Origin of the sequence: Chryseobacterium sp. SIMBA_038 (genome assembly GCF_046535115.1) — a bacterium.
Taxonomy (GTDB): domain Bacteria; phylum Bacteroidota; class Bacteroidia; order Flavobacteriales; family Weeksellaceae; genus Chryseobacterium.
On sequence record NZ_JAWRXH010000007.1, the window covers coordinates 1 to 115343 of the forward strand.

The window sequence follows — 115343 nt, forward strand, 5'->3', positions numbered from 1 at the left end:
AAATTAGTAAGTTTATAAACCGAAAATCCTCCTTAAAGATTTAAACCAAAATGTCTAAATTGGTTTGAAGACATACAATGGGCAAAAAAAATGCAAATTGGAAAAAAGTAGATAATTACAAAAATCCAATGTTAATAATATATTCATGTGAATCTGCTTATGAAGAAGAGCCAACAGGCAGATTCAGTTCATTTGCTAAAAAAGTTTCAATTCAACACCCTAATCTAACTGTTGTTGGGTTTGACGGCTATGTTGACTATGGCCAAAAAGGGATGAGTAGAATAAGTGAGCACTTACACACGGGTGATGGAAATGGTAAGATAGTTATCTATAAAAATGGAGCTATTATTTACAAAGGATTATTTAAAAACTTTTAAAATACATTTTATGAAATTTAATATCGTAGTGCTTTTTAGCATTTCTTCGATTATCATATTTTCTTGTAATAAACAAGTGAAAAATGATAAAATAAAAGAAACTAAATCAATTATTTCTGCTAAAGAATCAACTTTTATTACTGATTCTTTAAAAAATGTTTTAAACGTTGTTTTAAAAAATAATGATACAACAGAATATCAAAGACTTTATAAGGAATTTGTAACAAATGGCCATAAAAAAGATTTTCTTTACTATTCTATCAAGATGGGTGAGTTACATAACTATGGACAGGCTTTTATGAATACATCAGATATATTAGCTAAATATAATTATGACAGTAAATTTCCTCTTGAAAGCAAATTAACATTATATTACCTTTTAAAAGCATATGAAGTTAATAACGAAAATGCTAAAAGTATTATAAATGAGATGTATATTGATAAAGGATTAAAAGTACCAAGTTCAATATCTGTTTTAGAAAATAAATAGATCAAAAAAATAGAGTATTGGGAAATCAATGCTCTATTTTTAATAATGAAATTCACATGGTCAACTTGCTAAAAAATATCTTTCTACAAGTACGTATGCATATGTAGCTAATAATCCTGTTTCTTTATCAGATGTTGATGGAAGATAGTTTGATCAAGATGGACATATTATCAATACTTCCGGACAAACAATGGAAATAGTAGGAAAAAAATTGCTGAATAATTTTGTAGGACGTGATGCTGATGAAGGAGGAGGTGGAGATATAATAAATTTTAATAATGCTGCTGCTTTTGGTTTATTACAAGAAATATTAACTAAAGATGGAGCTATTGGAGAAATGTTTTCTTTAGTAGAGCAATTGAAAAAGGCTGGATTTAAAGATCCTGCAAAAGATAAAGCCAAATATATAGATAAAGATATTCTTTTACAAAATGTACCTGCTTTAGTTGAATTATTTAAAATAACAGAAGCAAGTTTTATAGAAAACCTCAATATCAATAGTCCTGCAGTTACTCATGGACAAATTGTAGAGATAAATATTAATAATATAGGTAATATTTTATCTTATGCTTTCACTCTTGGACACGAAATGTATGGGCATGTATTTGCGAATCGTTTTTTTAAAAGTAAATTTAGTGAAATAACAAGAATTTCTGAAACAAGTACAAGAAATTTCAATTTTTTTCAGGAAGTTATGGGAGTCCAATGGGAGATGTCGATGGGGGCTACGAGATATGGAAATAATACTGCATTTGAAGCGACGTCACTCTATTATGGTCCACAGGGAGTAGGACATGAACAGTCCGTAATAGATCGTGTTAATTCAAACATAGGTCGTTTGATGTATGAGTGGAGAATTATGTATAATATTCAAAAAAACAAATCAAAATAATATGTACACAAAATATTGTATTTTAATTATATTTTTTTTCTTCTATTCTGCATCTGGTCAGCTAAAATTAGAAGTTAGATTAATAAATTCAATTGCTAATGTAACCATTAGTAATAACTCAAAGGAATATTATGTTCTTCCAATAGATATATATCATTTACGGCCTTACGAAGGAGATTGTGGTTCCTTCTCTGATTATGAACCTGAATTTCCTAGTTTTAGTCTTATGGTAAATTTCATAACTACAAATAACAAAAGGGAAAATTATGTTTTGGGTTATAAACATTTTGATAATGTAGACTCTGTCAAAAAAGATATTGAAACAAAAAGAGCTATCTATCAAAAAAAAATAAAGATTTGGGGCGATAACAATAATATACAAGATTATGGTCTTGCACTAATTAATTATAATTTAAATAATAATTTGATCTATCTTAAGCCTTATGAAAAAAAATCATTTAATATTAAATTCGATTTGAATAATATAACGGATCAAGAATTAATTTTTTATAATTATATTCTTGATAAAACAAATAATTATAAATTTTATTTAAGTCTGTGTAGTTATAAGGATATTGATAGATATTTAACTCCTTCTCAAAAAAGAAAATTAAAAAAATATAAACTTTTCTCTGGTAGTTTGATAAGTAATATGTTAAAATGGGAATGATTAATAAAATTTCAAAAACATATTTTCTATTTTTTATAATTTTTATTATACCAAATCAATTTTTATCTCAAATAAAAATTGATTGGAAATTAGATTCAAAAATGGAAAATGCAAATATTTCAATATATAATGAAGGAAAAGAAGATATCGCAATTCCTTTAGATCAAAAATCTCTTCAGCCTTATTATAGTGATAACTATAATATTTCAGAAACTGATTGGCTTGATAATTATCCTTTTTTCGGATTAACTCTAAATATATTTGATAATGTTGATAAAAAAAATATAGAAACTCATTTAAGCTCACCAAATTTTGATGCATCAAAATTTGATAATTTAAAAAGAAAAACAGATTCTATCAAAAAAGAAATTAATTTAAAAATAAACAGTTGGAAAATAAAAAATAATATAAATGACTTAAGTAAAGCAAAAATAAATTATTATGTAATGAATAATTTGCTTTTATTGAAGACGAAGGAAAAAATTGAGTTTTCAATTCCGTTTAATTTATGGAATATAATAAATGAATATAATGGACAATTACAAGGAATGTATATGCTTGATAAAAAAAAGAAAAATACATCATTTTTGTCTATTAATATCCATAAAAATATTTACGCATTTATTACTGAAAAACAAAAGAGAAAACTTAAAAACTATAAATTTTTTACAGGGAAAATTGAAAGTAATAAAATAAATTTACAGTAGAATTTAAAAATGAAAAAATTACTGTTATTATTAATATTATCTTTTAGTACATTGTATAATTCACAAATTAAATTATATTTTTCTGTTCAAAAAAAAATAAATTTTGGAAAGTATTTATTAAAATTAACAATACTTAATGAGACAAATGATTTTTATGCTTTACCACTTGATAAAAGTGGTTTTAAAGCATATTATTCATCCGAATATTGTGAGGATCAAAATAATATTAATTCTTCTTATAGGTATTTCTCTCCAAGTATAATGATTAAAGAAACTTCTAAAAATGAATTTTTAGAGGCCTCAAGCAGAATGCTAGATATAGTCGATGATCAACATGATAGTTATATGAGAAAAGTAGAACTTAATAAAAAAGATAAAGAAAAGAAACTTTTCAATTGGATGTATAAAAATGACATTGATAATCTATTGTGTGCACAGAAAAATTTCTATTTGATAAATAATATACTGATGCTTAAACCAAAAGAGAATGTTAGTTATAATATAGAATTAGATGTCAATGAAATTTTGCGCTCTGAAATATCGACGACTTATGATTACTATATTCTAGGGTTTAATAATTACTCGCTTTCATTGGATATATGTATTGAAAAAAATATTTATTTAGATTTAACAAAAGAGCAAAAGATAAAATTGAAAAAATATAAATTGTTTAATGGTATTATAAAAAGTAATAATTTTTCCTTTGATGCATACAAGTAATAATGGGTAATGTTCCAAAATTAGTGATGAGAACATTTTCAAACACTAACTCATTAAAATTCAAAACAATAAATTTAAAAACTAGAGTATAAATTATCTACACTAGTTTATTTTTGTCGAAAAAAACATATTTAAATGATTGAGAACATTAATTAACATAAAAGCCACTAAAATTTATACAGATAAACTTATCAATTACAAATATTTAATTCCAAAGGAAATTCATGTAACTAAAAAGTACGCAACAAACGGAATTGAAAGAAAAAATCTAAGTATAAGAACCAACCTCAAAAGATTTGGCAGAAGAACGATATGTTTTAGTAAAAATATGGTGATATTAATTTCAATTTTGAAGATATATTTCTGGACTTAATCTTATTAAAATTATCAACAAATACATTCAATAAAGATAAAATAAACACCTATTTTATGATACTTTAACTTTAAATTAAATACTAAAACAAAATATAGAGCGTTTATCTTTCAATATTCAACTATTTAACAACTTTCATCCTTAAAATCTTTATGGATTCTTTATACAATTTTTATAAAAAACATTGTCTTATATACTATTATTCGTAAAAAACCATTTAGATTTGCATAATTAATATTAATAACAATAACTTATGAAGAAACTTTCTACTCTTTTAGTACTTCTTCTGTGTCTGATTAATGTAGGCTTCCTGTCGAAGGCCTATGGACAGGCACCTGCAACACTCCCCTACACACAAAATTTTTCGACAGCAAATGATCTTACCTTAACCAACGGAACTCAGCCAAACAAATGGGCTTACGGTTCCGCAGCAGGTAATGCAGCCAATTCACTTTATATCTCAAATGATAATGGAGTTACCAATGCTTACACCATCGCAGGTGCAGCAAGTACAGTCCAGGCTTATAGAGATATAACGATTCCTGCAGGATCTACTCTAGCTACGATTACATTTGATTGGAGAGCGTTAGGTGAAGTAACTTGGGATTATTTAAAGGTTTGGATGGTACCAACTACCTACACTCCTACACCAGGTACTTTAACAACTGCCGGATCCGGAAGAATCCAGATTGGTGCTGAGTTCAGCAATCAAGCTGCTTGGCAGAATTATCTTAATACGAACTTAAATATCAGTAGTTTTGCCGGAGGCACAATGCGTCTGTTATTTGAGTGGAGAAATGACGGCGGTGGCGGTACAAACCCTCCTGCTGCGATTGACAATATCAACTTGTTTATTCCAACTTGTTTCGTGCCGACACCAACAGCACCATCTGCAATTACTGCTACGACAGCTACAATTTCATGGACAGCTCCAACTCCGGTTCCCGCAAATGGATATGCTTATTATTTAAGTACATCAAGCACTCCACCTACCGCAGCTACGCTTCCTACAGGAGGTGTTGCTACAACAACTGCAAACTTAAACCCTTTAACACCTAATACTACTTATTACTGGTGGGTACGTTCTGTATGTAGCGGTACTGACAATAGTATTTGGGTTGCTGGTACAAGTTTTACAACAGGACAGATCCCAACTACAATCCCATATACTCAAAACTTCAATACAAATAATGATCTAGGATTTACAAGTATTGGACAAGTTAATAAATGGGTTTATGGTTCAGCTACAGGTAATGCAGGCAACTCTATTTATGTTTCAAATAATGGAGTTGCCAATGATTATACTATTTCAGGTGCTGCAAGTGTAGCACACGCTTACAGAGATATTACAGTTCCTGCAGGTACAACTATTGCTACTTTGGCATTTGACTGGAAATCTTTAGGTGAAACAGGATGGGACTACCTAAGAGTTTGGATGGTTCCTTCAAGTTTTATGCCTACTGCCGGAACTCAGATTACTGCCGGAGCTGGAAGAATTCAGGTTGGTGGTGAATTTAGTAACCAAACTGCTTGGCAGAATTATCTTAATACAAACCTAACGTTAACCAGCTTTGCAGGTACAACAATGCGTTTGGTATTTGAGTGGAGAAATGATGGTGGCGGTGGTACTACTCCTCCGGCTGCTGTTGACAATATCAACTTATTTATTCCAACTTGTTTTGTGCCTACAGGAATGGCTGTGCCTACGGTAACAGCAACGAATGCTACAATCACTTGGACAGCTCCAACTCCGGCTCCCGGAAATGGATACGCTTATTATTTAAGCACATCAAGCACTCCACCTGTTGCTGCAACAGCACCTACAGGAACTTCTGCTACAACAACGACAAACTTAACTCCATTAACACCGAATACAACGTATTACTGGTGGGTACGTTCTGTTTGTAGTTCTACTGATAACAGTATTTGGGTTGCCGGTCCTAGTTTTACAACAGGACAGATACCTGCAACTCTTCCATATACTCAAACTTTTAATACAAGTAATGATTTAGGATTTACAAGTGCTGGACAAACCAATAAATGGGCTTATGGATCTGCAACAGGTAATGCTGCAAATTCAGTTTATATCTCTAATGATAACGGAGTTACCAATAATTATACAATTTCAGGTGCAATAAGTACAGTTCATGCTTACAGAGATATTACGATCCCTGCAGGTACAACGATTGCTACTTTGGCATTTGACTGGAAATCATTAGGTGAAACAGGATGGGACTACCTAAGAGTTTGGATGGTACCTTCAAGTTTTATGCCTACTGCTGGAACTCAGATTACTGCCGGAGCTGGAAGAATCCAGATTGGTGGTGAATTTAGTAATCAGACTGCTTGGCAGAATTACCTTAATACAAACGTAACGTTAACCAGCTTTGCAGGTGCAACAATGCGTTTGGTATTTGAATGGAGAAACGACGGTGGCGGTGGAACTACTCCTCCTGCTGCGATTGATAACATCAACTTGTTTATTCCTACTTGTTTTGTACCTACAGCAATGACGGTACCAACTGTTGGAGCAACAAATGCTACAATTAGCTGGACGGCTCCTACTCAGGTTCCTGCAAGTGGATATCAATATTATTTAAGCACATCAAGTGTTCCTCCAGTTGCTGCTACAGCACCTACAGGAGCATCTGCTGCTACAACAACAAACTTAACTCTGTTAACACCAAATACTACTTATTACTGGTGGGTACGTTCAGTTTGTAGCCCTACAGACCGTAGTCTTTGGGTTGCTGGTCCAAGTTTCACAACAACTCAGATCCCTGCAACGATTCCTTATCTTCAGGATTTCACAGCTACTAATGATTTAGGATTTACAAGTGCAGGTCAAACTAACAAATGGGCATATGGAACTGCTACCGGAAACACTGGAAAATCTATCTATATATCAAATGATAGCGGTGTAACCAATGCTTATACAATTGCAGGTGCTATAAGTACAGTACATGCTTACAGAGATATTACAGTTCCTGCCGGAACAACGATTGCAACATTCTCATTCGACTGGAAAGCGGTTGGAGAAAGTACTTTCGATTATTTAAGAGTTTGGTTGGTACCTGCATCTTTTATGCCGGTTGCCGGAACTCAGATTGCTGCCGGAACTGGAAGAATTCAGTTAGGAACTAACTATAATCAACAAGCAACTTGGCAGTCATATTCTAATACAAACTTAAATATCAGTTCTTTTGCAGGTACTACTATGCGTCTTGTATACGAATGGAGAAATGATGGCAGTGGAGGTACTCAACCTCCTGTTGCAGTTGACAACATTGTAATTCGTATCTGTAGTAATACGACACCTGTGGTAACAGTAACGCCTGCTTCTATTACTTATAATTCTGCAACGATTACTTGGCCTCAGGATATCGGTGGTGCAAGTTATAGCATCAGATACAGACCTGTTGGTTCTACAGCGCCTTGGTCTACAGCGAGTGTAGCTGCCGTAACTACAGCAACTAATACTTATAACTTAACCGGATTATTATCTGCAACATTATATGAAGTAGAAGTAGCAGCTGTTTGTAATGGTACACCTGGTGTATTTTCACATAATCAGTTTACAACTAAATGTGATCCTACTCCACCAAATGTTACAATAAGTAACATTACAACAACATCTGCATTGATTACTTGGGCTCCGCTTGCTGCTAGTTCATCATATACATTAAGATGGAGAAAAGTAGGTACTACAGGATGGCCAAATGCTGAAATACCTTTACCATTAGCTCCTGCAAACACATATACACTTCAGAATTTAGCTGTTTATACTTCTTATGAAGTACAGATCGCAAACAAATGTGATGGAACTACTACACTTAACCCTTGGTCTAACCCGAAAGTATTTACGACTGAGAGAACATGTGACATTGCTCCTCCAGGATTAACGATTACGAACCTTACTCCTACTACAGCAGTTGTGGTTTGGGATCCGTTCCCGGGAGCGACTTATATCTTAAGATATAGAAAAGTAGGTATTCCGAGCTGGACAAACGTACCAGTTTCAACGAATACTCTTACATTAACAGGATTATTAGAATTAACTAAATATGAAATGCAGGTTGCAAATATCTGTAGTGGAACTCCAGGAACTTTCACTCCTCCATATTTGTTTACAACGCCAACAGTAACTTACTGTCCAATGTCTTCTACAAGTGCAGCTAATGAATTTATTTCAAAAGTAACTGTGAAGCCAAACGGTAAGCCAACAATGGAAAACATTTCAGTAGGATCTACTTATACAGATTATACAGCTGTTCCTGCTAAATTCATTGAATTAATTCAAGGTTCTACAGGTAACGAAATTGCTATTGAAAAAACTTGGTTAGGTACTAACAACAATGAAGGTATTGCTGTTTGGATCGATTTTGACAGAAACGGAACTTTCGACATTAACGAAAGAATCCTTGCTTCAGCTCCAAGTACAACGACTCCTGTTAAAGGAACGTTCAATGTACCAACGGATGCATTTGTTAGCTTAACTGATTACAAATATGTAGTGATGAGAGTAGCAATGCAGAGAGACGGTATCCCTGTAAACTGTACAAGTTTTGCAAACGGAGAAGTTGAAGATTACACAGTGAGAATTTCAAAACCAGGAGTTCCTAATGCAACAAACCAGACGGATATCATGATTTATCCTAACCCGGTAAAAACTGTATTGAATGTAAAAAATACAAGTTCAAGATCTAATTACAAGATCTACAATGCAGCAGGACAAGTAGTATCAGCGGGAATTATCTTAAACAACAAGATCAATGTAAGTAATTTGATCAACGGAGTTTATGTAATAGATATCGATGATGCTAAGGGTACTGCCCAAAAGAAATTCATCAAAGAATAATACTAAATTATCTTTAAAATAGAATAAGCTCTCAGAAATGGGAGCTTATTTTTTTTGTATTAATATTGAGAAAGTTTTAAATTTTAATCATAAAAAATCCCACTTATTAAAAGCAGGATTAGTATATTTTTAGCCTAAAATAATTTATTTAAGATAAGTTTCATAAAGATCATTTCTTCTGTCTTTCAAAATCTGAACAGAACCGTTGTAATGAAGATCTTTCAATAAATTTAAATCAACATCAACAATTAAAGTCATTTCCGTATTAGGAGTAGCCTCGCCTTTTATAGCATTTGATGGAAAAGGAAAATCCGATGGCGTAAACACGGCTGCCTGACCAAACTGGATATCCATATTATTAACTCCCGGTAAATTTCCTACACAGCCCGCGATGGCAACATAGCATTCATTTTCGATGGCTCTGGCTGCTGCACAATGACGAACTCTTATGTACGCATTTTGCGTGTCGGTAAGATAAGGAACGAATAGGATTTTCATTCCCTGATCTGCCAATATTCTTGGAAGCTCTGGAAACTCGACATCATAACAGATTACAAGACCAATTTTTCCACAGTCAGTATCGAAAACTTTTATTTCGCTTCCGCCTTTCATTCCATAATATTTTCTTTCGTTTGGCGTGATGTGAATTTTACGGTATTCGTCTACTCTACCATCACGATGAAGAAGATAACTCACATTATACAAATCATTATTTTCAAAAACAGGCATACTTCCGGAAATGATATTAACGTTGTAACTAATCGCCAATTCTGAAATTTTAGCCTTGATTTGTTCCGTCAGTTTAGCCAATTCGATCATACTGTCCCTTTCCGAAAGTTTATTAAATGGCGCTAATAAAGGCGTATTGAAAAGTTCAGGGAAAAGCACAAAATCCGATTTGTAGTCTCCCATCACGTTTACGAAAAACTCAACCTGTTCGTAAAAAGCATTAATATCTTTAAAATGCCTCATCTGCCACTGCACCAAACCTAAACGAATGATGCTATCCTGCATCGTATTTGGTTTTTTGCTGTAATAGACATTATTCCATTGGAGCAAAACGGCATTTTCTTTTGAAGATTCGTCTTCCGGAAGATATTTTTTTAAAACCTTGATTGGCAGAAAATTATTCGACAACTGGAAAGACAAAACGGGATCATAAATCTCTTTATCTCTTACTTTTCGGATATAATCTCTGGCTGAAAGTTCGTGACTGTGTTTATGGTAATTCGGGATCCTTCCACCCAAAACAATGGATTTAAGATTGAGCAGTTCACAAAGCTCTTTTCTGGCATCGTAAAGTCTTCTTCCCAGACGTAATTCGCGATATTCGGGATCAACGAAAACTTCTATTCCATACAAAACATCTCCTGTTGATAAGTGGGTATTAAAAGTATAATTTCCTGTGATATCAACATAGGTATGATCATCCCCAAATTCATTATAATTCACGATAATGGAAAGTGCAACCGCCGCCAATTTACCATCTACTGTGATACAAATTTGACCTTGGGGGAAAATTTTAGTCAGTTTTTCTATACTTCTTTTTGACCATATAGATTCAGACATTTGAGGATAAGCACGCTTCATTGTCACTACCAATTCATCGTAATCCTGAACTGTCAGTGTACGTGTGTCTATTTGCATATCATGTAATTTTACCTAAATTTAAGGAAAATTACCTAGAAACTATAATGGATTTGGATACTTATATAAAATACACCGATGAAAATAACACTGAAATTTCACAAAAACAGCTTGATCAATTTTCAGAATTTAACCGTCTGAGCTATGACAGTAAAACCAATGAACTTAAAAAAATAGAGCGTTTTTCAAAAAATTACAGAACAAAGGAAGTTGAACAATTAGGAGGCGAAGTTTATCTCTCTCCGGAAGATAATTTACCGGAAGTAATTACCAATCATATAGATATCGGATCGTTCGGTAAACCTTGGACGTTTCATTATAATAAAGAAACTAACGATAAGGGAGAAACTCAATGGGATTCTATTTTGTATCGTAACGGCAGTTTGCATGGTAAAGCTATTTCTGTATTTGATAATAGAAATAGAAAATTAGCAGGTTGTTCAATAGATTTATTAACGGGAACCAAAACGGATAAGTTTAAAAACTTTTATGGTGATCCCTCCGTTTTTGACTATGAATTTGAAAATGAAACAATTCCCTCAATTAAATTTACATATAACGAAAACGATCGTGTTGACGAAATTTTCTTTCAGGATGATGAGTTTTCAGTGAGAGATTTTCTTGATAATGATGAAATAGCGGCAAAATTTCCTTGGAAGGAGAATGAGTATTATCATGCTTTTGAGCCTATGCTTTTGTAAACTAAAAAGGAAAAAAATGATGAAAAAACTAATAACCATTCTCCCTCTTCTATTTCTTTTAAACTGTATCTCCAGAAATAGTGAAAGATATGTTTTAAGTGATCATACGGTGATATTAAAAGGTAAATTCTTTAGAATTGATAGTGCCAATAATATTTTCGTTTATCATTTTAAAAGTGACACTATTGAAGCTGTTTTTACAAGTTTTAATGATAAAGATTTTAAAAGTCCCAATTACAAAAAAATTAAACTTCACAAAAATTATACTTTAGTTCTAAACAGAGAAGTCAGATATGCAAATTGTTTTCAACCAGATTCTTCCGAAGAATCTTATACTGAAAATAATATTTTAGTTTGGAAAACAGGGATGAAATCTCAATATTTTGTTAGCTGTAGCAATATAACAGCAAATAAGATAAATCCAAGATTTACATTGCTTAAATATATTAATCCAAGTCCTAATAATTATTAATAACTGCCTATGTATCTCAAAAACTTATTGGCTTTGTTATTTATATCATTGATCATTGCCTGTACCCCTTACAAAATCAAAAATATTCATTTTAAATCTGAAACAATAACGCTTAATGCAAAAATTGACAGTATAGATTCAACAGCAAATTACTATCTATATTTCATTAAAAATGATACACTTAATGCGTATTTCTCTAAACCAAAGCTTTGCACTAATTCTTACAAAACCAATATTGAAATTAAAAAAACATATTCATTAACAGTAAAAACTGATGCTGCTAAAACTTACCGATATAAAAATCAAGGTAACTATGATGTCTATGTTGATGATACTTTTTCTAATACTGATGAATCTATACTAGAATTAGTTGATTGCTTAAATATTTACGGAAAAACAATTGAAAATTAATAATGAAAAATCTAACAGTTATAGTTCTAATTATCTCATTGATCTATGTAATCTTATCTTTTTATTTTCAGTCAGATTTCTTTTTAGAATTCACTCCTTTAATGTTATTTATTTTAATTCTCAACTTTTATATAATTCATCAGCATAACAAAAAAGCAATATTTTATATAATAAACAGTCTTATTTTATTGATCCTAATTTATTTTTTATGGATTGGAATAGTATTAAGACAAGACTGGTAACAAAAAAATCCTGCTCATAAGAACAGGATTTATATTTTAAATTAAATCAAGATTATTCCCACTCAATAGTTGCAGGTGGTTTGCTTGAAATATCGTAAGCTACTCTGTTGATTCCTCTTACTTCGTTGATGATTCTGCTTGAAACAGTATCTAAAAACTCGTAAGGAAGTCTGCTCCACGTTGCTGTCATAAAGTCGATGGTGTTGGCAGAACGAACAACCGCAGTATATTCGTATGTTCTTTCGTCACCCATTACTCCAACAGATTTTACAGGAAGTAAAACTACGAATGCCTGAGAAACTTTCTCGTAAAGGTCATTTTTATATAATTCTTCGATGAAAATATCGTCAGCTTCCTGAAGAATTTTCACTTTTTCTGCGTCTACAGCTCCTAAAATTCTGATTCCTAAACCTGGACCAGGGAAAGGGTGTCTGTGTACCAAATGATGAGGAATACCTAATTCTTCCCCAACCTTTCTTACTTCATCCTTGAAAAGCTCTCTTAAAGGCTCTAACAGCTCAAATTCCATTTCTTCCGGGAGTCCGCCAACATTGTGGTGAGACTTGATTACCGCTGAAGGTCCGTTTACTGACTGACTTTCGATAACGTCAGGATAAATCGTTCCTTGTGCCAAGAATTTAGCACCTTCGATTTTATGAGATTCTTCATCAAAAACATGAATAAATTCGTTTCCGATGATTTTTCTTTTTTGTTCAGGATCTTCAACTCCGGCTAATTTAGATAAGAATCTTTCTGAAGCGTCAACCAATTTAATATTCATATTAAAATGCTCACCGTAATTTTCCATTACTTTTACGTCTTCATTCTTTCTCAATAAACCTGTATCAACAAAGATACACTGCAATTGATCACCGATTGCTTTGTGAATTAAAACCGCTGCTACAGAAGAATCCACTCCTCCAGAAAGTCCAAGGATTACTTTGTTGTCTCCTACTTTTTCTTTGATTTCTGCAACTGTTTTTTCGATGTAGTTGGTCAGTTTCCAGTTTTTCTCTGCATCACAGATTGAGAAAACGAAATTCTCTAACATTTTACCTCCTTCCTCAGTGTGAGAAACCTCAGGGTGGAACTGTACGCAATAGATTTTCTTATCTTCATTAGAAATAGAAGCAATAACCCCAGATTTTGCGTTTAATTCAAAACCTGTCGGCAATTCTCCAACCTCATCAAAGTGGCTCATCCAAACTACAGAGTTTTGGGTAACGCCTTTTAATAAAGAACTTTCTTTAATGATATCTAAATGAGCTTTTCCGTACTCTCCTTTTTCGCCTTTATTTACTTTTCCGCCTAAAAGGTGTGCTGTTAATTGCATTCCGTAGCAAATTCCCAATACAGGAATTCCCTGCTCATATAATTCTTTTTCAACTAAATGAGCATTTTCTGCATTCACAGAACTCGGACCACCTGAAAGGATAATTCCTCTCGGCTGCTTTTCTAAAATAGTTTCTAATGGCGTATTGAAAGGTAAAATTTCAGAATATACACCCATCTCACGGATTCTTCTTCCGATAAGTTGGTTGTACTGAGATCCGAAATCTAATATGATAATACCGTTATTCATTTTTATAATTAATTATTAATGCTTTAGGCTATAGGCAATATGCAGTAGGCTTTTTTATTTGTAGTAAAGCTTACTGCCTATAGCTTAAAGCTTACTGCTAATTTTAAACGTTTTACAAAAAAAGACCTGGATTTCTCCAAATCTTTTTTCGTGATTTTTATTAAAACTTCCCGATGTCTTCTCTGTAGAAACTGTAATCGAAGTGTACATGTCCTGCATCTTCGTATACTTTCTTGCGGGCATCATCATAAGTTGCTCCTGTAGCCACAATGTTTAGCACTCTACCACCATTGGAAACGACTTTGTCGCCTTTCTTGATAGCTCCTGCGTATAACAGCTGGCTGTGTTTTACTTTATCTTCACCTACGATCTCGAAACCTGTTTCAATGTTTCTAGGATAACCTCCAGAACACATTACAAGACAAACAGCTTTTTCGTCTTTAAACTTAAGCTCGATGTCTTTTCCTTCCATACAGTCGTTGATAACGTCTAATAGATTGTTTTCCATTAAAGCCATCAATACCTGAGTTTCAGGATCACCGAATCTCATGTTGTACTCAAGCAAGTAAGTTCCTTTCTTAGTTACCATCAATCCGAAGAAGATGATTCCTTTGAAACTGAAACCTTCAGCTTTAAGACCTTTTACAGTAGGTTCTAAAATATTTTGTTCGAAATCTGCAGCATGTTCTGCTGTAAATTCCGGGCTTGGCGCCACAGATCCCATACCTCCTGTGTTTGGGCCTGTATCACCGTTTCCAGCTTTTTTATAATCTTTTGCAGCAATACAAGGGAATAGTTTCTCACCGTTTGAGAATGCAATAATAGAAGCTTCAAAACCTTCTAAAAATTCTTCAATAACCAAACGGATACCCGCGTCTCCATAGATTCTTCTGATCATGAAATCGTGGATCGTAGCTTCAGCTTCTTCCAATGTGTCGCAAATAACAACACCTTTTCCGCCTGCTAAACCACTAGCCTTGATTACTAAAGGATATTCCTGAGTTTGTACATATTCTTTAGCCTCGTTATATGAATCAAATACCACAGCTTTTGCTGTCTTGATATCATAGGTCTGCATGAATTTTTTAGAGAAAGCCTTACTTCCTTCAAGACTTGCTACTTTTTGATTCGGACCAAAAACTTTAAGATCATGTTTTTTAAACTCATCCTTCAACCCTGCTACAAGCGGAGCTTCCGGACCTACGATCGTAAGATCTACTTTTTCTTTAATGGCAAAATCTCTAAGTTCTTTAATCTCTGATAAATGAACATTTTTCCCTATTACATCGGTAGTAGCGTTTCCGTTTGCAAAAAACATTTTAGAAACTCTCGAGTCATTTTGAAGTTTAGCTGCCAAAGCAGACTCTCTTCCACCTTCACCTATGATTAATATTCTCATACTTTATTTAATTAGCTAGTCTATAATATTACAAATATATAATTTAAAATTAAAAAATTGAGAGATTAAGGAATTAAGAAATCACATGTGTAGTCTCTTAATCGCTAAATTTCTGAATCTCTTAATCTTTAGTGGAAAAAATGTCTAACACCAGTAAACATCATCGGAATGCCATGCTCATTTGCTGCTTCGATGCTGTCTTGGTCTTTTACACTTCCTCCCGGCTGAATAATAGCTGTGATACCCTCCTGAGCGCAGAAATCAACTACGTCACGGAAAGGGAAAAACGCATCAGAAGCTAAAACTAGATCTCCTGTGAATTTTCCTTTTGCTCTTTCAATAGCCTGTTGAGTCGCCCAGATTCTGTTCACCTGTCCGCCACCGATTCCGAAAGCCTGGATTCCGTTAGAAACAACAATTGCGTTTGATTTAACGTATTTCACTACTCTCTGAGAGAAAAGCAAAGCTTTCTTCTGTTCTTCTGTCGGCTGAGTTTCAGTAACCACTTTAATATCATCAGAGAAGATACTGTCGTTGTCCTGAACTAATATTCCGCCATCAACCTTCACCCAAGTCTGCTTGTCAGAAACAGGATTAACGATTTTTATAATTCTTAAATTTTTCTTCTTTCTTAAAATTTCCAAAGCATCTTCGTCAAAACTAGGAGCCATTACGATTTCTAAGAAAGTTTTGTTTAATTCTTCTGCTGTTGCAGCGTCAACCTTGTAGTTGGTAGCAACAATTCCGCCAAAGATAGAAATTGGGTCACACTCAAAAGTTTTTTGGTATGTTTCCAATGCTGAAGTTCCGATTGCAACTCCACAAGGTGTAGAATGCTTCACTGCACAACAAGCCATTTCTTCTTTGAATTCGTTTACCACTTTCCAGCAAAGATCCATATCACGAAGGTTATTGAAAGATAATTCTTTACCTCCCAATTGTTCGAAATCTTTCATTGCTCCGTTCTCGAAAGTAGAAACGTAGTAAGCAGCCGTCTGATGAGGGTTTTCACCATATCTCAGGTCAGAAACTTTTTTGTAAGATGCACTTAGATACGTAGGATAATCTTCTTCTAAAAGCATTCTTGAAATAGCCGCGTCATAAGCAGAAGTAAGATTGAATACTTTACCTGCTAGCCTTTTACGTGTTTCGATGTATGTGTCACCGTTTTGTTCCATTTCAATTTTTACTGCTGCATAATCTTCAACATCAGTAATTACTGTTACAGAATCAAAATTCTTAGCTGCTGAACGAAGCATTGACGGACCTCCGATATCGATAAACTCTACCTTTTCGTGTAATGAAATGTCTTTATTAACATTTTCAAAGAAAGGATAAAGGTTTACAATCACCATGTCGATCAAATCAATTCCATGTTCCTGAACCGTCTGCATGTGTTCTTCATTTGAACGAACAGCCAACAAACCTCCGTGAACTTTCGGGTGTAAAGTTTTTACTCTACCATCCAACATTTCAGGGAAATTAGTAACCTCGTCAATCTGAATTGGATTTAAACCAGCATCTTTCAAATGTTTGAATGTCCCTCCTGTAGAAATCAATTCGTAATTCTGGGCTTCCAAAAACTGTGCAAATTCTATCAATCCGCCTTTGTCAGAAACACTGATTAAAACTCTCTTTTTACTCATTTTACTTTCAATTTTTTACTTTTCACAGCTATTTCAAACTGTAAATCGGGTCTTTCACCTCCGATTTTACTTTATTTTACTTAGATTTTTTTGCTTTTTTTCGAAATATTTAAAATCTAAATGTGTTTTTTTATTCTGTTTGTCATGCTGGAAGCATCTCAACTATGTTTAGATTCCTACGGAATGACAAACTGATGTTATTTTTTTAACGCAAAGAGCGCTAAGTTTTCTTTTAATGTTGAATATTTTTAAGTTCGCAAAGGCGTTTCACTCAGCAAAAGTTTAATTAGTTTCCTAATACTTTATTGATCGCTATTGGGAAAATCTCATATTCAACTAAATGAACTTTTTCTGCAACCGTTTCGGGAGTATCATCTTCTGTTACTGCGAATGATTTCTGAAGAATGGCTTCTCCTTCATCAATTCCGGGAGTTACAAAATGTACCGTTGCTCCACTTTCTTTTTCTTTAGCTTCAATAACCGCATGGTGAACATGATGTCCCCACATTCCTTTTCCTCCGAATTTCGGAAGCAAAGCAGGATGGATATTGATTATTTTTCCGCTCCAGTTTTCACAAAACTCAGGTTTTAGGATTGATAAAAATCCTGCCAATACGATTAAATCTGTATTTTCTGGAATGATTTTGCTTAATTCGCTACTGAAGTTTTTTCCTCTCGGAATCAGAACGTTTTCTATGTTATGATTTTGGGCTCTTTCCAATCCGTAACATTCTCTGTCGGCAACAACCAAAGATACTTTTGCATTCTGGATTTCTCCACTATCAATGGTATCAATGATTCTCTGGAGATTGGATCCTGAACCTGAAACAAGTATAACTATGTTTTTCATTAATTAGAAGTTAGAAGTTAGAAATTAGAAATTAGTTTTAAACTAATCTCTAATACTAAATTCTATTTTTATTTAAAATTTCAGGTCTATTTTTTCGCTTCCTTCTGTGATTTCTCCGATTTCGTAAGCATCGTCCAAAAGGTGTAATACTTTTTCTGCGTGTTCTGCATTTACAACAACGATCATTCCGACACCCATATTGAATGTTCCGAACATTTCTTCACGTGCTACACCACCTCTTTTTTCTAATTCCAACATAATACTTGGAATCTGGATTTTTGAAGCATCAATAGTCGCACATAATCCATCACCGATAATTCTCGGAATGTTTTCGTACAATCCACCACCTGTGATGTGAGCTATACCGGCAACCTGTACTTCTTCAATCACTTTGTGAATATCTTTATAATATAATCTAGTCGGAACTAAAAGTGTTTCGTATAATGGTTTTCCTTCAAATTCTTCTTCAAAATTTGGGAATACTTTTCTTACTAAAGAGAATCCGTTTGAGTGGAATCCTGAACTTGGAAGAGCAATAATTTTGTTACCCGGTTTGATTTTAGAACCGTCGATAATCTGATCTTTTTCAACAATTCCTACACAGAATCCTGCAACATCATAATCTCCCGGCTTGTACATTCCCGGCATTTCAGCAGTTTCACCACCGATCAATGCACAGTTGTTGTCTTTACATGCTGCCACCATTCCTAAAACGATCTCAGCAGCAATTTCAGAATCTAATTTTCCGCAAGCCAAATAATCTAAAAAGAACAATGGTTTTGCACCGTGACAAAGGATATCATTTGCACACATTGCAAAACAATCTACCCCAATAGAATCGTATTTTTTAGAATCTAAAGCTACTTTCAGCTTCGTTCCTACTCCATCCGTTCCTGAAACCAAAACAGGATTTTTGTATCCTCCGATCTCGTAGAAAGCACCAAAACTTCCCAAATGATTCAATACATTTGAATTGTGGGTTTCACCAACCGCTTTTTTGATCTTGTCAACGGTTTTGTATCCTTCCTCTTTGTCTACTCCTGCTGATTTGTACGTGTTGCTCATGTCTACTTTTAAAAATTTATTTCAAACTTTTTATATCAATTTTAGAAAATAAAAAAGCCGACAATCTTGGTAGATTATCGGCCGTTATTTTATCTCAGAATTTCAGTGCCCACAGTTTTTCCTTTTATGGAGAAACATTCTTTGAAAGTGGACTGAATTTTCATCTTTTTTCTTTTTGCAAAGATATTAATTTTAAATTAATATTCAAACCTATTTTTCAAGGATCGATTCAATAGCCGAAATCTTCTGAATTTTTTCTCTTAACTCACTGTCTTTTTCTTCATTAGAAATCTTTTGAGCCGATTTGTCAAAATTATCATTAAAGAAAGGAAGTGTGAAGGTATCAACGATATTTCCTCCATGCGACGGAAAACGTTTTTCTGCTGCTTCCAAAACACCTAATCCTCCTCTTCCTCCAGGAGCTGTAGCCATCAATAACATTGGAACTTCATTCCAAACTGTTCTTGGTTTGATTCTTGAAGTCCAGTCGAACACATTTTTAAATGCTGTAGAATACGTCCCATTATGCTCAGAAAGTGCAACCAAAAGAACATCTGCATTATCGATTTTTGATGCGAAATCTTGCGCTTGCTGAGGAATTCCGCTTTCTACTTCTCTTTGATGTTTGTAAATTGGCATTTCAAAATCGTTCATGTCAACGATTTCTACTTCTGCGTTTTCGAATAATGTTGTGGCATACGTTACCAATTGTCTATTGATTGATGCATCAGAATTACTTCCTGCTACTGCTAAAATTTTCATTATATTTTTTCTGTTTAAAGTTTGCAAATTTAGTATTATTTAAGATAAGAAGGTAATTCCATCGGAACTTCCATTAAAAGGATTTCTGAATCATCTATTGCTTCGATGTTGAAACTTTGAGTATCCCAGATTCCTAATCCGTCTCTTTCCTTTAAAATTCTGTCGCCTACTTTTGCGCTTCCTTTTAATACAAAGGCATAAACGCCGTTTCCTTTTTTGTTAAGTGTATAATTTTTGCCATTTCCTTGAGTGAAATTGGCTAAATTAAACCATGCATCCTGATGAATCCAAACACCATCGTCATTTTTGTTTGGTGATAAAATCTGTTGAAATCCATTGATTTTTTCGCCTTCTTTGATGCTTTTCTGGTCGTATCTCGGTTCAACATTTTCTTCTTTTGGGAACACCCAGATTTGCAAGAATTTTACAGATTCATCTTTATTTTTGTTGTATTCGCTGTGCATTACACCCGTTCCTGCGCTCATCACCTGAATTTCGCCTTTTTTGATTACAGCAGTCGTTCCCATTGAGTCTTTATGTTCTAAATCGCCTTCCAAAGGAATTGAAATGATTTCCATATTTTTATGAGGATGCGTTCCGAAGCCCATTCCCTGAGAAACGGTGTCGTCATTCAATACTCTCAACACTCCGAAATGTGTTCTTTCCTGATTTTGATAATTCGCAAAACTGAATGTATGGTAAGAATTTAACCAACCATGATCTGCGTGACCTCTTGTATCTGCTTTATGATATACTGTTTTCATATTGTTAATTATTTATAGTACAAATTTACGGTGTGCAGACTGGGAAAATGTTGACGTAGGATAAGAAAGGTGAAGAGAACTTTTAAATGCCTTTTTTTAAACGCAAAGAACACAAAGAGTTTTTATTAATATTGAAAATATTTTTCGTTCGCAAAGGCGTTTCACTCAGCAAAGGTTGTGCGTTCTGTTTGTCATTCAGAACGGAACGAAGTGGAGTGTGGAATCTAAACTTATTTTGTAAAGTTGATTTTATGATAATGATTATTGAGATACCTGCGAATGAAAAAAAGGTTGTTATCGTGTATTATTAAAAGGACGACAAATACCGTAGCCCCGATCGCAGCATTTGTTTGAGCTCATTTTGTAGGTTTCGGCGGCGGCTTTGCCGCCGCCGAAACCTACAAAATAGCGAGTGTGGAGAGCGGGAAATAGCTCCGAAAAATGAATAATAAGTAATTGGTAATGAGTAATAATAGATTCTTCACTTCGTTCTGAATGACAAACATTATGTTCTAATTCCAATAATTGCTTATATATTTATTCTCTTTTCTCGACTTCTGCGGGGCTTCCGAAAATATGTTTACGGTGATTTTCGCCCCAATCTTTTAAAGATTCTACGACTGGACCTAATGTTTTTGTGTGTGCAGTAGGGAAATATTCTATGCTGACAGGATATGTATCTTTGACTATTCTTTCGACCAAACCGTTTTGTTCGAGTTCCCTTAATTCTTTGGCTAAAACTTTTGATGTTAACTTCGGAATGCTTCTTTCAATCTCTGTAAAACGTTTATTTCCGTGATTTAAAGAGATGATGATCTGCAGTTTCCATTTTCCATTGATAACATCTAAGGTGTCACGAACAGGCTTCAATGCCTGAATACAGTCTTTATGATTATGTTGTTTTTCCATTTTTTTCACTTTCCTTTAGGTAACTACTATACTTTGGAAAGTAAATTTACAATAATTTTGTCAGTAATAAAAACAAAAAAAGTTAAAACAAAATGGCAAACATTTTAAATATCCAAACCAGTATCAGCGGAGAAAACTCTGTAAGCAACAAACTTTCTCAGGCTGTTATCAATCAATTGTTAGAAAAAAATCCTGGCAGCAAAGTTGTTACCCGTGATTTGGCAGCGAATCCGATTCCGCATTTGGAAATTCATCATTTTAGTGCTTCAAGAGTTCCGGACGAAGACAAAAATGAGCACGAAAAAGAAGCTGGAAAATATTCGGAAGAATCACTGAAACAAATTCAGGAAGCTGATATTATTGTGATTGGTGTTCCTTTTTATAACTTCACTTTTCCTTCAACGTTAAAATCGTGGATAGACAGTATCGCGGTTGGCGGAAAAACATTCTCTTACGCTGACGGAACTCCAAAAGGTTTACTACAAAACAAGAAATTATATTTAAATTTTGCAATAGGCGGTGTTTATGAAAACGGACTGATCGAAAACATGGAGCATTATTTAAAAACGTTATTCGCCTTCATCGGGATTACTGATGTGGAAGTTTTCCAGTCTCAGGGAATGATGGTTCCTCAATTGAAAGATGAAAATTTAGCGAAAACGGTAGCGCAAATTGAAGAATTAGTGTAATTGAAATTAATGATGAAATTTAACCATTAAGATCAAATTAAGTTGTTAAGATTATTAAGTTTTGGCTAAAGCCAATCTGATTATAGTAAATTAAAAAGCGGATTTGAATTGATCCGCTTTTGTTATTGTAATTTAACCACAAAAGTAACAAAAGCTCTTGGGACTTTCTATATTAGAAACAAAAATTCACAAAAAAAGTAAAAATCAAAGATTTTTAAAAACTTATGTGTTCTTCTATATGTAAAGAATTTAACTTAAATAAACTTATGTGTTAAAATCTTTTGCGGTTAAAATAAAGTTTAAACAAGTTTATTTTAGAAGGCTTCTTTTATTTTAGAATTTTTCTTTAAACAGAAAAGTAAAACACAAATGATACCCATACAAACGATTAAAAACTGGAAAATAATATTGGTTTGATTGGAAAAATTACCCAAAACATTAGTGATAATTCCAGTTCCGATTTGGTTTGCTGCCATTAAAAATCCGGATACCAAAACGGACAACGTCGGAAATTCCACCGTTCCCCAACCGATAGATCCCGGGAATATGCTTCCCATAAAAAATCCGATCAAGAACATCATTAATACAACAATATTTACGTTTGGAAATAGTATTAATGATAAAAGTAATCCAGCGACGATTAAAGGAGAGAACAGAAATAAGTAAGACAAATCATTATTTTTTGAGAAAATTCCGAAAAGCAGGCGGTTTAAAGCTATTCCGCCCCAGAATAATGATAATCCCAAGCTCGCTTTGTTGTTATCCAATCCTTGATTTTTGAGAATTATCGCACCAAAACTCCCGAAAGTCCCCTCAATAAAGCCGTACAAAACGATTGCGATAAAGAAAATCCACAATTTTGAAGGAATTTTAAAATGCTTTGGAAGTTCGAAAAATGTTCCTTTTTCCAGTTTTAAAAATAAAACAAAGACGAAAATTATTGAAACTAAAACAAAGATACCTGCCGGAACGTACATCCAGTTTTTCACATTTCCAATTAAATTCATCATCATTGGAGAAGTTGAAGTTCCCAATCCGACTAAAAACTGTAATATTAAAATTGCGGAAGATTTATTCTTTTCAAATAAGCTTGCTGCTAAAGGATTCAAAGTCGTAATCGAAACTCCAAAACCTGAGCCTGTGAACGCTACCAAAATCATTAATACAGGAAAAAGCAAAGATTTATCATTCATAAAAAACTGGAGCATCCACAAAATTCCTGTTGAAATAATCATTAATAATAATCCGGCTCCCAAAATGATTTTCGAGCCGAATTTATTCACCAAAAACGGCGCTACCAAACATGAGATGATAATACAAATCACCTGCGGAATAAATAAATTTCCAAACTGCGATGATGAAAGTCCAAAAAGTGAAGCATCCGTAAAAGCCGTTCCTAGAGCCGGAAACACGACAAAATTAACTCCCGTAAAAAAGGCCAATAAAAAGATGATAATGATTTGGGCTATCCTGGAATTCATAATGTTAAAACATTGGTTTTAAGATGATCTCCCACTCTCAATGCCATTGCAATGATTGTCAGCGCAGGATTTACCGCACCACTTGAAACGAAAAATCCGCCATCGACAATATATAAATTATCGAGATCATGTGCTTTACAGTTTGTATCTACGACCGAAGTTTTCGGATCTAATCCCATTTTTGTGGTTCCGTTTTGATGGGCGGGTGAAGCGATATCCATACCTTTGCTGAAATAAATTCCTTTAAACAAAAACGATTTGAATTTTCCTGAAGCTTTTAATGCTTTGATCAATTCTTCTTTCAGAAATTCGTGTCCCTGTTGATTATTAGAAGTATAACTTATTTTAATTTGTCCGTTTTCAACCGTTACTCTATTATCCGGATCGGGTAAATCTTCCGAGGTCAACCAAAAATCTACGGCGTGTTCTGCCATTAATTCAAAAGTAAAACCCGGCGCGGCAATCGGACTGTCGGCTTTGATCTGATGTTCATCTGATTTCCCCAACATTTGAATGTGTCCCAAAGGAAATTCATAGCCTTTATTGGCATGGTAAAAATCATTAATCCCGAATGTTTTTCCGAATTTTGTGTGATTGGGCTCGGTATATAATGCTACCAAGGCAGAATTTTGATGAAACATATAATTTCTGCCCACCTGATCTGAAGAATTGGCAAGTCCGTTAGGGAATTTTTCACTTTTACTTTCCAAAAGGAGTGCCGCAGAATTGATTGCTCCCGCAGAAAGAATAACCAAATCAGAAGTCAGAGTTTTTGTTTCTCCGTTTTGTTGGACTACAATTTCGGCGATCTTGGTTCCTTCTTCATTTGTATTTAATCGCAACACTTTTGTATTGACCATTAATTCAACATTCGGATGTTCCAACGCTTTTGCCAAAGAACAAAGATGAGCGTCACCTTTTCTTTCCGCAGCATCAGGAAAACCATCAAAACGGTCTAATGTGTACGGTGCATTTGCAGTTTCGTGAGGTTTAAAATTTACTCCAATCGGCAATTCAAACGGTTGCCATCCATAATCAACCAACTCATCCACAACTTCCTGAATTCGTGGTTCGTGCGGTAAAGGCGGGTTTGGATAAGGCTCAGAATCAAAAGGTTCCGTAGGATCTGATCCTCTTTTGCCATGAACATGAAAAAGTTTCTCTGATTCAAGATAATAATCCTTTAAATCCTGATATTGAATAGGCCAAGCGGGTGAAGTTCCGCCATAATGGTGTATTTCTTTAAAATCTTCTTCTCTTAAACGAAATAATGCGGCACCGTAAAATTTGGTGTTTCCACCAACATTGTAATGCATTCCGGGGCGAAACGGTTTATTGTGTTTATCGAGCCATAAATCCGTGGTTGTATATCTGTTTTTCTGGAAAACTTCTACAGAATCCCAATTTTCTTTTTCTATAGGAACATAATCTCCTCTTTCAACAATGAGAATTTTTTTTCCGCTGTCTGCCAATCGATATGCCATTGTTGCGCCTCCTGCTCCACTTCCTATTATAATGATGTCGTACATTCTTTAAATTTAATCTATCTAAATTAGAGATTAAAAGCTATGATTAGCTTAATAAAAAATTAAAATTCAATAGATTATATGAATAGAAATTAGATTTTAGATGTTAGAAATTAGATTTATCTTCTGAGTTTACAATTCACATTGTTATTGTAGGTTTTGGCTAAAGCCTTCTTTTGGATTAAATAAGAAAGCGGGCTAAAGCCCGCTCCTATTGATGTTATTAAATTAATTTTCAAAAATTTGAAGTTTATTATCAAGATTCACTATTGACAATTCACTATTCACCTTAAAAATGTACCTGCTGAATTTCCTCTTCAATTTCCTGTGGTGTTTCGTCTTCTGATTTAATGAAAATCATTGTAACTACTGCTCCGATCAACATACAGACTCCTCCAACCACGACATAATCCATTGCCTGATTTCCGAAAATATTGCTTACAATCGGGCCTCCGAAAAGTCCGTTAATGATCTGTGGAATTACAATAAAAAAGTTGAAAATCCCCATGTAAACTCCCATTTTTCTTTGTGGAATCACTTCAATCAACATAGCATAAGGCATTGCTAAAATGCTCGCCCAAGCAAATCCTAATCCGATCATTGACATCCAAAGATGATTGACGTCTTTAATGAAATACATTGAAATCAATCCTAATCCGCCACAAGCTAAAGCAAGAGCGTGGGTTTGTTTTTTTCCGATCCATTTTGCAATTGGAGTCAATAAAAAAGCGAATGGAATTGCCCAAAGATTATACATTCCGAATAATTCACCCGTTAAATCTCCTGCGTTATTGAAGGCTTTGGAGTGAGTATCTTCAGGAGAAAGTCCAAAATGATGGGTTGCCAAAGCACTTGTCGTAAAAACCCACATCGTAAACAAAGCAAACCATGAGAAAAACTGAACGATGCCCAATTTTTTCATTTGAGTAGGAATGTTCGCAAAATCCTTGAAAATATCGCTGAATTTAGATTTTTCTTCTATCACTTCTTTTCCATCTTCAAACTCTGCAAATTCTTTTGGTGAATATTCTTTAGTTGTAATAATTGTGTAAAGTATTGTTATGATCAGCAATCCGGCTCCCACATAGAAAGAATAGATCACATTATCTCCTACAAAGCCCTCTGGAGCTTCATTTGAAACTCCCAATTTTGTCAGTAAACTTGGAACATACGAGCCTACAACTGCCCCAATTCCAATTAAAATAGTCTGAATTGAAAATCCTAACGTTCCCTGATGTTTTGGAAGCATATCGCCTACCAAAGCTCTGAAAGGTTCCATCGCAATATTCACGGAAGCATCCATCATTGCAAGGAAAATAACGGCCAATAAAAGTGCATTTGCTGCAAACATATGGGTAACAGTTGCGGCATTGGGAAGCAAAACTAGCCCAATCGCACATAAAATTGCACCGATTAAAAAATAGGGTTTTCTTCTTCCTAACGGGCTCCATGTATTGTCTCCCATGTGACCGATGATTGGTTGAACGATCAGTCCTGTAAATGGCGCAACCAGCCAGAACCAAGATAATTCGTGAACATCAGCTCCTAAATTGGCTAAAATTCTGCTCGCATTTCCGTTCTGTAAACCAAAAGCCATCTGAATTCCCAAAAACCCCATGCTCATATTAATGATTTGAGGCATGGAAAGATTCGGTTTAATTTTTTTTGACATTGTGTTTTATGTTTATTTTTTTGTTTTTAAATCCTGAATAAGAACATCTTCAATTGCAGTTTTTTCAGAAACCACTTTATCAGACACATCGTTTGGAATTGTCATTGAAAGTACATATTGTTTTACTTTCCAAGCTCCATTTATTTTTTCTACAACTCCGGAACCACGGCAGATCTTCATTTGAGTATCCAATACCTCATCAAACCAAGCCAATTTTCCATCTTTGCTGAAATAGATGTTTCTTTTTAATGAAGTAAAATTCCAGGTTTTCTTTTTATCGAAATAAGGTTTTGCCCAAATCATAAAGGCTTTTTTATCCCAAACTTCGGTTGCATCTGTTCCGATAAAAGTAGATTCATCTGCGAAATAATTGAAATAAGTTGTATAATCGGATTTTGCTGCTGCAACATTGAAACCGTCGAGCATGGTTCCGATTTCTGCTTTTTCTTTATCAAATTGGGATTGTGCTGAAATGGTTGTAAAGCTCAATACAAATAAGATGAAGGTGAATAATATTGTTGTTTTTTTCATATTTAAATTATTTTTTCTAATAAACCTAACAGATTTTAAAAACCTGTTAGGTTTGGAAGTTGTATCTAATTTTTTTAACGCACAGAGCGCAAAGTTTTCTTTTTATCTTTTTTCTGCATATTTTTCGTTCGCAAAGGCGTTTCACTCAGCGAAGTTTGAAAGAGAATATAAAATATGTTTAAGTTTATTTTAATTCAATAATCATCGACGTTTTTGCAGGTATTTTTAAGCTATTTTGTAATGAAACTTCCTTATCAGAAATCACATCTTTTCCTTTTGAAAAACCTTTTAAAGATTCTGCAAAATGTTTTAAATCTAATGTTTCTTCTTTTTCATTATTATTTAAAACCACCATCACGCTTTCTTTTTCATTATATCTAAAATACACAAAAACATTATTCTGAGGAACGAAATTTTTAGTTTTTCCGGAATGAATCACTTCTTTTCCTTTTCTCCAGTTCAATAATTTCTGAGTAAAGTCATAAAATTCCTTTTGTTCAGGCGTTTGAGCAGAAGTTTGAAAAGCATTTTGTTTATCCGATTTCCAACCACCCGGAAAATCTCTTCGGATATCTGCATCGCCACCTTTATTTTTGTCGCCACGCATTCCAACTTCGGAACCGTAGTAAATTTGTGGAATTCCACGAACGGTTGAAATTAAAGTTAATCCCAATTTGTACGCTTTCGGGTCATTATTAAAAATTTCATTCCATCTTTCGGTATCGTGATTTTCAAAGAAAACCATCACATTATTGATGTCAGGATAAAGGAAATCGCTTGCTAAACTGTTATAAATTCTGTTCATTCCCGTGTCCCAGCCTTCTTTTTCCTTCAAAGCTTTCGGCATGTCGCCGTACAGCATAAAATCCATCACAGACGGAAGGTTTGAGTTATAATTCGCCGCTTCTCCTGTTTTTGAACCCTTTTGCCAAGCTGAAATATAGGCAGCGGTATTCAGCCAAGTTTCTCCGACAATATTGAATTTAGGATATTCGTCGGTGATTGCTTTTGCCCATTTTGCCATCGCTTCTTTATCGTTGTAAGGATAAGTATCTACACGAAAACCGCCTAATTCGGCATATTCTATCCACCAAATTGCGTTTTGGGTTAAATATTTTAAGACTAAAGGATTTTTTTGATTAATATCGGGCATCGTTGTATCAAACCAACCGTCTAACGCTACTTTTTTGTCAACTTCAGAAGCATTTGTATCGAATTGTGTTGTTGTTTTGTAATTGGAACGTTTGAAACCCTTTTCCTCATCACTAAATAAATGAATCCAGTCTTTTGTAGGTAAATCTTTGATCATCCAATGTGAAATTCCCCAGTGATTGGTGACGTAATCCATCACCAACATCATGTTTCTTTTATTTAATTTTTGAGAAAGTTCTTTGTATTCTTCGTTAGTTCCGTAACGTCCATCGATTTTATATAAATCGGTTTGGGCATAACCGTGATATGAATACACTTTTTCATTGTCCTCATTTACCGGAGTTAACCAAACTGAGGTTGCTCCTAAATTTTGGATATAATCAAGATTGTTGATGATTCCGCGTAAATCTCCGCCATGACGGCCGTTTGGAAGACTTCTGTTTGCTTTTTCCGTCAAATTCGGGCTTGAATCATTTTTTTCATCACCATTTGCAAAACGGTCAGGCATGATTAAATACATTACATCTTTTGACGTAAAAGATTCTCTGTTGGCAGAGTTTGGCATCCTTTCTTTTAATTCATAAGTATAAGAACCAATATTTTTTTTGCCGTTTTTAATATTAATCTTAAATTTTGGAACATTGATTTCGTTGGTATTTACCGTTACAAAAACATAGTTAGAGTTTTCAACTTTTTGAATGTTTTTAGCCTGAACACCATCTGAAAGTTCGATTTCATTGTTAGCAATATCTTTTCCGTAGACCAAGATCTGGAGTTCGGGATTTTTCATTCCTTTCCACCAGAAAGCGGGTTCGACCTTGTCTAAAGGTTTTTGAGAAAAAGCTATTACGGCGGTTGAGAGCGCAATAATTGTGTATAATTTTTTCATTTTTTGTTTTTTTATTTTAATTAAAATAGGTGCTTTTATTTTTTAGCGCAAAGAGCGCAAATTTTTTTTGACTACTAACTGCTTTTAAGTTCGCAAGGGCGTTTCACTCAGCCAATGATAGCAATATTTAAAATTTATTCTAAATTTATCTACTTTTCTGAATATCCGATGCAAAATAAGGTTTCATCTTTATTCACTGGTGGAGTTCCTACTTTGTATAAAATAATTCCATTAGCTTTAGAAATAATATCCTGTTTCTTTTTACCAAATTCATCTGTAATATAGCCTAAAACTTGATTTTTTGTTACTCTATCTCCACTTTTCAGCTCACTGTAAAAAATTCCGGTTTCGGGAACTTTTATATAATCCTGCCGATCAAAAAGTGTTGGTTTTCTTTCGGTTTTAATCTTCGGTTTACTTTTTACATAATTTCCGGAAGATTCAAGCATATTGTAAACGACAGTCTTGATCATGTCTACATTTTCTTTCTGAACGGTTCCTAATTTTCCGGCTTCAATACTTAAAGCCGTAATTCCCTGCTGGGTTGCCTGTTTAAAAGCATATTTTGCAGGTTCTGTCGACGTAAGATTGTATGGATAAGAAACGATATGATCGATTTGAGACCGGATAGACAGATCGTGAGCTAATTTTGTATTTTCAGGGCTATCTTTTCTGTCGTAATAACATACAAAAGGCAGCAAATCTTCATTCGCATCTCCTCCGTGAATGTCTAAAAATATGGTAGAATTTGAAATAATTTCTTTCGTAATAATATTCGCGATCTGATCGGTTGGAGTTCCATTTGGCGAGCCTGGAAAAGCATTATTTAAATTTTTATTGTCTAACGGATTAATAAAAGGTGTTCTTTTCTGAAAAGCCTCAACATTGGCAATTGGAATAATGATTAAAGTTCCTTTTACCTGTTCAGGTTTGATTTCATTTAGTAATTCCTGAACGGCAATAATCGGTGGATATTCATAACCGTGAATCCCAGCAACTATACTGAAAATAGGACCTTTTTCTTTTCCTTTAATGATGGTTACAGGTAAATAGGTTTCTTTTGAATCACTTATAACGGTAAACACAGTATCTTTTCTGAAAATACCATTTTGTTTTATTATTTCGTTAATTTTCTGAGCCTTAGATAATGACAAAACACCCATTAAAAATACACAAATTCCTTTTGAAAATACATCCATAAAATTAAATTCTTCGTTCTTCATCATCATACAGCCTTATTTTAGAATTAAATATCTCCTAAAATGTTTTAGAATATATTATTTCTTCATCATTTTTATGATTTTGACCACTAAATATAGGATATTAAAATAAAAAAACTACTTATAAAAAGTAGTTTTAACAAAATTATTCACAATATGATTAATTGAGTTCTGTGTATTTATTATCGATCAACTTATTGGGTTTTAGATAAATCATATTATTTTGAAAATCAAGAAATACGTTAAACCTTTTCAGTACTTCGTTTCCTACAATATGCATTCTCGATCCGCTTATCATCCGGCTTTGAGACATCATCTGTGCAGGCACATTTTTAAGCTGAAAGTTTCCTAATGTGAAAGTCTGAAGATCCGAAGTAATAACCGGAATTTCATTGCCTTGAGCATCTTTCATCACTACTTTTTTAAGAATTTTCATTTTATCAACCGGGAAATTTTGTTCCTTTAGTAACGGGCCGTCGAGCATCAAAGTTCTCTGATAGCCTGTATCAAAAAGATACCAGTTTTTATTCTGAATTCCATCCTGTGAGATGGTACTTTCCGCTAAAAATACATTGTTGAAATATTTTATTTTAAGCTTAGAATAATCATCACCTTTCACATACTTCGGAATCTCGGAATGTACAACCATAATTCCTTTGTCGTAGTTTAGTTCAACAACCATTCCGTCGAACAGATCCCATCCAAATCTACCGTCTGTGCCGTGTCCTGTAAGTTCTGCCGGATATATTTTAAAGTCTTGGTATTGTTTATTTCCAATTTGTAGAATATTTACTCCGGATTTTAGAGATTGCTTAATTTTATTTTTTAAAGTTTCTCTTGTAAGAACAAGGTCGCTAGTTCCCGTATCAAAATTAAGGGTAAGAGAGTCTGTTTTGTTTAAAGCAGCTTTTATAAACATGGTATTCTGTTCATTGATCTGCATTTTAATTGTATCCTTAAAAACAGGTCCGTTTTTACTGAAATTTTTAGCCGGAAGACTTTCGATTCTTGTAATACAGGAGTCTTTTCCGTTCAAAAGAATGACAAAATCTTTCTTTTCTCCTCTTTTAAGCTTGATTTTTATGGAATCTATATCCGTTTTTATCTTAACTATTTTATTTGTTGAACTGATCTTGGAAACTGTGTAAGTATCTAATTTAATACTAGGATCAATATTCCATTCCGTTATCAATCCGTTATCTTCTTCCGATATTATGGCACTCGTTCCATTGGCTTTGATAACCGGAAGTTTTTTCTGTGCAGAAACAAAGCCGACAGATAAAACTGATACTATAATCGTAAAAATATTTTTCATAAAAATCATTTAAATAACGAATTTCCCTAAATAAGTAATAACAATATCCAATGATGTATTTCCGAGCGTAGATCCGTCATGAAAACAGTTATCGGTGGGTGCAATATAATAATGATAAGGCTTTTGCTCCACTCGTAACATCGGATAATCAGGAAATAATTTCAGGAAAAAAGAGGTTATATTTTTATTATTAACGTTATTTTCCTTCACATCTATTTTTTCCTTGATCATGTTGTAAGCCTGAATCATTGAAAGATTCATAAACAATAAATAGCGGGATTGCTGTCCCAAATTTATGGTCAGTCTGTTTCCGCATTTATGTGCGCTGTGTAGCGTCATTTTTTCAGAACTGTCCTTATGAATTCCTATATACTGAAGGTCTTCAACAGTATAATTGGCGGGCAATTTTCTCTTATCTAATGAAACAATTTCACTGTTAGGATAATTCGTTGCCAGACTCATGAATCTGAAAGGAACTAGTGAAATATTTTCAAGAAAATCATTCAATTCTGAGTTTAATTTTCCTACAGAATCACTGTTATTTCTAAATTTCTCCAAAAGATCAACTTCTGAATGAGCCGAATGCAGATCTAATTCATCAAAAATGTTTTGAATTTTCAACGGAATTTCTCCTGTAAAAACAGAATTATAATCTTTTTTATTTTGATTTTCACCATTAATTAATTTGATCTCCTCTTTATTAGGCGATCTCCAGTCTCTTTTCGGCAAATGAGCTTCGGGCTCGTATTTCTGTATAAATTTTAAATCTTTAAAAATAATTTCATTGGGAGACTGATGAGAATGGTGAATTGTTCCTGAATTAATTTTCAGTATATCATCCAAATTCTGCGAATATATTTTAATACCTGATTTTAATTGCATATCCTTTTAATATTTATTAAACATTCCAACATACACCATCGTAATATCAAAATTTTTATTTCCCAATGTGCTTCCATCATGAATAAAATTATCTGTTGGAGCAATATAATATTGGTAAGGTTTAATTTCCAGCCTCATGACGGGGTAATTGGGATAGAGCGCAAAAAATTTTTCGACGATATTTTCTGATGTAATATTTTCAGGATCTAACTTTTGAACATCTCTGTAAATTTGTTTCAATGTAAGATTTACAAAATATAAATACCTCGGCTCCATGCTGATATTGATGGATATTCTGTTATCCGATTTGTAGGCTGTATTGGGTGTGAAATACGTGCTTTTATCAATATGCAACCCTGTATATCGGATATGTTCTTTATTCAGAAAATGAAAAGTTGTAGTATGCATATCCGGCATACACCTTGTAATCCTATGAAATTTATAATTTTGATCTTCTGATTTTTGATTTAAAAATTCATTGATCTCGTTATTGATTTTCAGGGTTAATTTTTCATTGTCTTTGAATTTCGGCTGAACATCAAATAGAGACTGACATTCTTCAAACTTAAGCTCTTTAAACAAATCCTCAAGATTTTCGGGTATTTCACCAATCCCCAAAGTATTAAATATTTTACTTTCGGTTTTTGCTGTTGAAACTTTTTTAAATTCTGAATCCGTAAGTTCACGCCAATTTGCATCCGGTAAATAAGCATTACTGTAGTATTCTACCTCCGTTTTTACCTCATCTATAGGAATAACACCTGTATTTATTTTTATCTGATTTTTCAAATCTTTGAGATGATGATCAAAGATTTTGATACCTTCCTTTAAATTCATACCAGACTATACGCTTTTAGTTTATTTTTTACACTTCCGTTAATGGCAACCTCACCGCTCATTTCCAATTCCTGTACAATTTCAGTATAGGAAACTTTTTCAAGACCCATTTCGGCACATGATTCCACCGGAAGACTGTCTATAAGGTCATTTTGAAGAAAAGTAACAAGTTTGATAATATCATGACAATAAATTGTTGGATTATCAAAGCCATTATCGTTGGAATACCTATTTCCTAAGAAACCACCTCCACAAACATCATAAACAGGGCAATTCAGACATTTCTCACAAACCATGTCATGAGAATTTATGTAAATCTGGAAAAGTGTGTCATTAAAAATATCATCAATATCATTGGTATGAATATTAATATTATTCCTTGTAATGCCCTCATAACAAGCTCTGATAGAATCCGCAACTTCCAGATTCCCATTGGTTTCCAAAACAGCTACCCCGTTCAATCTTCTTCCGAGCATCTGATCACCTTCATCTTCTCCGGCAATCAACTGAATAAGTGTTTTGAAAAATCTGATGTTTGGCCTGTTGCTGTCCTGCTTCCAAATATTGAATAATTCTATGAGCCAATCTGCGTACAGTGTGTATTGGTAAGTATTAATTTTATCTTTTTCGAGACCGTCCGGAAGTTTATCAAAATGGCCATCCGGAAGGAGAATATTAAAGCTATTTACATTTAAGCCTTTGATTTCATCATAAAGTTCGTGAGGAGAGATTTTTAAATTAACAACCGACAATACACCATGTAATCCGTTATCAATTCCCAACTGAATAGCTTCCCGCACTTCATGATAAGAGCCTTTCCCGTTATGAAAAACACGATACTCGTCATGATATTTCTGAGGACCATCCATACTGATGCCCACTCTTATATTAAGATCATTAAAAAGTTGATACCATTCGTTATTCAATCCAACACCATTGGTCTGAATAACAAAATCAAAATGCACATCTTTCACAATATCTGTAAAAATCTGTATGCTTTGTTTATAAAAATCTTTGGATAAAAGTAAAGGTTCACCTCCGTGAAATACGATCTGTAAATAGTTTAAATTATTTTCTTTACAATATGTACGTAATTTTTCAGCAAAAACAGTTATTGTATTGACTGACATAAATTTAGGCTGTTTGAGATAAGTTTTATCTCCTAAATTATACATATAACAATACGAACAGTTAAGGTTGCACCTGCTCGCAACTTTTAGAACAAAAGAAGTAACCATATCTATATCAATAAATTAAAAAGTTCTCCGTTATTAGCTAACGAAGAACTATAAATTTTAAAAAATCAGTAAATCTAAGCTCTTAAGAATTGATCAACCTTATTGTAAGCTGCAGAAGCACCTGAAATTGCAACAACGTCACAATTGTTCGGTTGTGGACTGATAATTACCGGTCCGCCTCCAATACCAGTATTGGTGATACCTCCGAAGATCGCTTTGTAAAGATCTACATTTTCTTTCTCAGATGACTGAATAGATTTTTTTAGAATACTCTTTTGTTCAAGATTACTCGTGATAGTGAATTTCTTTTTCATAAAATTATTATTTGGTTATTAATTTACTTAATTCACCAAATATAGATAATTAATTTTATACTAAAAAATAAAATCACTTATTAATTTACTAATTTATTGGTTTAATTGATATCGCAAATCCACCACTTCGCACCATTTTGAAATCAATCTTTGATTTGTTTGTAATCTGTTTTTTGTAGATATTATAGCTTTGAGGATTATCAATATAGTCAGCATCTTTTCCATCTTCATAGATCGTTGCTTCATATTTTTTTCCTTTATCTAAGAAAGAAAAATCTACAGTATAATTGCGTTTATTTTCATCTGTAATACCACCAACAAACCAATTTTCTGTTCCTTTTGCTTTTCTGGCTGTGATCACATAATCTCCCGGTTCTGCGGATAAGATTTTTGTATCATCCCAATCAGCCGCTACATCTTTGATAAATTGGAAAGCATCCATATGCTTTTTGTAGTTTTCAGGTAAATCGGCCGCCATTTGAAGAGGCATATACATTGTAACATATAAAGCCAGCTGTTTTGCCAATGTAGTTTTCACAAAACGCTTATCTTCAGGGAAATAATAATCTAATTTTGTCTGGAAAATTCCTGGTGTGTAATCCATAGAACCACCCATCCATCTTGTAAATGGTAAAATTGTCTGGTGATCGGGATTGTTTCCTCCAAATGCTTCGTATTCCGTTCCACGAGCAGCTTCTGCGGAAATATAGTTCGGATACGTACGGCTTTCTCCCGTTGGGCGAACAGATTCATGAGAGTTAACCATGATTTTATATTCATTCGCTTTTTCAGCAATTCTGTAGAAATGGTTGATTGTCCATTGCGAATAATGATGTTCCCCTCTCGGAATGATATCTCCTACATAACCCGTTTTCACAGCATCATAACCATATTTGTTCATTAATTGGAAAGCTTTGTCTGCCCATCTTTCGTAGTTCGTTGCAGAACCAGAAGTTTCGTGGTGCATGATTAGCTTAATTCCTTTTGAATGAGCATATTGATTCAACATTTTAATATCAAAATCAGGATAAGGTGTGATGAAATCGAAAACAAATTCTTTTGAGTGACCGAACCAATCTTCCCAACCGATATTCCAGCCTTCAATTAATAAACCTTGGAAGCCATTTTCAGCCGCGAAATCGATATATTCTTTAACTTTCGTATTGTTGGCAGCGTGTTTTCCGGTTGGTGTTAATTTTGAAAAATCGGTTTGTCCGATACGAACATTTGATTCTGGTTGCGCGTATGCCCACTGAGATTTCCCGATGATCATTTCCCACCAAACGCCCATATATTTTGTTGGGTGAATGTAAGAGGTGTCGGTATATTTTGTAGGCTCATTAAGATTAAAAATCATTTTCGAAGCCATCACTTCTTCTGCTTTTGGTGAAACAATAATCGTTCTCCAAGGCGTAACAGAAGGTGTCTGAATATATCCTTTCGCCCCTTGTCTGTCTGCTGTCAAATGAGTTTTAAATTTGAAATTCTGAGCATCAACTTCTAAATGTGAAGCCGGATAATCCAAAACTGCAGCTTCCGCAACATTGATATATAAAGGATCTTTACCTTCTTTTTTCAGCATTAATGGAGACTGAACGGCATTTTTAACTAAAGACTGAGAAGCATTGGCATCAAAAGCCTTGTCCCATCTTGCAGGGATTTCAGAAATCTTTGTTTCCTGATATTGATATTCTTGAGAATCGTAATCTGCAACCATCCACCAAGCTTTCATATCTGTAGGGAAATCGATTTCAGAATCTTCCTCACGAATTGTGAAATAGTTTAAGTTTTTCTGCTGTGGAAACTCATATCTGAATCCCAACCCGTCATTAAACAACCTGAATTTTACAACAATACTTCTATCAGCCGACGCTTGATTAAGCGTAACTGCCAATTCATTATAATTATTGATATAGTTTTTCTTTTCACCAAGAACAGGCTGCCAAGTTTCATTTTTAGAATCTCTTTTTTCATCTGTTTTTGTAAAACCATTGTTAAGATCAAATTTTGCATCTTCAGGTTTTGCAATCTCCGAGGCAAATTTTATCGAAGTATCTTTAAATAACCTCAACCCTAATTTGGAATCTTCAACAACTGTTGCTCCATTGTATTTTAGGTTATAATAAGGTACTCCTCCTTTTAACTGGAAACTCATTTCAAACTTTCCGTCCGGCGATTTTAAAGATTGTGCATTGGCAACTCCAAACATCATTGAGAGCAAGAATGCTCCGATTGTCATTTTCTTCATAATAACTAATTATAAGTTTTAAAAATAAAGAAAGTGCTGCTAAAAAGCAACACTTTACTTTATAAATTCAATGTATATTAATCGTTTATTGTTTTATTTTCTAATTCACTGGTATAAAAGAAAAATCTCCAGTCATATCATTAAAGAAAACATTATAAGTGAAAGTAGTAGCCACAGGAACATTTCCTCCTCCTATAGCTGCTGTTCCAAAAAATTCCTGAGCTACTCCCCAACTTGTCGCCCAATCATGGTTTGCTCTAAATTTAAACTCTCCTGAACTTAACATTACATTTCTTTTTGTCCATACATGCGGATCAAAAGTAGATTGCTCTAAATCTAAATCAGTAGACCAACCTCCTACTGATGGACCAATTAATGAAATTTTGGTATAAGTAGTTGTTGGTGGAGATACAGACACTACACTATAAGTAAGTGCAGAAGTATTAACTGTAACTTTATAATATCCTGAACCAACAATTGTGATATTTCCTGATCCACCACTTGTACTCAACACTCCAGCAGAAGCTCCCATTCCATATTGAGGATCCCAAGCTCCCGGAGTTTTGATAATTTTAAATCCTCCCTGAGCAAAATAACCTGTATAGGTATAAACATTTGCGGTAGTCGTTTTTAAAAGCGGATAGATTTTTGTGTTTGAAACCACATTATCCCAAACTCCTGCAGTAGCGTCTCCAATAAGATACAGATCTGTAAATGTATAGACAGGACCGTTGATAAATGGTGTTACTTTTAGAGGAAGGATATTTGAGTAATGGATTTTTCCAACTGCCGTAGATTTTATTCTAGCTTCGATGTCTGTTGCAACAACAGAACTTACGCCCAGAGATAACACAATATTATTAAGGTCATTCCCAAGCATACTGTAAGACTTTGTACCAGCTGGAAGCTCTACAACTTTTGGACTTGCGAAATTTGTTCCTTTAAGTGCAAATTCCAATTGATTAGCAATTTGGATTGGCACCCCAAAATCTGAGTTTACCCAATTAAAAGCAACCGCTTCATTTGCAGATTGACCACCTAATAATATAACTGATGTTTTATTTGATGTAACTGTAGGATTTGTTCCATCATTTACCACAGCAAGATCTTCATCTTTTTCACAAGAAGCTACAAAAAATGCAATTACAAAAAGTGTGAATATTTTAAATAAATGTTTCATTTTAATGTGTTTTTAAGATTAATAACCTGGATTTTGAATCAAATTAGGGTTTGCAACAATGTCATTAGTTGGAATTGGGAACAGGTTTCTATAATCTTCTACTGCTTTACCATCTTTCATACCACCTTTCCAAGGCCATAAATATGAACCTGATGTAAATTTTCCATAACGAATTAAATCTGTTCTTCTGGTTGCTTCCCAAGACATTTCTCTTGATCTTTCATCTAAGAAGAAATCCGTATTGATTGATGCAACCGTATTTCCTCCAGCTCTTGTTCTCAAAGCATTTACGTATCCTAATGCAGTCGTAGCATCTCCACCACTTCCACCTCTTGTAACTGCTTCACCGTACATTAAATAAATATCAGCTAAACGATACAAAGGAATATCGGCATCCACAAAATTACCTGATGCATCTGACCCGGGGGCTCCACCAGCATATTTTATATTTTTATACTTAATAAATGCATAACCATCTGTGAAAGTTGCGATATTATTAATTTCTAAATTCTGACCAGCCGTATAAAAATTTCCTCTTTGATCATTTGGAAAACTTGCAAATAAATTAACAAGTGATTTTGTAGTTCTTAAGCCACCCCAACCTCCGTTGACACCAAATTGAGAAGCAGGCATTGATCCTCCAATCGCAGCATGTACCATAAAGGTTGAACCTCCATAAGTTTTTGTACTTGTGCCATCATAATTTACAGATAAAATAACTTCAGGATTACTTACATTATTATCTGCCATGAATAATGATCCGTAATTTGACTTTAATGAATACCCAGCATTAATTACTTTATTACAGTATGTAATACAATCTGTATATCTTGCTGTTCCTGAATAAACTTGCGCATTTAAATACAATCTTGCCAATAAAGCCCAAGCAGCAGCTTTATCCGCTCTACCATACTCGTTGGTTTTTGCATCTTTCAAATCATTAGCACAAGCTAAAAGTTCAGATTCAACATATTTAAATAATTCTGCTCTCGCAATTCTTGGAGGAGGAGTATTAATGATATCCGTGGTTTCAGTTACATTAGGTACATTTCCAAATAAATCTAAGGCATGATAATATGATTGCGCCCTCAAGAATCGAGCTTCTGCACGCATAAATTTTGCCTCTGTAAGGTTATTTCCTGTAATTCCGTTTGTAGAGAGTTTTTCGTCTGTCGTATTTTTGATAAATTCATTACTTACAGCTATTACATTAAATATTCTGTAATAAATTGCAGCAACAAACGGATTAGAAGCATTCCAAGTCATATTATGCATATCAGGAAGACCTGCATCTGCCCAGGCAATTACCGCTTCGTCGGTTGTCAAAACCTGCATGCTATACATTTGACGAAGATAGTTTGAAAATCCGCCATCGATTCCACTAATATCTGTATTTCCGTCTCCGTTATTTTGGTCACCTTGACCACCAATTGCTAACCCCGCATAGATTTTAGCCAAAGCTGGTTTATAATTATTAAAATCTTTATAAAGCACACTTGCCGTTAATCCTAAACTTGGTTCTCTTTCAAGGTCTTGCGTACAAGAACCTGCTAAGAATAGAGTCCCTAACGTAATAGACCCTATGATTATTTTTTTATATAAATATTTATTTTTCATGTTGATTAAAATTGAAAGTTAAAGCCTACTGAATACACTTTAGGTCTTTGATAGAATCCATTATCAATTCCACCAAAAACTTCTGGATCTATACCTTTATATTTTGTAATTACAAATACGTTTTGTGCCATTGCATTTACTCTTAGGTTAGTTCCTTTACCCATAAATTCTCCGGCATTATAGCCAATTGTAAAGTTGTCCATTCTCAGGAAAGATGCGTCTTCAATGAACATATCAGAGAAAAGTTGTGTAACAGCAAATTGTGTATTTAAAATACTAGCATTAGTGTTACTCAAAAAATTATTCGCCTGGATATTGGCAATTGAGCTATTAGAAGCTGAGTTATTATAGACATAATTTCCTAGCACAGCTCTTAATGCAGTGCTAAACTCCCAGTTTTTTACGCTCACTTTTGTTGAAAATCCTAAGATAACGTCTGGTGTTGGAGATTTGTAAAAATATTTATCATCTTCAGTAGATTTTCCATCACCGTTTCTATCTACATAAACACCCTCTAAAGGCTTTCCATTGCTATCATAGACTTGCTGATAAACGTAAAATGAGTTAATAGGCTTTCCAACACTTGTCGCCTGAATATAATTATTAATACCAGTAATTCCTCCTCCATAAATTTTATAAGAAGCATCTACAAACTGTGATAAACTTGTAACTTTAGGAGTAAATTTAGTTGCATTGAAATTAACATCCCAAGTTATATTATCTTTTTTAATGGGCACTAAATTTAAATTAGCTTCAAAACCTTTATTGGCAATAATTCCAACGTTTTTAACATTAAAATTGTTAAGATCTCCTGCCCAAGTAGGAACAAGTGATATAAGATTTTCAGATTTTTTGTCAAAATAGTCTACAGATCCATTAATTCTATTGTTTAAAATCCCAAAATCTAATCCAATATTCTTTGTTGTGGTTGTTTCCCAAACTAAATTTGGATTATAAACATCAGGACGTAATAATGTATAGAAATTATTTCCGAACTGATACTGTGAGGTACTGCTATTACTATAAGAATAAGATCCGAAAGCAGCATAATCTTTATTTGTTTCCTGTTGTCCGGTCTTACCCCAACCTGCTCGTATTTTTAAAGAATTGATGCTTGATACATTTTTCAAGAAACTTTCTTCATTAATTTTCCAAGCAACTGATACCGCCGGAAAATTCCCCCATAAATGGTCTTTGTTACCATTCCAGAATGTGGATGAACCATCCCTTCTTACAGATCCGTTGATAATATATTTATTTGCAATCGTAAAAATTCCTCTTGCATAAAATGATAATAATGTTCTTTGAGTATCTCCAGGTGTAGAAAAATCAGTTTTCTGTCCGTTTCCATAATAAGTAGGAGCTTCTGGAGTAATCGTATGTCTATCTTGATAAGCATAACCGGCAACAACATCTACATTAGTATCAATTGCCGTAATATTCTTTGCATAACTTAAATAAGATTCAAAAAGTTTCACTTTTATTTCCTGAGAATATGATCGATAAGACCCTAAAGTTCCTATTCCCAAAGCATAATCTTTATATGTATTTACAGATCCGTCACTTTTTGCATAATCATAAGATCCTAAAACCGTTAATTTTAAATCTGGAAGGAAATGTAATTTATAATCCAACTGTAAACTTGGAATGATTCTAAAGACAGATGAAATATCTCTTTTACCATATAATAAACCTAACGGGTTTTTTGTTCCATTTACATTTAATCCTGTAGCAGAAGCTGAATCAAGCCATTCGTAATATCCCCCGTAATTAGAATTTCCAGAATATATTGGTTGAGTAGGATCAAAATAAATAGATGCACCAATTGCTCCGGTGTCCGGAAATCTGTTTTCAGAAAAAGTTCCTTTGAAATTACCATTAACAGTTAAATGATTATCAAAGAATTTAGGTGAAAAATTCAAGCCTAATGATGTTCTTCTAAACTCATTTGTTCTTACAATCCCGTTTTGCTCATTATACCCTAAAGACACTCTATAAGGCAAACCTTTCACACCACCTGAGAAAGCAACGTTATTATCTGTTCCCCAAGCTTGTTGATAAATCTGATTCTGCCAGTTGGTATTAGCAGTACCTAGATAAGTTTTCTGAGTAGCTGTTCCGTAAGTATCTACAAAGCTTCTAAACTGATCCGCATCTAAAACATCTACATTACCCATTTTTGTAGAAACAGAAAAATTGGTATTGAAATTCACTTTGAATTTTCCTGTAGTTCCCTTTTTGGTAGTAATTAAAATAACCCCGTTTGAAGCTCTGTTACCATAAATAGCAGCTGAAGAAGCATCTTTTAGGATATCGAAAGTTTCAATATCATTTGGATTAATTAATGATAATGGATTTGTTGCGCCACTTAAGCTATTGAAATCAATCGGAACACCATCTATTACAATTAATGGATCATTATTGATAAAGGAAGAACCACCCCTTACTCTTATTGTAGAACCCGAACCTGGAGCCCCACTATTTCCAGTAATCTGTACACCTGGAGTTTTTCCTACAATCAATTGATCTGCTGTAGCTGCACCCCCGTTAAAATCTTTGGAAGTTATGGAAGATATGGATCCTGTCAAGTCAGCCTTCTTCTGCTTACCATATCCAATCAAAACAACCTCCTCTATCTTTTTCTCCTTTGTAATAGAGTCTTTTGTTTGTGCGTGTATCATTGTACTTGCCAAGAGAAAAGCAGGCGCAATTTTTAATACCGTTGTAAAATTTTTCACAATATTGTTTTTTTATATAGTTTGTTTTTTATAATAATTTTGACATATAGTCAGGCTTGCAATTTATAAAAAAAATAGAATTATCATAAATTTAATGAAAATTAAGATAAAATTATGTAAATTGCTTGAGTGTTTTAAACCAATTATCTGTTTTTCATTCGTTTACGATAAATTATGCAAAACATAATAACCTGCCACAGTTAACAATAAGTTAAACGTTGGTTTAACTAAATGTAATATTTCAAACTTCATAAACAATTTTAAAGCTTTTTAAACGGAGACTAGCAAGAGTTTTTGGGAGATAATCCGTATCTTTGCAGATAAAATTTTACTATAAATGTCAAACAGAAAGATGATTACGGCAGCTTTGCCTTATGCAAACGGACCGGTTCATATAGGACATTTGGCAGGTGTTTATATTCCTGCGGATGTTTACGCAAGATTTCAGAGAAGATCAGGAAAAGATGTAGCGTTTATCTGTGGTTCAGATGAGCACGGAATTCCTATTACCATCAGAGCAAAAAAAGAAGGAGTTACTCCACAAGATATTGTAGACAAATACCACGAGATCATCAAAAAATCGTTCTCAGATCTTGGGATCTCTTTTGATGAATACTCAAGAACAACATCTAAAAATCATCATGACACGAGTCAGGATTTCTTTAAAGTTCTTTACGAAAAAGGGAAATTTACAGAAGAAGTTTCTGAACAGTATTTTGACGAACAGGCTAATGAATTTTTGGCTGACAGATACATCGTTGGAACTTGTCCGAATTGTGGAAATGAAAATGCGTATGGAGATCAGTGTGAGAGATGTGGTACTACCCTTTCTCCATCAGAACTGATTAATCCAAAATCAATGTTAAGTGGAAATGTTCCGATTCTTAAAGAAACTAAGAACTGGTATCTTCCATTAAACGACTATGAAGATTTCCTTAATGAATGGATCATTGAAGGCCATAAAGACGATTGGAAACCTAATGTTTACGGACAAGTTAAGTCTTGGTTAAACGATGGCTTAAAACCTCGTGCCATGACCAGAGATCTGAACTGGGGAGTTCCTGTTCCGCTTCCAAATGCAGACGGAAAAGTATTGTACGTTTGGTTTGATGCACCGATTGGATATATTTCTTTCACGAAAGAATGGGCTGCGAAAAACGGAAAAGACTGGAAAGATTACTGGCAAAGTGAAAACAGTGATTTAGTTCACTTTATCGGAAAAGATAATATTGTGTTCCACTGTATTATTTTCCCTGCGATGATGAAAGCTCACGGAGATTACATTATGCCAACCAATGTTCCGGCTTTTGAATTTTTAAATCTTGAAAATGATAAGATTTCAACGTCTAGAAACTGGGCAGTTTGGGCTCACGAATATGTTCAGGATTTCCCTGGACAGCAAGATGTATTGAGATATGCTTTGCTTTCTTCTGCTCCTGAAACAAAGGATAACAATTTTACTTGGAAAGATTTTCAAACTAAAAATAACTCGGAATTAGTAGGAATTTTCGGAAACTTTATCAACAGAGTTGCCGTTCTTATTCATAAATATTACGATGGAGTTGTTCCTCAAGGTGATGTAAACGCTCCTGAATTACAGGAAATCAATAAATCGGCAAAAGAAATTTCAGGATTCTTAGAAAATTATGAATTCAGAAACTCTTTAACTGCTTTAATGAATTTAGCACGTTTCGGAAATCAATACCTTCAAGCAGAAGAGCCTTGGAAAACGATTAAAGACAATCCTGAAAAAGCAGCACAATCTTTATTTGTTGGAGCTCAGATTGCCGTTGCTTTGGCTCAATTGTGTGAACCATTTATGCCTTTCAGTTCTGAGAAATTATTGAATATGTTCAACGTTGAGAAATCAAACTGGAATGATGTTGAAACTAAAAATGTTTTAATTGAAACAGGCCATAAAATCAACGAATCATCACTTCTTTTCTCAAAAATTGAAGACGATGTTATTGAAGCTCAGATTCAAAAATTAGAAGACACAAAACAAAATAATAAAAAAACAAACCCTAACGCAAATCCTATGAAAGAGGAAATAACTTTTGATGATTTCACGAAAATCGATTTAAGAACAGCTACTATTATTGAAGCTGAAAAAGTTGAGAAAGCTGATAAATTATTAAAATTAACTGTTGATACTGGTGTTGACGTTAGAACAGTTGTTTCCGGAATTGCAGAAAGTTTTACTCCGGAAGAAGTGATCGGAAAGCAGGTTATGATTTTATTAAACCTTGCTCCAAGAAAAATCAGAGGAATTGAATCTCAGGGGATGTTGTTATTAACGACAAAACCAGACGGAAAATTATCTTTTGTAACTCCAGATGATTCTCATGTAGAAAATGGTATTGAGATAGGATAATCTTCAATATTTTAAATAAAGAAAGACGCATAGATTTATGCGTCTTTTTTGTTTTTATTGGTCATCCTATGTTTGCATTAGGAAAACATAGGATGACAAAATCCATTTATTTCTTAGTCAATTTTGCTAAATAAGAATCCTCATCCTGCATCACTTTTTCAATGTTGAAATCATTATTTTCAGCAGCATTTTGTAAGGTAAAAAAATCAAGATACAACCATTTTATCGGATTTTCTGATTCACCTTTATAATGAACAATATAATCTAACTCACCATAATATCCTCCTGCAGGAATATAAACTCCGCCATCATAATCTTTGTCGAACATGTATAAAATATCGGTGCTGTCGATGAGAATTTGACCGTTTTCATTTAACAAAGAATGAAGTTTTTTAAGGTAACTATCAATTTTCTCAAGGGTTTCAAAAATTCCGGTTCCGTTCATTAATAATAGGATCGTATCAAAAGTCTGATCTGAAAAATCAAGAATATTTTCACAAACTGCATTTTTGATTCCCCTTAACTTACAAACCTCAATAGATTTAGGAGAAATATCTAAAGCCAAGACATCAAGATTTCTTTCATTTTGAAGATATAATGAATGTGAACCCGCTCCTGCTCCAATGTCCAGAACTTTTCTTTGAGATAATTCCAATGCTTTTTTTTCAATTTCATTCATTTCTTCAAAATCTCTGAAAAGATATTCTACCGGAAGTTCATCCAGCTCGGAAATTGAAGTTTCAGTCTGCAGATCTTCAGGATTTTCATCGTGAAAATAGTCCCAGATCGCTTTACCCATTAAATCTTTCATGTCTTATTTTAATGAAGCAAAGATAAGGGTTTTGGAAAAGAAAGTTGAATTAGATAATAATAAAATAAAGCAAAAACTCTACAAAACAAATCTAATTTAATTGGCATAAATACTGTTCCTATTTCTATCACCATCATTACTATTTTCTATTTTCCCACTATAATCTTGCAAAAATATTTCCATAACTTGTAGTGTTTTAAACAGCATCATATCTTATGACAAATAAAGATTTTAATTATCAAAAAGGATATACTTTCAGTAAACATATTCCGGAAGATATATCGCCTTTTGATCGGGTATTTGATGTTTTCAAGGATTTGCTGACGCATACTTCGGGTGATATTGAGGAAGCTTTTGACTGGCTCGATATGCTTGATAAAGAATATAACATTTTCAACGATGAATATACTCTTGAAGATTTTGAAGCAGACTTAAAAAAACGCGGATACATCAAAGAGGAAGAAGATTCTAAAGACGGTAATTCAGGATCAGGAAAAGGTAAAAATATACTGACCGCCAAACTTGAAGCCGCTTTGCGTGAGTATGCATTGGATCAAATTTTCGGAAAACTCAAAAAAAGCGGTGTAGGAAATCATCGCACCACAAAAACAGGCGTTGGTGATGAGCGAGACGGTGAAAACCGTAATTTCCAATATGGTGATGATCTTTCTTTGGTAAATATGACCGAAAGTCTAAAAAACGCCCAGATCAATAACGGAATTTCAGACTTACGACTGACAGAAGACGATCTTATTGTAGAGGAAACCAAACATAAAGCGCAAATGAGTACTGTGTTGATGATCGACATCAGTCACTCTATGATTTTGTATGGTGAAGATCGTATCACGCCTGCCAAAAAAGTAGCTATGGCTTTGGTGGAATTAATCAAAAGAAAATATCCAAAAGATTCCATTGATATTATTGTTTTTGGAAATGAAGCCTGGCCAATCAAAATCAAAGATCTACCCTATTTGCAAGTCGGACCTTATCATACCAACACTGTTGCCGGGTTGGAATTGGCAATGGATATTCTTCGCAGAAAAAGAAATACCAACAAACAGATTTTCATGATCACTGATGGGAAACCAAGTTGTATTCAGCTTCCTACCGGAGAATTTTACATGAATAGTGTTGGTTTAGATGAAAAAATTGTCAACAAATGTCTCAACAAAGCAGCAGAAGCAAGAAAGCTTAAAATTCCGATCACCACATTTATGATTGCACAAGATCCCTATCTTCGTCAGTTTGTAAATGCATTTACTGCTCAAAATCAAGGGAAAGCCTTTTTAACAGGTCTTTCCGGTTTGGGAGAAATGATTTTTGAAGACTACGAAAAAAACAGAATAAAGAGAATTTAAATAAAGGCTGGATGTTGGAAGCTTGAAGATAGAAATTGATACATTATACCATCCAACCCTCAGAAATAATAAAATTTAAAATGAAAAACGATATTACATTCAAAGAATTAAAAAATTCAGGATACTTAGATAAAACGATCAATGAAGAAATTCAGGCTAATTTAATTGCAAAAATTAAAACTAAAGAACCTGTATTTGAAGGACTTTGGGGCTATGAAGATTCGGTGGTTCCACAATTGAAGAAAGCTATTTTGGCTGGACATCACATTAATTTATTAGGTTTACGCGGACAGGCAAAAACAAGAATTGCCAGAAGCATGGTAAGTCTTCTTGACGAATATATGCCGATCGTGAAAGGTTCTGAAATCAATGACAGTCCATTTCATCCGATTTCAAAATATTCAAGAGATCTTATCGCAGAACTTGGTGATGAAACTCCGATTTCTTGGGTGCACCGCTCCAACCGTTTCTTTGAAAAACTAGCTACACCGGATGTGAATGTTGCCGATTTAATTGGTGACATCGATCCCATCAAAGCAGCAACATTAAAACTCCCTTATTCCGATGAACGTGTTTTACATTACGGAATGATTCCCCGTGCCAACCGTTCTATATTTGTTTTGAATGAATTGCCTGATTTACAGGCTAGAATTCAGGTTTCTTTGTTTAATATTTTGCAGGAAGGTGATATTCAGATCCGTGGATTTCAATTGAGAATGCCTCTTGATATTCAGTTTGTGTTTACAGCAAATCCGGAAGATTATACCAATCGTGGAAGCATTGTTACTCCATTGAAAGACAGAATTGGCTCACAAATTTTCACCCATTATCCTAAAACAATTGCGCTTGCCCGACAGATTACGGAACAGGAAGCGGCAATTTCAACTCAAGATAAATCACAGATACAAATTCCTAGTTTAGCGAAAGATCTTTTGGAACAGGTTGCTTTTGTAGCCCGTGACAGTGAATATGTGGATGCGAAAAGTGGCGTAAGTGCAAGACTTACAATTAGTGCAATGGAAAATTTAGTAGCTGCAGCGAAATTAAGATTAATTGAATCAGATGCAGAAAAAACTACGGTTCGTTTGCTTGATTTCATGTCGATTATTCCATCAATTACAGGAAAAATTGAGCTTGTTTATGAAGGCGAACAAGAAGGTGCAGATTATGTCGCTAAAATACTGATTGACAAAGCGGTTATGATACAATTTGAAAACCTCTTTCCACGCATTTCTAAGCTAGAAAAAGACGGAATTAAAAATCCATACACTGATTTAATTAAATGGTTTAACAAAAACCATCTTGAACTTAATTATTCTGATACAAACGAAGAATTCTACGGCAAACTCAACAGTATCAAGCCTTTAGTGGAAGTTGTTGAAGAAAATACTTCTGAACTAAGCATTGAAGATCAAAATTTCTGTAAAGAATTAGTTTTATGGGCATTAACCATCAGTAAAAAATTAGATAAAGCTGAAAATCAAAATACTTTTACGTTTGATTCTACTGGAATTGGTCAGTTTTTGCGTAATTAAAAATAAGTTTAACCTAATTGGAAATTAACCACAAAAGACACAAAAGTTTTTAGTGCAAAATTAAAGTTTAATTATTTTTGAAAACAAAAGGGTACAAAAGAATAAAAATCAAAGATTTTTAAAACTTATGTGTTCTTGTTTACAGTTTATATTATTAACTTAAATAAATAATGTGCTAATCTTTTGTTTCTTTTGTGGTTAAAATAAAAAGTTTAAACATTTCAGAAAAAAATAAAGAACCTCAGATATAATGTCTGAGGTTCTTTTTATTATTGATTTAAAATATTTTCTAAATTTCTATTCAATGGCATTTTTTTCCTTTTGTCTGTCAGCCTGAGATTCGTTTTCTGCAACTCCGGCTTTCCAGTAAGAATAGGCATATAATTCCTGTTGTGTCCAATTTTTTTCCTTTCTCAAATAAGAACGGATTTCTTTCACACTTAAAAATTCTGTTGCCACATATCCGAACTTTGAAGTTTCGGGAATTTCAACAGTTTTTACTACTTGAGTTAAATCACTTTTTCCATGAGGTTCAGAATTATAAACCCAGATAAATGTAATATCAGCATTAGTTTTTAGAATCTGTTCGTCTTCTTTTCCATGAACTTCGAGGATGCAGACTCCTTTTACAGTTTCAGGAAGAGTTTCCAGAATGGCACCCAAAACGGGAATTGCCGTGCCATCTCCGACCAACAAATACCAATCAGCCTGTGGACATAATTCTTTACTTCCCAAACGCATCATCACACCCAATTTAGAGCCCACTTCTGCTTCTCTCGCCCATCTGGACGCTGGTCCACCATCGCCATGGTCTACAAAATCGATGAAAATTTCATTTTTTTCAACATTAATTCCTCTGTGAGTATACGTTCTGATGCTTGGCGCAACCTCTTTTGCAGGATAAATCCACTGATGGGTTTCCTGATCCAGACTTGGAAAATGGATTTCATTCAATCCTTTTGGAGGAACCGCAATTTTATTATTATCACCAATTGTGGCATCTTTAAACAAATGAACATCAGGAGAATATAGATAAACCCTGATGTAATGTTCTGTAATATATTCTTTTCTAGCAACTTCGGCAATAATCTGCCCTGTTTGAATCTTCGTCATATGATTTATTTATTTTTACAAATTTAATTTTTATTTTGTCTAAATAAAAATAATTTAACAATAAATATAAAAAGTAAAGCTCCATTTTTATAATTAAAAACAGAGCTTTACAAGTGAAAAACAAGGTATCTTTATATTGCAGATCCGGCTGCATCTTTTATATCTTCCGCAAGCTGTTTATTTTCTCTTAATCTTCTTTTTGCTATTAATGATTTTCCTTTTAAAGCTTTAATAAATCGAACATATTGGAAACGCTCTTTTCCGAAATGATGGGTAAGAACATAAATTAAAATACCAAAACCAGCCAAAACAATGTAACCGAAAATCTTTTTATTGGAAGCAATTATCGCGTTAAGTTGAATCGTTTTCATATTGGCCGCGACATTTTGTGAAGTTACCGTCAAACCATCCATATAAACCGCCAAATCTCCCAAACTTACGACCTGAAACTGATATTGAAACCACGAAAATATCGCAGAAAAAAAGGCAACTGTAAGAAAAGTTCTCCAAACCAAAGCCATTCCGATTGCGGCCAGCATTTCATTTAATTCTAATTTATCCAATGTGTAATACCAAACCGAGATGAATAACGCTGTCATTCCAAAACCTTTTAAAAACATGGGTAAATACCAGTTTTCATAATTAAATTCCAATACCATCGAAAAATACATCACAATTGAATATCCCAGCATCGCGGAAAATCCTGAAAAGACATACATTTTTAAAGGTTTGTCTTTTTTAAACCAAAATACAGCGATAATTCCAGCCAAAATAATTCCGGGGATCATCAGGATATTTAATTTTGCATTGGTTAATTGGTCATACCCCAAAACTCCGACCGCAAAAATATTCTGAAGCGAAGTCGTTCCCAAAAACATTCCCAGACACAAAAGCATGAATAATCCGTGCATCACATTGTTTTTTGAAAACGTTTTAAAAGATAAATAAGGTCTTTTCAAATGCGTCTGTCTTGTCACCAAAAGCGTAAAACTTACAAAGGCCGCAATACTTGCATTAATTATTTTCGATGAATTCAGCCAATCCTGCTGCTTTCCGAATGCTAAAACATACGCCGAAAACATGAATGTTGATGTAAACAGAATAATGCTCAACCAATCGATATAATGTAAAGGAACTTTTAAAGCAAAATATTGATTATGCATAAAAATCCACTGCAACAGCGCCAATACAAAACATAAAATAGAGATAATGATAAAAAACTGCTGCCAGTTATATAAAATAGAAACCTCAACTGCATAATATGCCGCAATTTGATTCATCACAAGAATAAATGAATAGAAAACACCATAAAACATTCCTCGGTTTCCTATCATTGCCATTACCGGTAAAAATATTTCTATCGCAACAATCATTTTTAAAAAACCTAAAATCAATGAGCTTCCAATAATAACTGCCGGTTCTGAGGTTGTTGCATTAATGTAATTTAATATTCCTAAAAGAACCAAAACCAATGTAATTTTATCACGGATTTTGAATCTCATTTTTAATCTTAAAACAATCGGCATCGCCGCTCCCATCCCGATCGTTGTCGCGTAATTTGCGAACATATAATATTCCGAAAGCGCACCCGTTCCACCTACCATAAAACTTATATTTCCGGTGTAAACTCCACCAAGCGGCATCACAACTGTCATTAATAAAATGATCAATAACAGTTGTACAGGTTTTGGCACCCAATCGTGGTATAATCCTTTATTGTACATGATTTTTTTTAATATTTCTGTAGAGGATGGAAGTTTGAAGATGGAAGCCGGAAGTTTTTTCACGCTGCATCAACTTCCTTCTTCCCACATCCAGCTTCCTACCAAAAAACTATTTATTAATTTGAATATTCATATTCATTCCTGCGCTCAGTTTTTCTACATTTTCTTTGTTGTTTGAAGCTGTAAACTCAATTCTTACAGGAATTCTTTGCTGAACTTTAATAAAATTACCCGTAGAATTATCTGTCGGTACATTTGAATATCTCGAACCTGTTGCTGCTGAAATTGCGGTCACCACACCTTCAAATTTCTGTCCGCCCAAGGCATCTGCCGTCATCATCATTTTTTCACCGATTTTAATGTTCGGCATCTGACTTTCCAAAAAGTTGGCTGTTACCCATTTTTGTCCGTTTAAAACGATGGTTGCAACTTGTTGTCCCGGTTGTATTAATTGACCTTCAGAAATCATCCTTCTTCCCATTATACCGTCGTAAGGAGCTGTAATTACGGTATAAGAAAGATTAATTTTGGCCATATCTAAAGCTGATTTTGTTCTTTTAATTTCAGCATCAATAATTCCAAATTTGCTTTTTACTTCCGTTGTTGAGAGATTGGCAGATTGTTTTTGATTAATAAATGTTTCATAAGCCGCTTTTTGAGCATCATACTCCGTTTTTACCTGATCATATTGCTGTCTTGTCACCGCTTCCGAAGCCAATAAATTTTTATATCTGTTTAAATTTTGTTCAGCATTCCAAAGTCTTGCTTTTGCTCCTGCAATATTAGATTCCATCACATTCACGTTATTAGAAACTGTGTTTACAGAAGAACCTGTTGCAACGCGCTGAGCCAATGCATTTTGATAGGCAGCTTCTGCCTGTCCGATTTGTGTTAAAATTTCACGATTATCTAAAATAACCAACGTATCTCCTTTTTTAACTTTCTGATGTTCAATGAACTTAATATCTTTAATATAAGCTGAAACCCGCGTGTTGATCGGATTAATAAATTCCTCAACCTGAGCTGCTTCCGTATATGTTTTATCTCCAATATGAAAATATTGAGCAATCAGCCAATACAATCCAAAACCCACAATTGCAAATACAACAATATTTGAAATGATCGCTTTGATTTTATTTTTCTTTCTTTCTTTTTTATTGGCAGTACCTCCCGTATTTGCTGGAGCTTGCTGTGTATTTTGAGTATTTTGTTCCTTGTTTTCCATTGTTTTGAGTTTTAAAAAATTAAAGCGTTCCTGTAGATTTCAAAAGATTGTAATATTGATACAATACATTGATTTCTGCATTCGCAAAATCCAGTTCAGATTGTAGTTTTTGGTTTTGAGCATCGATCATTTCTGCCTGTACAGCCAATTGATTCAGATATTTTGCTTCCGTAATTTTATAGTTTTCTTCAGCTAATAATTTAGCATCATTCAGAATATCAGCTTGTTGAATTGATTCCTGATATTTTACATACGCAGCATTCACTCCCATATCAATATTTTGCTGAACCAAAGTCATGGCATCATTAGCCTGTGTCTTTTGCAGTTCTCCAAGCTTTACTCTTTCTTTCGTTTTATACAGATTATCAATATTATAGCTCAAAGAAATACCTGTTTGCCAACCTCCGGAATACATATCCAGAACAGGGTTTCTCGTGGTAATTGGTCTTTGCAAAGTATAACCTCCGAAACCTGCTATTGTAGGCATCTTATCTGTTTTAATGATTTCAATATTTTTATCTGCAACATCAATATTGGTCTTTGCAGATTTCATTTGTGGATTGCTGTTATGGGCTAAATCAAAATAATAATCCATCCCGATTCCTGATTCTTTGTTAGTTAAACTTTCAATCGGAATAATCTCAGTATCAGAAGGTAAACCTAAAGCGATGCTTAAATTATAATTAAGTATTTTCTTATTATTCGCTAACGTTAAAATTCCCTGATCTAAGTTTTTGATGGCCAATTCTCCTCGAATTACTTCGTTTCGGGTAACCATTCCCTGCTGATAGAACTTTTGAATATTTTTCAAACGTTCCTGAGCCAGCTTTTTGTTATTTTGAAAAACCGATTCCTGATTTAAAATTTTATAGACATCCAAATAATTAGAGATTACTAAAAATTTTACATCCTGTTTGTTTTTCTCTAAATCCAATTCTGATAATTGCTCACGAAGTCCAGCCAATTCAATAGACTTATTCACCAATCCACCTTTAAAAATCAGTTGAGTCGCCTGAACCGCGTAAGAACTTCCATAATGAGGCATCGGAATGCTCGTAGAGTTTGAAAAATCCTTGTCGATTGCCAAAACATTTCCCAAATAAAACTGACTTGTTGAAGCCGTAATTGTAGGCAGTTTTTGCAATTTTGTAACATTCGTATTTTGTTTCGCAATGTCGATATTCTGCGCCGAAACCTTTAATTGCTGATGATTTTGTAGCGCCAATTCGGCGACTTCATTCGCTGTCAGCTGTTTAGTTTCTTGTGAAAAAAACAGCGCAGGAAATAGTGCTATCACGAGTGATAGAGCTGTTTTTATATTCTTAACCATTTTACCTTGTTTTACGAGTACAAAGTTACGGCAGTGATGAAGTCAAACAAATGTTTGAGAATTGGAAAAAGATGTTCAAATGTAAGATTTTAGCTTTCGAACTGATTTCGATATTGGCTTGGACTTACCTCCAAATGCTTCTTAAAAAAGTGAGAAAATGAGTACTGATCACTAAATCCCAAGATCGATGAAATCTCTGAAACAGGCTTATTTGAAGAGTTTAGAAGAACTTTTGCTTCATTGATTACAATTAAAGCAATGATCTGGCTCGCCGACTTCCCCGTAATGGTCTTCACCACCGAGGAAAGATGTCTGGTTGTAATTGATTGGCGTTCGGCGTAAAACTCCACAGTTCGCTGTGTAAGATGGTGCTCGGAAAGCTCAGTCAGGAAATTAAAAACAATCTCTTCCTGTCTCGACATCTGGCTCATCGAATTATTATCTTCTTTAGAAATAATCCCCGCCATTTGATAGCAAAACACTGAGAATAAATGTTCTACCATTTCTTTTTTGTACGTCATTTCAGTGGGAGAATCCAGAATATATTTCAGAAAGTTGACACTTTTCCAAACAACATCCATTTCGTCCTGCAGAAAAGGAACGCCAATATTCATTTGTTGTCTAAAGTAACGATAGGTAATTAATCTATTGAATTTCAATGACAAAGCTGAAATAAAATCTCTTTTATAAGAAACCATTCTCGATTGAAAATCATCACTTACAGAAACCATTTCATACACCGTTTGCGGATCTGTTACCATGAACATATTGGCGGAAAGTTCCAAGTCACTGAAATGCTGACGAAGCTTTATTGTTCCCGTTTTAATGAAGATAAAAGCAGGGTTATCAGGTCGAAAAGGTTTATCGGCAGAGATCCTTTCGAAAATATTATGTTGCGTAAAAATCTCTACTCCAAACTTTTCTAAGACAGACATAACACAAATGTAAGCAATATGCTCTGCGATTACAAAATTTTATTAATTTAGTATTTTCCAAATTCCTATTATGAGAAAGATTGATTTACTATTTGCAGAATATGCCGAAAGCCATAGAAACTCAACCAATAAGCTGATCCACTGGATCTGCGTTCCTTTGATTTTCTGGACGATTTTAGGATTTATTTCTCTTATTCCGTCAATGTCAATTTGCTTTAGATATATCGGCTGTATCAGTTGTGTAAGTCTTTTTGCCATGCTTTTAGTAACCATATTTTACATGAGACTTTCTTTTTTAATTGGCCTGATTATGCTTTTTGTAATGACTTTAATGGAAAGTTTCGCTTATGGAATCAATATCCGTTTTAAAGAAAATTCATGGATTGTTTATCTTGCCGTTTTCATCGTCACTTGGATTTTACAGTTTGTAGGCCATAAAATTGAGGGTAAAAAACCGTCTTTCCTAAAAGATCTACAGTTTCTTTTAATTGGACCAATCTGGCTTCTAAGTTTTGTACTTAAAAAACTGGGAATCAAGTATTAAAAATCTTTTTTAGTTTGGAAGCTGGATGCAGGAAGATAGAAGTTTATGCCGTGTGAAAAACTTCTATCTTCAAGGCCTTTTTAATCTTCTAAAGCATAAACTGCAAAACTAGAGAGCCAATGATCACCACCATAATTCCCTTGGAAAAGGAGTGGAAGTCCGTTGTTTAAAAATACAGTTGCCGTTTTTTGGAATTCCTTTTTTAATGGATGATTATTGGGAAGAGATTTTGCAATTCCTTTCATACACCATGCTTTTGTAAAGGATAAACCAACCAAATGAACGGTTTGATAATCAGATAAATCGCTAACAACGGGAATTTTTTCGATATTCTCTAAACTTCGTTTTTCGTAGAAATTATTTAACCATTTTACAAATTCTTGTTGGGGAAGAACTCTTCTCATCAAATCTGCAATTTCCAAACTTGGCGAGAAGAAATCTGAACCGTCGGGTTCTAAATAAGCAGGTGTTTTGGTATTATTCAAGTAAAAATATTTTGCCCTTTCTATTAATTGACTTTCAAAAGTCTTATCACCCGTTGCTCTAGCCCAATCGAGTGCAAAAACCATTGCAAAAGCCGTATTCGGGTGAACTCCGGTTCTGTTTGGATACGTTTGTTTAGGCAAATAAGTCTTCCATGAACTTAAAATTTTATCCGTTAAAGGTTTTAAATTCTGATGCCAGATTTTAGCTTTAGGATTATCCCAAGTTGCTAATTCTTCATCAAGCTTAAGTACCCAAGCCCAACCATAAGTTCTTTCAAATGTTGTAGTTAACTCATATTTCGTGAAATAATCAGCTTCTGTCTGAAGATTTTCTTTTTGAAATGAGTTTTCAAGAATCTTTTCAATCTCTTTTGCATTCGCTAAATTAGGTTTTGCTTTCAGCAATCTGACCAACATCCAATGTCCATGGACAGAGCTATGCCAATCAAAACAGCCATAAAAACTGGGATGAAGATCTTTTGGAGCCAACGGAACTTCCTTTTCATTATTAATGATATGTGCCGTTTTATTCGGGTATTCCTGATTGATGCAATGAATGGGCTTATCCGCCAATTTCATCGCCATTTCATCAGTAAGTTTTGGAACTTCCTGAGCGTACATCAAAAATGGAGAAAATATAAATGCTAAAAGACTCTTTTTCATTCAATAAAAATATAAAATAATTTGATTTTTTAATGATTTAAACAAATAAAAACCTTCATAACTAAAACATTTCTATTAATTAACATCAATTATTGAAAATTTCTCATCAAATTGTAATTTCAAGCATAGTTTTTGATAAGAATTCATCAAAATTTATATATGAGAAAATTATTTATCCCTTTATTTTGCCTTACTCTTATCCATTGCAATAAACAGGAACCCATTCAAGTAAAAGCTGACTTAGCCGAAGTCCTTCAGGAAAAACCTTCTGATAAATATCTTCCGCCTCCTCCCCCGCCACCAAAAGAAGAAATCTCTAAAAATTACGGACCAACAGCTACTTCAATATCGAATACAACAGAAAATAAATCTAAAAAAAACACAGATATTATTTCAAAGAAAATAATCAAAAATGGCAATTTGATCATTCAGGTTGGAGATATTAAAAAAGCTCAGAACCAGACCACTGAAATCTTAAATAAAAATCAAGCTTACATTCAAAAAGAAGAATTCCGAAATACAGATACTGATGAAAACTTAAATTTGGTCATCCGCGTTCCACACAAGAATTTTGATGCATTGATCAATTCTTTCTCCGATGGAATCGGATCCGTTTTGTCTAAAAATATTTCGTCTGATGATGTTACAGAAGAATACACTGATGTTTCTATTAAACTCGCAAATAAGAAAATCTACCTTGAAAAGTATAGGGATATGCTTAAAAGTGCAGCAACGACAAAGGATATTCTTGAAATTCAGGAAAATATTCGTGAACTGGAAGATGAAATTGATGTTTCGGAAGGCCGACTTCGTTTCATCGATGACCGAGTGAATTATAGCACCTTAAATTTAAGTTTATATAAAGAAAAAGTAAGAAGTTCAGCCACTTCTAAAATTGGTTTTGGAAGCCGTTTTGGAGACTCAATTACGGAAGGCTGGAATAGTTTTGTAAGTTTCTTATTGGGAATTATTTCATTTTGGCCGTTCTTTTTATTAATTCCATTAATTATTTTCCTTTGGAAAAAATGGAAAGCGAGAAGAAAAAAATAAATAAAAATCCGAATATTTATTAATATTCGGATTTTATATTTTTAGTTTAAAACTTAAGCATTAAAATGATTTTTCACCGTTTCTAAAACTTGTTCATCAGACATTTGCTGTGCAGTATCTAATGTAATATCAAGATTTTTGAACTGAGCTGTATCATGTAGATAATGTTTCAACTCTTCCTGAATCTGTCCCGGGCCTGTAATATAAACCTCCTGAGAATTGGTTAATAAATGCTCTACTTCTTTAAAGAATTTCACTTTATTCGTTCTTTCAGCGTTGTTTCCTGCGTTTTCACTTGAATTTCCGTGTTGAATTTCCGCTTTTACCGGACTGCAAAGAAAAAACTTAAATGCATTTTGAGCATCATGATTTTTAACAACTACAGCTTTTTCGCTGTCGATCCAAAGCCCTGCTAATTTTTTTTCAGACATAATTTAATTTTTTGATGTTATGCTGATTAATACACAAGAATGATGCAAAGCTTACGTTAACGCATGTTAAAGTTATTTACCTAAAACGAAAACAGCCGGAATTTTATGAAGTTCAGGTTTTTGTTTCTGCCATTCTTTTATCGTTTTTGTTTTGATAAATTCATGTTCAGGATCATTGATATTGGCGGCGATACAAAGCTTTGTATTAGGAGAAAGAAATTTAGTTAAATCTTCAAAAAGCGCATTATTTCTGTAAGGCGTTTCCATAAAGATTTGTGAATATCCAGTTCGCTGAACTAAGCCTTCCAACTGTAAAATTTGCTTTTTCTTTTCGCCTTTTTCAATCGGTAAATATCCATTAAAGCTAAATTCCTGCCCATTAAAACCACTTGAAATCAATGCCAAAATAATTGATGAAGGCCCTGAAATTGGGATAACACGAATGTTTTTTTCGTGACACCATTTCACAATTAGGTTTCCGGGATCGGCAATACATGGAAGTCCGGCTTCGGAAAGTAATCCAAAATCCTGACCTTTCAACATTAATTCCTGAGCTTCTTTGATATCTTTATTTTCGGTGTATTTATCTAGTAAAAACAGTTTTAAATCTGACTGCTTTTTTTCAGGTGCAAAAAATTTAACAACTTTTCTTGCGGTCTTTTCATTTTCAACAAAGAAATAGTCAGTCTGCATGATATAGTCTTTCAAAACAGGCGAAAAGTGAGTAATAGAAGTATTTTCAGATAAATAAGCCGGGAGTAAAAAAAGCATTTTTATTAGAATTATAAGTTATTAATTATACGTTTGTTGCTAGTTGTTTGTTTTTAGTTGATGGAGAATTGCATCGCAACCTTTATCAAGCAATTGGAAAACGTTTTCGAAATCATTCATATCGCCCCAATATGGATCGGGAACTTCAGAATTTTTACGATCTGCCGAATTGTCTAAAAATAGTGAAATTTTTTGACGCTGTTCATCATTTTTAGTTTTTGAAATTACATCTTCATACACCCGATGATCCATACAATAGATCTTATCAAAGGTTTCAAAATCTGAACTTACAATTGGTCTTGATTTTTGTTTTGAAATATCAACTCCATGGTTCTCAGCAGTTTTTACAGCTCTTTCATCAGGATGTTCACCTTGATGCATTGAAATTGTACCTGCCGAATCTACAAAGAAATTTTCAGGAAGCTTTGTTTTCATAATTCCTTCTGCTAAAGGACTTCTGCAAATATTTCCCAGACAGACCATCAGTATTTTCATGCTATTGAATTTAAAGATTGAAAAATTTAACGCTTACAATATTTTCTTCTGACAAAACTAAATAAAAAATGAAGAATAAAAATTATTCTTCATTTCCTTTATTTTAATTAAAAATATTAATGTTTGATTCTTTCAGCAAGATCCTTAACGTATTTTTTAACTTCCTTGTCGATCTTGGAAACATCTTTGATCGTATCGCAGGCATACATTACGGTAGAGTGATCTTTCCCGCCCATTTCTTCACCAATTTTAGTGAATGTTGCGTTGGTAAGCTCTTTAGCAAAATACATCGCCAATTGTCTTGGAAGTGCGATCTCTCTTTTTCTTGTTTTAGATAAAAGCTGCTCTCTTTTGATTCCGAAATAATCACATACAACATCCTGAATATAAGGAATATTGATGATTTTTTTCTGGTTGGCAGCAATCTTATTGATTGTATCTTTTAATAATTCAAGGCTTAATTCAGATTTGTAAATCGTAGAATAAGCAATTACAGAATTAATAACTCCGATAAGCTCTCTAACGTTAGTTTTAGCTTCAGCAGCAAGGAAATCCAACATATCTTCTGTAAGAACAATCCCGTCTCTGCTTAATTTATCAACGATAATTTTCTTACGCGTCTGTAAATCCGGCGATTTGATTTCTGCAGAAAGTCCCCATTTGAAACGGGAAACAATTCTGTCCTGAATATCCATAATATCAACAGGAGCCTTATCAGAAGTAAGGATAATCTGTTTTCCATTTTGATGTAAATAGTCAAAAATGTGGAAGAAACTGTCCTGAGTAGCAGATTTTCCGGAAAGGAACTGAATATCATCAATAATCAGAACATCCACCATCTGGTAAAAGTTTGCAAATTCCGTCTGTTTGTGAGCTTTTGCAGCTGAAATAAACTGTTGAATGAATTTTTCAGAAGACAAATAAAGAACCACTTTATCAGGAAACTGACTTTTAACTTCCAGACCAACCGCCTGTCCTAAGTGCGTCTTTCCAACTCCATAACCTCCATATAAAAACAAAGGGTTGAAAGCCGTTGCACCAGGTCTTTTTGCGATAGATCTCGCTACCGTTGCAGCAAATTTGTTACTTTCTCCTTCAACATAATTATCGAAAGAAAAATCAGATTTTAAGTTAGAATCAATGTTTATTTTCTTGATTCCAGGAACTACGAAAGGGTTTACAATATTTGAAGAAAAACCCTGAGGCATTGTTTCCTGCATTTTCGGAGTAGGAACGCTTTTCCCTTTCATGTTCATTGTAACGGGCTTTTCTAAACCATTTGGTTTATTTTCCATTACAGAGTACCATAATTTCACTCCTTTACCTATATTTTTTTTCAGGGCAGCAGAAAGTAAGGATAGGTAATTATCCTCAATATATTCCTTGTAAAAATCACTCGGAACCATCAACGTAAGGTTGTTATCAACCAATGAAATTGGCTGAACCTTATCAAATAATAGATCGAAAGATTTCTCAAGTTTTTTTAGATCAGAACTATCTTCAGCTGCGTTAAGATTGTCACGCATAAACTGAAGGCACCTCTGCCATATCATCATTAAATTGTCATCCATTTTTATGCCCCGATTAATTTCTTGGTTAGTACTTTTTAGAAGGAAGACAAAGGTCGAATTTTTTATCTGATAAAAAAATTTTGGAGGTATTGATTATTTAAAAATATATTTGTATGTATAATTAAGCATTAAAAATGATACACACAACACACACAATACGAGTACGTTACGGAGAAACAGACCCGATGAAATACGTCTATTATGGTAACTACGCAGAATACTTTGAAATTGGCAGAGTTGAACTTTTTCGAAGCATAGGAATGTCATATGATGAGATTGAAAGTCAGGGAATTTGGCTCCCCGTTTCGGAGTATAAAATTAAGTATTTGAAGCCCGCTTTGTATGACCAAGAATTAGAAATTCATACCTTCATAAAAAAAATTCCGGGGGTGAAAATTGAATTTTTTTATGAAATTTACAATGCGGAGCATATTAAAATCACCGAGGCGTCTACCACTTTATTTTTTTTAGATGCAAAATTGAATAAAATTATCAAGTGTCCCGATGCTCTTATGAAACTTATTGAAGAAAACTGGAAACCGTAGAATTTAGAATTTAAGGTTTAGGGTTTAGGGTTTAGGGTTTAGGGTTTAGGGTTTAGTAAAAAATCCTGAGTTTAAATTTTTATTGCCATATTTGAACTTTGATTCAAAGAAATATAGAATTTAATTTATAAAAATATGATGAAGATTGCATTTTTGGGTCCTCACGCAAGTTTTACACAGCTCGCAACTGCCCAATTATTTCCAAATGAAGAACTTTTGCCACAGGCTAATATTTTAGACTGTTTCAATGCGGTTGAGAAAGGCGAAGTAGATAAAGCGGTGGTTCCGTTGGAAAATTCAATAGAAGGTACTGTTTCGATGACGTTGGATTATTTATATAAGACCTCTTTGATAAAAATTGAAGCCGAAGCCGTAATGCCGATTGCCCACCACTTAATGATTCACCCTGACAATAATGCTAATGAAATCGAGAAAATTTATTCTCATCCACAAGCGTTAGCTCAGAGTTTTCATTTTTTAGATACTAATTATAAAGAAGTACAAAGACAGGACTTCTCTTCCACCGCAGCCGCTGCAAAATATATTTCTGAACATCCTGAACTTAAAAGAGCGGCAGTTGCCAATCAGTTTGCAGCCAATTTGTATGGGTTGAAAATTATTAATCGAAATATTCAGGATTTTGAACAAAATCATACCCGCTTTATTATTATATCAAAACGTAATGATATATATAATAATGATAAACTTGAAGTTATTGGTGAAAAATCCGGATTATTGATCACCTTGCCGGAAGATCATGCAGGAGGCTTGCATCAGGTATTGTCTGTTTTTGCATGGAGAAAAATGAATTTAAGCAAAATAGAATCAAGAACGTTAAAAACTGGTCTTGGAAATTATTTCTTCTACATTAATGTTGCCGGAAAATGGGATGCCGTTTTACATGAAAATGCATTGGAGGAATTAAAATCAATTAACGCAAACGTAGATTTCCTTGGAAATTATAAAGAATTTCTATTGGAGAGCTAAAGTCACAAATTTTCTCAATTATAAGCAATACTGTCATATTTCATGACAGTATTATTTTTTTTTAATTAAAATAATTAACCATTTGGTGATTTATTGATTGAATTTTTTCAACCTAAAAGCTTTATTCGATTTTTCAAATTCACATAAATAACCTAATTATCTGTATTTTTTAAATAAATATTAAACATATGATTAAAAATATTTTATTAATTATTAATTAATGTTAAAAAAAGCTTAATCACACAGGCATGATTTTTGCTTTAAAAAAAATTGAAAACTAACTGATTTGACCATAACTAATTAAATTTTTTAACATGAAAACTAAAATTTGTAGTGCAATTTTATCCTTAATTGCTATTAGCGCATTTTCGCAAGTCGGAATCGGGACTCCAACTCCTTTAGCCATGCTAGATGTAAACGGAACCATGAAAATCAGGACAACACCTGTTGCTCCAGCACTTCCAGGATATCAGATCTTGGCAGTAAACCAAAATACTGGTGGCGACTTTCAGGTTGCCCAAGTGAATCCTCAGCTAATTATTGATGCAGCAGTAAATGCTATCAATACAAATAGCTCTAATACAAGTGTTTATTCCGCTAAGAAATCAGCAGGTATTAGCTTATTAAGCTTAGGACTTTTCCCAACGGGATTTAGAGCTGTAAATTTTGTACAGGCAGAAAGAACTTTAGGAACTGCATCGCTATTTTCCGATACAGATCATACTTACACCGTTCCTACGAGTGGAGTTTATGCAGTTGGATTTTCTTTCCGATACGGAACAGGACTTCAGGCTGCTATTTTATCAAACTCTCCAGGGGTAGGAATTTTAAGAACACGCGCTGGTGTTGCAACTCTAATTGACAACAGAACCTTCAGTGGAGCGAACCTTCTTGTATTAAGTTTAACGATCTCAGAAGCAAGTCTAAATTCTCTTTACACACTGCAAAGTGGCGATAAGATCACATTTGGACTTACAGGATCTTCTTTGCTTGATCTTGGATTGTTGGGCTCTAGTACAGGTTCTTTTTATATTTATAAAGTATCGAACTAGAAAATTACTTTTACTTTAATCACTCTATATAATTAATCCATCGCATGTTTTATGTGGTGGATTAATTCTTTGTAACCTCCCCGAATTTTCTATATTTGATAAATAAAACGACAAATGGAAAACTTCCTGCTCATCATATTAATCATCGCCTTTATTTTTGCCTATTATACTTTTAGTAAAAAGATAAGCTATCTTGAAGATGAAATTTCTGAGTTAAGAAAAAACGCAAATAAAAGTATACAATTAACTGAAATCAAGGAAGAAAAAACAACTTCTGAAGTAAAATTTACTTTAGATAAAGATATTCAGGAAGTTCAGCCGATAGAACAACAGATTTCCATTTCCGAAGAAATTCCTCCACAAAAAGATTGGGTGGCTCCGATTTTTGATTTTCTAAAACAAAACATATTGACAATCATTGGAATTTTCACTCTGGTTCTCGGAATCGGATATTTTGTAAAGTATGCGATTGATAAAAACTGGATCGGAGAAACTTCAAGAGCCGGAATTGGTTTCCTAATCGGTGGCGGAATTATGCTGACTGCCCATTTTTTAAGGAAAAACTACGCTATATTTTCATCAATTATTACAGGCGGCGGAATTGCAATTTTATATTTCACAACCACTATTGCTTTTAGGGAATATCATTTGTTTACACAGAATTTCGCCTTTATCATTACTTGTATTATTACATTGATTTCCATACTTCTATCGTATTATTATAAGAGTGAAACGTTAATTATTTTCTCGTTATTTGGTGGATTTTTAGCACCTTTAATGATCAGCACCGGACAAAGCAACTACCCTTTCCTCTTCACTTACATAATGGTTTTAAATATTGGAATGCTCATCATCGCGTTTCTAAAACAATGGAAAAGCGTGGGTTGGATCGCCTTTATTTTCACCAATATTTATCTTTTTTACTGGACTTTAGAAAAACCGGAAATTTTAAGCATCTATTTTTACATTATTGCTTATATAATTTTCTACGCATTTGCTTTGCAGAGTTATATCAAGAAAAACTTACTTTCAACTTATGATATCTTAATGCTTGTGTTGATTAATTTCTCAAGTATTATTGGTATCGTGTATATTTTCAATGAATTAGAATATGAACCAGTTATTATATTTCCTATTATTTTTGCTTTAATTAACGGCTTATTATTACTCAAAGAATACAATAAAAAAGCCTTTGGAGTCAGCTATTCTGTTTTTACAGGAATTACGGTAAGCCTTGTTACCATTGCGTTTGCGTTGCAATTTAAGACGCATTTAATCACAACAGTTTGGGCGATTGAAGCAACACTACTTTTATTTATCTGGAAGAAAACCAATCTTACTATTTTTAAGCTTTGTTTTTATGTTTTGTTCCCTTTGGTAATCATCACTCAAATGGTTACGTGGGCTGAATATTATACTGCGAAGAATCTCAATATTGTCTTTAATCCTGTATTTTTAACAAGTTCAGTTACCGTAATAACAACTCTCGCGAATTTGATTTTGTTGAAAAAACTTCCGGAAACCCAAAAACAGGACAACAGTTTTTTTGAATATACCTTTAAAATTTTAAGCTTTGGAGTAATTTACGTTGCTCTGTTATTGGAAATTATTTATCATATTTCAGGAAAACCTTGGTCGTTTATTTTCAGTATTGGACTGTTATTCAGTGTGTATTATCTTTTTATTATTTTATTGTTCCGTAGAAAATTAGATATCAATAAAGATTTTGAAACCGGACTTATTTATATCTTTTTGTTTCTATTAATGTTAAATGTTTCATTTTCTGCATCAGGAATTGTGACGTCTATTTTAGTAAAAAAAATTGATATTAATTTTTATGCCGTACACCTACTCTATTGGATTCCATTTATTTATACACTTTGGAAAATATTACCGGAATCAGATTTCTTCAAAAAAGAAATTGCGTATTGGTTTGCATCTATCACATTTGTTACCGTAATCAGTTGTGAATTGTACCATTTATATATTCTGGCTAATACAACTGACATTTTGACAGTCTGGAAGCTCGAAAAACACTTCAGTATTTTATATTTACCAATAATTTGGGCAATTCTTTCAAGTATTTTTATTTATTTGGGGTTAAAGAAAAACATTTCCGAACTCAACAAAGTTGGTTTCGCTCTTCTTGGTTTGATGATTTTAAAACTATACGCTTACGACGTATGGCAAATGGATAATGTTTCAAGAATTATTGCATTTATTATTTTGGGTATCATTTTATTACTGAGTTCATTTATGTTTCAGCGATTAAAAAATATCATTAAAAATCTTGTTGATAAAAAAGATGATAACATTGAAAATGACAATCCTGAATTGCAATAAAAGGTCTTATTGATGGTTAATTTTTAATTTAAACTAAAAATTCATTCACATTTTATAAAAAATACTTATATTTATCAAGTTTTTAACAGTTACATATTCCATAAACTATGAAAAAATTACTCTACTCTTTATTAATATTTGCTTCAGCAAGTTTATTTGCTCAGAAAAATGCATCTACAAAATTTGCAATTGCCAATGACGTTGTAGGATCTGTAGATATGTTCGCCACTAAAGGCAACATGCTTCAAGGTAAAGGCATTCCAAGAACAAAGGCTGCATTACCTCAAAACCTTAAAAAATATGCTGATCTTGCAGATAACGGACTTGTAGAATATAAGTTTATCAAAGGTTACGAAGGTTTAGACAGACTTACAATAGCTCAAGTCAATGAAATGGACAGTCTTCCAACAGACACACCGGTTTTCATCGACGGTTATGAGTTCAAAAATCCTGAAACTAAGGTTTACGCAGAAATTCTGAACAACAAACAGATCAAAGAAGAGAACGGTAAAAAATTCTTAACTTTTACAACTAAAGCGAAATAATTTTATTATTCAAAATATAAAAGGATACTCAGTGAGTATCCTTTTTTTAGTATTTATCATTCCATTTTTTCTTAAGCTCATCGTAGATCTTCTTTTCGGTCGCATTATTTCCGGGCTCATATAATTTTAAACTTTTGATTTCCTGTGGCAGAAAATCCTGATCGACAAAATTGCCTTCATAAGAATGGGCATATTTATATTCCTTACCGTAATCCATGTCTTTCATCAGCTTTGTCGGCGCATTTCTGAGATGTAGAGGAACAGGCAGATTTCCTGTTTGCTTTACCAATGCCAAAGCATCATTAATTGCCATATAAGCCGAATTACTTTTCGGGGAAACGGCCAGATAAATTGCTGTTTCACTCAAAATAATTCTCGCTTCCGGATTACCAATCACGTTGATTGCCTGAAAACAATTATTAGCGATCATTAAAGCTGTAGGATTCGCCAAACCAATATCTTCAGCAGCCAAAATCAACATTCTTCTGGCAATAAATTTAATATCCTCACCTCCCGCGATCATTCTTGCGAGCCAATAAACAGCTCCATTCGGATCACTTCCGCGCATTGATTTTATAAAAGCGGAAATAATATCATAATGCTGTTCACCATTTTTATCATACAAAGCCATCGTTTCCTGAAGAACTTCAAGAACATCAGAATTAATGATTTCTTTGGTATCAGAGTTTTTATATTGATTTAAAACAAGTTCCACAGAATTGATCAATTTTCTGGCATCACCTCCCGAATATTGAATTAAAGCCTCTTTTTCCAAAATTTTAAAATTGGTATTTTCTTCTTTATTAAATCTCTCGGAAGATATATCAACAAGTTCTTCCAGTTTTTCATAGCTCAAAGCTTTCAAAACATAAACCTGACTCCTCGAAAGCAAAGCAGAAACCACCTCAAAACTTGGATTTTCCGTAGTTGCTCCAATTAAAACTATCCAGCCTTTTTCAACCGCATGAAGAAGTGAATCCTGCTGAGATTTATTAAAACGATGAATTTCATCAATAAATAAGATCGGTGATTTTCCTGAAAACAAATTCTGATTTTTGGCTTCTTCAATAATATCCCGAACATCTTTTACTCCTGAAGAAACCGCAGAAAGTTTATAAAATGTTCTTCCGGATTTTTCAGAAATAATTTCAGCCAAAGTCGTTTTTCCGGTTCCTGGAGGACCCCAGAAAATAAGAGAATTCAAAGCATTATTCTCTATCATTTTTCTTATCGTTCCTTTTTCTCCCGTAAGATGCTCCTGCCCGAGAACTTCATCTAAGGTTTTAGGTCTTAATTTTTCAGCTAATGGAATATTTTGATTCAAGATTTTTTTGATTTGATTTAAAGTGAAAATTTTTAATACAAAGATGACAAAGCACCCATAAATATTTCAATTTTGAATGTGTAAATATACAAAATCGACAAACGCCGGAATTTATCCGATGAAACAACTATTTACGCCCCGAAACTTATAACAAATTTAAACTAATTTTAATTTTTTTACCCTATTTTTGCATTGCTTTGAAACTCACATTCAATAAAATCATCACTTTTCCTTTGGTAGTTTTAATAAAATTTTACCAATGGTTTATCTCGCCTTTACTTCCAAAAAACTGTCGTTACGAGCCTACATGTTCACATTACATGGTGAAATCGTTGCAGGTTCACGGTATTTTTAAAGGTTTTTGGTTGGGTTTGAAGAGAATTTCAAAATGTCATCCTTGGGGAGGAAGCGGATATGATCCTGTTCCACCAAAAAAATAAAATCAACGAACAAACTATTAAAAAAATAGAAATGAGTAATATTTTTTTCAGAATTTACCTTGTATTATTTGCCTTTATTACGCAAAGTCTTTTTGCACAGGATTATCAGGGCAGTTTATCAGACGGAACTTTAAAGGTAAATTCAACTGAAATACCCGTAAAAATTTATGCAACAACTGAAGCCCAGGATCTTAGCGGATTTGCCGATAAAAAAATAGACAACAATGTTTTGGTTATTCTGAATGAGTCCAACTTTGAGCCTAATTATTACAATTATAGTGTGCAAACTTTGGCAAGATTTAAAGAAAATCAGTATCAGTTTTTTGATAAGAACTTTAAATTAATTCAAACCGGAGCTACGCAGGACAATATCACTACATTTAAATATGCTGTAAAATCTAACAAGCCAATTGCATCTTCTGATAAGGTAGAACTGGAAACTCCATTTAAAATTTGGGATCCTTCAAAAGGGATTCAATTAGGGCCAATCACGCTACATTTCTATAGTTTGATGTTCATTTTCGCTTTTGGATTAGGTTATGTTTTAATGGCTAAAATTTTTAAGATCGATAATGTAAACATAAAATATCTGGAACCTCTTTTCACTTGGACGTTGATCGGAACTATTTTGGGAGCAAGATTGGGACACGTTATTTTCTATCAGCCGGAATTATTCAAAGAAGATTTCTGGAGCGTATTTTTACCAATCAGCACTAAAAACGGATTAAAATTCACAGGATTTTCAGGATTGGCAAGCCACGGAGCGACGATCGCTTTGATCTTCACAACACTTTATTATTCATTTAAAATCATCAAGAAAAATCCGTTCTGGGTTTATGACAGAATAGGAATCGTAGTTGCTTTAGGAGGTGCTTTTGTAAGAATGGGTAACTTTTTCAATTCTGAAATTATAGGAAAGCCGGTTGATCCTAGCTCACCATTCGCTATATTTTTCCCTCAGCAAAGCAGTGAGTACGGCGTAACAATTCCACGTTATCCTACACAATTGTTTGAAGCGATCGGGTATGTTTGTTTATTCGTTTTATTATGGATCTTATATACAAGAACCAACAAAAAATACCAACAGGGATGGTTATTCGGACTGTTTTTCATCATTCTTTGGGCAATCAGATTCTTTGTAGAATTCTTGAAAGAACCTCAAGGAGACGAATTCATCCAATTTGGAGGATTGAATACAGGACAAATTCTTTCAATTCCTTTTATGATCGCAGGATTTGTGATTATGATTTATTCCAAGAAATTTAAGATTACAGAAGCAGAAAACGGGAAACCGGAATAAGCTTAGTTTATCATATTTAAATAGGCAAATTTGCATCACGCGAATTTGCCTTTTTAATTTATGTTATAATTTTATTGACGTATTTTTATTGAGTTCTTCGAAAACATTTCCGAATTCATTAATAACATCCGTTGGAAGCATAGATTCTTTAGAATATTTTTCAGAAGCGAATTCAGCGGCTTTTCCATGAAACCAAACACCGAAAATGGCGGCATTTTCTTCCGAATATCCCTGAGCAAGAAATGAAGTTATGATTCCTGTTAGGATATCCCCACTCCCTCCTTTTGCCAAACCTGAATTTCCAGCAATGTTATAAAAAACGTTTCCTTCTGGAGTAATTATTTGGGTGTGATGATCTTTTAAGACAATATAAATTTGTAGTTCATTAGCTTTTTTTCGTGCTAATTCTACTCTTTCGAAAGAATTTTTTGTCGCACCAAATAATCTTTCAAACTCTTTTGGATGCGGAGTTATGATCGATTTTTTTGGAATTAATTTTAAGTTTTTCTCATCTTTTGAAATAATATTTAAAGCATCAGCATCTAATAGCAATGATTTTGGATATTGTTTTAAAAATTTTAATAAAGATTTTTCCGTTTCTGAATCTGTTCCTAATCCCGGGCCAATTCCACAAACTGAGGTTTCATCAATATCAAACTGATCGATATAATTTTCACCACCTTGTATAAACATGGCTTCGGGGCAAGAAGTTTGAAGAATTTCATATCCGCATTTCGGAGCTAAAGTAAAAGTTAATCCAGTTCCAGTTTTTAAAGCTGATTTTGTCGCCAAAATAGCGGCACCGACTTTACCATAACTTCCTGCAGCAATCGTCACTTTTCCATAAGTACCTTTATGAGAAAACTCGTTTCTGGGTTTGAAGATACTTTCTACAATTTTATCATCAATAACAAAATCCGGTGTTGATGTATTTGAAATATATTCTTCACTTAAATTTATATCTAAAATAACGACTTTTCCTGTATATTTTCCTGTTTCGGGATGCAGGAAACTTTTTTTCCAAAACTGAAAGCTTAATGTATAATCTGCTTTAAAAATAGTAGAATTTTCATCAGAAATAACGTCTGTAAATAATCCTGACGGAACATCAATTGAAATTCTGACATTATTTTTAGAGTTTAAATCATTAACAAGTTGTTTATAATCACCTTCCAACTCTCTTGATAATCCAGTTCCGAAAAGAGCGTCTATAATTACCGTTCTGCTGTCAAAACGATAGCTTTCAACATCCTTAAAACTCTTAATAAGTACGCCTGAAACTTCTTTTAATTCTTTAAAATTCACATTCGCGTCATTGGAATATTTTGCTTTGGGATCTACAAAAACATCGACATCAAAACCTTTTAAATACAACATTTTAGCGATGGCAAAACCATCTCCTCCGTTATTTCCACTGCCGCAAAATATGGTGAAATTTCTATGATTTTTACAGTTTTCATAGATCCAGTCTACACAACTTTGTGCTGCCCTTTCCATTAATTGAATTGACGAAACAGGTTCATCAGAAATTGTAAATTCGTCACATTTACGGATCTGCTCTGCTGTAAAAATTTTCATAATTATTATTGTTTTTATTATACATACTACTGTTAACAGCAATTTACAAAGAATTTTTTCGATTTTTTTAAAATTAAACAACAAATAAAACGAATGTGAAATTAAATCGCATAAAAAATTAATTCACTTATATTTTTAAATAAAAACTTGAAATCATAAAAATTTTTATAACATAAATTCCTATTTTTGTTTATAACAATACTTAAAAATATAAATTATGGGATTTATTAAAGAATTTAAATCATTTGCTTTTAAAGGAAATGTACTTGATCTGGCAGTCGGTGTTATCATTGGTGGAGCCTTTGGAAAAATCGTTTCGTCTTTGGTAGAAGATGTTATTACTCCTTTATTATTAAATCCTGCTCTTAAAGCTGCGGGGGCAGAAAACATCTCAAAACTATCTTGGAACGGTGTTACTTATGGTAATTTTCTTTCTGCTGTAATCAGTTTCTTATGTATCGCAATGGTACTTTTCTGGATCATTAAAGGTGCTAACAGAATTATTAAAAAAGACGAGGTTGCTCCAGCCGGACCTACTGAAGACCAAAAATTATTAATGGAAATCAGAGATTTGCTTAAAAGTAAAAACAACATATAAAACCCAGACCACTTCAAAATTGAAGTGGTTTTTATTTATTCTTAAAAAACTGATCCCTAACAAATCAAAATTTTATTATATTTGCCCGTAACACAATGTAAAAAAATTATGGGATTTTTAAAAGAATTTAAAGAATTTGCCTTTAAGGGTAATGTTATTGATCTGGCAGTCGGGGTAATAATCGGTGGTGCCTTTGGGAAAATTGTATCGTCATTAGTTGCGGACGTCATTACACCTTTATTATTAACTCCTGCTCTTAAAGCTGCGGGCGCGGACGACATTACAAAATTATCATGGAACGGAGTTACCTACGGAAACTTCTTATCATCAGTTATCAGCTTTTTATGTATTGCAATGGTACTTTTCTGGATCATTAAAGGTGCTAATAGAATAACTAAAAAAGAAGAGCCGGCTCCTGCGGGACCAACTGACGATCAAAAATTATTAACGGAAATCAGAGATTTGCTTAAAAGTAAAAATAACCTATAAAACAAAAACACCTCAAATTGAGGTGTTTTTTTATTCTTTATAATCAACAGATTACTGAATCTGTAAAATACTTGAAATTTGTTCTGCCAAAGACAAACCAATTCTGTCCTGAGCTTCCAAAGTAGATGCTCCTGTGTGAGGCGTCAAAGAGATTTTAGAATGATTAAGGATTTCCTTAGAAGGTGTTGGCTCATTAATGAAAACATCAAGACCTGCAAACCTTACTTTTCCTGAATCTAAAGCTTCGATTAAAGCAGACTCGTCGATCACACCACCTCTTGAGCAGTTTACGATAGCAACACCGTCTTTCATAATATCAAACTCATTTTTACCGATCATATAACCGTCTTTCTGAGCCGGAACATGAAGGGTAATAAAATCTGAATGCTTCAAAACTTCCTGCAAAGGTTCTGTTTCAATATCTACATTAATGAACTGATTGTTGTAGAATTTCACTTTAATGCTTGCTCTTCCAACATTGCTGTCGGCAGCAACCACTCTCATCCCAAGACCTAGAGCGATTCTTGCAACTTCTTGTCCGATTCTTCCCATCCCAACAATACCGATGGTTTTTCCTCTTAATTCTATACCTGCAGCATATGCTTTTTTAAGACCTCCAAATTCTGTATCGCCTACTAAAGGCATTTTTCTGTTTGAATCCTGTAAAAATCTTGCTCCCGAAAATAAGTGAGCAAAAACCAATTCAGCAACAGATTCTGAAGAAGCAGAAGGCGTATTGATCACATGAATTCCTTTTTCTCTTGCATAATCTACATCAATATTATCCATTCCTACTCCACCTCTACCGATGATTCCAAGCGACGGACAATTATCAATAATATCTTTTCTTACCTGCGTTGCACTACGCACCAATAAAGTACGGATTTTGTGCTCGTTGATATAATCTACCAAAAACTCCTGCGGAACTTTTGCAGTGATCACTTCAAAACCTTTCTCAGTCAATGCATCAATCCCAGACTGATCCAACCCATCGTTTGCTAAAACTTTCATAAATATTCTTTATCTATTTAAAAACTAAAAGATTTAAAAATTAAAAGATCATGCAGTATTATCCACTTTAATCGTTTAATCTTTAAATCCTCGAATTATAATTTTAATCTTTAAAAACTTCAATCGTAACTTGCTTTTCTACAAGATCCGTGAATTTTCCTTTATATCTTGTTGCTCTTACCAAATGGTTGTCTATCCAGTGATAGTTTCCTCCTCTTGGTTTTCCGCATAAAACACTGTGATATTTAAATCCGTGCTTATCCAACCAATCAATGGTAATTTGCTTTAGATTTTCTGTTCTTGAAGTGAAAAAACAGATCTGGTGACCTTCGTCGTACCATTTATTCACTGTTTCTAAAGCGTCTGGATAAGGCTCACAAGTAACCATTCTCTCCGGCTCTTCATTTGGTACATCGTCCGTAATCGTTCCGTCGATGTCTATTAAATAGTTTTTTACCCCGTCCTTAAGAATCGGACTTAAATGCTCTTTGTATTCTAATTCCATCATGAAAATTTGAATTGCAAAGTTACGATTTTTACATCTAACGGATGTACTAAACTTAGTTTAAATTAATATTACACTCTTTAAATTATTATTTCCCGAATAAAATAAAGACTTACCCTATCGTTTTTACAATTGAGATTAAAAATATTCTGTTTTATAATAAATTAAATATTAATGATGATTTGATTATTATTTATAAGCTTTCCATATCAAAATTTAAGGCTGATTTGGTATCTTTATTGATCATATCACAAAAAATAAATTATGAAATTTAATATTTTAACCCTCGGAGTATTATCATTATTCCTTTTTTCATGTAATAAAAACAACAAAACTGAAGAAACGATTACAAAAAATCCAGACAGTATTCTTGTAACTCCGCCAGTAAAGAACTCTACACCAGCTGAAGAAATTAAAGAAGCCGCTAAAACTGAAAATTACATTTTAATAGCCGAATCTAAGGAAACTCCGGGAACCATTAATGAAACTGCAATTCAAAAATTATCTGAGCCTTTAAAAGCCATCGCAGCTTTGTACAGCGGACTCGGAGGATCAAATTGTCAAGGTGAAAACTGTGAATTAACTACAGCTTTAGGCTTAGGTAAACAAGGTTCGCAGGCGCAAAAAGATTTAGTGAAAAAATGGTTTGGAAAAGACAAGGCTGCAGATCAATAAATCGCTCAGGATTTTTTCCAGTCACCTAATTCAGCTTCTAATTTTTCTGATTTTCAATATCTTAATTTTGAGCAAAATAAAGATACAGTTACCGTAAATTACAGCTTAATGACATATAGTCACGGAGCAACAACTTATATTAAAGGTCCGGACAAATATCTCATCAAAGGAAATACCATAGAAACGATCAACAGAAATATCTGGAAAGACGTTAAATAATAGCATATCAAAACATAAAGTCATTTTTCAATCTCGTAAAATGGCTTTTTTGTTTTATATTTATATCAACTAATTACAAACTATGAAAAAAAATATTGCTTTAATTTTCGCCCTGATTGGTTGGTTTGCTTTAATTGCCCAATATTATTTACACATAGAAAACAGGATAAGCTCTTTACTTGAAGCAAACTTTAGATTTTTCACTTATTTTACAATATTGGTTAATTTAATCGTTACTATCTATTTCACAAGTGTAGCTTTCAAAAAACAAGGAGCTGAGGACAAAAACATAGGATATTTAACGGCAATTACAGTGTATATTACAATTGTTGGAGTCACTTATCAGATCATTCTGAGAGGAACATGGCAGCCGACCGGTTTACAAAGAATTGTTGATGAATTACTTCACAGCATAATGCCTGTTCTCACGATAATTTTCTGGTATTTATTTGAAAATAAAGCTAAAGTAAAATACAGTCAGATCTTAAAATGGGCTGTATTTCCGATTGTTTATCTTATTGTTATCTTATTCAGAGGTAGTTTTTCGGGATTTTATCCTTATCCTTTTGTGGATGTAACTGCTTTGGGGCTGACAAAAGTTTTAATTAATTCCTTATTTATTACCATTCTCTTTTTCATTATATCATTTTTATATATCAGGATCGGGAAAGCATTGAAAAAATAATTGTTCCCACGCAGATTAATATGATGTTTCACCAAAAATTTCCAAAATACATTTATTAAACTTACATTTGTAGGAATGGAAGAATTCGTAGTTTTGGTAAATCCGGCGGATGAAGTTTTAGGCTTAATGGAAAAGCAGCAGGCTCACATTAACGGCTTATTACACCGCGCATTTTCCGTTTTTTTATTCAATAACAAAGGTGAGATGCTTTTACAGAAAAGAGCGTCAGAAAAATACCACTCTCCCAATCAATGGACCAATGCAGTCTGTTCGCATCCAAGAAACGGCGAAACTTATCTTGACGGAGCAAAACGCAGAGTTAAAGAGGAACTGGGAATCGAAAGTGAACTTTCAGAAAAATTCAATTTTATTTATAAAGCAGATGTTGGCAGTGGACTTTGGGAACACGAGCTTGACCACGTTTTTGTAGGAAACTACGAATCTGATTTTAATTTAAATAAAAACGAAGTAGAAGAAGTAAGATATATTTCCATGGAAAATCTCGATAAAGAAATCGCTGAACATCCTGAAAATTTCACAGAATGGTTTAAGATCATTCTCGAAGAATATAAACACCATTTTTAAAATGATTAAAAAATCAATATTAATAATAACATTACTGTTGGGATTTTTTTCGTTTGCCCAAAAGCAGAAGGTTTATGAGAATTCAAATTACTCAATTAATCTTCCCGATGGCTGGAAAGCAATGAATGAAGGCGATATCGTCAACATCTTTCCTACCAATGAAATTGGCGCGATCACGATTTCAGAATACCATGATTTGAATCTTCCAAAAGCAGAAACAAAAAAATTCATCCTTGCTCTTTACAAATCGAGTGACGATGAGAGTAAAATAAAAAGTAAGAACGGTAAAAAAGGATATACAGAATATTTTTACGAATATCTGGATGAAAAAGGAAAAATATTCTGGATCACAAAAGTTTTTCAGAAAGATAAAGATCTATACCTTATTTCCATTAACTGCGGTCAGAAATACTGGAATGGCAATTATATGACCCTTTTTAATGAAACTTTTAACAGCTTTAAAATAAAGAAATAGAAATAAATATGAAGAAAACAGCCTTGTACGACAAACACGCTTCTCTGGGAGCGAAAATAGTACCTTTCGCAGGTTTTGAAATGCCTGTACAATATTCCGGAGTTACAGAAGAGCATTTTGCGGTAAGAGAAAAAGCAGGATTATTCGACGTATCTCACATGGGACAATTTTTTGTTGAAGGTCCCGGAGCTAAAGATCTTCTGCAATTGGTTACAACCAACAACGTAGACGCTTTAGAAAACGGAAAAGCTCAATATTCTTGTCTTCCAAACGAAAACGGAGGAATTGTAGACGACCTTATCGTTTACAAAATGGAAGATGAAAAGTATTTCGTGGTTGTAAATGCTTCAAACATTGAAAAAGACTGGAATCACATCGTAAAATACAACAATTTTGACGCTGTTTTGACGAATGCTTCTGATGATATGTCATTATTAGCGATTCAGGGGCCGAAAGCTACTGAAATTCTTCAAAAACTGACAGATACAAACCTTTCTGAGATTCCTTACTACAACTTCACAGTTGGGTCTGTAGCAGGTGTGAATGATGTCATTATTTCTAACACAGGTTATACAGGAAGCGGTGGTTTTGAGATTTATTTCCAAAATGAAAGTGCTGAAAAATTGTGGGACGAGATCATTAAAGCTGGAGAATCTGAAGGAATTATCCCTTGTGGATTGGCTGCCAGAGACACTTTAAGACTTGAAAAAGGATTCTGTCTTTACGGAATGGACATCGATGATACGACTTCTCCGATTGAAGCAGGATTAGGATGGATCACAAAATTCGATAAAGATTTCGTGTCTAAAGATATTTTTGCAAAACAGAAAGAAGAAGGTGTTACGAGAAAATTAGTTGGTTTTGAACTTCAGAATAAAGGTGTTCCAAGACACGACTACCCTGTTGTAGATGCTGAAGGAAACGTGATCGGGAAAGTAACTTCCGGAACTCAGTCTCCAATGAAAAAAGTAGGTTTAGGATTGGCTTATGTTGATAAGCCTCATTTCAAAATTGGTTCTGAGATCTTTATTCAGGTAAGAAATAAAAATATCCCTGCAAAAGTGGTGAAAGCTCCTTTTGTATAATTAAAAGATATATTGAATAGTAAAAACCGCAGAACTTTCTGCGGTTTTTTTGTTTTTATGTTGCAATTATCCATCCACTTTGTCATTCCGGAGGAATCTATACTTAGTTTAGAATAGCATTGTTGAGATTCCTCCGGAATGACAAAGTGGATGGTAAAATTATGGTTGAGATTGCTTTGTCGCTTCGCTCCTAGCAACGACTATAAATTTACATCGTCCGAAGTTGGGAAAGTTCAAACCAATTTAATTTCTCTTCGTCCCAGTCCCGGAAAGTTTAAACCTAAACAGATTCTCATGGTCTGAACCCCCGAAAGCTTAAACCTATTTAGGTTTGCTCCGTCGGAAACTCCGACAGCTCAAACCTGTTTTGATTCTCTTAGTCGGAAGCTCCGACAGCGTAAAATTATATTTTGGATAAAAATTAACCTTTTTTACAAGAAAATTGCTGTCAGCCTAAGAGACTGACATTATTTTGGAGCGTGCTGAAAACAATAATCGTTTCCTATTTTAGTATAATGTTGGCATCTCGTTCCCCTTTTTGTGGTTCCGAGACATTGATTTCCTTTATTGGTTCCGTTTACTTTTTTAGGTTTAGAAGCAATTCCATACACAGATGGTCTTGGCGGATTGCATTTTTTGCAAGGTTCCAAACCCATTTTCACCGCCTGAGCCACATCAAGCTGTGAAGAAAAATTATTAACCACTTTACAGGTAGACAGATGATATTTTGCCCCTGAAGGTGTTTTATAAACCGTTTGCCCACTCAGGCTCAACGAAATAAAAATCAATATGGAAACCAAATACTTCATTGAAATTCTTATCTAATCAGAACAGCAAATGATTATTTAATGATATTAGTTTGAGTGAAAATAATCTCTCAATTCTCCAATATTTTTTTTATCATTTCCGATAAAGATCTCTTTATCAGTAAGGAATACAGGACGTCTAAGGAACGTATAATGATCAAGCAAAAGCTCCTTAAAATCTTCCTCTCCCAATGTTTTCAGATCCAATTCTCTCAATTTGATCTGAGTAGATTTTTTACTGAATAATTCTTCGTATGATCCTGCAATTTTATGCATCGCTTCTAATTCCTCAATCGTTATAGGCTCTTTTTTGATCTCACGAAGTTCCCAATCTTTAAGACTAAACTGTGCTAATATTTTTCTACAAGTGTCACATGTATTAAGATAAAATACTTTTTTCATTTATTTTTTTAAGTTATTTTTTGTTAAATGAAACTCTTACGAAAGTTCCAACCTCCAAAAGTATGATTTAATCCGCCATTTTAAGAATTATTAAATACCTTTATTCAAATTTTATAAGAATGGATAACAAGCCTATCACTTTTCAGTTTATTTCTGAGCCTTCAGATGTTAATTATGGAGGAAATGTTCACGGAGGAAGTGTAATGAAGTGGATCGACCAAGCCGGGTACGCATGTGCAACAACGTGGAGCGGAAATTATTCCGTAACTGTGTACGTTGGCGGAATACGTTTCTATGAACCTATCAAAATCGGGGAAATTGTAAAGGTAGAAGCGCAAGTCATTTACACCGGTTCTTCGAGCATGCATATTTCGATTAATGTTTTCTCAAGAAACCTGAAACAACCTACTTTTGATAAGAAGACGCACTGTATCATTGTTTTTGTGGCAGTTGATGAGAACGGAAAAAAACTTCCTGTCCCAAAATGGGTTCCTGAAACCGAACACGAAAAACAGCAAGAACAATATGCAAAACGTCTGATGGATCTCAGAACGCAGATTGAAGATGAAATGAAACCTTTTTTATAGTTTCCTGAAAATGCTTAGAAAAGATTTCATACAGCTTTCTTCATTGGGACTTTTAGGAATGTATTCCTGTGGAATTTCTCATTTAAAAATTAATAAAAAACCTTTGGCAATACAACTTTACACTATACGAGATGCTATTTCGGACAATCTGGAAAAGGCATTGGAAAAACTTGCAGCTTTAGGATTTCGGGATCTTGAAATTTATGGATATAACGGAACTTTTTTTGGAAAAAACAGAACTGAGTTTCAGTCTATTCTAAAAAATACAGGATTAAAAGTCATCAGTTCTCATCATACAACCGGAATTATTCACCAAGAGAAAGGAACTTTATTAAACAATTGGGAGAAATCGGTTGAAGATTTACACTTCATCGGATCTAAATATATGGTCTGTTCTTACCTTTTTGATGAAGAAAGAACCATTGAAAACTATAAAAAACTGCCCGAATTATTTGAAAAATGCGGAGAAATAAGTCAAAAAGCAGGAATTCAGTTTGCATATCATAACCATGATTTCGAGTTTGAAAAATTTAATGAAAATCAAAATGTGTATGATTTTATTTTAAGTCAAACTTCACCCGATCTTGTAAAAATGGAACTGGATCTTTACTGGATTTCAAAAGCTGGATTTGATCCTTTATTCTATTTTGAAAAACATCCTAATCGTTTTCCTTTATGGCATGTTAAGGATATGAAAAAAGACACAAAAGATTTCGCCGAAATAGGAAACGGAGTTATTGATTTTAAGAGGATTTTTGAAGCAAGAGAAAAAGCAGGTTTACAACATTGGTTTGTTGAACAGGATTCTAGTGATAAGGATATTTTTGAGAGTATCAGAATGAGCCGAGATTATATTCAAAATAATAATTTTTTCTTTAAGCCTGTTTAAACTGATTAAAGATTTAACCACAAGAGATACAAAAGCCATTATTGGACGATTCTAAATTTAGCTTTTTTGAAAATAAAAGCTCTCAAAAGAATGAAAATCAAAGATTTTTTTTTAAAACTTATGTGTTCTTCTTATTTGCTGTTCATTATAACCTTAAATAAATAACATGTAGTCTTTTGTGTCATTTGTAGTTAAAATAAAAAGTTTAAACAATTACAGCGTAAAGATTTCTTAATAATCATAAAATACAAAAGCCTTTTGGAAAATTCCAGAAGGCTTTTGCGTATTAAATGTGGAAATGTTTATTTCTAGGTTGAAATAATTCTAAAAATTGCTTAGCAAGTAATTACTTGTGGGCAACCTATGTATTGTGAACAATATTTAGGTCCTGTCACTGCTCCCGTGCAGCTGCATCCGCAAAGCGATAAATCAGGAGTTCCGATTTTACCGATTCCTCCCATGATGCTTTTAAGATCATCTTTTCTTAATTTCTTAGCGTTTTTTAAAATGTTGTTTGACATGTGATTTGGTTTTGAGAGTTAACAATATAGTTTTAATCATTTCAAAGTTAAACAAAAATATATTATTTGCAACATAATTTATTTTTTATCTAATAATCTATTGATATCAATCGAATTACTATTTAAATAACGATAAAAAGAGAAAAATATTATTTAAACACCTTATTCTGTAAAATCCAAATCCTTATCATGCGTTTCTGAAATTGTTAATGCAGAATACAGCGCCAAAGCAAAAACAATGACACCAACAATCGCAGCACTGATGATCACTGAAAAATTATTTTTAAAAAGATCAAAAGCCAAAATCATCACCGGAACCAATCCTCTTACCATATTGGGAACCGTAGTTGTTGCCGTATTTCTGATATTTGTCCCGAACTGTTCTGCTGCCAACGTCACAAACATCGCCCAATATCCTGTTCCTAAACCAAGCCAAACGCAGAAAAGATAATATTTTGTTTCAGTATCCGTATTTCCAAAAAGCATGATCCCCACTCCTATTAATGTAAAAATGAGCATATAGAAAATGGCCATTTTACGGGATTTTAAAGCGTGAGAAATAAATCCGCTTGCTAAATCTCCGACAGAAATTCCGACATAAGCCCACATGATTGCTTTTCCGGGGTTCAGGTCTTTAATTCCGAATTCAGGAGCAAATTGGTTAGCTAATACGGCCAGAATCCCGATGCAATACCAAGTTGGTAAACCGACAGCAATACATTTTATATATCTAACGAAACGGTCTTTGTTGGTGAAAAACGATAGAAAATTTCCTTTGGAGACAGATTTAGTTTCAATATTTTTATAAATACCCGATTCTGAGACACTTATTCTTAAAAACAAAAGCATAATTCCCAGAACTCCGCCAATGATGTAAGAAATATTCCAACCTCCGGCTAATTCTACGGTTAATTGAGCCACAACAGCTCCCATTAATCCAAAACCTGCTACAACTGAGGTTCCGATTGCCCGTAAATTCTTCGGCAGACTTTCAGAAACCAGTGTAATTCCTGCTCCAAGTTCTCCTGCAAGGCCAATCCCTGCAATGAATCTTAATCCAGCATAAGAGTACACTAAATGCTCTTTTGGAAAATGGGGTAAAAATCCACAGGCAATATTGGCTAAAGAATACACTAAAATTGATCCGAACAATACAGAAAGTCTGCCTTTTTTATCTCCGAAAACACCCCAGAAAATCCCTCCGATTAACAATCCGATCATTTGACAATTGAGAATGAAAGTCCCGTCTACATCAGGATTTAATCCTAAAGCTTTTAAGCTTGGAATTCTTACGATTCCAAATAAAAGCAGATCATAAATATCTACGAAATACCCCAAGGCAGCAATGATCACGGGAATAGAAAAAATGTACTTCAGTTTTGAAGACAATGACAGTTCTTGCATTTTTAAATTTTGATAAAAATAAAAAACCTTTCAATTTCTTGAAAGGTTTTTATAAAATATCTTTGATCGATTATTATCTTGCAATATTCACAGCTCTCGTTTCTCTGATTACTGTTACTTTTACCTGTCCAGGATACGTTAATTCGTTCTGGATTTTTTCAGAAATGTCGTAAGATAACTGAGAAGCGATTTCGTCATTTACTCTTCCGCTTTCTACCATTACTCTCAACTCTCTACCTGCTTGGATTGCATAAGCGCTTGAAACACCTTCAAAACTTAATGCTGCAGCTTCAAGGTCTTTTAATCTTTGGATGTAAGATTCCAATACCTGTCTTCTTGCTCCCGGTCTTGCTCCAGAAATAGCATCGGCAACCTGAATGATCGGAGATAATAATGAAGTCATTTCTACCTCGTCGTGGTGAGCTCCAATTGCATTGATAACTTCAGCATTTTCACCGTATTTTTCAGCCCACTGCATACCTAATAAAGCGTGAGGAAGTTCAGATTCCTGCTCAGGAACTTTACCGATATCGTGTAATAGACCTGCTCTTTTCGCTAATTTTACATTTAATCCTAATTCAGCAGCCATAGTTGCAGCGATGTTCGCCACCTCTCTTGAGTGCTGTAATAAGTTTTGTCCGTAAGAAGAACGGTATTTCATTCTACCTACGATCTTGATCAATTCTGGGTGTAGACCGTGGATTCCTAAATCAATGATCGTTCTTTTACCAACTTCAATGATCTCTTCCTCGATTTGTTTTCTTGTTTTTTCAACAACTTCTTCAATTCTTGCAGGGTGAATTCTACCGTCTGTTACCAATCTGTGAAGTGATAATCTTGCGATTTCTCTTCTTACAGGATCGAAACATGAAAGAAGAATAGCTTCCGGCGTATCATCAACGATGATCTCAACACCAGTTACCGCTTCTAAAGCACGGATATTTCTACCTTCTCTACCGATAATTCTACCTTTTACTTCATCAGATTCAATATTAAATACTGATACCGAATTTTCGATCGCCTGTTCTGTACCAATTCTCTGAATGGTCTGGATAACGATTTTTCTAGCTTCACCTTTAGCATTCAACTGAGCTTCTTCCATGATGCTCTGAACGTGAGCCTGAGCTCTTGTTTTTGCTTCAGCTTTCATTGATTCTACCAATTCTGCTTTAGCTTCTTCTGCTGTGTAGTTAGATATTTTCTCAAGAATTTCAACTTTTTTAGACGTTACTACATCTAATTCCTGTTGTTTTTTATCTAAAATTTCAGTTTTCTTGGCATAATCAGCGATTTGTCTGTCCAAATCTTTTTCAAGCTTTCCTGCTTTGCTAAGCTCGTCATTAAGCTTATTCTCTTTGTCTTTGATCCTTTTTTCGCCCTCCTGCATTTTTCTCTCTCTCGATTGAATATCTGCGTCGTGCTGAGATTTTAATTCAAGAAATTTCTCTTTAGCTTGAAGGTTCTTTTCTTTTTTTATGGATTCAGCTTGTACATTAGCTTTTTCTATAAGGTTTTCGGCATTTTTCTGTGCATCATCTATAATAAATTTGCCCTTAGTATTCAATGAGCTTTTAGAGAAAAGTATCCCTATCACTGCACCAATTACTAAGCAAATAACGCCGACTATAATGGCTGTTGTCATATATATTGAGTTTTAATTGTCTATGTTAATATTAAAATAAAAAAAGCCTACAATAATTCAATGATATAGAGTAAACTCCTAATCAACACGATTTGAACTGATCTCCACTGTCTGTAATCCGGATAACCGGCGCGCCATTCGATGGATGTTTGTTCGGTAATTTTTTAGCGTTGAGTTTACCTTTAATGTGTTAGAATTATTGTAGGCAGGTTTTCTGGAAAAAAAAATCTATTTTCCAATTTCATTCAACGATTGATTAATGCTTACTAATCTTTCGTTGGTTGAATTTATATTTTTTTCGTAGTTCATAGACGTCACTTCCGCATTTGTTCCCAATTTCAGGGCACACATTGCCAAAGCATCTTGTTTGTCTCTCACATCGAAATTCTGTTCAAAATCTTTAATCATATTCTCAATTTGCTTCCCCACTTTGCGCAAAGTTTCTTCTTCTGCTGCGGGCACATTCAGCGGATATACTCTTCCTGCGATATTGATGGTTATTCTTCTTACCTCCATTATAATCCACTGTTTTGAAGCTGAGCAATACAGAAATCTACCTCTTTTACCAATCTGTTGATGTGATTTTTCATTAACCTATTGTGTTCAGGGTTTCCTGATATTGCTGAATAAAGTTTTATATTTTTTTGTTCTTCTGCTAATACCTGATTTTTTTTTCTCTCCTCGTCGTATTTCTTCTTCAGTTCTTCATGCTCTGTATTTAATTCTGTTAATCTTTCATTAAGATTTTGATAATTCTTTTGTAAGTTCAAAATCTTTTTCTCTAATTCTGAAAAATTGTTTTCTAAATCTTGAAGCATTTCAGGTTTCTATATTCTAACTATTAGCAAAAATAAAAAAATAATGACAGTAACAAAAATAAAAGTCCCTATATTTTGATTTTCCAACAAAAAAGGAGATGTAACACACCTCCTTTATATTTTTTAAGCTTATTTTTTTATTCAAATTTCAATACAAAGAATACAGCTCTTGTTTGTAATGTAGACATTGCAGCCGTCCAATAAGGCGGTGTATTGGCATTATCTGCCACCAACTCGTTGTTCATGATGAATGTTCCTCTGATCGCCGGCGTCAATTTAAATTTATTGAAATAAAACTGAATACCCATCTCAGCAGACCATGCAAAGTTATGCGTTGTAGATCTGAATACTTGTTGCAAGTTATCATCCGTAGAATCCGAATTAGACTGTAAATTCACAATATAATTCACCCCAGCAGCAACGTAAGGTCTTGAGTTGTACCATCTTTGACCATGAAGTTCCAACATTACAGGAATATCTACCAAAGTAGATTTGATCTGTCTTGTTCTGTCTTTATCATTCAACGGAATTGGAATAAAAGGTGCATTCGTCAAAGTTCCTGCAGCGTACTGGTCGTTTGATTGTGTATTAAAAGTTAATTCCCTCTGAGCAAATTGCAAGCCTGGTTCAACTTTTAAATCTAAATAATCGTTAAGTCTCCATTTTGCGATCAAACCCGCTCCGAAGCTTTTACTATTTTTAGATGTAACAAGATTTTGGTTCCCTTCCATACCGTATCTTGGGTTAAGTACTATACGGTAGTCTACTATATTACCATTTAAATAAAACCCCCAACTGAATATCTGTTGGTCAAAATCTTCCAACTTGTCCATTCTGTTTCGGGTTCTAAATTGCGCGTCTGCAAAAACAGCAATATTTACTGAGGCTAAAACCAGTGCTTTTAATAGAAATTTATTCATAGGTTACTTTGTTGCTTTATAAATTGTGGCTATACCTAAACTTAGTTTTTTATATTCAACTTTTTTAAATCCTGTATCTAAAAGAATTTGTCTCATCTTTTCCCCGAAAGGAAAAGCATTAACAGAATCCGGAAGGTATGTGTATGCCCTATTATCTTTAGAAACCAGTCTGCCGATGGCAGGTAATATATTTTTGAAATAAAACATATAAAATGGTGCTAAAAACCCCTCAACCTTTGAAAACTCCAGTATGTAAACACTCTTGTTATCCTTAACTACCCTTCTTAACTCTGCTAAACCTTTTGTAAGGTTTTCAAAATTCCTTACTCCAAATGCAACGGAAACAGCATCGAATCTATTGTCCTCGAAAGGTAAATTTTCTGCATCCCCTTTTTGCATGGAAATTTTGCCGTCTAATTTAAGTTTTTTTATTTTAATAACGCCAACATTTAACATTTGTTGCGATAAATCCAAACCAATTACTTTTGCATTGGTTCCTTTTTCAATAGTAATTGCCAGATCTCCCGTTCCAGTAGCCACATCCAGCACTTCCTGCGGGTTATCTTTTTTCATCATATTCACCAATGTATTTCTCCACAAAACATCAATTTTCATAGATAAAACATGATTCAAAAGATCATATTTCGGTGCAATATTGTCGAACATATCCTCTACCTGGCTCTTTTTAGTAGCCTCAGAATTGTAGGGCGTCACTTTGTTGATATCGTTTGTCAAAACTTGTAATATTCTTTATAATAATTAAGGAAATCTTGTTTTCTGAAGATCTTTGATCTTGATTCTACCTGCTGTACATTTTTGATCATTTTATCATAATCTTCGTCTACATTATAGTAAAAATCGTCTGTATAAAGCTTATTGAAGCGTTTTGGCGCCCCAAAATACTGTTTTCCGTCTATAACGGTCTTATCCAGCGCCAAAAGTAATGAATCTTTTTTAAGATTGTATCCATAATATTGACGATTAACATAATAATCTTCATGAGCAATATTCAAAAGCCCACGAATTTTATTCACTTCAAATGCAGAATCATAGAGTAATTTCTTATTCTGATCAAAAACTTTGATGGCATTTTTACCCTGCTTAAGATCCACATGCACAAACTGTCCTGCAGAAATAATTCCTTCAGAACCGTTATTAATCTTGTAATAATAGGTATTAGGGGTAGGATTATCTACTAAGTAATAATTTTTCTTAGCTAAAAAGAAGAAGTAAATCCCAAAGGCCATCATAAACACCACAACAGCAATCGCTAAACCTTTTAAAGATGGATTATTTTTCATAGATTGTAAAGTACAATTTTTGCAAATTTAATAATATTTTTAATTCTTTCTTATTAATATTAATTATTAACTTTGCGTCTTTAAAAAAAATCATTTAAACGAATGCCGAATACGATCATTATTGGTTCTGGATCTTATATTCCTAATAGAGTTATTAGAAGCGATCACTTCATGGATTCTGAGTTTTATACGGATGAAGGTGACAAAATTGAGAAACCGAACGAAGAAATCATTTCAAAATTTGTAGAAATTACAGAGATTGAAGAGCGTAGATATATTGAAGATGACAATTCTAACTCCCGAATTGGTTACGAAGCATCTAAAATTGCTATTGAAGATGCAAAAGTAAATCCGGAGGAAATAGATTACATCATTTATGCAAGTAATTTTGGTGAAGTAAGTACAGCCGGTCTTGTCAACTTTATGCCAACAATGGCAGCAAGAGTGAAAAACCACTTAGGCATCAAAAACAGAAAATGTATTACTTATGACATGATCTTCGGATGTCCGGGATGGGTGGAAGCAATGATTTTAGCTGATAATTTAATTAAAGCTAACGTTGCCAAAACAATTCTTGTTGTTGGAAGTGAGACGTTAAGCCGTGTTACAGATCCTTATGACAGAAATAAAATGATTTTTGCAGACGGAGCCGGAGCGGTTGTTGTAAAAGCTACTGACGAAGAAAACGTAGGAATCATCGCTCACAATACAATTTGTGATAATGGTTCTGAGCTTGACTATCTGGTAAGCGGATGTTCTCTGAACAAAGAAGCTGATCAAGATAAGTTTTACATCAGAATGCTGGGAAGAAAAATTTATGAGTACGCTCTTAAAAATGTTCCCGTAGCAGTAAAAGAAACGATTGATGATGCCGGACTTTCTATTGAAGATATTGATAAAGTATTAATTCACCAGGCAAACGCAAAAATGGATTATGCAATGATAGAAAGACTTCACAGGCTTTACCATGTTAAAGATTATAATCACTCTATCTCTCCTATGACGATCCAGAAGCTGGGAAATTCTTCTGTTGCAACAATTCCTACATTATTTGATTTAATAATTAAAGGAAAAATGGAGGGTCATTCGTTTAAAGATAAAGGTAACATTGTTATGGCTTCGGTTGGTGCCGGAATGAACATCAATGCTATCGTTTATAGATTTCCTTAAAAATATTTAATTTAAAAATATAAAAAGCACAGGGAAGTTATTCTTTGTGCTTTTTTTAAACATTATTATGCAAAGAAATTTTTTATTTATTGCTGCGATCTTCTTATTTTTAGAAGTTTATATCTATCAGGCAATAAGAACGTTAACGGATAATTCTTGGATAAGAGCCGGATATTGGGTTATATCTTTGGCTGTTTACGGATTTTTCGCTTATGAAGTTTCCCACTTCCAAAGATCAGACAGAAGTACGGTGAGGGCGCAAATCATGATCTCGCTATTTTTAATCTTTATTTTACCTAAAATTTTCATCGTTCTGTTTTTATTGATTGATGATATTTTCAGAACGGGAGGTTATTTAATTGGGTTAACAAGGCCAACTGAGAACTTTTTTCCGGAAAGGCGAAAGTTTTTAAGCATTATGGGACTTGGTTTAGGAGGTGTACTTTCGGCATTATTTATTGATGGAATTACTTTCGGAAAATACCGTCACAAAGTAAGAAGAGTGAGAATAAACTTCACTAATCTTCCGAAAAGCTTTAAAGGCTATAAAATCATACAAATCTCAGATGTCCATAGCGGAAGTTTTTCTGATCCGAGCAAATTGGAACATGTAATTGATTTAATTAATGAGCAAAATCCTGATTTAGTTCTATTTACAGGAGATATGGTGAATAATATTGCGGATGAATTCAAGCCGTTTATTCCTTTATTTTCAAAAATTAAAGCGAAAGATGGCAAGTTTGCCGTTCTGGGAAACCATGATTATGCAGATTACGTAACATGGACTTCATTAGATGCTAAGAAGAAAAATCTTGACACCCTAATCGATTATGAGAAACAAGCCGGTTTTGATATGCTTCGAAACGAACATAGAGTTATCGAGAAAAACGGTGAGAAAATCTACATTTTAGGTGTTGAGAACTGGGGATTAAAACCTTTCCCACAATTTGGAAAGCTAGACGATGCCTTAAAAGGAGTTCCGCAATCAGCAACAAAAATATTAATGAGCCATGACCCTACTCATTTCGATTACGTGGTTAAAAAGCACCCGATAGATGTTCATTTGACACTTTCTGGTCACACACATGGAATGCAGTTTGGTTTAGATTTAAAAAATATAAAATGGTCGCCAGTTCAATACCGTTACCCAAAATGGGCTGATTTGTATGAAAGTGAAGGAAAAATGCTGTATGTAAACAGAGGTTTTGGCGTTTTAGGTTATCCTGGAAGAGTTGGGGTTTTACCGGAAATTACGCTTTTTGAATTGGCATAGTTTTCAGAAACAATTAACTTAAAAAAGACCTTCAATTTAGCTTAAATTGAAGGTCTTTTTTTTGAACATATCATTAACAAAAATATTAATTACTTATATTATTCCTTTTATAAAGATTTGTTTTTTCAAGCCCATGATTATTAACTTTTACTTTTATTAAATCTACCTCCCAAGTCTGAAGATTATCTTGAAGTTTATTTACTAACTTTTCAATCCCAGGAGTGTATCGATAATTAAATTCGTAATTTTTTGTATCTGTAATAATTTCTAATCCCCTAGCCTTTTTCCTATAAATAACCGGTATTCTAAATGAATTTACCATAATAATATCATCCCATTTTACAAATTCTACTGAATTTTCCCGATTGATATAAAATCCATCTTTTTCATATTGGAAGATTCCATCAAATTTAATTAATTCATCCATTTCTGCTTCAACAGAAGCGTAATCTTCTTTCGCATCTGATGTGTAAATTTTAGCTCCGGCAAAGCAAATAATAACAAAACAAGAGAAAATAATTAAGTATGAAATTCCTAAACTATCAAAAACAGGATAATTAAAAAGAGTAAAAACTAAAATCAAACAAGTTATTAGAATCAATTTTTTCATAAAACCTTTTAATTATAGTTATTATTAATACAAATATTATAAATTATTATTTAAAGAATCAGATTTTCACAAATTAAAACACAAACATCTGTACAAATCTGTAAAATCCGTGGGAAAAGAAGAAGCAAATTAAAATATATAATCTTTCATACGAGAAGTAGCCATGTCATTCTCGTTGATCCAAGTAAGGAGGGCATCTAATTTGTCCTCCATTTTTCTGCCCGAAAACAAGCTTCTGTAATAAGGAATATCAAACTGATATTTCTTGAAATCGGTGAACTGCCAAGAATTAAGATAGATCAAAACAAAGTCATCATTCTTCAATGTTTCAAAAACCATATTTCTATAATATTTCATCGGTAAGATCTGAAACATAAAATCATTATATGGCAGTTGAAAGTAAGGCGAAATACTTTCCGGAATAATACTCAACCCATCTTCTTCTGTGATTTCTGTATTTCTTTTTAGACGCTTAAAAGGAAAAAGAATATTCGCATTATCAATATTGGAAACATAATTAAATTCCAACAATTTTAAACTTTCCTGAGGTTGCTTAAAATCTTTTTGGCGGATTCCGCGGATCTGTTTTTCGAGAAGATCCTGCGTATTTTTTTTGACATTTTCAATTTCCTGAAGACCGGAATTTTTATTGTAAAAAGCAATTTCATGCCCTTGGGATGAAATTGCTTTTATTAGATTTTTAAGTTTTTCAGCGATAGAAATCTCCACAAAAAAACTTGCTTTTACATCATGAATATCTAAAATTCTAAGAATAGCTTTTGTATTATCTTCCGTAATTTTTAATTTTTCTTCATCAGTAATCTGAAGACCATTTTTAGTCTCTGCTTCAATATTGATGATGTTAAAAGTGAATAATATCATTTAAACTAAATTTTAGATAGAATTTATATTCAATTAATAATCAGACGTTAAAATATACTTTAATTAAAGTCTAACTTTAGATAAATTAATCTTTACCTAATTTCACTTTAAGATTCTTGATCATGTCTTTTGACATTTCAGAAATTCCGAAATCGTATGTTAATCCCCAATCTTTTTTCGCTACAGAATCATCAATTGAAGCCGGCCAGGAATCTGCAATTGCTTGTCTGAAATCAGGTTTATAATCGATCTCAAAGCCTGGAATTTCTTTCTTAATTTCTTCTGCCAATTCTTTTGGAGTGAAAGACATTCCACCCAAATTATAAGACGAACGAACCGTCAAACTTTCTTTTGGAGCTTCCATTAATTTCAATGTTGCGTTGATCGCATCGTCCATATACAACATCGGCATTCCTGTATTTTCAGAAATGAAACTTGTGTATTTCCCTTCTTCAATTGCTTCATAAAAAATCTCCACAGCGTAATCTGTAGTACCTCCACCTGCCGGAGTTTTCCATGAAATCAATCCCGGATATCTAATACTTCTTACGTCTACTCCATACTTATCGAAATAATATTCGCACCATTTTTCACCTGCCATTTTAGAAATTCCATACACAGTTGTAGGATTTAAAACAACATCCTGAGCTACATTTTCTTTAGGAATTCCTTTCCCGAAAACAGCAATAGAACTTGGCCAGAATATCTTTTTAAGAAGACCTTCTTTCGCCATTTCACAAAATTGAAGAAGAGGTTCAATGTTTAATTTCCAAGCGAAAATTGGCTGCTTTTCAGAAGTTCCTGATAACAATGAAGCCAAATGATAAACAGTTGTAATGTCATAATCTTTGATTACCTGCTTTACCAACTGTGTATTTGTAACGTCCATTCTTTCGTAATGACCCGCGGCAGTAATGCCTTTTTGCCATCTGTCTAGTCCAGAAGCCACTACATTTTCTGCACCGTGGATCTCAACAAGTCTATTCGTAAGCTCGGTGCCGATCTGTCCCAAAGCACCCGTAATTAGTATTCTTTCCGTATAGGATTCCATTTTTACTTTTTTATTATGATGATCAAAAGCAAAAATAGAAATTTTAGACCCTATTCTAAAACAAAATTGTAAATTCGATTATAATTTTTAAAAATGAAAAAGTTAATTATTTCGATCATTCTGTTTTCTCATTCGGTTTCAGCACAATACACCGATATCAACATTGTAAAAGAAGTTAAAGTTAAAAATAAAGGAGTCGTTGTTTCCGCGCATCCTCTGGCGAGTGAAGCTGGAGCAAAAATCTTAAAAATGGGTGGAAATGCCTATGACGCAATCACAGCTACACAATACGCTCTCGCCGTTGTTTATCCTCAGGCGGGAAATATCGGTGGTGGTGGATTCTTAGTTGGAGCAAAAAATAATGGCGAAAAATTCACTATCGATTATCGTGAAACAGCCCCAAAAAAGGCTTCGAGAGACATGTATCTTGATAAAAACGGTAAAGCAAACACAGATTTATCCCAAAACGGAAGACTGGCAGTTGGAATCCCGGGAAGTATTGCCGGATTTTTTGCAACTTTAAAATATTGTAAACTGCCTATGAATCAAATCATTCAGCCTGCAATTGATTTGGCTGAAAAAGGGTTTGCAATTACCGATCAGGAAGCTGCTATGCTGAATTCTCAGAAAGAATATTTCCAAAAACACAATAAATCAACAATTCTTTTCGTAAAAGAAACTCCTTGGAAAGGTGGAGATATTTTGATACAGAAAGAATTAGCAGAGACTTTAAAACTTATTCAAAAATTAGGAGCTAAAGGATTTTATGAAGGAAAAAACGCCGATCTTTTGGTTGCCGAAATGAAAAAAGGAAACGGAATCATCACTTTAGAAGACTTAAAAAACTATAAAGTGGCCGAAAGAAAAGCTCTGGAATTCGATTATAAAGGAAGTAATGTTGTCACGATGCCTTTACCTTCAAGCGGAGGGGTTCTTTTAGCTCAAATGCTGAGAATGGCCGCTTTTGAAAACTTAGAGAAGTATCATCAAAACTCCACTCCCGCTGTACAGATCATGGTGGAAGCAGAAAGAAGAGCTTATGCTGACAGAGCCGAATATATGGGGGATCCAGATTTTATTGAGGATAAAACGTCTTATTTGATCTCTGAAAATTATTTAAAAAACAGATGGAAAAGCTTCAGTTTTAATAAAGCAACTCCAAGTTCAGAGGTTGGAAAAATCATTAAACAACCTAAAGAATCAACAGAAACTACCCATATTTCAGTTATTGATAAAGACGGAAATGTAGCGGCTGTAACAACAACTCTTAATGGATATTATGGTAGTAAAGTACTCGTAACAGGCGCAGGATTCTTTTTAAATAATGAAATGGATGATTTCTCCGTAAAACCTGGAGTTCCCAATATGTTTGGAGCTGTGGGTGGAGAAGCCAATTCAATTCAACCTAATAAAAGAATGCTTTCTTCTATGACCCCGACCATTATTCTGAAAAACGGAAAACCTTATATGGTGGTTGGAACTCCTGGTGGAACCACAATTCCTACCTCAGTTTATCAATCTATTGTAGATGTTGTGGATTTTAAATTAAATGCCAATATTTCTGTCAATGCCCCGAAATTCCACCATCAATGGCTTCCTGAAACAGTTTCTGTTGAAAATAATTTCCCGGAAGCTACAATTTCAGAATTAAAAGCTAAAAACTATGTTGTTGAAAAAATAAAACAAATTGGTAAGACAGAAATGATTGTTATTGATGATAACGGAACGATTCATGCGGTTGCGGATGGCCGTGGTGATGATTCTGTTGCGGTGGAATGATTTTAATTTTTTAAACAATAAATGATATCAAACCTTATAGGTTTTAAAAACCTATAAGGTCTAATTATAAGATTCAAAATTATTGCAATCAGTTTCGGCGGGGCTTTCAGCCCCGCCGAAACTTTTCATGACTTTTATCATCTGTAAAGATAAATTTCCTTAATTTTCAACCTTTAAAATCATAAACTTTTCCTTTTGAAAGCAAAAAAAATCTATCAGCAACTTTATTTTCAGGTCATTATCGCAATAATTGCAGGTATTCTTTTAGGCAGATTCTATCCCGAATTGGGTGAGAAAATGAAACCTTTGGGCGACGGATTCATTAAATTAGTGAAAATGATTATTGCTCCCGTAATTTTCATCACGCTAACCTTAGGAATCGCGCACATGACAGATTTGAAAAAAGTGGGAAGAATTGCCGTAAAAGCAATGATTTATTTCTTTACTTTTTCAACTTTAGCTTTAATTATCGGTTTAATTGTTGGAAATATTTTACAGCCGGGACATGGTTTAAATATTGACCCCGCTACTCTATCAGGCGACGTTTCACAATATCAGCAAAAGGCTCATGAAACGACTTTAACGGGATTCATGATGAATATTATCCCTGAAACTTTGTTCAGTCCGTTGGTTGGGGAAAATATTTTACAGGTTCTTTTGGTTGCTATTTTAATGGGAACAGCCTTAGTTTTAACCAAAGAAAAAAGCCAGAAAATAACAGATTTTTTACAAGATCTTTCTACTCCTATCTTTAAAATTGTTCATATGCTGATGAAATTAGCACCAATCGGAGCTTTCGGAGCAATGGCTTTTACTATCGGAAAATATGGATTACATTCTGTTTTAAACTTAATATTCTTAGTCGGAACCTTCTATATTACTTCTGCCCTTTTCGTTATTTTGGTTTTGGGAGCTGTAGCGTGGTACAATGGTTTCAGTATTTTCAAATTGATGTATTATCTGAAAGAAGAACTGCTTTTGGTCTTAGGAACAAGTTCTTCAGAATCAGCACTTCCTGGAATTATGGAAAAGCTTGAAAAGGCTGGATGTTCAAGAGCAATCGTAGGTTTGGTGGTGCCGACCGGTTATTCTTTCAATCTTGATGGAACCAATATTTACATGACCTTAGCTTCATTATTTATTGCACAGGCTTTAAATATTGATCTTTCAATTGAGAAACAATTAATCTTACTTTTAGTCGCGATGTTAAGTTCAAAAGGAGCCGCAGGAGTTACGGGAGCAGGATTTGTGACTTTAGCAGCAACATTAGCCGTAGTTCCTGAAATTCCGATTGCGGGAATGACTTTGATTCTTGGAATTGATAAATTCATGAGCGAATGCCGTGCTTTAACGAACGTTATCGGAAATTCCGTAGCCACTGTAGTAGTCGCCAATTGGGAAAAGCAGTTGGATAAAGATCAGCTACAATATTGCCTTGATCATCCGAATGAAATTGAGAAGAAATTAGAGGTTTGATTTTTTAGGAGCTTAATCCCGCTTTCCACTATATCTTTTTCGCCTCCGCTTTTTTTCAAAGCCATTTTCAGAAAAAGGATGTCGTTGCAATCGGGGCTAGGGCATTTGCCGTCATTTCAATTATTCGCGTCATTGCGAGGAGCGAAGCGACGAAGCAATCTCTTAATAATCTTAACAACTTAAATAAATCTCAATATTTCAATTTTCTGTTAAAACTTTAAGAAAATTTAAGCTTAAAAACTGTTTTTTAGTTAAGATTGCTTCGTCGCTTCGCTCCTCGCAATGACCTACACCAAAATATTCAAGCTCGAAGGCTGAACTTTCACGTGAATTGGCGACTTTATTTTGTTGAATTCTCCGTCCAAATGCCAATTTTTGGTATTTACTTTGAATTCAATTTCTGAAACAGGAAGATAAGTTACATAACTGTCGTCTTTTAATCTTTTTGTAAACATTCGGAAAGCGAAAAGAGCCGAATAGGTCAGCGGAAATTTTTTAACCAAAACCATATCTACCAGACCATCACTTTTGCTCGCGTTTGGAGCAATATAGGCATTATTTCCGAACTGACGGGTGTTGGCAATATTCAGCATTAGATATTTTCCGTTATACTGCTGATATTTTTCATCTATAAATTTAACCTTGATTGGTTTGTAATTAAAGAAAGTTTTAAGCGAAACTTTAATGTAATTTTTGAATCCACGATCGGTTTTTTCAAATTCCTTCACCACTTTTCCATCGAAACCTGTTCCTGAAACATTGATAGAAAGCCTTTCGTTAACCGTGAATGTATCTATTTTTCTGGAATTCTTAACTTTAATTTTCTCTAAAAGCTCATCTAAATTTTTACTGAATTTTGTTTCATTGGAAAACCCGTTTCCTGAACCTGCTGGGAAAATAGCCAGAATTTTTTCTGTACTTATAAGATTTTTTGCTACCGTAGAGATTGTACCATCACCACCGATTGCCACAAAAATATCGACTTTATCAAAGTTATTTTGAATAAAATCATCCGTTCCCTGAATAGATTCTGAAACATAATACAGCGGATTTCCAACCTTTTTTATCAGTTCATTGAGAAATGGCTGATAGTTTTTCTTGGCCGAAAAAGGATTGATGATAAAAGCTACTTTTTCCATTGGTACAAAAGTAAAAAATTGTGCTGTTATTGGGAAGTATTTTAAAATTATTTAATTATAATTCAATAATAACATTTATTTGATATTCATTCGGTCTTTAAACTCGAGGTTCAAAGTTCCATCTAAATCATTCCAGGAAACAGGAATTATAATATCACCGATTGAATATCCTTTTTTAATTTCATCTTTATTATAGTGAAAATACAGATTATTTTCATCGAAATAAAAATTTTTCGCTATCGGAATCTTCTCTGCCAACAGCGCATTATATTCCACAACATCATATTTTTTCATCTGCTGCATCATGGTCGTTTTATTGATATTAACACCTAATATTTCAGATAGTTTGTCTTCCGAAATAGATGTAATATCGTGAAGTGTCAGTTTTTTATTATCCATGAGGTCAAAAACCTTTTCAGAATAATTATAATAATTGCAGGTTCCTCCAACGAACAGACTTTCATAGTATTGGATGTGCAAATATTCATTTTTATTGAATTTAAGATTCATTTGAGAAGTTTTTTCCCACTTTTGAAGTTGTTTTAGATGAATTAACTTATTCGAGCTATTAATTTTTGAATATAATTCGTTCTTTTTTGCTTCCAGATATTTTTTGAGACCTTCTTTGGAAAAGTCTTGAATATCATCTTTTGCATAAATAGAATGAAGTAGTTTTTGATCTTTTAAAGTCGGAAAAACTAATAATTGTGAAGAATATTTCACTGTAATTGAGTCAAGAAGCTTTGTAAAATCTTCTTCAATAACAGAATCAATAGTAAAATTTACAGGAATAGAAGTCTGTATATGTTTATTTTTAAAGCCAATCTCTTTACAGGAGAAAAACATTAAAAATAGTAAAGTGCTCAAAATAATACCTGCATTTTTCATACATCTGTGTTTGCTTCTATAGGTCAAAAAATGTTCCAAAGAAAAAAAGCTCCCTGTAAAGGAAGCTTTGATATTATTTAATTTTCATTCTATTTTTGAATTCCGGATTTAAAGTTCCGTTCAACTCTGCCCATGAAATCGGGATGATAATATCTCCCGCCGCAAATGCTGTTATTTCGTATGGACTGTAATGGAAATACAGGTTTTTATCATCAAAATAGAAATTATTTGTAGCTGGAATTACATCTACTAAAAGCATTTCAGAATTATTCACTTTCCCGTTTTCATCCGTTGTTCCACTGTTTATTTTATTGATATTCTTCATTAATAATGCCTCAAGCTTATTTTTTGACATTGAAGTAATATCTTTCAGTTCAACTTTTTTATTGTTTTTTAGATCAAAAACTCTTTCATTAAAGCCATAATTATCGTGCGCCCCACCTTCGTATGAACCCCAGGTGTATTCTATATGCATGAAATCATTTACATTAGATTTAATATTCATAGAAGAGCTTGTATACCATTCCTGAGAATATGTTATGTCAGAAATAAAGTCTTTTGAGTCTTTTTTAATTGAATTATAAAATTCGTCTTTCTCTTTTTTCAGTAAAGTTTCAATTCCATTTTTAGAGAAATCGCTTATATTTTTATTTGCAAAATAAATACTGTCTAGTAACTTCTCATCCTTAATTGAAGGGAAAATCAGCATTTTTGAAGTGTATTTTAACTGTAAAGAATCACTAAGCTTAATGGAATCATTTACTTTTACAGAATCTACAGTAAATTTTTCTGGTTGAGGAACTTCTGTTTTTTCGCCTGCAGTATTCGTTGTTTCCGTTTTCTTACAAGCCGAAAAAATAAAGAAAGAAGATAATGCTAAGACAGCAATTGTATTTTTCATATTTCAATTTTCCTATTAAATACAAAAACCATTCAAAAAATGAATGGTTTTATGATTATTTTAAAAATATATTCAATATTTAAATCAAACATCAGTTAAAACACTGAATATCAATATTCTATTTTTTCACCAAGCTTATAACCTGATTTTCACTTTTTGAAGCTACACCCCAAATTTGCTTAAATGCAGGGTAATAATCTTTAGGATAATCTGCACTTTTAACAGTTGTTGTTGAGATAATTTCAAGCGTATTTCCTTTTTGTTCAATCACATAACTGTATGCAATTTCCTTGTCTTCGGTAACGATTTTCTTGCTTTTAGGAAGTTCTTCAATTGTATATCCTTCAGGAATTTCTAAGACAACTTTTTTCACTTTTGTATAAGGAGAAATAAAGTCAATTGTGTATTTTCTTTCTTCCGTCTGATCAAATTCATTGGAGTTTTTGTTTAAAAACAACATCGGATTGATGATCATTTTCTTCCCGACTCTATCAATAAGATTATCTGAAGAGAATTTCATAGTACTTTCAAAATCACCGCTTTCAAGTACTTTAGAATCAATTCCTGTAAAATCTATTGCAAAATTTTCTTTGTACTGTTTTTTATATTTATCACTATTATCATCATAACTTTCCTTTGCAAACATCGCATAAGTTCCGGTATCTTTATCAGAATATGTTCCCGAAATACTCCCATCTTCATTGATCTTCGCGTTGGCTGTAAGGTAAGTAAAACTAGGTTTAGCGTTTACCATTTGTATTTGTTTTACCTTGTCTTTTGTCAGTAAGATCCCGAAATTATTCCAGTCTCTTGGAGGTAACTGATCCATCGAAGATTGTTTAGCGGTAGCATCATAAATATGTAAACCATCTTTTGCTTCGATAGCAACGATAACAAAATTCATATTGGAAACATTGGGAGACGTAAGGTTAATCAACCCGTTATTTACCGTAGAAATAAGAACCGGATCTGCTTTAATTCCCGCTTCACGAAGCATCATAACCAGAAAAAGATTGATTTCTGCGGCGTTTCCTGTTTTGGTTTCTAAAAGTTTTTTGATTCCATCTTCTGTGTAAATACCTCTGTCGTTATTCCATGTAAAAGTATTTTTTACATAATTAAAAATAGCATCTGCTTTTTCTGTATCGTTTTTTAAGTTTGAAATTCCGGCTGGCATGTTTTCTTTTGCCAGTTTTGATCTTTTAAGCTCTCCACCGAAATCTTCATTCTCATATAATCTGTCTTTGATCTGCTCCCAAGATGAAGAATAAAGTTTTAATTGACTAAAATTCGTAGAGTTTAATTCTGCGCTTAATTTTGTTCTGTAATTTCTGTCATTTTTAACAAATTTTTCAGCCTTAAAACCTTTCAAATTCTCATATCCAAATCTGTACGTTTTATATTGAGTTCCGTATAAGTTTTTATCTTCAACAATTCTATATTTTGGAGTCAAAGAACCTGTGTAATTGATGTTATACGAAATATTTAAAGGATTATCCAAAACATATTCTGTATACATTGAAGGCGTATCACCTTCTATCAATACTTCCGGGATGGCAAACAAAAATGGTGAAATAACTTCATACTGATACTCAATCACAGAGCCATTTTTAACGTTTGGAAATGCAAATTTATTGATTGTAAGATATTTGCTTTCTTTACTTTTATATTTAGAACTTTTTTCAACTTTAATTGGTACAACAACTCCGTTCTCTAAATTATAAGTAAATGCTTTTATTTTATTCAGTCTTTCTTCGCTGCTTCCGTTTTTGTAAAGTGGAATTTCAAGATTCAACCAATCTTCAGCCTTATCTTTATCATAGATCTTTACTCTATAAAAAGCTTTTTTATGAAGATCTCCAGTGGAAGCATCAATCATAAAATGATGAGATTTGTATAAAATTTCTGCAGGAGCATTTTCGTCTAAAGCCGACTTTTGCTTTGATAAATCTGCATCATTGAACTTTGGAGGGTCTAGAAATTCACGCTTTTGAGCATCAATAAAAACAAAATTTATTGAGCAAAAAGCAATTAAGAATATTTTTTTCATGTTTAGATCTTAGTAATTAGAATTTTTGAGTTATCGTTACTTATTGTTTTTTTTCTGAAATTCATATAATCGTTGTACTTCTCTTTTGGAAAAACACCTTTATTGACACGGATTTTTCTGCTAACTTTCAGCTCAGATCCATTTTTCACAAAGTTTAATTTGTACGTTCCGAATTCAGAAATAAGGTTTACATCATTAGGAACTTCTTCTATTTTAAAGCTGTTCGGAATCGTAAAATTAATTTCATATTCATCTTCAAAAGATTGTCCGATTTCAAAAGGCAGTTCCCTATTTTCTTCTGTTTTGTAAATACTGTTTGTAAATATTGGTACCGCTCGGAAAATCACACTACTTCCTGCGTTTTTAGAATAATTATTAGCTTTAAAATCAACATTATAGGTTGCCGAAGCATTATCACGATCGTTAACGAAGTTTTTCATTTCTATTTTCTCGCAATTCAAAACATCTAATTGTTTTTTTATTGCTTCATTCTTCTCTTTTGGGGATAAACTAGCAAACCCCATGTTATAATCATACTGACTTCCTGTATAAGTAAATTCACCTATGCCCGTTAAGCTGTTATCTTCATTAAGCTTAACTTTTAAAATCTGCTTTTCTCTATTTTTCTCTGCTGAAGAAATAGGAGTATTGATAAGCTCAATTCCATCCTTTTTGATTGAAAGAACATTTCTATCCGTTGTACTATAACTCAAATGATTGAAAGCTATCTGCTGAGAGGTATTTTCAAGCCAAATATTTCCTTTTTCTGTTGGAACCATAAGAATAGCATGGTTTCCTCCCATTTTTGGGAAATCAGGATCGAAAGAAATATCAGAACGACTAGAATTAATCACCGAATAATAAGACGGAATACCCGCCTCATTTAAAAGAGTTCTCATATAATTGGTAAGACCTTTACAATCTCCGTATCCTTTTTTATCAACCTCATCAGGAGTCATTGGCTGCCAACCTCCAATACCCAAAGCTACCGCAATATATCTGGTCTTTGCCTGCATATATTGATATATTTTTTTCACCTTTTCTTCCGTAGAACCTTGTAAATTAAGACCTGCGATCTCAGCTTTAATAGTTGGCGTAGAAACGGAAACCGGCTGCAAGATACTTTTGTAATACCATGAACCGAAGTCTGACCAGGTTGTAAGATTTCCTTGCTTCCCCTCAAGATTAAATTTCGCTAATGAAAAACTTACTTTCGGTAATATTTTTTCAGGTTGTGGCAATAGATTAATTTCATCAATTGCAGGAACATTTTTATAAGTATACACTTTTTCTGTTCCATTATTATTTTCTATTACTGAAGTGTAATTATATTTTGAAGGATAAATTTTTGTTCTAAGATCGATCCCAGATTTATTAATAATCTTAAACTGCTTTTCTTCAACAGATGTATTTGTGCTTAAAAAAGGTGTAAAATCCGGAATGAAGATCGTATTTTCATCACTTATCTGGTAAGAATATTCAATAGTATACGGATATTGAACCGGAGTGTATGTCAGGCTTAAAAATCGGTCATCAGAATAGAAAACGCCTTGCGAATTATTCGCAAAATCACCAAAATCTGACTTTGAGCATGATTTAATTTTCTTACCGGATTCATCGTAAACAATTACTTTAACATCAGAGATCTGATCGCCTTTTTCGTACGCGATATTAACAACCGCTTTCTCGTCTCCGTCTTTAGTAAGAACCGTTATAGCTCTATTATACTGATATTTTATATCATCAATTTTATTGATCTGAATTGTTGTAAAGTCTTTTCGGACAACAACATCTGCATTTTTCTTTAAATTCTCAGGAATTGCCGAAGCAGGGTAAGTTTGTGCGTAGTAAAGGGAAGCTATAGAACAGGCCCCAATACAAAGTATTTTCATCATAGTTACTAAAATTATGCAAAAGTAACAAAATCTTAATAAATGTTAAAATTAAATTTTCAAAATAAAAAAGACTTCACTTTTGAAGTCTTTTTAATCAATATCTAAAATATATTACTTCAATCTTTTTACAGAGAAAAAGGTTAATGAATTATTACCATTTATGGTTGATAAACCTCTCATTAATAAAACAGGAGTATTACTTGTCTGTTGACCTATGTAAAACGAATAAGTTTTAGAAGCTAATAAATCCACAGATACCAGATAACTATAGTTTTTTACCTGTCCATCTAATAAATTAACCACTGTATCCAAACCGAAGGTGACCCATGTATTATCAGTTACATTAAATATTCCGTAGTATAAATTTCCATTTAATGGGCCATTGCTTTGTACTTGTATTGGAAAATTCATACCAACCAAATATGTACCATCATTCTTCACTGTAAATGCATTGGTAGTTGCGGTACTCGTAAAAGTATTGTAGTTATCAATTAATTTAACAGTCATTTGACCAATAGGATTTCGATTCGTTGATCCAACACCAGCTGGATTGCTCGCACTTACTGGTATTGTCCAGTCATTAGCCAATCTCATAGACATTTCCTGTGCAACCTGTACTACACCATTGATCATAACAAGACTTCCCGTTCCGTTAGGCAGCGTATTATCGGTTCCTGGCATATATTTCCAGACATTTCCGTCAAAATAATAGTTTCCTATACTTCTTACATTAACAGTTTGCCCTGCCGGCGCACTGTCTGCAGCAGTAACATAAACTTGTGCACCCGTCTGAGAAGTAGTATATGTTTTAGCTCTCAACTGATCTCCGGTTATTCTCGGAGGAATAATCCCATCTAAGCTTGAGGAATTAGCAGGTTTACCCGTAACATCTAAAGAAGCTTTTGGCGTGGGTGTATCAATACCAACTTGTGCATTTGCAATCGAAAATAAGCTAACAACAAAGGCCAGCATAAAAGTTTTTTTCATTATTTGTAGATTTATATTTTTTCATCTTTAACCAAGCTACTATCATACCACAAGCAATATTTTATTATAGATTTAAATCTATAACGCAAAATAAAAAAAGACCTCATTTCTGAAGTCTTTTAATATTTATTTAAATTATTAAGATCAATTATACATCAATCTTAGCATATTTTGCATTCTTTTCGATGAATTCTCTTCTTGGCGGAACTTCATCTCCCATCAACATTGAGAATACACTGTCTGCTTCAACTGCGTTATCAATCGTTACCTGCTTCAAGATTCTATGCTCAGGGTTTAGTGTTGTTTCCCAAAGTTGTTCAGGATTCATCTCCCCAAGACCTTTATAACGTTGAACCTCAACACCTTTACCATCCGGAGACATGTCTAAAGTAAACTCTTCACGTTCTTTTTCGTTATAAGCATATACTTTTTTATTTCCTTTTTTCAATAAATATAAAGGAGGTTGGGCAATATAAATGTATCCATTCTCAATCAATTCTTTCATAAATCTAAAGAAGAATGTAAGAATCAATGTAGAAATGTGAGAACCGTCAATATCGGCATCGGTCATGATCACAACTTTGTGGTATCTTAACTTAGCCATATTCAAGGCTTTACTGTCCTCTTCAGTTCCTACAGAAACTCCAAGAGCAGTATATATATTCTTGATTTCTTCGTTATCGTATACTTTATGAAGCATAGATTTCTCAACATTCAAGATCTTACCTCTCAAAGGTAAAATAGCCTGAAAATGTCTGTCTCTACCTTGTTTTGCAGTTCCACCTGCTGAATCTCCCTCCACTAGGAATAGTTCAGATTCTGCGGGGTCTTTAGATGAACAGTCAGATAATTTCCCCGGAAGTCCAGAACCACCCATTGGCGATTTTCTCTGAACCATTTCACGAGCTTTCTTCGCTGCCTGTCTAGCTTTTGCTGCTAAAACAACTTTCTGAACGATAATTTTTGCTTCGTTAGGATTTTCTTCCAAGAAATTTGAAAGCATTTCCCCTACAATTTTATCAACCGCACCGGAAACTTCAGAGTTCCCTAATTTAGTTTTAGTCTGACCTTCAAACTGAGGTTCCATTACTTTTACAGAAATCACGGCTGTTAATCCTTCACGGAAGTCATCTCCGGTAATTTCTACTTTTTCTTTGGCAGGAATACCCAAATCATCAGCATATTTCTTCAAAGTTCTCGTCAAAGCACGTCTGAAACCTGCCAAGTGAGTACCACCTTCATGCGTATTGATATTGTTTACATAAGAGTGAAGATTTTCGCTGAATGACGTGTTATAACGCATCGCCACCTCAACAGGAATATCATCTCTTTCTGCTTCCATGAAAATAACGTGCTCCATAATAGACTCACGGTTTCCATCGATATATTCTACAAATTCTTTTAATCCACCTTCTGAATGGAAAATTTCTGTTGGGAAAGATCCGTCTTCGTTTGGCTCTCTTTCATCGATAAGAGTGATTGTGATTCCTTTATTAAGGAAAGCCAATTCTCTCAATCTCGTTGCAAGAGTATCATAGTTGTAAACAGTTTCCTGGAAAATCGTAGCATCCGGCTGGAAAAAAACATCTGTTCCTCTTTCGTCAGTAGTTCCTATCTCAGCAACATCTGCCAATGCCTTACCTTCTGAATATTTCTGTTGATACAATTTACCGTTAAGGCTTACTGTAGCCACCAATAAAGTTGAAAGTGCGTTCACACAAGAAACCCCAACTCCGTGAAGACCTCCGGAAACCTTGTAAGAATCTTTATCAAATTTTCCTCCTGCTCCAATTTTGGTCATTACAACCTCCAGAGCAGATTTTTGTTCCTTTTCGTGGAAATCTACAGGAATACCTCTCCCGTTATCTTTTACAGAGATACTTTCTCCATCATGAATTGTTACCTTAATAGTATCACAGTATCCTGCTAAAGCCTCATCAATAGAGTTATCTACTACTTCATAAACCAAATGATGAAGACCTCTTACTCCTACATCACCAATGTACATAGAGGGTCTTAGTCGAACGTGTTCCATCCCTTCTAAGGCTTGGATACTGCTAGCTGTATATTGTTTTTGACTCATATTAAATATTAAAATCTTGCTATATGCAAAGACCTACAAATATCGTGATTTTTTTCGATTTATCAAAGTTAAAAAGAGCCAAAAAAAGTAAGGATTTCCAATATAAACAGCCCTGGAATTTTAAATTGAAAAGAAACAAAGTTATAGCAATTTCCAGACAGGCCTTACTGTTTTAAATCATATTAAACATCAATAATTTATGCTTAAATTTATTTACTCAAAAATTGATTATTATGGACGATTTTCTTGCAGCTCGTGCACAAATGGCCATATCCTTAGGTTTTCATATTGTTTTTGCCTGTGTCGGTATGGTTATGCCTTTTTTAATGGCTTTTGCCCACTGGAAATACTTAAAAACCAATAATGAAATCTATAAAGGTCTTACAAAAGCCTGGAGTAAAGGAGTTGCTATCTTATTTGCTACCGGAGCTGTTTCCGGAACAATGCTTTCCTTTGAATTGGGACTTCTATGGCCGGGATTTATGAAGCATGCCGGACCGATCTTCGGAATGCCGTTTTCTTTGGAAGGAACTGCCTTTTTTATTGAAGCCATCGCTATTGGTTTTTTCCTGTATGGATGGGATAAATTTAATAAATGGTTCCATTGGTTTTGCGGATTTTTAGTTGGCTTAAGTGGTTTAGCGTCAGGAATTTTGGTTGTTGCGGCTAATGCGTGGATGAATTCCCCGTCCGGTTTCGATTATATTAATGGACAATACGTCAATATAGACCCTATAAAAGCAATGTTTAATGATGCTTGGTTTCCGCAGGCTTTACACATGACGGTTGCGGCATTTTGTGCGACAGGATTTGTGGTAGCGGGAGTTCATGCCTATTTAATCATGAAAAAGAAAAATGTAGAATTTCATACCAAGGCATTTAAAATTGCGGCTGGATTTGCATTGATTGGTGCTTTCGGTGCTCCCCTTACCGGTGACGTTGCTGCGAAATCTGTTGCGGAAAGACAACCTATTAAATTAGCCGCAATGGAAGCCCATTTCGAAACTGAAAAAGGTGCAGCTTTTGTTTTGGGCGGAATTCCTGATGAAGAAAAGGGCGAAGTAAAATATGCTTTGAAAATTCCAAAAGTATTAAGCTTTTTGGTCAGTAATGATTTTAATTATGAAGTAAAAGGTCTGAATGATTTCCCAAGAGACGAATGGCCACCAATCTCTGTTGTTCATTATGCTTTTCAGATCATGATATTTTTTGGAGTTGTGATGATATGTATAGGAGCTGTTTATTTATATGCAGTGTTCTTTAAAAAGGAATGGCTTACGAAAAATTGGTTATTAAAAACATTTTTCTTTGCTACACCTTTCGGATATATCGCATTGGAAGCAGGCTGGACGGTAACCGAAGTTGGCCGACAACCCTGGATCATCTACGGAATCATGAGAACGGTAGATGCTGTTACTCCAATGCCGGGAATTCAGTATTCTTTTTACTTTTTTACCGCGATTTTCGTTTCGTTATCATTAATTATCATTTTCCTTTTGAGAAGACAGATACACATGGTTCCTAAATTATATGACCCAACAGACGCTCAGTTTAACGATAAAAATATGAAATCATGATCTACGTAGTTATAGGCTTTCTCTGGCTATCCATTTGCTTGTATGTGATTTTGGGAGGTGCCGATTTCGGAGCCGGAATTGTTGAACTTTTCACAAAAAAAAGAGCCCGCGACAAAACCAAGGAAATCATGTATGAATCTATCGCACCCGTTTGGGAAGCCAATCACATGTGGCTGATTATCGCAATTGTGATCCTTTTTGTAGGGTTTCCTGAGATTTATACGACAATGTCGACCTACCTTCATATTCCTTTGGTTTTAATGCTTTTAGGGATTATTGCAAGAGGTACAGCTTTTACTTTCAGACATTATGATGCGGTGAAGGATAATTGGCAGGTTTTATACACTCAGATCTTCTATTATGCGAGCCTTTTAACTCCTTTTTTCTTGGGATTAATTGCCGCTGCAACGGTTTCGGGATCTATAAATCCTGATGCGACAACATTTTTAGATCTATATATTTTCAGTTGGTTGAATTGGTTTGGAGTCGCAGTTGGATTATTTACAGTTTCACTTTGTGCTTATTTGGCGTCTATTTTTTCTTTGAGAGAAACAACCGACAGATTGGAATTAGGTTTAATGATTAAAAAATCAAAGCAAACCATGATCTTCGTGGTTATTACAGGAACATTGGTATTTTTAACAGCTTATCTTTCAAAAATTCCTTTGGTTACATGGGTCTTTTCAAAACCTTTAGGAATTATGGCAATTTTCTTTGCAACTATTGCTTTAGGATTGATTTTACGTGCTATGAATAATAGAAAACTACTTCCTGTAAGAGCTTTAGCTGGATTTCAGATCATTATGATCTTAGTTGCCGCAACTTATCAGCATAATCCGAATATTATTTTATTAGGAAACGGACAATATCTTTCTTTACTACAACATGTTGCCGCACCAAAAACGATTTCAGCATTAGGCTGGGCTTTGATGCTTGGATCTTTGTTTATTCTGCCGTTTTTGTTTTATTTGATGTTTTCGTTTAGTAAGTTGAGAAAATAATCGTAAATAATATAAGAATATAAACCGTCAATATTTGGCGGTTTTTTTATTTGAATTCTATTTTTTAAGCAACATAACCTCCACTCTCCTATTCTTAATACGATCATTTTCCGTACGTTCAGGGTAAATTAAAGGATTAAGATGACCAAGTCCTACAGCTCTTATTCTGCTAGAATCTATTCCTTGCATTTGTAAATATTCTTTAATTGCATTAGCTCTCGTCCAGGATAGATTAAAGGTTCCCAAATCAATATCCTTACCATCAAAGTTTTCGTAATCACAGCAAATATGACCTTGCAATTCAATCTCTAAGGTCGGATTGTCTTTCATTATTTTGAAAAGCTGCTTAACACTTTCGTTGCCGTTTGGAAGCCAGATATGACGGTTTCCAATAAAATTAACGTTGGGCAGCGAAAACGTTTCTTTTACTTTCATTTGTGAAATGTTTGTATTCAGAAAACTAGGAAATTCTTTCTGTGAAATTTCTTGTCCCTGTTCAATAAATATATCCACTCTTCTGTTTTTACCTCGCAACTCTTCTGTACTGCTATCATTGATCTGTTTTTCATCACCTAAACCAACAGTACTTTTCAAATTGATATTATTTCCAATTTTTTCCTGTAAATATTTACTGACTGTATTTGCTCTCTTTTCAGATAAAACCTTGTTATATCCAATGCTTCCCGAAGGATCACAATTTCCAAAAACTCTGAATGTGAGATTGGTTTTTAACTGAGCCAGACTATCCAATTTCTTTTTAGATTCATCATTTAGTTCAGAACTGTTATGCACAAAATAAACTGATGTGAGCATTTGCGCATTAATCCCGATGAAAGAGAAAAGCAAGAGCCAAAATAGAATGAATTTCATCAATTTAAGTTTTCTTAAAAACGAGAAATATAAGTTTATAGTTTATACAAACAAAAAAAATTCCTGAAAAACAATTTCAGGAATTCTGTTTTTATAATTAAAAAATTTGTTTATTTTTTTAATAACTTTTTATTGTAAGTATTTTTATTGGTTTTTACTTCCAAAATATAATCTCCGGCAGATAAAAATCCTATATTACTTTTTTCATTTGCTCCTGTGAATACTAATCTGCCATCCATAGAATAGATATTGATTTTTTGGAGTTTTTCATTGAAATTTAATTTAATATTTAAAATATCTGAAACAGGATTTGGGTAAATTTCTAAGTTTTTACGATCAACTTCCGTAGTAGATAAAGAAGCCGAGAAATTACTCGTAAATTTTATAATATTTTGTTGATAACTCGCTAAACCTAAGCGCTTATTAGTAATGCAATTATATTTTTCATCATCTGTTGCTTTACAATATTGTAAAGTACTCCAATTAACAGTCCAATCAGGAGGGCTTAAGTAATAAGGCTGCGTTCCATTTGCATTAAATGTATTGTCAGGAGTACCATTATTATTGATTCTCGCAATAAACTGCTTGTGATCACCTGCGTATGTAAAGGAAAAAAATAAAATTTTATTATTTTTATCAACATCAAAATCTGTGTCTTCTGCACTGAGAGTTATATTAGTTATCGATGAAATAGAAAATATCCCATTATTTCCAAAAGAATTATCTAAATTCCCATTTATGTTATATTTTCTTATTTCCCCAACTTGTCTTGTTATTATTTCATTCAAACTATTTACAATAACTCCAACTCTATAATTTGTTACAGAAACAGTATATGGCAAAATCAAAATTCCCTGATTTCCAAAAGTCGTATCCAGATCGCCTTGGGGTGTGTATTTAATTAATTTATATTCACTAGCATTAGCAGTGGCATGAGAAACGATCAATGTATTATCATTTGTTTTTGACAAATTAATATTTGAAGTTCCAAAGTTTTTCACACCAAATACATTGTCGACAACACCTGATGGAAGAACTTTAAAAAGATTATATCCCGATGTAGATGATGTTTTAACGTACATTGATTTATCATTATTAACAATTAATCCTACAATTAATCCATTATCTGGTATATTTAAAATACATTCTCCATTATTTCCGAAACTATTATTGGATGTGCCGTTAAAATTATACTTTAAAACCTTATTACTTGATGATAAATAAAGATCAGTTCCATTTTCTTCTCTAAAAGATATAGATTGAGAAGGAGATATTGCTCCACTATTTCCAAAACTAGAATCAATAGTTCCATTAGGTAGATATCGTGTAATATTGTTATTGCTATAATTCCCTGCATAAATATTTCCGCTTTTTGAAAAAACAATTTTATTGCTTGCAACACCTATTATCTGGGCAAAATTAGGATCAGGACCAACATACTGGGCATTAACATATTGGACATTAAAAACTACAAAAAGAATAAAGTAATAAATTTGTCTCATGGCTATAATTATTTTACAAAAATAACAATATTTTGAAGTATATCAATAAAAAAAGACTGCCTTTCGACAGTCTATTATATGATTTAGTTAGTTTTAAAATAATTTCATGAAAACATTTTCATCAATCTTCTCAACTTTCACCAAATTGTTTTTAGTTAAAACTTTAGAAGCTTTATCCCATTTCTTACCGGAAAGTTTGCTTTTTTCTTTCACTTCAGCTAAAGAAAATGCTTCTTCCTGAGTTTTTAAAATATCTAGGATTGCATTTTCATCTTCTCCCAATTCAATTTGAACAACTGCTTTTTCAGGCTTCATTTGAGGGAAGAATAATACTTCCTGAATAGATGCATTATTTGTTAAGAACATAATTAATCTGTCCATACCGATTCCCATTCCGGAAGTTGGTGGCATACCATATTCTAATGCTCTTAAGAAGTCTTCGTCGATAAATTGACCTGCTTCATCATCACCTTTTGCTGCTAATTTTAACTGATCTTCAAAACGTTCTCTCTGATCAATCGGGTCATTTAATTCCGAATAAGCATTCGCAATTTCTTTACCACAAACCATTAATTCAAAACGCTCAGTAAGACCTTCCTGACTTCTGTGTTTCTTGGTTAAAGGTGACATCTCTACAGGATAATCTGTAATGAAAGTTGGCTGAATGAAGTTTCCTTCGCATTTTTCACCAAAAATTTCATCAATTAATTTTCCTTTACCCATTGTTTCGTTCACCTCAATTCCGATAGATTTAGCAAAATCGAACAATTCCTGCTCGGATTTTCCAGTAATATCAAAACCAGTATATTTCTGAATAGCCTCCGTCATTGAAACTCTAGCATATGGTGCTTTGAAATCAATTTCCTGATCACCAAATTTTGCTTTTGTAGTTCCGTTCACAGCTATTGCACAATGTTCTATCATTTTTTCGGTGAAATCCATCATCCAATAATAGTCTTTGTAGGCAACATAGATTTCCATTACTGTAAATTCCGGATTGTGAGTTCTGTCCATCCCTTCATTTCTGAAGTTTTTAGAGAATTCATAAACACCGTCAAAACCACCAACGATTAATCTTTTCAGATATAATTCATTAGCAATTCTCATATATAAAGGAATGTCTAAAGCATTGTGATGCGTAATGAAAGGTCTTGCCGCTGCTCCACCAGGAATAGCCTGTAAAACCGGAGTTTCAACTTCGATATAACCTGCATCATTGAAAAACTGACGCATTGCAGTATACATTTTTGTTCTCTTTACGAAAGTTTCCTTTACGTTAGGATTCACAATTAAATCTACATAACGCTGTCTGTATCTTAGTTCAGCATCGTTAAATGCATCATGCACGACTCCATTTTCATCAGTTTTAGCCTGAGGAAGCGGACGTAAAGCTTTAGTAAGAAGCGTAAAATTTTTAACCAAAACTGTCTTCTCGCCAACCTGAGTTGTAAACAAATCTCCTTCAATACCGATAATATCACCGATGTCTAAAAGGTGTTTGTACACTTCATTATATAAAGTTTTATCTTCTCCTGTACAGATTTCGTCTCTGTTGAAATATACCTGAATTTTACCTGTAGAATCCTGCAATTCAGCAAAAGAAGCCTTCCCTTGAATTCTGCGGGACATCAATCTACCAGCGATCTTCACCTGTTTATTCTCAGAGAAATCCTGTTTTATAGACTCAGTAGTGTCTGTGATTGTATATTCATCCGCAGGGAATGCATTAATCCCCATTTCACCAAGCTTTGTAAGCTTTTCTCGTCTAATGATTTCTTGTTCTGATAATTGCATTGTAATTATTTAAAATAACGTGCAAAATTAGTGATTTTAGAATTGATGGTCAATGCCTTTTCTCAGAAATTTATAAATATAATGGCGAATTTTCAATTAGAAATTGGGAATTTACTCCGCAGGGAATTTATTTGTGGAGATAATTATTGATTATCAATTATTTAAATATCAATCATATTTTTTTTTATAAAACTATAATTAACATTATAACCAGTCTTTACGATTTTGCTGAGGAATAAATGTCCAAGCCAAAATCCTGCTAATTTTTTGACCTTGAGCCATATCAATCGTTTTGAAATCTACAACTTTAACTTTCTTTAAAAGCAAAGTTAGTTTATGTAAATTATCTTTTTTAGAAACCAAACATGTAAACCATAGAATTTGTGAGGAATAGAGAACACTTTCCTCAATCATTTTTGAAATAAAAGCCATTTCGCCGCCTTCACACCACAGTTCAGATTGTTGTCCTCCAAAATTGAGAAGAGGTTTTTGCTTTTTCGATTTGCTGATATTTTTTGTTTTCCTGATATTTCCTTTCATCGCCGATTCTTCAGAATCATGAAAAGGAGGATTACACATAGAAAACATAAATTTATCTTTTAAACCTAAAATATTTTTAAAGATAAAATGAGAATCCGGCTGTTGTTTTAATTGAATAACTGATGATAAATCCGGATTATGATCTAAAATCTGTTGGGCATTTTCTAAAGAATCTTTATTGATGTCTGTTCCCAACATTTTCCAACCATAAGATTTGTTGGCAATTAAAGGATAAACAAGATTGGCTCCTGTTCCAATATCCAAACCGTTTACAGAAACTCCTGTTGGAATTTCTTTTTTTTCCTCGGCTAATAAATCGGCAATATAATGTACATAATCTGCTCTTCCGGGAATGGGCGGACAAAGATTAGCATCAGGAATATCCCAATTCTGAACTTGATAAAAGTGTGATAATAAGGCTTTATTGAGTAATTTAACCGCCTTTGGAATACTAAAATTAATGGTTACCGTTTGATAAGCATTAATAAAAACGTACTGTTTCAGCTCTGGCACGCAGGAAATTAGCTTATCAAAATCATAAGGATCACGATGCAGATTTCTTGCGTGCAGACTGAGTTTTTCAGTAGTCATATTTATTTTTTCTGACTTAAAATATATTCTACCATCTTTTTAGCATCTTCTTTAGACACCTGTGGATGGGGCGACATTGGAACACCTCCCCAAACTCCGCTTCCACCTTCTATAATCTTAGAAGCCAGCAGTTCAATATCTTTTTGAGAATATTTCTCTGCTATTTCCTTATAAGAAGGTCCTATCATTCTCTCATTCACTGCGTGACATCCCGAACAATCCAAAGTTTCGATGATCTGATCACCGGAAAGATTAGTTTTTGAAGGTTCTGAAACAGCAGTTGTTTCAGAAGACGTGGCGTCAACTGATGGAGTTTCTTTTTTAGAACAGGAAAATATAAATAAACTTACACAACCTGTCAAAAACAGTTTTTTCATTATTTTTTCGCTGTAGAATCTGTTTTAGCAGCTTCAGGAGCAGGTGTTACAGCTGGAGCAGCAGCAGGTTTAGCCGTAGAGTCAGCAGCTACAGCTGGTGCAGTTGGCTCTTCTAGCATTGTGTTGCTGTCTTGTAAAGAATGGTCAGTTTTTTTAGAACAGTTTACTACGAATAAACTTCCGATAAATGCAATTGCTAATACTTTTTTCATTGTTTTCTAATTTGAAGCAAAAATATAAAAAATAAACTTTTAAACTCATGACAAGCACCCAGTTTAAAAGATATTTTTTTTCGGAAGCTTTTTATTAAGTCAATTAATAATAAACAATTGATCACACAGAAATATTTTTACATAAAATCTCTTTGAAAGCTTGACATAATTATAGTTTAAATCAAAATTGAATTAACAAATAATATTTTAAGTTTTTTTATTTTCTCTTTTTTTGATTTCTATATTAAAAAAAATATTTACATTTGTCATATGTTTAATACGAGCAATAACAATTGGTGGTGGCTTTCAAACTCTTCGTCGGGTCTGAAGTTATTATCATGTTGCTAAATCAACAGCCGGAATAATATACTACAATATATAAGACTTTGACGATTTTCGTTGAAGTCTTTTTTTATTTACAATCAATTCAAAAAAATAAAACTGCAAATGTTTAACAAAAAAATAAAGATAAAAACCGTTTCCAAAAAAACGCTGGGAGATCTGAAAACACCCATGAATATTTATCTGCAGCTTCGTGATAAGTTCAGGGATACTATTCTTTTGGAAAGTTCTGATTCTAAGAATATTGATAATAACTTTTCATTCATCGCCATCAATGCTGTGGCGGGAATCGAAATAAAAAATCTTAATGAATTTGAAATAAAACTTCCAAGACAGGAGCCTGTCAAACAATTCATTATAGAACATAAAGTTGCAGATGTTTTTGAAGATTTTACTAAAATTTTCGAATGCGAAAAAACAAATGATCCGGTTGAACAAACCGCTCAAAGCCTTTTTGGATATACAAGTTTTGAAGCAGTTCAGTTTTTTGAAAATGTCAATTTTAAAGCTCAAAGTCCTGAAGTTGAGATCCCGATTCTTCGCTACAGACTGTATCAATATGTGATTGCCATCAATCATTATAATGATGAAATGTATATTATCGAAAATCAGATTGAAGGTGTAAAATCTGAACTTTATTTATTGGAAAGCATCATTAAAAATCAAAATTCTGTCGTTTATCCTTTCAAAAAAAATGGTGCAGAAACTTCCAATATTACTAATGAAGAATACCTTGAATTAGTAAAAACGGCTCAGAAACACTGCATGAGAGGAGACGTTTTCCAATTGGTATTGAGCAGAAGATTTGAACAGAAATTTCAGGGAGATGAATTCAATGTTTATCGCGCTTTGAGGAATATTAATCCTTCACCTTATTTATTCTTTTTTGATTATGGAAATTATAAATTATTCGGATCAAGCCCTGAAAGTCAATTAATTATCAAAAATAACAAAGCAATTATTCACCCAATTGCAGGAACATTCAAAAGAACCGGACATTTTGAAACTGATCTTCAATCCATTGAAGAATTAAAAGCTGATGCTAAAGAAAATGCAGAACACACAATGTTGGTAGATTTAGCGAGAAATGATTTGGGAAAACTAGGGAAAAACGTAACCGTTACCAAATTAAAAGAAATCC

General features: G+C 33.6%; 105 protein-coding genes (1 of these 105 running past the window's edge). 40 read left to right on the top strand and 65 right to left on the bottom strand.

Features of this window, described 5'->3' with window-relative positions; genetic code table 11:
* Positions 1 to 77 precede the first annotated feature (77 nt).
* From SB689_RS17535 to SB689_RS17570, 8 genes are all read left to right on the top strand, one after another.
* The gene (locus SB689_RS17535; RefSeq protein WP_410693400.1) at positions 78 to 377 is read left to right on the top strand and encodes a hypothetical protein; all 300 of its coding nucleotides are present in this window, start codon (positions 78 to 80) and stop codon (positions 375 to 377) included.
* 10 nt (positions 378 to 387) lie between these two features.
* Positions 388 to 867, top strand: coding sequence for a hypothetical protein (locus tag SB689_RS17540; protein WP_410693401.1), 480 nt, complete (start codon positions 388 to 390; stop codon positions 865 to 867).
* 190 nt (positions 868 to 1057) lie between these two features.
* Positions 1058 to 1759: a hypothetical protein gene (locus tag SB689_RS17545; protein ID WP_410693402.1), complete on the top strand. Its 702-nt coding sequence runs from the start codon at positions 1058 to 1060 to the stop codon at positions 1757 to 1759.
* A gap of 1 nt (position 1760) precedes the next feature.
* Entirely contained in the window at positions 1761 to 2429 is a 669-nt protein-coding gene (locus SB689_RS17550; protein WP_410693403.1) for a hypothetical protein, read from the top strand.
* Complete coding sequence (locus SB689_RS17555) at positions 2426 to 3136, top strand: hypothetical protein (protein WP_410693404.1); 711 nt, start codon at positions 2426 to 2428, stop codon at positions 3134 to 3136. Before SB689_RS17550 ends, SB689_RS17555 begins: the two co-directional genes overlap by 4 nt.
* 9 nt (positions 3137 to 3145) lie before the next feature.
* Entirely contained in the window at positions 3146 to 3856 is a 711-nt protein-coding gene (locus SB689_RS17560; RefSeq protein WP_410693405.1) for a hypothetical protein, read from the top strand.
* Positions 3857 to 3995: 139 nt separating this feature from the next.
* Positions 3996 to 4229 carry an IS1 family transposase gene (locus SB689_RS17565; RefSeq protein WP_410693406.1) on the top strand — a complete coding sequence of 78 codons (234 nt, stop codon included), beginning with the start codon at positions 3996 to 3998 and terminating at the stop codon, positions 4227 to 4229.
* Positions 4230 to 4482: 253 nt separating this feature from the next.
* A complete protein-coding gene (locus tag SB689_RS17570) occupies positions 4483 to 9087 on the top strand; it encodes a fibronectin type III domain-containing protein (RefSeq protein ID WP_410693407.1) in 4605 nt (1534 codons plus the stop codon).
* A 144-nt stretch (positions 9088 to 9231) separates the two neighbouring features.
* On the opposite strand, the gene SB689_RS17575 is transcribed toward SB689_RS17570, so the two are convergent.
* Positions 9232 to 10734: a carbon-nitrogen hydrolase family protein gene (locus SB689_RS17575; protein ID WP_066750315.1), complete on the bottom strand. Its 1503-nt coding sequence runs from the start codon at positions 10732 to 10734 to the stop codon at positions 9232 to 9234.
* A 47-nt stretch (positions 10735 to 10781) separates the two neighbouring features.
* Here SB689_RS17575 and SB689_RS17580 point away from each other — a divergent pair, with 47 nt between their 5' ends.
* The 3 genes from SB689_RS17580 to SB689_RS17590 are packed head-to-tail and all read left to right on the top strand — an operon-like array spanning position 10782 to position 12318.
* Positions 10782 to 11435, top strand: a complete 654-nt coding sequence (locus SB689_RS17580) for a hypothetical protein (protein ID WP_410693409.1) — start codon at positions 10782 to 10784, stop codon at positions 11433 to 11435.
* 16 nt (positions 11436 to 11451) lie between these two features.
* Positions 11452 to 11907, top strand: a complete 456-nt coding sequence (locus SB689_RS17585) for a hypothetical protein (RefSeq protein ID WP_410693410.1) — start codon at positions 11452 to 11454, stop codon at positions 11905 to 11907.
* Between the two features lie 9 nt (positions 11908 to 11916).
* Positions 11917 to 12318 (top strand): hypothetical protein, encoded by a 402-nt coding sequence (locus SB689_RS17590; RefSeq protein ID WP_410693411.1) that lies wholly within the window; start codon positions 11917 to 11919, stop codon positions 12316 to 12318.
* A 294-nt stretch (positions 12319 to 12612) separates the two neighbouring features.
* Here the strand turns inward: SB689_RS17590 and guaA are convergent, their stop codons facing one another.
* The 8 genes from guaA to SB689_RS17630 form a co-directional block, all read right to left on the bottom strand.
* The gene (gene guaA, locus SB689_RS17595; RefSeq protein ID WP_410693412.1) at positions 12613 to 14142 is read right to left on the bottom strand and encodes a glutamine-hydrolyzing GMP synthase; all 1530 of its coding nucleotides are present in this window, start codon (positions 14140 to 14142) and stop codon (positions 12613 to 12615) included.
* Positions 14143 to 14302: 160 nt separating this feature from the next.
* Positions 14303 to 15541 (bottom strand): phosphoribosylamine--glycine ligase, encoded by a 1239-nt coding sequence (gene purD, locus SB689_RS17600; RefSeq protein WP_123983923.1) that lies wholly within the window; start codon positions 15539 to 15541, stop codon positions 14303 to 14305.
* A 128-nt stretch (positions 15542 to 15669) separates the two neighbouring features.
* Positions 15670 to 17187, bottom strand: coding sequence for a bifunctional phosphoribosylaminoimidazolecarboxamide formyltransferase/IMP cyclohydrolase (gene purH / locus SB689_RS17605; RefSeq protein ID WP_410693413.1), 1518 nt, complete (start codon positions 17185 to 17187; stop codon positions 15670 to 15672).
* Between the two features lie 286 nt (positions 17188 to 17473).
* Positions 17474 to 18037 (bottom strand): phosphoribosylglycinamide formyltransferase, encoded by a 564-nt coding sequence (purN, locus tag SB689_RS17610; RefSeq protein ID WP_410693414.1) that lies wholly within the window; start codon positions 18035 to 18037, stop codon positions 17474 to 17476.
* Between the two features lie 72 nt (positions 18038 to 18109).
* Positions 18110 to 19102 (bottom strand): phosphoribosylformylglycinamidine cyclo-ligase, encoded by a 993-nt coding sequence (gene purM, locus SB689_RS17615; protein WP_410693415.1) that lies wholly within the window; start codon positions 19100 to 19102, stop codon positions 18110 to 18112.
* A 210-nt stretch (positions 19103 to 19312) separates the two neighbouring features.
* Entirely contained in the window at positions 19313 to 19864 is a 552-nt protein-coding gene (locus tag SB689_RS17620; protein ID WP_410693416.1) for an NADPH-dependent FMN reductase, read from the bottom strand.
* Positions 19865 to 19899: 35 nt separating this feature from the next.
* Positions 19900 to 20628: a pirin family protein gene (locus tag SB689_RS17625; protein WP_410693417.1), complete on the bottom strand. Its 729-nt coding sequence runs from the start codon at positions 20626 to 20628 to the stop codon at positions 19900 to 19902.
* A 537-nt stretch (positions 20629 to 21165) separates the two neighbouring features.
* Positions 21166 to 21537: a winged helix-turn-helix transcriptional regulator gene (locus tag SB689_RS17630; RefSeq protein ID WP_410693418.1), complete on the bottom strand. Its 372-nt coding sequence runs from the start codon at positions 21535 to 21537 to the stop codon at positions 21166 to 21168.
* 92 nt (positions 21538 to 21629) lie between these two features.
* Between SB689_RS17630 and SB689_RS17635 the strand changes: the two genes are divergently transcribed.
* Positions 21630 to 22226: an FMN-dependent NADH-azoreductase gene (locus SB689_RS17635; protein ID WP_410693419.1), complete on the top strand. Its 597-nt coding sequence runs from the start codon at positions 21630 to 21632 to the stop codon at positions 22224 to 22226.
* 314 nt (positions 22227 to 22540) lie between these two features.
* Here the strand turns inward: SB689_RS17635 and SB689_RS17640 are convergent, their stop codons facing one another.
* The 15 genes from SB689_RS17640 to SB689_RS17710 all read right to left on the bottom strand — a co-directional run bounded on the left by SB689_RS17640 (position 22541) and on the right by SB689_RS17710 (position 43066).
* Positions 22541 to 23707, bottom strand: coding sequence for an MFS transporter (locus SB689_RS17640; RefSeq protein WP_410693420.1), 1167 nt, complete (start codon positions 23705 to 23707; stop codon positions 22541 to 22543).
* The gene (locus SB689_RS17645; RefSeq protein WP_410693421.1) at positions 23704 to 25236 is read right to left on the bottom strand and encodes a GMC oxidoreductase; all 1533 of its coding nucleotides are present in this window, start codon (positions 25234 to 25236) and stop codon (positions 23704 to 23706) included. Before SB689_RS17645 ends, SB689_RS17640 begins: the two co-directional genes overlap by 4 nt.
* Before the next feature lie 286 nt (positions 25237 to 25522).
* Positions 25523 to 26905 carry an MFS transporter gene (locus tag SB689_RS17650; RefSeq protein ID WP_410693422.1) on the bottom strand — a complete coding sequence of 461 codons (1383 nt, stop codon included), beginning with the start codon at positions 26903 to 26905 and terminating at the stop codon, positions 25523 to 25525.
* 12 nt (positions 26906 to 26917) lie between these two features.
* Positions 26918 to 27436 (bottom strand): nuclear transport factor 2 family protein, encoded by a 519-nt coding sequence (locus tag SB689_RS17655; protein WP_410693423.1) that lies wholly within the window; start codon positions 27434 to 27436, stop codon positions 26918 to 26920.
* 184 nt (positions 27437 to 27620) lie between these two features.
* Positions 27621 to 29477: a glycoside hydrolase family 13 protein gene (locus SB689_RS17660; protein ID WP_410693424.1), complete on the bottom strand. Its 1857-nt coding sequence runs from the start codon at positions 29475 to 29477 to the stop codon at positions 27621 to 27623.
* A 149-nt stretch (positions 29478 to 29626) separates the two neighbouring features.
* The gene (locus SB689_RS17665; protein WP_410693425.1) at positions 29627 to 30706 is read right to left on the bottom strand and encodes a succinylglutamate desuccinylase/aspartoacylase family protein; all 1080 of its coding nucleotides are present in this window, start codon (positions 30704 to 30706) and stop codon (positions 29627 to 29629) included.
* 151 nt (positions 30707 to 30857) lie between these two features.
* Entirely contained in the window at positions 30858 to 32012 is a 1155-nt protein-coding gene (locus tag SB689_RS17670; RefSeq protein ID WP_410693426.1) for a hypothetical protein, read from the bottom strand.
* 9 nt (positions 32013 to 32021) lie between these two features.
* Positions 32022 to 32894, bottom strand: coding sequence for a hypothetical protein (locus SB689_RS17675; protein ID WP_410693427.1), 873 nt, complete (start codon positions 32892 to 32894; stop codon positions 32022 to 32024).
* 6 nt (positions 32895 to 32900) lie between these two features.
* Entirely contained in the window at positions 32901 to 33731 is an 831-nt protein-coding gene (locus SB689_RS17680) for a hypothetical protein (RefSeq protein WP_410693428.1), read from the bottom strand.
* Positions 33728 to 34969 (bottom strand): radical SAM protein, encoded by a 1242-nt coding sequence (locus tag SB689_RS17685; RefSeq protein WP_410693429.1) that lies wholly within the window; start codon positions 34967 to 34969, stop codon positions 33728 to 33730. The genes SB689_RS17680 and SB689_RS17685 overlap by 4 nt, the downstream gene beginning before the upstream one ends.
* Before the next feature lie 74 nt (positions 34970 to 35043).
* The gene (locus SB689_RS17690; protein ID WP_410693430.1) at positions 35044 to 35283 is read right to left on the bottom strand and encodes a hypothetical protein; all 240 of its coding nucleotides are present in this window, start codon (positions 35281 to 35283) and stop codon (positions 35044 to 35046) included.
* Positions 35284 to 35371: 88 nt separating this feature from the next.
* Positions 35372 to 37531 (bottom strand): glycoside hydrolase family 97 protein, encoded by a 2160-nt coding sequence (locus SB689_RS17695; protein WP_410693431.1) that lies wholly within the window; start codon positions 37529 to 37531, stop codon positions 35372 to 35374.
* A 100-nt stretch (positions 37532 to 37631) separates the two neighbouring features.
* On the bottom strand, positions 37632 to 38711 hold the full coding sequence (locus tag SB689_RS17700; protein WP_410693432.1) for a SusE domain-containing protein: 1080 nt from the start codon (positions 38709 to 38711) through the stop codon (positions 37632 to 37634).
* An 18-nt stretch (positions 38712 to 38729) separates the two neighbouring features.
* Positions 38730 to 40328 (bottom strand): RagB/SusD family nutrient uptake outer membrane protein, encoded by a 1599-nt coding sequence (locus SB689_RS17705; protein ID WP_410693433.1) that lies wholly within the window; start codon positions 40326 to 40328, stop codon positions 38730 to 38732.
* A 5-nt stretch (positions 40329 to 40333) separates the two neighbouring features.
* Complete coding sequence (locus SB689_RS17710) at positions 40334 to 43066, bottom strand: SusC/RagA family TonB-linked outer membrane protein (RefSeq protein ID WP_410693434.1); 2733 nt, start codon at positions 43064 to 43066, stop codon at positions 40334 to 40336.
* A gap of 337 nt (positions 43067 to 43403) precedes the next feature.
* Between SB689_RS17710 and metG the strand changes: the two genes are divergently transcribed.
* Positions 43404 to 45440, top strand: a complete 2037-nt coding sequence (gene metG / locus SB689_RS17715) for a methionine--tRNA ligase (RefSeq protein ID WP_410693435.1) — start codon at positions 43404 to 43406, stop codon at positions 45438 to 45440.
* A 106-nt stretch (positions 45441 to 45546) separates the two neighbouring features.
* Here the strand turns inward: metG and SB689_RS17720 are convergent, their stop codons facing one another.
* Positions 45547 to 46251 (bottom strand): class I SAM-dependent methyltransferase, encoded by a 705-nt coding sequence (locus SB689_RS17720; RefSeq protein ID WP_410693436.1) that lies wholly within the window; start codon positions 46249 to 46251, stop codon positions 45547 to 45549.
* Between the two features lie 215 nt (positions 46252 to 46466).
* On the opposite strand from SB689_RS17720, the gene SB689_RS17725 reads away from it, so the two are divergent.
* On the top strand, positions 46467 to 47609 hold the full coding sequence (locus SB689_RS17725; RefSeq protein ID WP_410693437.1) for a vWA domain-containing protein: 1143 nt from the start codon (positions 46467 to 46469) through the stop codon (positions 47607 to 47609).
* 80 nt (positions 47610 to 47689) lie between these two features.
* Positions 47690 to 49144 (top strand): sigma 54-interacting transcriptional regulator, encoded by a 1455-nt coding sequence (locus tag SB689_RS17730; protein ID WP_410693438.1) that lies wholly within the window; start codon positions 47690 to 47692, stop codon positions 49142 to 49144.
* 297 nt (positions 49145 to 49441) lie between these two features.
* Here SB689_RS17730 and SB689_RS17735 read toward each other — a convergent pair whose 3' ends face one another.
* From SB689_RS17735 to SB689_RS17755, 5 genes are all read right to left on the bottom strand, one after another.
* The gene (locus SB689_RS17735; protein WP_410693439.1) at positions 49442 to 50257 is read right to left on the bottom strand and encodes a siderophore-interacting protein; all 816 of its coding nucleotides are present in this window, start codon (positions 50255 to 50257) and stop codon (positions 49442 to 49444) included.
* 131 nt (positions 50258 to 50388) lie between these two features.
* A complete protein-coding gene (locus SB689_RS17740; RefSeq protein WP_410693440.1) occupies positions 50389 to 52044 on the bottom strand; it encodes an MFS transporter in 1656 nt (551 codons plus the stop codon).
* 46 nt (positions 52045 to 52090) lie between these two features.
* The gene (locus tag SB689_RS17745) at positions 52091 to 53206 is read right to left on the bottom strand and encodes an HlyD family secretion protein (RefSeq protein ID WP_410693441.1); all 1116 of its coding nucleotides are present in this window, start codon (positions 53204 to 53206) and stop codon (positions 52091 to 52093) included.
* Positions 53207 to 53225: 19 nt separating this feature from the next.
* Positions 53226 to 54536, bottom strand: a complete 1311-nt coding sequence (locus SB689_RS17750) for a TolC family protein (RefSeq protein WP_410693442.1) — start codon at positions 54534 to 54536, stop codon at positions 53226 to 53228.
* A gap of 89 nt (positions 54537 to 54625) precedes the next feature.
* Positions 54626 to 55471, bottom strand: coding sequence for a helix-turn-helix domain-containing protein (locus SB689_RS17755; RefSeq protein ID WP_410693443.1), 846 nt, complete (start codon positions 55469 to 55471; stop codon positions 54626 to 54628).
* A gap of 70 nt (positions 55472 to 55541) precedes the next feature.
* Between SB689_RS17755 and SB689_RS17760 the strand changes: the two genes are divergently transcribed.
* Positions 55542 to 56015, top strand: coding sequence for a DUF962 domain-containing protein (locus SB689_RS17760; protein WP_410693444.1), 474 nt, complete (start codon positions 55542 to 55544; stop codon positions 56013 to 56015).
* An 80-nt stretch (positions 56016 to 56095) separates the two neighbouring features.
* On the opposite strand, the gene SB689_RS17765 is transcribed toward SB689_RS17760, so the two are convergent.
* A complete protein-coding gene (locus tag SB689_RS17765) occupies positions 56096 to 57163 on the bottom strand; it encodes a DUF2891 domain-containing protein (RefSeq protein WP_410693445.1) in 1068 nt (355 codons plus the stop codon).
* A gap of 159 nt (positions 57164 to 57322) precedes the next feature.
* On the opposite strand from SB689_RS17765, the gene SB689_RS17770 reads away from it, so the two are divergent.
* Complete coding sequence (locus SB689_RS17770) at positions 57323 to 58213, top strand: DUF4349 domain-containing protein (RefSeq protein ID WP_410693446.1); 891 nt, start codon at positions 57323 to 57325, stop codon at positions 58211 to 58213.
* A 53-nt stretch (positions 58214 to 58266) separates the two neighbouring features.
* On the opposite strand, the gene SB689_RS17775 is transcribed toward SB689_RS17770, so the two are convergent.
* The 4 genes from SB689_RS17775 to dnaA form a co-directional block, all read right to left on the bottom strand.
* Positions 58267 to 58644 (bottom strand): hypothetical protein, encoded by a 378-nt coding sequence (locus tag SB689_RS17775; protein WP_410693447.1) that lies wholly within the window; start codon positions 58642 to 58644, stop codon positions 58267 to 58269.
* Positions 58645 to 58716: 72 nt separating this feature from the next.
* The gene (locus SB689_RS17780) at positions 58717 to 59415 is read right to left on the bottom strand and encodes an SAM-dependent methyltransferase (protein WP_410693448.1); all 699 of its coding nucleotides are present in this window, start codon (positions 59413 to 59415) and stop codon (positions 58717 to 58719) included.
* Positions 59416 to 59454: 39 nt separating this feature from the next.
* Entirely contained in the window at positions 59455 to 59910 is a 456-nt protein-coding gene (locus SB689_RS17785; protein ID WP_410693449.1) for a low molecular weight protein-tyrosine-phosphatase, read from the bottom strand.
* 116 nt (positions 59911 to 60026) lie between these two features.
* Positions 60027 to 61481 carry a chromosomal replication initiator protein DnaA gene (dnaA, locus tag SB689_RS17790; RefSeq protein WP_072411595.1) on the bottom strand — a complete coding sequence of 485 codons (1455 nt, stop codon included), beginning with the start codon at positions 61479 to 61481 and terminating at the stop codon, positions 60027 to 60029.
* Between the two features lie 134 nt (positions 61482 to 61615).
* Between dnaA and SB689_RS17795 the strand changes: the two genes are divergently transcribed.
* From SB689_RS17795 to SB689_RS17815, 5 genes are all read left to right on the top strand, one after another.
* Positions 61616 to 62026 (top strand): acyl-CoA thioesterase, encoded by a 411-nt coding sequence (locus tag SB689_RS17795; RefSeq protein ID WP_410693450.1) that lies wholly within the window; start codon positions 61616 to 61618, stop codon positions 62024 to 62026.
* Between the two features lie 138 nt (positions 62027 to 62164).
* Positions 62165 to 63013 carry a prephenate dehydratase gene (pheA, locus tag SB689_RS17800; protein ID WP_410693595.1) on the top strand — a complete coding sequence of 283 codons (849 nt, stop codon included), beginning with the start codon at positions 62165 to 62167 and terminating at the stop codon, positions 63011 to 63013.
* Positions 63014 to 63327: 314 nt separating this feature from the next.
* A complete protein-coding gene (locus tag SB689_RS17805) occupies positions 63328 to 64065 on the top strand; it encodes a hypothetical protein (protein ID WP_410693451.1) in 738 nt (245 codons plus the stop codon).
* Positions 64066 to 64179: 114 nt separating this feature from the next.
* Positions 64180 to 66408 (top strand): DUF2339 domain-containing protein, encoded by a 2229-nt coding sequence (locus SB689_RS17810; RefSeq protein ID WP_410693452.1) that lies wholly within the window; start codon positions 64180 to 64182, stop codon positions 66406 to 66408.
* A gap of 107 nt (positions 66409 to 66515) precedes the next feature.
* Positions 66516 to 66953: a hypothetical protein gene (locus SB689_RS17815; protein WP_410693453.1), complete on the top strand. Its 438-nt coding sequence runs from the start codon at positions 66516 to 66518 to the stop codon at positions 66951 to 66953.
* A gap of 46 nt (positions 66954 to 66999) precedes the next feature.
* Here the strand turns inward: SB689_RS17815 and SB689_RS17820 are convergent, their stop codons facing one another.
* On the bottom strand, positions 67000 to 68277 hold the full coding sequence (locus SB689_RS17820; RefSeq protein WP_410693454.1) for a replication-associated recombination protein A: 1278 nt from the start codon (positions 68275 to 68277) through the stop codon (positions 67000 to 67002).
* A gap of 197 nt (positions 68278 to 68474) precedes the next feature.
* Between SB689_RS17820 and yidD the strand changes: the two genes are divergently transcribed.
* Both yidD and lgt read left to right on the top strand, forming a co-directional pair.
* Positions 68475 to 68717 (top strand): membrane protein insertion efficiency factor YidD, encoded by a 243-nt coding sequence (gene yidD, locus SB689_RS17825; protein ID WP_066750451.1) that lies wholly within the window; start codon positions 68475 to 68477, stop codon positions 68715 to 68717.
* 433 nt (positions 68718 to 69150) lie between these two features.
* Positions 69151 to 70017 (top strand): prolipoprotein diacylglyceryl transferase, encoded by an 867-nt coding sequence (gene lgt / locus SB689_RS17830; protein WP_066759410.1) that lies wholly within the window; start codon positions 69151 to 69153, stop codon positions 70015 to 70017.
* Between the two features lie 63 nt (positions 70018 to 70080).
* Here lgt and SB689_RS17835 read toward each other — a convergent pair whose 3' ends face one another.
* Positions 70081 to 71595 carry an NAD(P)H-hydrate dehydratase gene (locus tag SB689_RS17835; protein WP_410693455.1) on the bottom strand — a complete coding sequence of 505 codons (1515 nt, stop codon included), beginning with the start codon at positions 71593 to 71595 and terminating at the stop codon, positions 70081 to 70083.
* 217 nt (positions 71596 to 71812) lie between these two features.
* Here SB689_RS17835 and mscL (SB689_RS17840) point away from each other — a divergent pair, with 217 nt between their 5' ends.
* Together mscL (SB689_RS17840) and mscL (SB689_RS17845) are read left to right on the top strand one after the other, a co-directional pair.
* Positions 71813 to 72193: a large conductance mechanosensitive channel protein MscL gene (gene mscL, locus SB689_RS17840; RefSeq protein WP_410693456.1), complete on the top strand. Its 381-nt coding sequence runs from the start codon at positions 71813 to 71815 to the stop codon at positions 72191 to 72193.
* Between the two features lie 108 nt (positions 72194 to 72301).
* Positions 72302 to 72682, top strand: coding sequence for a large conductance mechanosensitive channel protein MscL (mscL, locus tag SB689_RS17845; RefSeq protein WP_410693457.1), 381 nt, complete (start codon positions 72302 to 72304; stop codon positions 72680 to 72682).
* Positions 72683 to 72733: 51 nt separating this feature from the next.
* Here mscL (SB689_RS17845) and SB689_RS17850 read toward each other — a convergent pair whose 3' ends face one another.
* Together SB689_RS17850 and SB689_RS17855 are read right to left on the bottom strand one after the other, a co-directional pair.
* On the bottom strand, positions 72734 to 73693 hold the full coding sequence (locus SB689_RS17850; RefSeq protein ID WP_410693458.1) for a D-2-hydroxyacid dehydrogenase: 960 nt from the start codon (positions 73691 to 73693) through the stop codon (positions 72734 to 72736).
* A 103-nt stretch (positions 73694 to 73796) separates the two neighbouring features.
* On the bottom strand, positions 73797 to 74198 hold the full coding sequence (locus SB689_RS17855) for a phosphoheptose isomerase (protein WP_066750468.1): 402 nt from the start codon (positions 74196 to 74198) through the stop codon (positions 73797 to 73799).
* A gap of 264 nt (positions 74199 to 74462) precedes the next feature.
* Between SB689_RS17855 and SB689_RS17860 the strand changes: the two genes are divergently transcribed.
* The 5 genes from SB689_RS17860 (at position 74463) to gcvT (ending at position 77922) form a co-directional block, all read left to right on the top strand.
* Positions 74463 to 74873 carry a hypothetical protein gene (locus tag SB689_RS17860; protein ID WP_410693459.1) on the top strand — a complete coding sequence of 137 codons (411 nt, stop codon included), beginning with the start codon at positions 74463 to 74465 and terminating at the stop codon, positions 74871 to 74873.
* A 301-nt stretch (positions 74874 to 75174) separates the two neighbouring features.
* On the top strand, positions 75175 to 75777 hold the full coding sequence (locus SB689_RS17865; RefSeq protein WP_410693460.1) for a Pr6Pr family membrane protein: 603 nt from the start codon (positions 75175 to 75177) through the stop codon (positions 75775 to 75777).
* A 75-nt stretch (positions 75778 to 75852) separates the two neighbouring features.
* Positions 75853 to 76362 (top strand): isopentenyl-diphosphate Delta-isomerase, encoded by a 510-nt coding sequence (gene idi / locus SB689_RS17870; protein ID WP_410693461.1) that lies wholly within the window; start codon positions 75853 to 75855, stop codon positions 76360 to 76362.
* A 1-nt stretch (position 76363) separates the two neighbouring features.
* The gene (locus SB689_RS17875; protein WP_410693462.1) at positions 76364 to 76837 is read left to right on the top strand and encodes a hypothetical protein; all 474 of its coding nucleotides are present in this window, start codon (positions 76364 to 76366) and stop codon (positions 76835 to 76837) included.
* 8 nt (positions 76838 to 76845) lie between these two features.
* Entirely contained in the window at positions 76846 to 77922 is a 1077-nt protein-coding gene (gene gcvT, locus SB689_RS17880; protein WP_410693463.1) for a glycine cleavage system aminomethyltransferase GcvT, read from the top strand.
* A 467-nt stretch (positions 77923 to 78389) separates the two neighbouring features.
* On the opposite strand, the gene SB689_RS17885 is transcribed toward gcvT, so the two are convergent.
* Positions 78390 to 78731, bottom strand: a complete 342-nt coding sequence (locus tag SB689_RS17885) for a hypothetical protein (protein ID WP_410693464.1) — start codon at positions 78729 to 78731, stop codon at positions 78390 to 78392.
* A 45-nt stretch (positions 78732 to 78776) separates the two neighbouring features.
* Positions 78777 to 79130, bottom strand: coding sequence for an arsenate reductase family protein (locus SB689_RS17890; RefSeq protein ID WP_066750506.1), 354 nt, complete (start codon positions 79128 to 79130; stop codon positions 78777 to 78779).
* A 119-nt stretch (positions 79131 to 79249) separates the two neighbouring features.
* Here SB689_RS17890 and SB689_RS17895 point away from each other — a divergent pair, with 119 nt between their 5' ends.
* The gene (locus SB689_RS17895; protein ID WP_123983873.1) at positions 79250 to 79717 is read left to right on the top strand and encodes an acyl-CoA thioesterase; all 468 of its coding nucleotides are present in this window, start codon (positions 79250 to 79252) and stop codon (positions 79715 to 79717) included.
* Between the two features lie 10 nt (positions 79718 to 79727).
* Complete coding sequence (locus SB689_RS17900; protein ID WP_410693465.1) at positions 79728 to 80606, top strand: sugar phosphate isomerase/epimerase family protein; 879 nt, start codon at positions 79728 to 79730, stop codon at positions 80604 to 80606.
* Between the two features lie 335 nt (positions 80607 to 80941).
* On the opposite strand, the gene SB689_RS17905 is transcribed toward SB689_RS17900, so the two are convergent.
* From SB689_RS17905 to SB689_RS17940, 8 genes are all read right to left on the bottom strand, one after another.
* Positions 80942 to 81127, bottom strand: a complete 186-nt coding sequence (locus SB689_RS17905) for a hypothetical protein (protein ID WP_410693466.1) — start codon at positions 81125 to 81127, stop codon at positions 80942 to 80944.
* Positions 81128 to 81289: 162 nt separating this feature from the next.
* Positions 81290 to 82531, bottom strand: coding sequence for an MFS transporter (locus SB689_RS17910; RefSeq protein WP_410693467.1), 1242 nt, complete (start codon positions 82529 to 82531; stop codon positions 81290 to 81292).
* A gap of 73 nt (positions 82532 to 82604) precedes the next feature.
* Positions 82605 to 84173 carry a ribonuclease Y gene (gene rny / locus SB689_RS17915; protein ID WP_410693468.1) on the bottom strand — a complete coding sequence of 523 codons (1569 nt, stop codon included), beginning with the start codon at positions 84171 to 84173 and terminating at the stop codon, positions 82605 to 82607.
* Positions 84174 to 84401: 228 nt separating this feature from the next.
* Complete coding sequence (locus SB689_RS17920; RefSeq protein WP_066750519.1) at positions 84402 to 84689, bottom strand: cell division protein ZapA; 288 nt, start codon at positions 84687 to 84689, stop codon at positions 84402 to 84404.
* Positions 84689 to 84991: a hypothetical protein gene (locus SB689_RS17925; RefSeq protein WP_072411550.1), complete on the bottom strand. Its 303-nt coding sequence runs from the start codon at positions 84989 to 84991 to the stop codon at positions 84689 to 84691. Before SB689_RS17925 ends, SB689_RS17920 begins: the two co-directional genes overlap by 1 nt.
* Positions 84992 to 85128: 137 nt before the next feature.
* A complete protein-coding gene (locus SB689_RS17930; protein WP_066750526.1) occupies positions 85129 to 85911 on the bottom strand; it encodes a porin family protein in 783 nt (260 codons plus the stop codon).
* 3 nt (positions 85912 to 85914) lie between these two features.
* Positions 85915 to 86646 carry a bifunctional demethylmenaquinone methyltransferase/2-methoxy-6-polyprenyl-1,4-benzoquinol methylase UbiE gene (ubiE, locus tag SB689_RS17935; protein WP_066750529.1) on the bottom strand — a complete coding sequence of 244 codons (732 nt, stop codon included), beginning with the start codon at positions 86644 to 86646 and terminating at the stop codon, positions 85915 to 85917.
* A complete protein-coding gene (locus tag SB689_RS17940; protein WP_066750532.1) occupies positions 86643 to 87212 on the bottom strand; it encodes a hypothetical protein in 570 nt (189 codons plus the stop codon). Before SB689_RS17940 ends, ubiE begins: the two co-directional genes overlap by 4 nt.
* 102 nt (positions 87213 to 87314) lie before the next feature.
* On the opposite strand from SB689_RS17940, the gene SB689_RS17945 reads away from it, so the two are divergent.
* Positions 87315 to 88382 carry a 3-oxoacyl-ACP synthase III family protein gene (locus SB689_RS17945; protein WP_410693469.1) on the top strand — a complete coding sequence of 356 codons (1068 nt, stop codon included), beginning with the start codon at positions 87315 to 87317 and terminating at the stop codon, positions 88380 to 88382.
* Positions 88383 to 88449: 67 nt separating this feature from the next.
* A complete protein-coding gene (locus SB689_RS17950; RefSeq protein ID WP_410693470.1) occupies positions 88450 to 89655 on the top strand; it encodes a metallophosphoesterase in 1206 nt (401 codons plus the stop codon).
* A gap of 85 nt (positions 89656 to 89740) precedes the next feature.
* Here SB689_RS17950 and SB689_RS17955 read toward each other — a convergent pair whose 3' ends face one another.
* The 3 genes from SB689_RS17955 to SB689_RS17965 form a co-directional block, all read right to left on the bottom strand.
* The gene (locus tag SB689_RS17955; protein ID WP_410693471.1) at positions 89741 to 90265 is read right to left on the bottom strand and encodes a hypothetical protein; all 525 of its coding nucleotides are present in this window, start codon (positions 90263 to 90265) and stop codon (positions 89741 to 89743) included.
* A 129-nt stretch (positions 90266 to 90394) separates the two neighbouring features.
* On the bottom strand, positions 90395 to 91147 hold the full coding sequence (locus SB689_RS17960; protein ID WP_410693472.1) for a polysaccharide deacetylase family protein: 753 nt from the start codon (positions 91145 to 91147) through the stop codon (positions 90395 to 90397).
* An 85-nt stretch (positions 91148 to 91232) separates the two neighbouring features.
* A complete protein-coding gene (locus SB689_RS17965; protein ID WP_410693473.1) occupies positions 91233 to 92198 on the bottom strand; it encodes an NAD-dependent epimerase/dehydratase family protein in 966 nt (321 codons plus the stop codon).
* Between the two features lie 93 nt (positions 92199 to 92291).
* On the opposite strand from SB689_RS17965, the gene ggt reads away from it, so the two are divergent.
* Both ggt and SB689_RS17975 read left to right on the top strand, forming a co-directional pair.
* A complete protein-coding gene (gene ggt / locus SB689_RS17970) occupies positions 92292 to 93977 on the top strand; it encodes a gamma-glutamyltransferase (RefSeq protein WP_410693474.1) in 1686 nt (561 codons plus the stop codon).
* 195 nt (positions 93978 to 94172) lie between these two features.
* Complete coding sequence (locus SB689_RS17975; protein WP_410693475.1) at positions 94173 to 95453, top strand: dicarboxylate/amino acid:cation symporter; 1281 nt, start codon at positions 94173 to 94175, stop codon at positions 95451 to 95453.
* Between the two features lie 287 nt (positions 95454 to 95740).
* Here the strand turns inward: SB689_RS17975 and SB689_RS17980 are convergent, their stop codons facing one another.
* The 7 genes from SB689_RS17980 to gyrB all read right to left on the bottom strand — a co-directional run bounded on the left by SB689_RS17980 (position 95741) and on the right by gyrB (position 105396).
* Entirely contained in the window at positions 95741 to 96592 is an 852-nt protein-coding gene (locus tag SB689_RS17980; RefSeq protein WP_410693476.1) for a diacylglycerol/lipid kinase family protein, read from the bottom strand.
* A 75-nt stretch (positions 96593 to 96667) separates the two neighbouring features.
* Positions 96668 to 97480 carry a DUF3298 domain-containing protein gene (locus tag SB689_RS17985; RefSeq protein WP_410693477.1) on the bottom strand — a complete coding sequence of 271 codons (813 nt, stop codon included), beginning with the start codon at positions 97478 to 97480 and terminating at the stop codon, positions 96668 to 96670.
* A gap of 73 nt (positions 97481 to 97553) precedes the next feature.
* Positions 97554 to 98381, bottom strand: coding sequence for an RsiV family protein (locus SB689_RS17990; RefSeq protein WP_410693478.1), 828 nt, complete (start codon positions 98379 to 98381; stop codon positions 97554 to 97556).
* 118 nt (positions 98382 to 98499) lie between these two features.
* Positions 98500 to 100431, bottom strand: a complete 1932-nt coding sequence (locus SB689_RS17995) for a transglutaminase-like domain-containing protein (RefSeq protein WP_410693479.1) — start codon at positions 100429 to 100431, stop codon at positions 98500 to 98502.
* 2 nt (positions 100432 to 100433) lie between these two features.
* Positions 100434 to 102326: a DUF3857 domain-containing protein gene (locus tag SB689_RS18000; RefSeq protein ID WP_410693480.1), complete on the bottom strand. Its 1893-nt coding sequence runs from the start codon at positions 102324 to 102326 to the stop codon at positions 100434 to 100436.
* Between the two features lie 111 nt (positions 102327 to 102437).
* Positions 102438 to 103313 (bottom strand): hypothetical protein, encoded by an 876-nt coding sequence (locus SB689_RS18005; protein ID WP_410693481.1) that lies wholly within the window; start codon positions 103311 to 103313, stop codon positions 102438 to 102440.
* Between the two features lie 148 nt (positions 103314 to 103461).
* Positions 103462 to 105396: a DNA topoisomerase (ATP-hydrolyzing) subunit B gene (gene gyrB, locus SB689_RS18010; RefSeq protein ID WP_410693482.1), complete on the bottom strand. Its 1935-nt coding sequence runs from the start codon at positions 105394 to 105396 to the stop codon at positions 103462 to 103464.
* Positions 105397 to 105629: 233 nt separating this feature from the next.
* Between gyrB and SB689_RS18015 the strand changes: the two genes are divergently transcribed.
* Positions 105630 to 106973 carry a cytochrome ubiquinol oxidase subunit I gene (locus tag SB689_RS18015; protein WP_410693483.1) on the top strand — a complete coding sequence of 448 codons (1344 nt, stop codon included), beginning with the start codon at positions 105630 to 105632 and terminating at the stop codon, positions 106971 to 106973.
* Positions 106970 to 107974, top strand: coding sequence for a cytochrome d ubiquinol oxidase subunit II (locus SB689_RS18020; RefSeq protein ID WP_410693484.1), 1005 nt, complete (start codon positions 106970 to 106972; stop codon positions 107972 to 107974). The genes SB689_RS18015 and SB689_RS18020 overlap by 4 nt, the downstream gene beginning before the upstream one ends.
* Positions 107975 to 108031: 57 nt before the next feature.
* Here the strand turns inward: SB689_RS18020 and SB689_RS18025 are convergent, their stop codons facing one another.
* The 6 genes from SB689_RS18025 to SB689_RS18050 all read right to left on the bottom strand — a co-directional run bounded on the left by SB689_RS18025 (position 108032) and on the right by SB689_RS18050 (position 113860).
* Entirely contained in the window at positions 108032 to 108844 is an 813-nt protein-coding gene (locus SB689_RS18025) for an OmpA family protein (RefSeq protein WP_410693485.1), read from the bottom strand.
* Positions 108845 to 108954: 110 nt separating this feature from the next.
* On the bottom strand, positions 108955 to 110346 hold the full coding sequence (locus tag SB689_RS18030; protein WP_410693486.1) for a T9SS type A sorting domain-containing protein: 1392 nt from the start codon (positions 110344 to 110346) through the stop codon (positions 108955 to 108957).
* 93 nt (positions 110347 to 110439) lie between these two features.
* Positions 110440 to 112140 (bottom strand): lysine--tRNA ligase, encoded by a 1701-nt coding sequence (lysS, locus tag SB689_RS18035; RefSeq protein ID WP_410693487.1) that lies wholly within the window; start codon positions 112138 to 112140, stop codon positions 110440 to 110442.
* A 204-nt stretch (positions 112141 to 112344) separates the two neighbouring features.
* Positions 112345 to 113271 carry a 23S rRNA (adenine(1618)-N(6))-methyltransferase RlmF gene (gene rlmF / locus SB689_RS18040; RefSeq protein WP_410693488.1) on the bottom strand — a complete coding sequence of 309 codons (927 nt, stop codon included), beginning with the start codon at positions 113269 to 113271 and terminating at the stop codon, positions 112345 to 112347.
* A gap of 2 nt (positions 113272 to 113273) precedes the next feature.
* Positions 113274 to 113648: a c-type cytochrome gene (locus tag SB689_RS18045; RefSeq protein ID WP_410693489.1), complete on the bottom strand. Its 375-nt coding sequence runs from the start codon at positions 113646 to 113648 to the stop codon at positions 113274 to 113276.
* Positions 113648 to 113860, bottom strand: coding sequence for a hypothetical protein (locus tag SB689_RS18050; protein ID WP_410693490.1), 213 nt, complete (start codon positions 113858 to 113860; stop codon positions 113648 to 113650). Before SB689_RS18050 ends, SB689_RS18045 begins: the two co-directional genes overlap by 1 nt.
* A 447-nt stretch (positions 113861 to 114307) precedes the next feature.
* Here SB689_RS18050 and SB689_RS18055 point away from each other — a divergent pair, with 447 nt between their 5' ends.
* Positions 114308 to 115343, top strand: the 5' portion of a protein-coding gene (locus SB689_RS18055; RefSeq protein ID WP_410693491.1) for an anthranilate synthase component I family protein. 392 nt of this gene lie beyond the right edge of the window; 1036 of the gene's 1428 nt are visible here — the first part of the coding sequence; the start codon lies at positions 114308 to 114310; its stop codon lies off the right edge, out of view.

Coding starts and splice junctions, on each gene's coding strand:
- SB689_RS17535 (WP_410693400.1), top strand. CDS start 78: ATGGGCAAAAAAAATGCAAATTGGAAAAAAGTAGATAATTACAAAAAT.
- SB689_RS17540 (WP_410693401.1), top strand. CDS start 388: ATGAAATTTAATATCGTAGTGCTTTTTAGCATTTCTTCGATTATCATA.
- SB689_RS17545 (WP_410693402.1), top strand. CDS start 1,058: ATGGAAATAGTAGGAAAAAAATTGCTGAATAATTTTGTAGGACGTGAT.
- SB689_RS17550 (WP_410693403.1), top strand. CDS start 1,761: ATGTACACAAAATATTGTATTTTAATTATATTTTTTTTCTTCTATTCT.
- SB689_RS17555 (WP_410693404.1), top strand. CDS start 2,426: ATGATTAATAAAATTTCAAAAACATATTTTCTATTTTTTATAATTTTT.
- SB689_RS17560 (WP_410693405.1), top strand. CDS start 3,146: ATGAAAAAATTACTGTTATTATTAATATTATCTTTTAGTACATTGTAT.
- SB689_RS17570 (WP_410693407.1), top strand. CDS start 4,483: ATGAAGAAACTTTCTACTCTTTTAGTACTTCTTCTGTGTCTGATTAAT.
- SB689_RS17575 (WP_066750315.1), bottom strand. CDS start 10,734: ATGCAAATAGACACACGTACACTGACAGTTCAGGATTACGATGAATTG.
- SB689_RS17580 (WP_410693409.1), top strand. CDS start 10,782: ATGGATTTGGATACTTATATAAAATACACCGATGAAAATAACACTGAA.
- SB689_RS17585 (WP_410693410.1), top strand. CDS start 11,452: ATGATGAAAAAACTAATAACCATTCTCCCTCTTCTATTTCTTTTAAAC.
- SB689_RS17590 (WP_410693411.1), top strand. CDS start 11,917: ATGTATCTCAAAAACTTATTGGCTTTGTTATTTATATCATTGATCATT.
- guaA (WP_410693412.1), bottom strand. CDS start 14,142: ATGAATAACGGTATTATCATATTAGATTTCGGATCTCAGTACAACCAA.
- purD (WP_123983923.1), bottom strand. CDS start 15,541: ATGAGAATATTAATCATAGGTGAAGGTGGAAGAGAGTCTGCTTTGGCA.
- purH (WP_410693413.1), bottom strand. CDS start 17,187: ATGAGTAAAAAGAGAGTTTTAATCAGTGTTTCTGACAAAGGCGGATTG.
- purN (WP_410693414.1), bottom strand. CDS start 18,037: ATGAAAAACATAGTTATACTTGTTTCAGGTTCAGGATCCAATCTCCAG.
- purM (WP_410693415.1), bottom strand. CDS start 19,102: ATGAGCAACACGTACAAATCAGCAGGAGTAGACAAAGAGGAAGGATAC.
- SB689_RS17620 (WP_410693416.1), bottom strand. CDS start 19,864: ATGAAAATTTTAGCAGTAGCAGGAAGTAATTCTGATGCATCAATCAAT.
- SB689_RS17625 (WP_410693417.1), bottom strand. CDS start 20,628: ATGAAAACAGTATATCATAAAGCAGATACAAGAGGTCACGCAGATCAT.
- SB689_RS17630 (WP_410693418.1), bottom strand. CDS start 21,537: ATGGAAAAACAACATAATCATAAAGACTGTATTCAGGCATTGAAGCCT.
- SB689_RS17635 (WP_410693419.1), top strand. CDS start 21,630: ATGGCAAACATTTTAAATATCCAAACCAGTATCAGCGGAGAAAACTCT.
- SB689_RS17640 (WP_410693420.1), bottom strand. CDS start 23,707: ATGAATTCCAGGATAGCCCAAATCATTATCATCTTTTTATTGGCCTTT.
- SB689_RS17645 (WP_410693421.1), bottom strand. CDS start 25,236: ATGTACGACATCATTATAATAGGAAGTGGAGCAGGAGGCGCAACAATG.
- SB689_RS17650 (WP_410693422.1), bottom strand. CDS start 26,905: ATGTCAAAAAAAATTAAACCGAATCTTTCCATGCCTCAAATCATTAAT.
- SB689_RS17655 (WP_410693423.1), bottom strand. CDS start 27,436: ATGAAAAAAACAACAATATTATTCACCTTCATCTTATTTGTATTGAGC.
- SB689_RS17660 (WP_410693424.1), bottom strand. CDS start 29,477: ATGAAAAAATTATACACAATTATTGCGCTCTCAACCGCCGTAATAGCT.
- SB689_RS17665 (WP_410693425.1), bottom strand. CDS start 30,706: ATGATGATGAAGAACGAAGAATTTAATTTTATGGATGTATTTTCAAAA.
- SB689_RS17670 (WP_410693426.1), bottom strand. CDS start 32,012: ATGAAAAATATTTTTACGATTATAGTATCAGTTTTATCTGTCGGCTTT.
- SB689_RS17675 (WP_410693427.1), bottom strand. CDS start 32,894: ATGCAATTAAAATCAGGTATTAAAATATATTCGCAGAATTTGGATGAT.
- SB689_RS17680 (WP_410693428.1), bottom strand. CDS start 33,731: ATGAATTTAAAGGAAGGTATCAAAATCTTTGATCATCATCTCAAAGAT.
- SB689_RS17685 (WP_410693429.1), bottom strand. CDS start 34,969: ATGGTTACTTCTTTTGTTCTAAAAGTTGCGAGCAGGTGCAACCTTAAC.
- SB689_RS17690 (WP_410693430.1), bottom strand. CDS start 35,283: ATGAAAAAGAAATTCACTATCACGAGTAATCTTGAACAAAAGAGTATT.
- SB689_RS17695 (WP_410693431.1), bottom strand. CDS start 37,531: ATGAAGAAAATGACAATCGGAGCATTCTTGCTCTCAATGATGTTTGGA.
- SB689_RS17700 (WP_410693432.1), bottom strand. CDS start 38,711: ATGAAACATTTATTTAAAATATTCACACTTTTTGTAATTGCATTTTTT.
- SB689_RS17705 (WP_410693433.1), bottom strand. CDS start 40,328: ATGAAAAATAAATATTTATATAAAAAAATAATCATAGGGTCTATTACG.
- metG (WP_410693435.1), top strand. CDS start 43,404: ATGTCAAACAGAAAGATGATTACGGCAGCTTTGCCTTATGCAAACGGA.
- SB689_RS17720 (WP_410693436.1), bottom strand. CDS start 46,251: ATGAAAGATTTAATGGGTAAAGCGATCTGGGACTATTTTCACGATGAA.
- SB689_RS17725 (WP_410693437.1), top strand. CDS start 46,467: ATGACAAATAAAGATTTTAATTATCAAAAAGGATATACTTTCAGTAAA.
- SB689_RS17730 (WP_410693438.1), top strand. CDS start 47,690: ATGAAAAACGATATTACATTCAAAGAATTAAAAAATTCAGGATACTTA.
- SB689_RS17735 (WP_410693439.1), bottom strand. CDS start 50,257: ATGACGAAGATTCAAACAGGGCAGATTATTGCCGAAGTTGCTAGAAAA.
- SB689_RS17745 (WP_410693441.1), bottom strand. CDS start 53,206: ATGGAAAACAAGGAACAAAATACTCAAAATACACAGCAAGCTCCAGCA.
- SB689_RS17750 (WP_410693442.1), bottom strand. CDS start 54,536: ATGGTTAAGAATATAAAAACAGCTCTATCACTCGTGATAGCACTATTT.
- SB689_RS17755 (WP_410693443.1), bottom strand. CDS start 55,471: ATGTCTGTCTTAGAAAAGTTTGGAGTAGAGATTTTTACGCAACATAAT.
- SB689_RS17760 (WP_410693444.1), top strand. CDS start 55,542: ATGAGAAAGATTGATTTACTATTTGCAGAATATGCCGAAAGCCATAGA.
- SB689_RS17765 (WP_410693445.1), bottom strand. CDS start 57,163: ATGAAAAAGAGTCTTTTAGCATTTATATTTTCTCCATTTTTGATGTAC.
- SB689_RS17770 (WP_410693446.1), top strand. CDS start 57,323: ATGAGAAAATTATTTATCCCTTTATTTTGCCTTACTCTTATCCATTGC.
- SB689_RS17775 (WP_410693447.1), bottom strand. CDS start 58,644: ATGTCTGAAAAAAAATTAGCAGGGCTTTGGATCGACAGCGAAAAAGCT.
- SB689_RS17780 (WP_410693448.1), bottom strand. CDS start 59,415: ATGCTTTTTTTACTCCCGGCTTATTTATCTGAAAATACTTCTATTACT.
- SB689_RS17785 (WP_410693449.1), bottom strand. CDS start 59,910: ATGAAAATACTGATGGTCTGTCTGGGAAATATTTGCAGAAGTCCTTTA.
- dnaA (WP_072411595.1), bottom strand. CDS start 61,481: ATGGATGACAATTTAATGATGATATGGCAGAGGTGCCTTCAGTTTATG.
- SB689_RS17795 (WP_410693450.1), top strand. CDS start 61,616: ATGATACACACAACACACACAATACGAGTACGTTACGGAGAAACAGAC.
- pheA (WP_410693595.1), top strand. CDS start 62,165: ATGAAGATTGCATTTTTGGGTCCTCACGCAAGTTTTACACAGCTCGCA.
- SB689_RS17805 (WP_410693451.1), top strand. CDS start 63,328: ATGAAAACTAAAATTTGTAGTGCAATTTTATCCTTAATTGCTATTAGC.
- SB689_RS17810 (WP_410693452.1), top strand. CDS start 64,180: ATGGAAAACTTCCTGCTCATCATATTAATCATCGCCTTTATTTTTGCC.
- SB689_RS17815 (WP_410693453.1), top strand. CDS start 66,516: ATGAAAAAATTACTCTACTCTTTATTAATATTTGCTTCAGCAAGTTTA.
- SB689_RS17835 (WP_410693455.1), bottom strand. CDS start 71,595: ATGAAAATTTTTACAGCAGAGCAGATCCGTAAATGTGACGAATTTACA.
- mscL (WP_410693456.1), top strand. CDS start 71,813: ATGGGATTTATTAAAGAATTTAAATCATTTGCTTTTAAAGGAAATGTA.
- mscL (WP_410693457.1), top strand. CDS start 72,302: ATGGGATTTTTAAAAGAATTTAAAGAATTTGCCTTTAAGGGTAATGTT.
- SB689_RS17850 (WP_410693458.1), bottom strand. CDS start 73,693: ATGAAAGTTTTAGCAAACGATGGGTTGGATCAGTCTGGGATTGATGCA.
- SB689_RS17855 (WP_066750468.1), bottom strand. CDS start 74,198: ATGGAATTAGAATACAAAGAGCATTTAAGTCCGATTCTTAAGGACGGG.
- SB689_RS17860 (WP_410693459.1), top strand. CDS start 74,463: ATGAAATTTAATATTTTAACCCTCGGAGTATTATCATTATTCCTTTTT.
- SB689_RS17865 (WP_410693460.1), top strand. CDS start 75,175: ATGAAAAAAAATATTGCTTTAATTTTCGCCCTGATTGGTTGGTTTGCT.
- idi (WP_410693461.1), top strand. CDS start 75,853: ATGGAAGAATTCGTAGTTTTGGTAAATCCGGCGGATGAAGTTTTAGGC.
- SB689_RS17875 (WP_410693462.1), top strand. CDS start 76,364: ATGATTAAAAAATCAATATTAATAATAACATTACTGTTGGGATTTTTT.
- gcvT (WP_410693463.1), top strand. CDS start 76,846: ATGAAGAAAACAGCCTTGTACGACAAACACGCTTCTCTGGGAGCGAAA.
- SB689_RS17885 (WP_410693464.1), bottom strand. CDS start 78,731: ATGAAGTATTTGGTTTCCATATTGATTTTTATTTCGTTGAGCCTGAGT.
- SB689_RS17890 (WP_066750506.1), bottom strand. CDS start 79,130: ATGAAAAAAGTATTTTATCTTAATACATGTGACACTTGTAGAAAAATA.
- SB689_RS17895 (WP_123983873.1), top strand. CDS start 79,250: ATGGATAACAAGCCTATCACTTTTCAGTTTATTTCTGAGCCTTCAGAT.
- SB689_RS17900 (WP_410693465.1), top strand. CDS start 79,728: ATGCTTAGAAAAGATTTCATACAGCTTTCTTCATTGGGACTTTTAGGA.
- SB689_RS17905 (WP_410693466.1), bottom strand. CDS start 81,127: ATGTCAAACAACATTTTAAAAAACGCTAAGAAATTAAGAAAAGATGAT.
- SB689_RS17910 (WP_410693467.1), bottom strand. CDS start 82,531: ATGCAAGAACTGTCATTGTCTTCAAAACTGAAGTACATTTTTTCTATT.
- rny (WP_410693468.1), bottom strand. CDS start 84,173: ATGACAACAGCCATTATAGTCGGCGTTATTTGCTTAGTAATTGGTGCA.
- SB689_RS17920 (WP_066750519.1), bottom strand. CDS start 84,689: ATGGAGGTAAGAAGAATAACCATCAATATCGCAGGAAGAGTATATCCG.
- SB689_RS17925 (WP_072411550.1), bottom strand. CDS start 84,991: ATGCTTCAAGATTTAGAAAACAATTTTTCAGAATTAGAGAAAAAGATT.
- SB689_RS17930 (WP_066750526.1), bottom strand. CDS start 85,911: ATGAATAAATTTCTATTAAAAGCACTGGTTTTAGCCTCAGTAAATATT.
- SB689_RS17940 (WP_066750532.1), bottom strand. CDS start 87,212: ATGAAAAATAATCCATCTTTAAAAGGTTTAGCGATTGCTGTTGTGGTG.
- SB689_RS17945 (WP_410693469.1), top strand. CDS start 87,315: ATGCCGAATACGATCATTATTGGTTCTGGATCTTATATTCCTAATAGA.
- SB689_RS17950 (WP_410693470.1), top strand. CDS start 88,450: ATGCAAAGAAATTTTTTATTTATTGCTGCGATCTTCTTATTTTTAGAA.
- SB689_RS17955 (WP_410693471.1), bottom strand. CDS start 90,265: ATGAAAAAATTGATTCTAATAACTTGTTTGATTTTAGTTTTTACTCTT.
- SB689_RS17960 (WP_410693472.1), bottom strand. CDS start 91,147: ATGATATTATTCACTTTTAACATCATCAATATTGAAGCAGAGACTAAA.
- SB689_RS17965 (WP_410693473.1), bottom strand. CDS start 92,198: ATGGAATCCTATACGGAAAGAATACTAATTACGGGTGCTTTGGGACAG.
- ggt (WP_410693474.1), top strand. CDS start 92,292: ATGAAAAAGTTAATTATTTCGATCATTCTGTTTTCTCATTCGGTTTCA.
- SB689_RS17980 (WP_410693476.1), bottom strand. CDS start 96,592: ATGGAAAAAGTAGCTTTTATCATCAATCCTTTTTCGGCCAAGAAAAAC.
- SB689_RS17985 (WP_410693477.1), bottom strand. CDS start 97,480: ATGAAAAATGCAGGTATTATTTTGAGCACTTTACTATTTTTAATGTTT.
- SB689_RS17990 (WP_410693478.1), bottom strand. CDS start 98,381: ATGAAAAATACAATTGCTGTCTTAGCATTATCTTCTTTCTTTATTTTT.
- SB689_RS17995 (WP_410693479.1), bottom strand. CDS start 100,431: ATGAAAAAAATATTCTTAATTGCTTTTTGCTCAATAAATTTTGTTTTT.
- SB689_RS18000 (WP_410693480.1), bottom strand. CDS start 102,326: ATGATGAAAATACTTTGTATTGGGGCCTGTTCTATAGCTTCCCTTTAC.
- SB689_RS18005 (WP_410693481.1), bottom strand. CDS start 103,313: ATGAAAAAAACTTTTATGCTGGCCTTTGTTGTTAGCTTATTTTCGATT.
- gyrB (WP_410693482.1), bottom strand. CDS start 105,396: ATGAGTCAAAAACAATATACAGCTAGCAGTATCCAAGCCTTAGAAGGG.
- SB689_RS18015 (WP_410693483.1), top strand. CDS start 105,630: ATGGACGATTTTCTTGCAGCTCGTGCACAAATGGCCATATCCTTAGGT.
- SB689_RS18020 (WP_410693484.1), top strand. CDS start 106,970: ATGATCTACGTAGTTATAGGCTTTCTCTGGCTATCCATTTGCTTGTAT.
- SB689_RS18025 (WP_410693485.1), bottom strand. CDS start 108,844: ATGAAATTCATTCTATTTTGGCTCTTGCTTTTCTCTTTCATCGGGATT.
- SB689_RS18030 (WP_410693486.1), bottom strand. CDS start 110,346: ATGAGACAAATTTATTACTTTATTCTTTTTGTAGTTTTTAATGTCCAA.
- lysS (WP_410693487.1), bottom strand. CDS start 112,140: ATGCAATTATCAGAACAAGAAATCATTAGACGAGAAAAGCTTACAAAG.
- rlmF (WP_410693488.1), bottom strand. CDS start 113,271: ATGACTACTGAAAAACTCAGTCTGCACGCAAGAAATCTGCATCGTGAT.
- SB689_RS18045 (WP_410693489.1), bottom strand. CDS start 113,648: ATGAAAAAACTGTTTTTGACAGGTTGTGTAAGTTTATTTATATTTTCC.
- SB689_RS18050 (WP_410693490.1), bottom strand. CDS start 113,860: ATGAAAAAAGTATTAGCAATTGCATTTATCGGAAGTTTATTCGTAGTA.